Genomic DNA, 88,992 nt, shown 5'->3' with positions numbered 1-88,992 from the left:
GGATCATGGGGCGGAGTCGGTGCAGCGGCCGGAGTGGCGTGCGGAACGGTTCGCATCGCCGCGGTCGCTTCAGCGCCGGGGGGGGTCAGGCCAGCAGCCGCCGCACGTGCTCGGTCACCGTCGCGCCGGAGATCCCGTTGCGCGCCAGCAGATGCCGGTGTCCCCCGGTACCGGCGGCGAACCGGTCGGCGACCGCCACCCGCCGTACGGGGCAGGCGGCACCGAGGTCGGCCACCACCTCGGCCACGGCGGACCCGAGGCCCCCGGCGGCCCAGTGCTCTTCGACGGTGACGATTCCGCGCGTGCCGGTGGCGGCCGCGACGATCGCCTCCCGGTCGAGCGGTTTGACGGTGTGCATGTTGAGCACGGCCACGTCGATCCCGTCGCGGGCCAGTTCCTCGGCGGTCTCGACCGCGGTGAGCACGGGATGCGGTCCGGTGGCGATCAGCGTCACGTCGGATCCCCGGCGCAGGGACTGCGCGACCCCGATCTGCGGCGGCTCCGCCCCCGGCGCAAGGCTCGGCGTCGCGCCGCGTCCGAGGCGCAGGTACACCGGTCCCGGCAGCTCGGCGCCGGCTCGGACCAGGCTCTCGGTGGCGGGGCCGTCCGCGGGCACCAGCACGGTCATGTTCGGCAGCATCCGCATGACGGCGAGGTCTTCCAGCGCATGGTGGGTGGAACCGAGGTGGCCGGCGGAGAGCCCGCCGTGGGTGGCGACGATCCGCACCGGCAGGTCGTTCCAGGCAATGTCGAGCTTCACCGCCTCCAGCGCACGGGTGGCGGCGAAGGTCGCCATGGTGTTGACGAAGGGGATCCTGCCGGATCTGGCCAGTCCCGCCGCCACGCCCATCAGGTTCTGTTCCGCGATACCGAGGTTGAGGTAGCGCCGCGCCCCCTCGCCCCACGAGGTGGCGGAGAACAGACCGGTGTCGCTGTCCAGGCAGACATAGCGTTCGTCCTCGCCGAGCAACTCGACCAGGACGTCCCGGTACACCTCCCGGGCCGCGCGGGCCTCGCCCGACACAGTGGGTTCGGCTGTCACGACGGACATGTCGTCTCCGTTCGTTCGCCGCGCATCACCGCGGCACGGGCACGCCGGTGCCCGCGCTCGGTGAGCCGGACGTAGTGACTGCGGGCCTGGCCCTCGATATAGGGCAGTCCTTTGCCCTTCACCGTGCGGGCCAGCAGCACGGTCGGTCTGCCGGGGGTGAACGGGATACGCGACAGAGCCGTCCGCACCTGGTCCGGCTCGTGCCCGTCGACCTCCAGGACCGTCCACCCGAAACTGCGCCAACGGTCCCCGAGCGGCTCGAGGCCCAGGGTCTCTTCCGTGTCACCGCTGATCTGCAGCCCGTTGCGGTCCACGATCGCCACCAGCCGGTCCAGTCCCTGGGCGCCGGCAGCCATCGCGGCCTCCCAGACCGAGCCCTCCTGCAGTTCGCCGTCGCCGAGTACGACGAAGCAGCGCCGGTCGCTCCCGTCCAGCCGGGCGGCGAGCGCGAAGCCGACACCGAGCGGCAGCCCGTGTCCGAGCGACCCGGTCGGCATCTCGACCCCGGGGACGGCCGGATTCGGGTGTGCGGTGAACATGCTGTCCGGAGTGCCGTAGCTCGCCAGCAGCTCCACGGGGAAGAAGCCCCGCTCCGCCAGGACCGCGTACAGTCCGATCGCGCCGTGTCCCTTGCTCAGCAGCAGGATGTCCCGGTCCGGCGCCTGCGGCCTCCGCGGGTCGATCCTCAGCACGTCGCGGTAGAGCGTCACCAGGATCTCAACCATGGACATCGATCCGCCGAGGTGTCCGCCTTCCGGGTTGGCGCACATCTGCACGATGAGTTCCCGTGCCGTACACGCGTGGTCGTCGCTCATCGATTCTCTCCGGTGAGGTGCTCGCCCAGTTCGGCCAGGGCACGGGTCAGCACCCCGATGCCGAACAGGTACTCGGACAGTTTGATGTGTTCCCGGTCGGAGTGGTCCAGGCTGCTGTCCCCCGGCCCGTAGGTGGCCATCGGCACGGTCCACCGCTCCGCCAGGGTGTTCATGTCGGAGGTACCGGTCTTCACCTTCGCCCTCGGGCTGCCGCCCTCGGCGCGGATCGCGACCGACAGCGCCCGCACCACCGGGTCGTTGCGGCCGACACGGCAGGCGCGCACCGTGTTGACGACCTGCAGCGTGTCGGGGTCCAGCCGATCGGACAACGCGGCCACCAGCCCCTCGGCGTCGAAGCCCGGGGGAGTTCGGACACTGAACTCCGCGGTGGCGGACGTCAGTCCACCGCTGATCGACGTCAAGGTCGGCCCAGGACTGTCGAATCGGGCGTGGCTCGCCTCCGGGCCGAGCAGGTCAAGCAGCTCCGTCCAGGCCCGCGCTGCGAGTTCGGACGCCTTGGGCACGACGTTGCTGGGATGGGTCGCCTCGCACCGTACGTGGTAGCGGATGTCGAGCTTTCCCTTGTACCCGAGGACGACCGTGTCGCAGCCACTGGGCTCGCCGATGATCAGCGCGTCCGGCGGCTCGTGCGTACGGCGGATCTCCACCGCGCCCCGGGACATCGTGGTCTCCTCCTCCACAGCGCCCACGACCACGATCCGGCCGCGGAACCCCGTACTGCCGGCGGCCGCGCAGATCATCGTGGCGAGCGGCCCCTTGGCGTCGACCGAGCCCCTGCCGTACAGGCGGTCGCCGTCCACCCGCACCGGGATGTCCCCCGGCACGGTGTCCATGTGCCCGAGCAGCATGACCGTCGGCCCCGGTCCGCGCCGGATCTCCCCGACCGCGTTGCCCACCCCGTCGATCCGCGCGGTGAGACCGGCTCCGCGCATGGCGTCCACCACGTGGGCGGCCAGTTCAGCCTCCGCAAAGGACGGCGAGGGGATCTTCAGCATGCCGTGGAGCAGTTCGATCGCGGCCGCGTCCGAAAAGATCGTCACTCTTCCTCCAGCAGCACTTCGGTGCACGAGCCCGCCAGGGCCTCCTGGACCGGACGCGGACGACGGCCGTCCGCGATCAGGACGCGCTGCACACCGGACAGCAGTGCCTCCCGGGCCGCGATCAGCTTGACCCCCATGCCGCCGGTGACGACCGGAGGCGTCCCTCGGCGGGGAACCCGGCAGACAGGGAGCACCGACCGTTCGTCGTGCCGGTCGGCCAGCACCCCCCTCGCCCCGGTGAGCAGCAGCAGGGTGCCCGCCCCGACGGCGCCCGCGACGGCCGCGGCGGCGCGGTCCGCGTCCGTGTTGACCACCCGGCCGTCCTCGGCCACGGCCGGCGGCGACACCACGGGCAGCAGCCCCGACGCGATCAGCGTGGACACCAGGTCGCCGTTGACCGCGGTGATCCGTCCACTGTGGTCGTCCCTGACCACGACCCGGCGTCCGTCGACGACTGCCCGGTGCGCCGACTTGCGGGCGGCCACGAGGAGTCCGGCGTCCAGGCCGGTCAGCCCGACCGCACCCACCCCGCAGGCGCGCAGGGCGGCCAGCAGACGGGGTTTGACGGAGCCTGCCAGCGCCAGCTGCACCACTTCGAGCGTTCGCTCGTCGGTGTACCGGGTCGACACCCCGTCCGGGGCGACGAGCCGACGGGAAGGCACTCCGAGGCGTTCGGCGAGCCCGTCGATGTCGGCCGAACCGCCGTGGGCGAGGATCACCGGCCTGCCGCCGCGGTGCACGGCGGCGACGTCCGCACAGATCGCCTGCGACCGCACAGCGGCGTTCCCGCCGCATTTGACAACAAGTATGTCCCGCATTCGCTTCATCAGCCTCACGTCAGTTCGGATGCAGTCCGAAGAATTCCAGCCCTGTCCGCTCCGGCCAGCCGAAGCGGACGTTCATGCATTGCACAGCGCCGCCCGCGCCGCCCTTGACCAGGTTGTCCAGTGCGCCGATGAGGACCGCGGTGCCGTCGTCCGCGGACACCGCGAAACCGACGTCGCAGAAATTCGACCCGGTCAGGATCTTCGGTTCCGGGAGCCGGTACAGGCCCTGCCGCTGGGCGATGACCCGGACGAACGGCTCGTTCCCGTACGCCGCGCGGAACGCGGACCGGACCTCTTTCTCCGACACCCCGGACGCCAGCTTCACGTGGCACAGCACCTGCACACCGCGGACCGCCTCGACGCCGGTGGCGGTCATCCGCACCGTGCGATCCGTGGCCTGTGCGATCTCGGCCTCGTGCCGATGCCCGGAGGCAGCGAACACACGGAGGGCACCGCTGCGTTCGGCATGGGCACCGGCGGCTCCGCTGGAGACACCCGATCCGCTGGAACCCGTTCGGGCGTCCACCCGGACCGTGCCCTCGATCAGACCCTCCAGGGCCAGCGGCCGGACCGCGAGAATGCCCGCGGTGGCCATACACCCGGGAACCGCGATCCGATCGCTCGTGGTCAGTCGGGCGCGATGCCATTCGGGCAGCCCGGTGGTGAATTCGGGTATCAGCTGCGGGGCGGCGTGCGCGACTCCGTAATAGGACGCGTAGACCTCAGGATCCCGTAGGCGGAAATCGCCGGACAGGTCGATGACGGTCCTGGCCAGTTTGAGGAATTCGGCCATCCTTCCCATGGTTTCCCGATGCGGAGCGGCCAGGAAGAGCACGTCGAAGTCGGTGTTCTCCAGGGTGTCGTGGCCGACGAAGCACAGGTCCGTGTGGCCGCGCAGGTTGGGATGGGGGCCGTCGACCCGGCGCCCGGCGAGGCGGTCGGAGGTCGCGGCCACGACCGTGACCCGTGGATGACCGTGCAGGAGACGAAGCAGTTCGCCGCCGATGTAGCCGGATGCCCCGACGATGGCTACTCGGAGCATGAGCGTGACTTCTCCAGGAGATGGTCGACGATTCGGTCGGCGACGGAGACCGCGTCGCCGAGAGCCTGCTGGAGGCCGGAGAACTCGACACCGTGGTTGACCTCCAGGACCAGCAGCTCTCCCGTCCCGTCCTCGATCAGGTCGACGCCGGCGACCTCGGCCTCCACGGCCTGCGCGGCCATGACCGCGAGTTTCGCGATGTCCGGTGTCATGGGGCACAGTTCACTCACCGCACCCCGCGCCACGTTGGTCCGCCAGTGCTCGCTGCGCCGGTAGGTCGCGGCCAGCGCCTCGCCGCCCACCACGATCACCCGGATGTCCCGGCCCGGTTTGGCTATCCATTCCTGCAGGTAGACGATCCGCGCCTGCGGTGAGGGCAACGCAGCGACGTACTCCAGTACGGTCTCCGCGGTCTGCCGGTCCGGCAGGGCGGAGACCAGACGGCCCCACGAGCCCTGCAGGGGCTTCACCACGGCCGGATAGCCGATGCTCTCCAGAGCCGTCAGCGCCGCTTCCGGGGTCAGCCCGAGGGCCGTCCGCGGTGTCGGGAGTCCCGCTTCGACGAGCGCCGCGGACGTGCGCCACTTGTCACCGCACAGCGCGGTGGCGCGCGCGGAGTTGACCACGATCGCTCCCGCCGTCTCCAGGGCGTCGGCCGCGTACGTCGCCCTGGCGAGCCCGATCTCCCGGTTCAGTACGATCGGGTGCGCGCCGCGGTCACCGAGGGGGTGCCACCAAGCACGGCTGTCGACGTGCCGGTGGGCGATCCCTCTGCGAGAGAGGGCTTCGAGGATTCTCTTCTCGCTGGCCCGCACGCGGGACGCGAGAACCACGAACGGCTCTGCGCGGCTCACTCGCCCCAGTCCTCTTCGATCTCCGGCGCGAGCGCGGCCCGGATCGGATCGAGCGTGAGGATCTCCAGTTCACTGGCGCATTCACCGCATTCCACTATCTCGCCGATCACCGGTGTTCCGGCGGGAACCACCGAGTTCTCACATTCAGGACAGGTAACCATGGTCAGGCCCTTTCGTTGACCGCTATGAGGCACGGGTAAACGTAATGGCCGCTGTGGGCACCGGTAGGCAGAATCAGCGGCAGTCTCAGCCGACCCGGTCCGCCCCCGCCGGAGTCCGGTCCCGCACGTGCAGGAGCCGCACCAGCTGCAGCGCCGTGAACCGCTCCGGCAGGTGGGCGCCCGCCGGCCGCACCAGGCCGTGGACCAGCAGCGCGTGCAGAGCGGCAGCCGGATCCGGCACCAGGTGATCGAGGTCCCCGACCGTCCAGTGCGGACGGTCAGCGACCTCGGCAAGCACCAGGCGATAGCACTCGGCCACGATGTCGACGCTGCGCGCCACGGAACGCAGCAGGTCCTGGCAGCCGCAGCCTGCCGGGGAGGAAAGGAGGGGGAAGTCCCGACCGGCTCGAGCCAGCAGGAGCTCGGGCGGATACACCAGGCACCAGCCCGCCGCGTACTCAAGTGCCCTGGGTACACCGTCGAGCCAGCGGCACAACCGAACCACCGCGTGCGCGTTGTCCTCCCGAAGCCGGAACCCCGGCTGTGACCGGCGCATGTGGGACAAGAACAACGCCACGGACTCGACCTCGCTCAACCGCACGTGGTCGTAGTCCAGCGCCTCCTCCGGCACGGCCATCGCGGTGAGCGGCAGTACGCGCTCACCTGGCAGATATCGCGGCGTCAGACCGGTCACCACGACGTGCAGCCCCGGACAACGCCGAAGCAACTCGCCCACGTCCACCCCGCCGGGACCCGAAGCGTCGCCGCTGTCGATCACCAACAGGAGATGCCTCTCACCGATCGCCGCGACGAGGTCGGCGGTCGGGTCAGCGGTGCTCGGCGGCGGCCCGCCAGGGTCGGGGCCGGCCGCAGGAAGCGCACCGCAGCAAGGGGTACCTCTGGCCGCCGCATGCCACCCGACCCGCCAGCCCCTGGCCCGCAGTACTCGGGCCGCCTCGAGCACCAGATGCGTCTTCCCGATGCCGCTGATGCCGACCACGCTCACCAGGCGGTGACCGTAGACGGTCACCTGATCGAGCAACACCTGCAGCTCCGCTTCCCTGCCCACCAGTGTGCCTGGCGGAGCGGGCGGCACGGGCAGGGCGGGCGGAGCGGACGAGGCGGGCAGTCCGAGCAGTGCATCCCGCAGATCCACCGGGCTTCCACCGGCGGCGTGCAGTTGCTGTCGCTCGGGATCGCTCAGCCGCAACGCGTCGGCCAGCAGCCCCACACTCTCCCGCCGGGGCCGTCGGACCCTTCCGCTCTCCAGATCCCGGATCGCCCGGACGCTCAACGTCGCGAAGTCCGCCAGTTGTTGCTGGGTCAGCCCGCAGCGACTCCGGTGCCTCTTCAGCAACTCGGCGAAGGAGGCTGTTTCGCGGGGCCCCTCCGACGGTGTCGGCAGCGGCCGCCGGCGCGGGACGCCCACTGGGCGTTCGCTTAGTAAAAGTCCGGTTGCCGCGTTCTTTCCGACGGTATGCGGACCGGTGCTCATACGCCCGTCGATCTCGCCGGAGGTGTCCCCGCGCGCCATGCGTCCGAGTGCTTCGCTTTCCCGGTCACCGATTCCCCGGACAGTTTTCCGTAGCCTATTGCTCACAGATTCGGGCGCCTTTCTCTATCTGATTCCCGCGTTCCGACACCTGTTGGACCACAGGCTCCGGAACTCACTACGGATCGACCTCCCCGCGCTCACCCGCAGGTCATCCGGCGACGCGGCCCCAACCGCTGTCGTCGCCGGGCCCGGTGGAGGACGCCACCAGGACGCCGACGCTGCCGCTCTCCGGCCGCAGCGGTACCGGCGACGGCACCGATCATCAGCGCGCAGAGGACAGTGACCACGAACACACGGACAGACTTCATGATTTCTCCCTGGAATCAGAATGAGGAATGCTTGAAAAGTCCCGGCCGGCGTTTTACGGCCGTTCCCCTTCCGCTGTTCCAGACTGGCGGGCACCCGTCCCGGAGGCCACAGACGGAACCATTCACCAAGTTCTCCGACACCAAAGCGGGGGGTGAACGAAAGCCCATGAAGCCGTAATAGGCGACAATACGGACAAGGTTTCGTCATGCAGACGGCCACCACCCGCCCCACCGTGCTCTGCCGGCCCTTCGCTCGCTGGTCACTGGCCCCCGGTCACTGGCCCCCGGTCACTGGCCCTTGGTCACTGGCCCTTGGTCGCTGCGCAAGCTCGTCGCCTACTCGCGCACAGTCCACGTCCGGATCATCCGCAGCGAAGGGTCATCCGCCGGGGCAGCCGCCCCTGCCCTCCTCGGACCGGCCGAGCAGGGCGGGGCCCAACTCGCCGTCCCGCGGGATCTCTTCGACCTGGCGTCTTCCAGCCACTAGGTTTCGAGCGATGAACCCGCTCCCACGGTTGCCCGTCCTAATCGATGCGATCCGCAGCACATGCGGGCCAACCGGTAGGCGGCCCCTACATGGCAGCCGGGAGACGTTTGAGTGCGATGAGGGTGGGGCGCGTTCCCCTACGGGTGTCAGGAGCGAAGGACTGATGGTGGAACAGCAGACCGATGACAACGTTTTCACCGTGGGGGACACACTCCGCGCCGAGGAAGTGGCCGTCTACCGTTGGCTGGCTCTGCACGGTCGGTTAGACCCTGCTTCGATGGCCAAGGAGACAGGGGTCGACGCGACAGCTGTGAGCGGCGCGGTCGACCGCCTCGTCCGGATCGGCCTGGTGCACAGGGGCGAGGAGGGCGACGACCGCCTCTGGGCTGTCGACCCCCACATCGTCGCGGCCGCGGCCACCGCACCGGTGGAGCGGGCCATCGCGGAACAGCAGACGCGACTGCGCCTCTTCCAGGACCAGTTCGCCCAGTTGGCCGTCGACTACAACGAGGGGAGACACAGCGCCCCCACGGACCTGGAGACCATTCCCGGGCTCACCCATGTGCGGGCCGCGTTGAACCGGGCGGCCGAGCAGTGCCGTGAGGACATGGTCACTGTGCAGCCCGGCGGCACCCGCCCGCCCGAGGTGCTCCAGGACGCACTGCTCCGGGACAGCCAGATGCTCGCCCGGGGGGTGCGGATGCGGACCGTGTACCACCACACCGCCCGGTTCAACGGCCCCAGCCAGGCGTACGTCGCCACGGCGAGTGCGTTGGGCGGCGAGTACCGGACGGCCCACCAGCTCGTCGGCCGGATGATCATCTTCGACCGGGAGCTCGCGTTCATGACCAGGCGCAACGACCGGCTGGGCGCGGTGGTGGTCCGGGAACCGTCGGTCGTGCACTTCCTGTACGAGCTGTTCGAGCAACTGTGGTCGCAGGCCCAGCCGTTCTCCGATGCGGCCACCGACGGCCTGGAAGCGGTCGCCAAGGATCTGGACCGCACCATCCTGCGGCTGCTGTCGTCAGGACTGAAGGACGAGACGATCGCGCGGCGGCTCGGAATGTCCTTGCGCACCACCCGCAAACACATATCCGACATGATGCAGGCCCTCGGCGCCGAGAGCCGTTTCCAGGCCGGCTTCGCGGTGTCCGCGAGGGGGCTGCTTGACGACGACGGAGAGCCGGACGCGGCACCCACGACAGCCCTGGCCTGATCCGGCGTACGCCCCGGGGGCGTACGCCGTCAGCCCGAACCCTCCAGGTCGAGCCTGAGCAGTGTGGTCGGGACGTGGGTCTCCGACAACCGGTAGGCGTGAACCTGGGGCACGAAGAGAGTGTCGCCGGAACGCAGCCGCATGCCGAGTGGGCGCGAGGGACCCGGTGCAAGGCCCTCACCGACACGCGACAGGACGCAGCGGCAGGCTCCTTCCACGACCGTGACCGTGGACTCGGCACCGTTCGGCGCGCTCTCCACGACGGGAGAGTCCGGCGACAGGAAGCGGAAGAAGGGGCGCACCCGCAGTTGCAGCCTGCGGCCCAGCTCGGCCGCCAGTTCCTCCGTGCCCGGTCCGCCCGGCACGGTCGAGTTGACGCCCGGTGCCGGACGGGCCGGGCGGGGAAGCCCCAGCAGGGCCGGCAAGGTCATCGGATCCTCGGGCCACAACAGGGCGGGCCCTCGGCCTCCGTTGACCGCCACACACAGAACCAGCTCATCGACGAAGGACCGCAGCGGCTGGCTCAGAGCTCGCCGTCCAGGCACAGTTCTCCGATCTCGCCGCGCTTCCGGGCGATGCCATCTGAATGAGGTGTACCAGGGCACCACGATGCCCGGGCACACTGCGGGAAAGGGAGAGAAAATACCTGAGCGGCGCCGAGGCCGCCCTGAAACACCGCCACACGGAGATCGGTCCCGACAGTCACGTGTTCACGTGTCATTCGGCCGGTGGCCACGATCGGGCAGTCGAGCCCGAGTTCGGTCAGACCTGGGGCCTGCCGGGGGCTTCGGCATGGCCGACAGCCTCATGCCTTCGACGGCGCTCACGAGGGAGACCTCGACCGACAGAGCCAGCAGCAACAGGTGCATGGGGTTCCGGGCTCCGGTTTTCGCTCGTATCCGGCGCATGTAGGTGTCGACGGTATGCAGACTGACATCCATGTGCCGGGCGATCTCCCTGCAGGTGGCTCCGCGCACGATATGTCCGAGCACTTCCCTTTCCCGGCCACTGACGCTACGGACAACTTCCCGCAGCCTGCCGATCAAGCAGTCGGCCGTTCTTTCTCCGCATGATTCCTGTATTCCGGAATCCGCTGGACCACCGTCTCCGGAAGTCCCCACGGACCGGGTCGTCCCCGCGTACGCACAGGTCATCGCGGAACTCAACCCCAACCGCTGTCGCCGCCCGGCGTGATGGAGGAAGATGCCTGAGTGTCGGCACCGCCGGTCTCGGCGGTAGCGGTACCGGCGACGGTGCCGATCATCAGCACACAGAGAACAGCGGCCACGAACACACGGACAGACTTCATCAATTCTCCCAGAAATCAGAGTGAGGAATTCCCGAAAGGTTTCAGCCGACGTTTTTCGGCCGCCCCCTTCCGCAGTTCCAGAATGGCGGGCACCCGTCCCGTAATCCACAGACGGAACCATTCACCAAGTTCCCTGGCACCAAAGCGGGGGGTGAACAAAACGCCCATATATTATGAAATCAAGCCAAACCCGATGCTGATGACCGAGTGCTTTCGGCTTCGCCACTCCAGGGTGAGGGCGGCTCGTCCGGGTCATCGACGGCCTCGGCATGCGGCCGTTGCCGCTTCCCGCACCGGACGCCCTGGCCTCGTCGGTGCGATGGAGGCTCCTCGGCTGGACCCGTCGGGCACGGCGGTTGCCTGTGAAATGTCAGCGGGCGGTCACCTCGCCGCGGAGCCGGGGCTCACCACGGAGAAGATACTCGCGGCCGCCGAGGAGCAGATGGGTATCTCCCTGCCTGGGGACCTGCGGACGTGGCTGTTGCAGAGCGATCTGGATCTTCAGGACACCGGCCGGGCGCCGTATGCGAGCCGTCGCGAGGAGCTGGTCGAGATCGGTGTCGCGGAAGCGGCGGACGGTCTTGCGGTCCAGGTGCAGACGCCGGGTGACGGCGCTGACCGTCCAACCGGCGTCCATGAGCCGGTGGATGTCCTCGTACCGATGGCGAGTGCGTTCGATCATCTGGGTGCGGGGCAGTTCTAGCGGCGGCAGTTCGATGAGCGGAGGCTGCAGCGGTATCCGGGCCGTCTCGGTGTCGGCACGTTTATGCAGGCAGGAACGGTGCTGGTGACAGGTCTTCGGCACGGCGGCGGCTGGATTCTGGAGCAGGTGCCAGCGGTCGGCCACCTCGCGGGCGCGGGGTGCTGCCTCCTTGACGGCTCGGCTGTACCCGCTGTCCCGGTCCCGGCACACGATCTCGGTCCCGGGATGTGCCGTCAGCCAAGCAACGAGGGTCTCGCTGGTGCGGTACGGCAGGAGGTCGATCACGGTCGAGGACTCCCCATCGATGAATACGGTCCCGTAGGTCCGCGACCACCGGAAGGCGAAGTCGTCGACGCCGAGTACACGCGGCGCCCGGTCCGGCACCGGCGGCGCGCGCAGCAGACCCAGCATCGGATACATGGAAAGCCGTCGTTCATAGCGGCTGTGCACACGATGAGACAGGACCGAGCAGTCGGTACAGGCCAACTCCCTTACGCCTCACCGAGCTTGCACTTCACCCAGCGCATTCGTCTCAGTGACGCCCTCCGGCACCCGTCCGACCACCTGCGGCAGCAGGAGCTCCCCGAGAAGGGATACCTCCCGCATGACCAGGGCATTCCCGCCCCGGCATGAGATCGCTACCGGCAGACGATCGTGACCATCACGAGATTTCGACCAGAGCCGTCTTCAACGAGCCCCATCGACCCGGCGGCCGGCCGCGCACAGCAGCCTCCTGCCGGGGGGCGAGCCCGCACGGACAGCCTGCCCGCCACCACTCCGAGCGGCCCGAGCGGCCCGAGCGGCCCGCCGGAGGATCCGGTGGCCGCTCTTCGCCGGGTGTCAGGCCAGCAGCCGTGCGAGCTCGGCCATTTCGGTCTCGGGGTCCACAACGGGCTGGAGCACCAGCTCGTCGACCCCCGCCTTCTCCAGCACGCTGATCCGCTCGGTGACCTCGCCCCTGGTACCGACCAGACCGAACCTGTCCACCAGCGAGGGCACGATCAGCTCGCGGTCCTCGGGGGACAGACGGCCCAGATAGTTGCGGTAGAGCGCCTGGTGAAACCTGGGATCGGCGGGGGTGGTGCCGCGCAACTCCAGCAGACGGCCGACAGCCGCAGCCTCCTGTGCAGGCAGGGCCGCACGGAAAGCAGGGTTCTCCGCGCCGAGAATCAGCGCGCTCAGCGCGATGTGCCCCACCGAGTCCTGGACTCGATCCCCGTAGCGGTCCTCGCCGTCGGCCAGGACATGCACACAGGACATCAGATACGAACGCACCGTCCCGGCACTGCCCGCCTCCCGCGCCGCCGCCCGCCGGGTCCGGCCCAGTGCGGACCAGGCCTCGGGATCATGCAGCGCGAAGGAAATCAGCCCCGCACCGAGCCGGCCGGCCACCGCGGCCACCTTCGGACCGAACGCCGCCACCACGAACTCCACCGGATCCGCGGTGTTCACATACCGCCCCTCATGCAAGAACCGCACCCTGCTGGAACGGGTCCCCTCCCGGTAGAGCGCCTCACGGCCCGCGGTGAGATCCTGCAGAGCTGCCGTGAACGACTCCAGCTCCGCCACCCTCGCCGGCCCCATGCCCAGCGTCCGCCGCGCCGTGTTCCCGGTACCGACCCCGCACACGATCCGGCCGGGAGCCAGCGCATTGAGGCTGCCGATGGCCGCCGCAGCGGCAGGCGCGGAACGCAGCGCCGGCGACGTGACACCGATCCCGAGCCTGATCCGACGGGTGGACCGCGCACACAGCGCGAGACTCACAAACGGATCACCATGAACCATCGGCGAGTCATACACCCAGAAACTGTCAAAACCCAGCTCCTCCGCCCGGACAGCCAAACGTTCCACACCCGGCCCCGCCGCCGCGACAATACCGACCCGCATCCCAACTCCCCTTCACCGCCGAAGGAGGTGACAGAACCACCCCCGCTGCCATTCCCCGCCCACCTACTTCCGTACGCGGAAGCGGAGCATCGTGGCAGCGCCCAACTGGGTGTTATTGAAGGGTTCGAGGTCGATCCTGTCGAGGCTCGGTGGCGAGAAGCGGACGCCGTCGCCGAGCAGCACCGGCAGGACGTACACCAGAATCTCGTCGACGAGCCCGCGCCGCAGGCATTGGGCGGCCAGGTCGGCACCGAGGATCTCCAGGTTCTTGCCGCCCGCGGCGCCGCGTGCCGTGGCGACGGCTTCCTCGATGTCGCAGGTGAGGAACGTGACGGCAGGGTCCGGCTCGTCGGGAGGCTCGTGGGTGAGGACGAACAGCTCTCCCCCGTCGTAGGGGGTGCCCTGGGCGGCCATGCGCTTGCCGACCTCGTACGTGTTCCGGCCGATGAGCATGGCGCCCGTGGCCGCCATGACCTCCGGGACCGCGTCCGCGGTCAGGTACTCGGCGATCCAGCCCATCTCGTCGCCAGGGCCGGCAATGAACCCGTCCAGCGACATCGCCCTGTTCACGACCACTTTGCCGGTGCCCATGTCCACATCACTCATGCGTCTTCTCCCAGGGTCCTGGAGGCCAGAGGCCGCATCATAGTGCCGGGCCGCGCCTACCCGTCGACGTGCGCGGGCCCGCCCGGTGCCACCCCGTTCAGCTCGGTGAACGCCTCGGCGAGGTGGTCGGCGAAGGCGGTCATCTCGGCGGTGTCGTACCGACCGTGGTGGACCAGCGTGATCTCCAGGACGCCGTCCATGATCGCCGTGATGACCATGATCGGATGGATCTCGAGGAGCGATCGCTGTTCGACGGGAAGCGGCGACTGCCTGATCTGCAGGGCCCCGTCGCCGACCTTGATGGCGTGGCTGCCGCTGACCTTGTGCTCGACGCACACCAGGGGCTCCGCCAGCTCCCGCAGCCGTGCGACAGCGGCCGTGCGCGGGCTCAGTTCGCGCAGGATGCCGAAGCCGACGCCGTCGTGCGGGACGGCGCGCAGCGCGTCGACCACGCCGGGCAGTGCGTCGGGGACGCGGGCGCCGGGCTCCACGGGAAGCAGCGCCGGGAAGGAGTTGGTGAACCAGCCCAGGGACCTGGACCGGTCCGAAGGGCGGTACGGGTTCGGCGTGCCGTGGCCCACGGTGGTCAGGAAGGCGTGCGACTGTCCGCGCCACCGGGCCCACGCGCAGGCCACGGCTGCCAGTGCCGCCTCCCGGCTCTCCGGGCCGGAGACGGTGAGCGGGGCCGCGAACGCGTCGGCGGGCACCTGCCTTTGGATGAGGCCGGGGTCGGCGGCGGGCGGCTCGGCCTCCGGAACGTCGTTCCCCGCCTGGCCCGCGCCCAGCACGCTCGTCCAGTAGGTGAGCTCGCCCGCGAGCCGGTCGGACTGGGCCATGGTGTGCAGTCCCTGTGCCCAGGCGCGCCAGGCGGGCGGGCGGGTCTCCTGGCGGGGTGCGCCGGTGGCGGCGATGTCCGCCAGGGCCCCGTTGAGGTCTTCGAGCAGGGGGACGGTCGAGATCTCGTCGTACGCGAAGTGGTGGACGACGAGCAGCAGGAGGCCGGGGTGGTGCGGGCCCCGGCTGTAGAACTTGGCCTGGAGCAGCGGGCCGCGCGCGAGGTCCAGCTTGCCGATCAGCTTGTCCTTGTCGGCGTCCAGCAGGTCCAGTTCGTCCTCGGGGCCCAGCGGCGGCAGCACGGTGGTGTCGAGGAGCTCGGCGTGCTCGGCCGGTGCGCACTCCGCGCGCCAGCCGAGGCCGTTGTGCAGGAAGCGGTACCGCAACGGCTCGTGCAGCTCCACGAGATGGGTCAGCGCCGTACGGACGGCGTCGGCCGTGACGCCGGGCGCGGCCTCCAGGACCTCGACCGTGACGAAGTCCGTGGGCGCCTCGTCCGTGCCGTCGAGGAGGCGGTGGATCAGGGGGGTGAGAGGGAGGGGGCCGGAGGGGGTGGGGTCGTGCGGGGGCAGGTCCGTCGGGGTCCCGTTCCGTGCGGCCCCGGCGGCGGTGGCCGCGTTCCCCGCGCTGGCCGCCTCGGCGAGCCCGCGCAGCGTCGGGTGGCGCAGCACGTCCTGGGGTGTGACGGAGACCCCGGCGCGGGCGGCCCTCGCGGCGACCCCCACGCTGAGGACGGAGTCGCCGCCGATCTGGAAGAAGTTGTCCTCGGGCCGGATGCTGTCGCGGCCGAGCAAGCCGGACCAGATCCCGGCGAGCACCTGCTCGGCCTCGGTCACGGACAGGGCGGGGGGCGGGAGTTCGGCAGGCGGCATGGTCGGCTCCTGGGATTGCGGGGATTCCTGGCGCAGGCTGCGGCGGTCGAGCTTGCCGTTGGTGTTCTTGGGCAGGGCGGTGTGCATCACGACGCGGGCGGGGACCATGTGCGGCGGGAGCCGCTCGGCCAGGGCGGCGAGCAGTTCGGCCTCGCCGGGCAGCGCGTCCCCCGCGACATGGGCGACCAGGCGCAGTGAGCCGGACGTCTGTCGTTCGGGCACGACTAGGGCCTCGCGCACGCCTGTCCGCGTCACCAGGACCCGTTCGATCTCGGCGGGTTCGATACGGAATCCGCGCAGGCTGATCTGGTCGTCGGCGCGGCCGTGCACGGTGAGGGTGCCGTCCGGCCTGCGGCTCGCGAGATCGCCGGTGCGGTACATCCGCGAGCCCGGCGGGCCGAACGGGTCGGCCACGAAACGGGCCGCGGTGAGTCCGGGAAGCCGGTGGTAGCCGCGCCCCACGGACGCGCCCGCGACATAGAGCTCGCCGGTGTCCGCCGGGCGGCCGCGCTCGTCGAGGACATAGGCGTCGGAGCCCGCGATCGGGTGGCCGATGTCCGGGGCCGCGCTGCCCGAGGCCGCGACGCGGGACCAGGTGCAGACGATGGCGCACTCGGTCGGCCCGTAGAGGTTGAGCACGTCGAACGGCAGCCCCGCGGGCGGGCGTACGCGCAGCTGGTCGCCGCCGGTCCCCAGGGCGCGCAGGGCGAGTCCGGGGACGGGGGCGTACTCGCGGAACAGCAGTTCCACCTTCGGTGTGGACAGCAGGGCCACGGTGACCTGGCGCTCCGCCAGCCAGCCGAGCAGGTGCTGGGGGGTCTGGGACTCGGGAAGGAAGTGGAGGGTGGCGCCGTGGCTGAGGGTGCCGAGGATCTCCATGATGGCGGCGTCGAATCCGGGCGCCGAGCCCTGTGCCACCTGGTCGGAGGGGGAGAGCCGCAGCATGTCCCCGTACCGGCGCAGCAGGTTCATCAGGCTGTGGTGCTCGATCTCGCAGCCGTGGGGCCGTCCCGTCGAGCCGGAGGTGTACGCGACGTAGGCCAGCCCCTGGGCGGTCTCCGGCGCGGCGTCCTCGCCTCTTGTGCCGTGGTCCGGCAGTACGGTCACGTCGTCGCCCTCGACCAGGACCGTGGCCCGCAGTTCGGACAGGATGGCGGCCCTGCGTGCCTCGGGGGCCGCGGGGTCGAGGCAGATGAACGCCGCGCCGAGGGCGTGTGCGGCGAGCATTCCCACGACCATGTCCGGGCCGCGGGGTGCGCACACCGGGATCAGGGGGCCCGCGCCGGACTGCCGCAGTCGCCCGGCGAGTTCCTCGGCGCGCCGGACGAGCTCGCCGTAGGAGATGCGGTGGGCCGCGTCCACGACGGCGGTCCGCTCGGGGGCGCGCTCGGCGTGCCGTGTGATGGCCTCCCACGCGGTGTCCGCGTGTGCGAGGGGATTCGTGTTCCTTCGGGGTGCGGCCTGGCCGATGGGGCGGTCCGGGTCGGCGAGGGCCGCGGCGATGATGTCCTGATAGAGGGCGCAGACGTCGCGCATGGTGGACTCGTCGAACAGGTCGACCGCGTACTCCAGATAGCCGCGCATCGGCCCCTCGTCCTGGTCGCCGATGCCGATCGTCAGGTCGACCTTGGCGGTGCCGGGGGCGATGCCTTCGCCGCTGTTGTCGTCGACGGGCGCGATGGTGAGGCCCGCCAGTTCCGGCGGGTGGGTGGCGGTGTTCTGGTGCGAGTAGGCGACGGTGAACAGCGGGTGCCGGGAGGCGTCGCGCGGCGGCTTCAGCGCGGCCACGAGGTCCGCGAACGGCACCTCCTCGTGGTCGAGGGCGCCGGCGACGGTGGCCTTGCAGCGCCGGACCAGCTCGCGGAACGTCATCCGCCCTTCAACCCTGGTGCGGAACGGCACCATGTTGTTGAAGTAGCCGATCAGCTCGTGGGTCGCCGGGTTGAGCCGTCCGGAGGTGGCGGAGCCGACCACGACGTCCTCGTGGCCCGCCCACAGGTGCAGCATCGCGTCGACGACGGCCAGCAGGGTGACGAAGGTCGTCACTCCTTCCTGGCGGCTGAACTCCCGTATCCCTTCGGTGTGTTCGGGGCTCAGCGTGAACTTGACCAGCGCTCCGGCGTGGGACTCCACCTCGGGGCGCGGCCGGTCGAGCGGCAGTTCGCGCGGGCGGAGATCCTTGAGGTGCGCGCGCCAGAACTCCAGGCCGCGCTCCCGCACCCCGGAGTCGAGCCGGGATCGCTGCCAGGCCGCGGCATCGGCGTACTGCACGGGCAGTTCGGGCAGCATCGGGGCCCGTCCGGCCAGGCGTGCGGCGTAGAACTCGGACAGGTCGCGGAAGAGGATCCGGGGCACCCAGCCGTCGAAGATGCTGTGGTGCCAGGTGAGGAGCAGCAGGTGGTCCTCGTCCGACACGGCGAAGAGGACGGCGCGCACCAGCGGGCCGCGGGCCAGGTCGAACGGCGTGGTCGCCTCGGCGTCCGCGAGCTCCCGCAGCCGCTTCTCCGGGTCCGCCGCCCCGCTCAGGTCCACCACCTTCAGCTTCAGTTCCGGCACGTCGGCGTACACCCGGGGCACGCCGTCGGCGTCGGCGGCGATCCGGGTGCGCAGCACCTCGTGCCGCCGCGCCAGGTCGGCGAGCGCGCCGCTCAGGGCCGGGACGTCCAGGGGGCCGTGCAGGCGCAGGTCGGCGGGGATGTTGTAGAGGGGGGTGCCCGGGGCGAGCTGGTCGAGGTACCAGAGCTGTTCCTGGCCGATGGAGGGGGGCAGCGGGCTTCCGGGCTCGCGCGGCAGCAGCGGGACCTTCCAGTCCACGGTCGGCCCATCGGCGCCGCGCCGCCTGCCGATGAGGGCCGCGAGCTCGTGCACCGTGCGGTGCTCATAGAGGTCGGCGAAGGTCAGTTTGACGGCGAAGCCGCGCTCGACCTCGCGCAGGAGGGTGATGCCGGCGATGGAGGTGCCGCCCAGAGCGAAGTAGTCCGAATCGCCCTGGACGTCCGGGGCTTTGAGCATCCGCCGCCACAGGTCCGCGATGGCCTGCTCGATCTCCGGGGCGTCCGGTGTGCTGGTGGCGGCCGCGGTACGTGTCGGGCTGTCGCCGTTCTCCGTGTCCTTGCGGGGCGCCTCCTGTGGGCCGCACCAGCAGGACACGGGCTCGAAGGGGTAGGTCGGGGCCTCGATGCGGCGGACGTCGGCGCCCGCGTGATGTGCGTGCCAGTCGAGCGTCGCGCCCGCTTCGTACAGCCTCGACAGCGCGTCGAGGACGCCGCCGTCCGTGCCACCGTCCGTGCCACCGTCCGTGCCGCCGTCCGACAGGAGTCGCACGACGGTCAGCTCCGGCTCCTCTGCGGCGATCGCCCGCGACAGGGCGCCGTCCGCGCCCATCTCGAGGAGTACCGCGCCCTCGGCGAGGAAGCCGCGCACCGCGCGCCGCAGACCCCGCGGGTCGACCTCGGCGGTCGGGGGCGTGTCGGCGGCGAGCCGGACCGCCTCGTCCTCGCTGATCCGGTCCCGGAGGAGGCGCACCACCAGGTTCCCCGGGCCGGAGCCGACCATCCGGGACTCGTGCAGGCCGAGTCCGCCGACCAGTTCGTACAAGGCCCGGTGGCGCAGGAGCTGCCCCGCCGCCTCCCGGTCCAGCGAGGGGAAGGCGGCGCACAGCCGGTGCCAGGTCGCGTCGTCCAGCTGCGTGTCGCCGGAGAACAGCAGCACCACCGGCACCTCGGGCGCGGCGGGCCGTTCCGGCGGGACGGCCGTGCGCAGCGCCTCGGCCAGCTCGCGAGTGTCGTGCACGGCTCGGGCCCAGCGGAACGGGTGGTCGTCCCGGCCCGCGTTCAGGGCGAACGCGACATCGGCCAGGTCGTGTTCGGTGTGCTCCAGGAACTCCGTGAGGTGTGCGGCGTAACGGCCGAGCGCGGCGGGGGACTTCGCGGAGAGCGTGACCAGGTGCGGTGGGCCACTGGGCGTCTGCGCACGCGGCGACGGCCGCGGTGCCTCCTCGACGACGGCGTGCACATTGGTCCCCGTCAGCCCGAAGGAGCTCAGTCCGGCCCGCCGGGGCCCCTCCTCGGGGGCGGGCCAGGGTGCTGTCCGTGTCCGTACGTTCAGCTGGTCCGCGCGCTCGATCAGCGGGTTCGGCGTGCTGAAGTGGACGGTCGGATAGAGCGTCGCGTGACGCAGCGCGGCCAGGACCTTGAAGAGGCCGGCCATGCCCGCCGCGTGGTCCAGATGCCCGAAGTTGCCCTTGACCGCGCCGATGTCGAGCGGCGCGCCGGGCCGCCCGCCGCTCGCCGCGAGGGCCCGGCGCAGCCCGTCCGCCTCGACGACGTCGCCGAGCTGGGTGCCGGAGCCGTGACACTCGACATAGCCCGCCGAGCCGGGGGCGGCCCCTGCGTCCCGCCACGCCTCGACGATGACGTCGGCCTGGGCGGTCGAGCTGGGGGCGCTCATGCTGGTGGCCCCGGCGCCGTTGTGGTTGACGGCGATGCCGCGCAGCACGGCGTGGATGTGGTCCCCGTCAGCGACCGCCTCGGACAGCCGCTTGAGGACGACGTAGCCGCCGCCCTCCCCGCCTGTGGTGCCGTCGGCCTTCGCGTCGAACGGGCGGCACACCCCCTCCTGCGACATCACGCCGAGCAGCGGGTCATGGCCCTGTGCGGGGTGCAGCACCGACTGGACGCTGAGCCCGCCGGAGACCGCGAGGTCGCACTGGCGCGTGCGCAGCTTCTCGACGGCCAGCTCCAGCGCGCTCAGGCTGCCGCTGCACGCGGTGTCGACGACGAGGGCGGGCCCCGCGAAGTCGAAGAGATACGCGATGCGGGCGGCCAGCGCGGCCGGCAGCGAGCCCAGGATCTGCTGCGGAGCGTCCTCCGCGTACAGCTGTGTGTACGAGGGTTCCGGCGCGCTGACGATCACGGCGGTGCGGGAGCCGCGCAGCGCGGCGGGGGCGTAGCAGGCGTTTTCCAGCGCCTGGTGCACCAGCTGCAGGGTCAGCCGCTGGTGGGGGTCCATCAGTTCGGCCTCGCCCAGAGAGATGCCGAAGAAGGCGTGGTCGAAGAGGTCTATGCGGTCCAGATAGCCCAGGGCCTCGTAGTCGGTCCCCGGGTGGCCGCCCGCGTACGTGACTCGGTCGGCGTCCGGCGCCCGTACGCTGTCCCGGCCCGTGGCGAGGTTGCCGTGCAGCAGCTCCAGCGTGTCCGCGTCCGGCAGCGCGAACGCGGTCCCGATGATCGCGACAGCTTCCCGGTTCTCCCGGCCGTCTCGGCCCATCCCGTGCCCCCGTTTCACAGTTCGTAGTCGTCGTGATCGTGGTCGTTCCCGTGCGGGTCCGCGGGCGGGTCGCCGCGGTGCCGCCCCGGGCGCTCGCCGTCGTCGGCGGGCCCGGCGCGGCGCAGGTCCAGGCGGGCGGCCATCTCCTCGATGGTCGAGTGCGCGAGGAGCTCGGCCATGCTCAACCCGGGCAGCCGGTCGGCGAGTTGGATGAGGGTGAGCGAGGAGCCGCCGGCTTCGAAGAACTTCTCCCGGATCCCGACCCGCGCCCTGCCGAGCAGTCCGGTCCACGCCTCGGCGACGGTCCGCTCGCTGTCGGTGCGGGGCGGCAGGTACGTGGCGCCCACGGGAGCCTCGGGCGAGGGCAGGGCCCGGCGGTCCACCTTGCCGTACGGGGTCAGGGGCAGCCGGTCCAGCGGGACGAACACCGTGGGAATCATCTGTTCCGGCAGGTGTACGGCCAGGTGTTCCCGCAGCTCTCCCGGCGTCGGCGGGGTCGTGGCCACCACGTACGCCACCAGATGCCGCGCCGGGCCCTCCCCTGCGCTGACCACGCACGCCTGCGCCACTTCGGGGTGGGCGGTGAGTGCGGCCTCCACCTCGCCGAACTCCACGCGTACGCCGCGCACCTTCACTTGGCCGTCGGACCGGCCGACGAAGTGGAGGGTGCCGTCGGGGGCCCAGCGCACCAGGTCGCCCGTGCGGTACATCCGCTCGCCCGGCTCCCCGAACGGGCAGGCCACGAAGTGACCGGCGGTCAGCCCGCTCCGGCCCAGATACCCGCGCGCGAGGCCGCCCCCCGCGAGGTGGAGCTCGCCGACGACGCCCACCGGAACCGGCCGTAGCCGCGCGTCGAGGACGAAGCACCGCGTGCCCGCGAAGGGCCTGCCGAGCGGCGGCGTGGTGCGCCCCGAAAGCGGCGTGCTCATCACCGAGCCCACGGTCGCCTCGGTCGGCCCGTACCCGTTGAGCAGCCGCCCCCTGCGCGACCAGCTCTCCACCGTCTCGCCCGGCAGGGCCTCGCCGACCGCGAACACGGTCACTCCGGGTACGGATGCGGCGGGCAGGGTCGCCAGGACGGCGGGCGGTGCGGCGACATGGGTGACACCGCGCTCCCTGATGGTGTCGGCCAGTACCGGCAGTGGTTCCGGCGGGGCCAGCACGAGGGCGGCCCCGGTGAGCAGCGCCGTGGTGAGGTCGAAGAACGCGGTGTCCCAGCCGACCGAGAGCCACTGGAGCACTCTGCTGCCGGGCCCGATGTCGCCGTGCTGTCGCGCGGTGGCGACCAGGTTCGCGACGCCGCGGTGGGTGAGGACGGCGCCTTTGGGACGCCCTGTGGAGCCGGAGGTGTACATCACGTAGGCGGCGTGGTCGAGGCGGTCCCGCCGCTGCGGGGGCGTGTCCGGGTGGCGGTCCCGCGCCTGTGGGGCGGTGTCCGGGTGGCGGTCCCGAAGAGGCGCGGCCGTGTCCGGGTGGCGGTCCCCCACGCCCGTCCCGTCGAGGCCGAGGAAGAGCACGGGCGCGTCCGGCTCCCACCCTGTGCCCTCGGGCAGCACTACCAGTGTGGCGCCCGCGTCGGCCAGCATCCACGCGCGCCGCTCGGCGGGGTGGTCCGGGTCGAGCGGCAGTGTCGCGGCCCCGGCCTTCCACACCGCCAGCTGGGCCGTCACCAGGGCGATGCTGCGGGGCAGGCACACGCCGACGACCGACTCGGGTCCGATGCCGCGCGCAGCGAGCGCGTGGGCCAGGCGGTTGGCCCTTCGGTCGAGTTCCGCGTAGCTCACCTGCTCGGCGCCGTCGTGGCTGAGCACGGCGGGCGCGTCCGGGTGGCGGCGGGCCTGCTCGGCGAACAGCTCGTGGACGGTGCCGGGCCGGTCGGGGGTGAGAGGGGAGCGGGTCCAGTCCCCGAGCACCTGCGCTCGCTCCTCGTCGGGCAGGACGGGCAGGTCGCCGACGCTTCGGTGCGGCTGCTCGGCCATGCCGCGCAGCACGGTGCGCAGCCGTCCCGCCAGCCGCTCGACGGTGGCGGCGTCGAAGAGCTCGGGGTCGTAGAACAGGTGCAGCGCCAGTTCGTCGCCCGGTTGGGCGATCAGGCCGAGCGGATAGTTGGTGGTGTCGTCGCCGTCAAGGTCGGCCACGCGGACCTCGCCGTGCCGGACGTCCGCCGGGTCGCCGGGGTAGTTCTCGAACGCGACCGCGCTGTCGAACAGGCGGGTCCCGGCGGGCACTTCGCTGTGGGCCTGCTGCCGCGCCAGCGGGTAGTGGGCGAACTCCCGTGCCGCCGCCTGCTCCTCCTGGAGCCGGGCCAGCCAGTCGAGGGTGTCGGCCGTGGGGTCGACGGCGACCCGCACCGGCACGGTGTTGATCAGCGGTCCGCTGATCGTCTCCACGCCGGGGACGGCCGAGGGGCGGCTGGAGACCGTGGTGCCGAACAGCACCTCGTCCACTCCGGCGTGCCGGGCGAGGAGCACCGCCCAGGCCGCCTGGACGACCGTGCTGACGGTCAGCCGGTGGCGCCGCGCGAAGGCTCCGATGTCCAGGGTGTCCGGCAGTTGGACGACGCAGGTGCGGACCTCGCTGGTGGGCCGCGCCGCAGGGCGGTCGTAGGGCAGCGGAGTGGGCGTGTCGAACCCGGCGAGCGCCTCCCGCCAGTACGCCTCGGCGGCGTCGCCGTCCCTGGCGTCCTGCCCGTGCAGCCACTCCACGTACTCCCGGAACGGCCTGCACACCAGGGGCTCGGGCGCGTCCCCGCGGGTGAGCGCCGTGCAGGCGGCGAGGACCGCGTCCACGGTCCGGGTCATGCTCCACCCGTCGAGGAAGAGATGATGGGTCGTAAGCAGCACATGCGCCCGGCTGTCCGAGAGGCGCGAGATCGTCACCCGGAAGGGGAGGGGACGGCGCAGGTCGAGCCCTTCGGCGCGGTCCTCGTCCACCAGTCGTCGCAGCCGCGCACGCTGCTCGCCGGGCGGCAGTGGCCGCAGGTCGTGGTGTGTGATCCGGGGCTCCGCGCGGTGCACGACCTGCACCGGCTCGGCGAGCCCCGACCAGTGCACCGTGCTGCGCAGTACGGGGTGCGCCGCCACCACGCGCCGCCAGCCGTCGGCCAGCGCCCGCGGGTCCGTCACCCCGTCGAGGACGAGCGTGACCCGGCGGGCGTAGACATCGGCCCCGTCGCCGCTCAGCGAGTGGTACAGCATCCCGGACTGAAGGGGCGTCAGCGGATACACGTCCTCCACCGCACGCCCGTCGCCGACCAGCGCGTCGACCTGCGCCTGGTCGAGCGCGGCGAGCGGGAAGTCCGATGGCGTGCGCCCGCCGCTGCCGGGCGCCAGGCAGTGCGCGGTGAGCGCGCGCAGCGCGGCGAGCGTGCCGCCGGCGAGCCGCCGGATCTCCGGCCCGTCGTAGGTGTCGCGGGAGTAGTCCCAGGTGAAGACGAGTTCGCCGCCGGTGGTCTCGGCTGTCACCTCGAGGTCGAACGGGCGGTTCTCGTCCGGGTGGATGCCGTCGGCGAGCGGGAACTCCCGTCCGCTGTAGCAGCCGCCGCGGGCGTCCAGGGGCGCGAACTGGCCGAGGTAGTTGAAGTTGACGTGCGGCCGGGGTCCGCGCAGTGCGTCGCTCCGGCCCAGGTAGCGCAGCGCGTCATGGCCGAGGCCGTTGCGGGGTACGGCCCGCAGCTGCTCCTTGACGGCCTTGAGGGCGGGGCCCCAGTCTGCGACGTCCGCCGTGTCCGCCGCTGCGGACGGCTCCGGCAGCTCGATGGTCACCGGGAACTGGGTGGTGAACCAGCCGACCGTACGGGAGGTGTCCACGCCGTCGAAGAGCTGCTCCCTGCCGTGGCCCTCCAGGTTGATCGTGACGGGCCCCGGGCCGAGCACCCGCGCCAGCGCGGCCAGCAGGACGTCGTTCGGCCGGGTGCGGTAGGCGGCGGGCACCTCGCGCAGCAGCGCCGCGGTCTCCTCCCGGCTCAGCCGGGCGGTGACGACATCGCCGGTGCTGGCCTTGGGGGAGACGACATCGCCGGTGCTGACCTTGGCGGGGTCGGACGGGGCCGCGGGCGGGAGCCGGACGCCGGTCCAGTACGGCAGCTCGGCGTCGAGCCCGCCGGAGGCGACGTACGCGTTGAGCCGCCGCGCCCAGTCGGGGAACGACGTGGTCTTCGGACCGAGGTCGATCGGGCCGCCCTCGACGGCCTGGAGGTAGGCGGTGCGCAGATCGTCCAGCAGGATCCGCCAGGAGACGCCGTCGACCACGAAGTGATGGGCCATCAGGAGCAGTCGCGGGTTGCGCGCCGGGCCGAGGCCGATGAGGACGGCCTTGAGGAGCGGTCCCCTGCGCAGGTCGAGCGCGGCTTCGGCGTGTGCGACGACGCCGGACAGGTCGGGCGAGGGGGACGGGTCGTCCGCCAGCTCGTCCCAGTTCTCGAAGACCTCGCTCCCTCCCCCTTCGCCCTCTTCTTCGACGGGCGCGATCCGCAGCCGCCAGGCCCCGTCGTCGGATCGTTCGGCTCGCGTCCGCAGCGCGTCGTGGTGGGCGACGAGCGCGTGCACGGCTGCCCTCAGGGCCGTCACGTCCACCCCGGCGGCCAGCTCGACGCAGCGGGGCATGGTGTAGCGGTCGGGGCACACGGTCAGGTTCTCGAAGAACCAGTGCTGGATCGGGGTGAGCGGGAACGGCCCCGCCAGGGAGGCGTCGTACGTGTCCGCCGCGGCGGACGCGGCGGGCCCTGCGGACTCGACGGACACGGCCCCGGCCAGCTCGCGGATCGTCTGCCGCTGGAAGATGTCGCGCGACACGATCCGCATGCCCTGCCGGCCCAGTGCGGCGACCACCTGGACGCTGAGGATCGAGTCGCCGCCGAGCGCGAAGAAGTTGTCGTCGATCCCCACCCGTTCGACTCCGAGGACCGCCGCCCACGCCTGGGCCAGCGCGCTTTCCGTGCGGGTGCGCGGTGCCGCGAAGCGGGTTCCGGCGGCGGGCGGCGGCTTCGGCAGAGCACGGCGGTCGACCTTGCCGCTCTGGTTGACGGGGAGCTCGTCGAGGACCACGAAGGCGGACGGCACCATGGGCGCGGGCAGCACCCGCCCGACGAGGCTCCGCAGGGCTTCGGGGGTCGGCACCTCGGCGGCCCGGCCGTCGGCGGCCTTTCTGTCGGTGGCGACGTAGGCCACGAGCCGCTCGCCCCTGGTCACCACCGCGACCGCGCCCACTCCGGGGTGGGTGGCGAGGACCGACTCGATCTCGCCCGGTTCGATCCGGAAGCCCCGCACCTTCACCTGGTGGTCGACCCGGCCCCGGAACTCGAGCGCCCCGTCGGCCCGTCGGCGGACCAGGTCCCCCGTGCGGTACATCCGCTCGCCGGGGGAGCACGGATCGGCCACGAAGCGCTCGGCGGTACGGCCGGGACCGCCCACGTACCCGCGCCCGACGCCGGGCCCGCCGATGTACAGCTCGCCGTCCATGCCGACCGGCACGGGCCGCAGATAGGGGTCGAGCACCTGGATGCGGGCGGTGCGGCCGGGGGTGCCGATCGGCACGACCCCCGGGACGGTGCCGGGGTCCGTGCCCGCGGGCAGCGTGTGCGCGGTGGCGTTGACGGTGGTCTCCGTGGGCCCGTACGCGTTCATGAACGTGCGCCCGGGCAGCCAGGCCGCCGCCAGCTCGGGCGGGCAGACGTCGCCGCCGACCACGACCGTGTCGACGCTCGGGACCTCGTCCGGGGGAACCGCGGCGAGCAGCGCGGGCGTCAGGACCAGCAGGGTCACGCCGTCGCGGCGGACCTGCTCGGCGAGGCTGAGCGCGCCGTCCCGCTCGCCCGCCTCGCTCAGGCACAGGGTCCCGCCGCAGAACAGCGTCGTCAGGGCCTGCCACAGCCCGCCGTCGAAGCAGACCGTCAGATGCAGCAGCGTCCTGGTGGCCGGGCCGAAGCCGAACGTGCGGCGGGTGTCCTCGACGACGAGCGCCAGAGAGCCATGGGTGATCATCACGCCCTTGGGGCGGCCGGTCGAGCCCGAGGTGTGGATGACGTACGCCAGATGCGACGGCCCCACCCCGGTGCGCGGCGGCGCGGCCGCCCGTGCCGTCGGCTCGGCCCCGCCCGGATCCAGGCAGGTCACGGTCGTTCCTGCGGGCAGCACGTCGTGGAGCGGCTCCCGGGTCAGCACGACCCGTGTGCCGGTGTCGCCGAGCAGCAGCGCGAGGCGCTCGGGCGGATACCGGGGGTCGAGGGGCACCATCACGCCCCCCGACTTGAGCACGGCGAGCAGCGCCACGATCAGGTCCGGAGAACGCTCCAGACAGATCCCGACGGGCGTCTCGGGGCCGACCCCGCACGCCACGAGCCGGTGGGCGAGGCCATTGGCGCGCTCCTCCAGGTCGCGGTACGTGAGCCGCGTCCCGTCGTGCAGCACGGCGGGCCGGTCGGGGGTCCGCCGCGCCCACTCCTCGAACCGCTCGTGGGCGCACGCGGACGCCGGTTCCAGGGACGGCACGGGCGGCGCCGGTTCCTCCCCGCCCATCGGCAGCCGCCGCAGCGGCCGTTCGGGATCGGCGGCGATCTCCGTCAGGAGCGCCGTCAACTGCCCGGTCAGCCGCCGCACCGTCGCGCCGTCGTAGAGGTCGGTGTTGTAGTTGGCGTACAGCCTCAGGCCGTCGCCCCGTTCGCGGAACTCCAGGACCAGGTCGAAGCCGGCCGCGACCGCGGGCAGTTCGACGTCCTCGGCGGTCAGACCGGCGAAGTCCCGCTCCCTCGCGAGCGCGTTCTGCATCACCACCATGGTGCTGACCAGCGGCGAGCGGGCCGGGTCGCGCTCCGGTGCCAGCTCACGCACCACCTGTTCGAACGGCACGTCCGCGTGCGCGACGGCGTCGAGCAGGGTGTCCCGGACCTGGTCGAGGAAGTCACCGAAGGGCTGCCGCTCGTCCACGGTGGAGCGGATCACGACCGTGTTGACGAAGTACCCGACCAGGTCGGCCCACTCGGCACGCCCCCGCCCCGACTCGGCGGTGCCGACGGCCACATCGGCCTGACGGCAGTGCCGGGAGAGGAGGAGCTGGCTGGCCGCCATCAGCGTCGTGAACAGGGTCACCCGCCGCGCCCGGCTGAGCTCCTTCAGCCGGTTGGTCACCGCGGCCGGAACCGTGGCCCACTCCGCGTCCCCCGCGGTACTGCGGGTGGCGGGGCGCGGCCGGTCCGTGGGCAGTTCGGTGGGCGTGAGCCCGTCAAGCCGCGCACGCCAGTAGGCGAGGTGACGATCGGCGTCGGCACCGGCCAGGTGTGCGCGCTGCCAGCGTGTGAAGTCCGCGTAGTGAGCGGTGAGCGGCGCCAGCGCGGCGGGCTCGCCGCGCACGGCGGCGGAGTAGCAGTGGGCGAGTTCCGACAGCAGTACCTCGTTGGCCCAGTCGTCGGTGATGAGGTGGTGCATCGTCAGTGCCAGGACGTGCTCCGCCGGTCCGAGCCGGACGAGCAGGGCGCGCAGCGGCGGTGCGGCCCGCAGGTCGAAGACCTTGCGGCACTCGTCGCGCAGCACCTGCTCCAGCGCGGCCTCCACGGACGGGTCGGCAGCGGCGCCCCGCAGGTCGACGCGCTCAAGGGCCACCTCGGCCGCACCCGGTTCAAGGACCACTTGCACGCCCTGCCCATCGACCTTCTGGAAGGTCGTACGCAGCGCGGCCTGCCGCGAGACCACCTCGGTCAGCGCGTCCCGCAGCGCCGTGACGTCCAGCGGGCCGGTCAGCCGAAGGGCCTTGCCGATGTTGTACTCGGCGCCCGGCGCGTAGTCGTGCAGAAACCACAGCGGCTGCTGCGCGAACGACAGCGGCAGGTGCCCGTGGGCGCCTCCTTCGGGCGGCGGCGCGCTCCGTTCGGGCGACCCGGCACGCTCGGCGGGTGCCAGCACGGCGGCCAGCTCAGCCAGCGTCGGCCTGTCGAACAGCGCGCGGTGCGGCCACACCGAGCCGAGCCGGGACCTGGCGAGGGACGCGGCCCGGATGCCGATGACGGAGTCGCCGCCCAGGTCGAAGAAGTTGTCCTCGGCGCCCACCCGGTCGACGCCGAGCACCTCGGCCCAGATCGCGGCGAGGTCCCGCTCGGCGGCGGTGCGCGGCGCGACGTACGCCGCCGACCGCTCCGGCGCGGGCAGCGCGCGCCGGTCCAGCTTGCCGTTGGGCAGCAGCGGCAGCCGGTCGAGTACGACGAACGCCGCGGGGACCATGTGCGCGGGCAGGCCGTCGGCGAGAAAGGCCCGCAGTTCCTCGCCGGTCGGGCGTGCGGGGGCGCCTTCGTCCGTCTGTGGCTCGACGTATCCGACGAGCCGCCGCCTGCCGTCATCGCCCGCGGTCACGGCGGCGCGCCGCACCCCGGGGTGCCGCAGCAGCGCGGCCTCGATCTCGCCGGGCTCGATCCGGAAACCGCGGATGCTCACCTGGTCGTCCGTACGGCCCAGAAACTCCAGGTTCCCGTCGTCGCCCCGGCGCACCCGGTCCCCGGTCCGGTACATCCGGGACCCGTCCGCCGCGAACGGATCGGCGACGAAGCGCCCGGCGGTCAGTGCCGCACGCCCGTGATAGCCGCGCGCGACCCCGCTCCCGCCCAGGTACAGCTCGCCCTCCTCCCCGTCCCGCACCGGCCGAAGCCCGGAGTCAAGGACGTGGGCGGCGGTGCGCGGAACGGGCCGCCCGATCGGCACGAACGGACCCCGTACGACCGGTACGCTCCCGGATCCGGGGCGAGCGCGCAGCACGCAGGAGTCGATGGTCGTCTCGGTCGTCCCGTACGCGTTGACCAGGACCGTGTCCGGGTGCAGCCGTCCGGCGAGCTCCTCGAAGTCCCGGGCGGGCCAGCCCTCCGAGCCGACCGAGAGCAGCCGCAGCGGCGGCATGCCGCGCCCGGCTCTCGCCGCCTCCCGCCCCCACTCGGTGGCGAGCCCCGGCAGCATCTCCACGGCCGTGCCCCCGTGCCGCTCGACGAGGTCGAGGAGCCGTGCGGGCTCGGTGACCGCCTCATCGGAGGCGATCACCAGACAGCCGCCCGTGAAGACGGACCGCAGCATGTCCGCGAGGAACAGGTCGACGGACAGGCTGGTGACCGACACGAAGCGCAACGGCTCGGCGCGCAGCCCGTACAACTCCTCCCAGGCCGCGCAGATATGGGCCAGCTGACGGTGTTCGACGGCGACGCCCTTGGGCGGTCCGGTGGAGCCGGACGTATAGATGACGTAGGCGAGATTCCCGGCTGCGGGGCGTGCCGATGGCGGCGCCAGGAGCGCCTCCCCGCCGGCTCCCCCGTCCTGGGCGCCGGACTTGTGGTCGAGGACCGTCAGCCCGGTGAGGCCGTCGAACAGCCCCGCCGGGCCCGGCTCGGCCACCACGACCGCCACGCCCGCGTCCTCGGCCATCCACCGCAGCCGGGCCTTCGGGTGCGCCGGGTCGAGCGGCACATAGGCCGCGCCGGACTTGAGGATGCCGAGCACGCCGACGGCCATCGCGGCGCCGCGCCCCACGCTGAGGCCCACAAGCCGCTCGGGGCCGGCTCCGTGTTCGGTCAGGGTCCGGGCCAGGGCACTGGACCGTCGGTCGAGCTCGGCGAACGACAACTGCTCGTCCTCCGCGATGACCGCGGGAGCATCCGGCGTCCGTGCTGCCCATTGCGCGAACAGGTTGAGCGGCTCGCCCACAAGACCTCCCACTAGCCCCACCGGCCACAGAACAGAACGCACGTTCCGCCATGGCGACAGGCCGCACAAGGCCTTTCAGTCGTGTGCGAATGTCTCAGCTTCGACGGCCGACTCCCAGGCAGTCGGTGGTCGGCGCGAAAGGGGAGGCGTGAAGAATTGGTTCGCAGGTGGCTGTTCGTCGTGCTCGGTGTGGGTGCGGCGGTCTCGGTGCGGATAAGGACAGGGTGAGACGGGATGAGTGAGCACGGCCGACTGCGGCGTCACCGTACGGTGGACCGGGTCGCATGGATCCTGGAGGCCGCCGCGCGGGCGCCCGGCGGGATCACCGTGGCCGAGCTGGCACGGACGGTCCAGGCACCGGCAAGCTCCGTGCAGGACCTGGTCAACGGCCTTGTCGCGACCGGTTTTCTGCTGGAACAGCACCACCGTCTCCGGCTCGGGCCCGCCCCCCACGTCCTCAACCTCATCGCCGGCCGGACCGTCCCGCGGATCAGCCAGGCCGAGCTCGACGAGCTCAGCGACGTCGCGGGTACGCCGGTGCTGCTCACGGTGCGGGTCGGGCTCGACGCCGTCTACCTCGCGCGCGGCGGCGAAGACCAGATCCCCCGCCTCGTGCCGCTCGCCGACCGGCACATGGCCCGGCCGCTGCTGCGCACCGCCGCGGGCCGTCTGCTCCTGGCCTTCACCGACGAGGCGGAGCGCCGTGGGCTGCTCGACGAGCTCGCCCGCCATGACCCCGAGGCGGTCGCGGAGTTCCGCTCCGCTCTGCCGGTGATCCGTACGTCGCGGATCAGCCGCAGCGAGGGCCTCGCCGACCCGGAGGTCAGCGCGCTCGCGATCCCCGTCACCGACGGCCCCGTCGTCACGGGCGCCCTCGCTCTGATGCACCGGCGCCGCGGCCGCTCGGAGCGGCTGAGCCTGGACCGGGCGGCGGCCCGGCTCCTCGCACACATCCAGGAGGGGCGGACCTGACGTTCGCATCGGTTCACGGATATCCGTGAATGCGGGCGCCGTCCCGGCGCTGGGAACGAGCATCCCGGCATGACTTCGAACAGGATGACCACGGCCGGGACGACGGTGACGTCGAAGCCGGAGCCAACGCCGCAGCCGACGCCGTCGACGCCGCCCACCGGCGAGATCGTCTCCCGGCTGCTTCACACCCTCGGCGACCCTGATCCGGCCCGCGGATCCGAGGACATCACCATCGTCGGGGCTGATCCCCTGGTGCCTTCGGTGCACCGCCTCGCCGATGCCATGTCTGCCGCGATCGGTGTCTTCGGGCAGCAGATGGCGGCGCTCGGCGCGCAGCGCGGTCACCCGCACCAGAGGGTGCAGGTGCAGGCCGCGGCCGCGATCGACCAGCTCATGGCGACGTATCACACGACGCTCTCGGGCCGCCCGCTCGGCTCTCTGCTCGACGATCCGACGCTGCTCGGCAACAACGACTTCTACCGGGCGCGCGACGGCCGGTGGATCTTCATCATCACCACCTATCCGCATCTGCGGGACGCGGTCTGCGCCGTGCTGCGGTGCGAGCTCGACAAGGTGGGGATCGCGCGGGCCACGGCCGACTGGGACGCCTTCACGCTGGAGGAGGCCATCTGCGCGCGGGGCGGCGTCGCCTGCGTGGTGCGCAGCCGCGACGAGTGGCTCACGCACCCCGCGGGGCGCCATGTCGCGCGGCGCCCGGTCGTCGAGATCGAACGCGTGGGTGACGGACCGGTCCGGCCCCTGGATCCGATCGGCGCGGCCGATGAGGCGCTCACGGGTGTACGGGTGCTCGATCTCACCCATGTCATCGCGGGGCCCGTCGCGGCGCGACTGCTCGCCCAGTTCGGCGCCGACGTGCTGCACCTGTCGCGGCCCGACCGCCCCGACCCGATCCCGATGATCGCGATGACCGGCGGCGGCAAGCGCAACGCCTACTGCGACCTGCGCGACGCCCACGACCGCGCGGCCTTCCACGACGTGCTCCAGGACGCGGACGTCTTCGTGCACGCCTACCGGGGACTTTCCCGGCACGGCGCGTCGACCGAGGAACTCGTCCGGCGCCGCCCCGGCCTGATCGCCCTCGAATATCACGCCTGGGGCGCCGACGGCCCCTGGGGCGAACGCGGCGGGTTCGACCAACTCGCCTGCTCGGCCACCGGGTTCGCCGTCGAGGAGTGGACCGACCGGCCGTCGCTGCCGCCGACGTACCTGCTCAACGACTACCTCGCCGCCTACCTCGGGGCGGCCGCCGTCGGGGCGGTCCTGCGTCGGCGCGCGACGGAGGGCGGATCGTGGCGGATCCGCGTGACCTTGGCCGGGGTGTGCCACTGGGTGCGGGAACTCGGACTGCTTGCGCGGGAGGACGTCATCGGCCTGCCCCGGCCCGGGCGCACGCCGTTCGCCGCGCTCTCGACCACCGGGACCGACTTCGGTCCGCTCACCGAACCGGCGACGCCGTTCGCGTACAGCGGGCGCACGGTCCCCCAGCCCGGCCGGCGTTCCCCGCTCGGGTCTGCCGCGCTCCAGTGGCGCTGAGCGCTCCGCGCGCGGCCTCGACGGTCTGGGCTGACTGCTCGGCGCCGCGCGAAGGGCGGTACGTCACCTGCGGGCCGGTGCGGGCCGGTCGCGCCCCGCGGCGGAGCCGCTTATCGACACAGCCCCGCGCCCCTGCGGACGCGATCCCCTACCGCATCACCCCCATCCTCCCTCGACACCCCAGGAGGCACCGAGAGATGTCCGAGAACCCGAGCGGCCCGTCCGGCCGCGGACTCCTCGCCGGAGTCCGCGTCGTCGAACTGGCCAGCGTGATCATGGCCCCGTACGCCGCCCAACAACTCGGCGACCTGGGCGCGGACGTCATCAAGGTCGAGCCGCCCACCGGCGACATGACGCGCCACTACCCGCCGCGGCGCCACCCCGGCATGGGCGCCCCGGCACTCAACCTCAACCGCAACAAGCGCAGCGCCGCCATCGACCTCAAGGCCCCGCACGGCCGCGACGCCCTGCTCGCCCTCCTGCGCACCGCCGACGTCTTCATCACCAACCTGCGCCCGCAGGCCCTGGAGAAGCTCCGCCTCGGCTACGACGACGTCGCGGCCGTCAGCCCCGGCCTGATCTACGCGAGCGCCCACGGCTTCCGCAGCGACAGCCGCTACGGCACCCACGCCGCCTATGACGACATCATCCAGGCGGCCAGCGGCCTGGTCTGGCTCAACCACCAGGTCACCGGCCAACCGCACTACGTTCCCACCGTGCTCGCCGACAAGATCTGCGGCATGCAGATCGCCCAGTCGGTGCTTGCCGCGCTGCACTACCGGGAGCACGGCGGCACCGGACAGCACATCGAGGTCCCCATGGCCGACACCATGCTCGCCTTCAACCTCGTCGAGCACCTGGGTGCGGCCGCCCTGGAGGCCGACGGGGAGTACGGCTCCGCCCGCTCGCTCAGCCCCCGGCGCCGAGCCCTGCGCACCGCCGACGGCTGGATGTGCATCCTGCCCCACAGCGACCGCAACTGGCGGGACTTCACCACCTTCGTCGACCGCCCCGAACTCACCACCGACCCCCGCTTCGTCACCGGCCCCGACCGGGCCCACAACGCCGACGCGTTCTATGCGCTGCTCGCGGAGCTGACACCGCGGCACACGAGCGCCGAGTGGCAGGAGTTCTGTGACCGGGCGGGCATCGCCGCCGCCCCCGTGCTCGACCTGGCCTCCGCCGCCACCACCGCGTACGCCCAGGAGGGCGGTGTGCTGTACGAGGCCGAACACCCCACCGAGGGCCGCTACCGGGTCATCGGCCGCCCGGTCCGCTACTCGGCCGACCCGGAGCCGGAGCTACGGCCCTGCCCGGGCATCGGCCAGCACACCGACGAGGTCCTCCGCGAAGCGGGCTTCGACCCTTCCTTGCTGCACCCCACGGGCTGACCGAATGTCCGCGCCGAATGCCCCCGCCGAATTTCCTTGCCCAATGTCCGCGCCAAATGTCCTTACCGAATGTCCGTGCCTAACTTCCGTGCCTAACTTCCGTGCCGGAAAAACGCACCACCCCTTCACCAACCCCGGGAGCGAATGAGCCATGTCGCCTTCGACGCTTTCACCGATCGCCTTCCCCGATGTCGTCCTGACCGCATCGGCCCGGCGGCTCCGCACCGAGGTCCGCGCCTTCCTCGACGAGGAGCGCGCCCTCGGAACCGTGCTCGGCCGCCCCGACTCCTGGCTGGCCGGCTGGGATCCCGCCTTCAGCCGTCGCCTCGCCGAGCGCGGCTGGGTCGGCATGGCCCTGCCCACCGAGTACGGCGGCGCGGGCCGCGGTTTCCTGGAGCGCTGTGTGGTGATCGAGGAACTGCTCGCCGCCGGTGCCCCGGTCAGCGCCCACTGGGTCTCCGACCGGCAGGCAGGCCCCTCCCTGCTCCAGCACGGCACCGAGGAGCAGCGCCGCTTCTTCCTGCCCCGGATCGCCGCCGGTCAGTGCTTCTTCTCCATCGGCATGAGCGAGAAGAGCAGCGGCTCCGATCTCGCCTCGGTCGCCACGCGCGCCGAGCGCACCGCCGACGGCTGGCGGCTGACCGGCACCAAGATGTGGACCGGCGGCGCCCACGTCAACGACTACGCCATCGTCCTCGCCCGCACCGACGAGGCCGACGACAGGCACGCCGGGCTCAGCCAGTTCATCGTCGACCTGCGCGCCGTCGGCGTGCGGATCGAGCCGATCCGCCTGATGAGCGGCGAGCACCGTTTCAACGCTGTCCACTTGGACGGCGTCGACGTACCCGACGGCATGCTGCTCGGGCAGCGGGGCGACGGCTGGAAGCAGGTCACCGGCGAGCTCGCCTTCGAACGCAGCGGCCCGGAGCGCTATCTGTCCACCTTCCCCCTGCTGGTCTCCCTGCTCCGCGAACTCGAGCAGTGCTCGGTGACGGCCGAACAGCTCACCCGGCTCGGCATCCTGACCGCCCGTCTGCACAGCATTCGCCGGCTGTCCCTCGGCGTGGCCGCGGCCCTGGACGCCGGCGCCTCCCCCGACACCCAGGCCGCCCTGGTCAAGGACCTCGGCACCCGCCTGGAGGGCACGCTGATCGACACCGTCCGCGGCGTCCTGCCGACCACGGCCGATCCGCACGCCACCCCCGGCAGCCACCCCGAGCTGCTCGCCTTCGCCCTGCTGCACAGCCCCGGTTACACGCTGCGCGGCGGCACCAACGAAATCCTTCGCGGCATCATCACTCGCGGTCTGGAGCAGCGCCGATGAACACCCACACGATCGACACCAGCACCCCCGTCATCTCCGCGGACGCCTACGACACCACCGCCTTCTACGCCGACGCGGCCGCCATCGCCACCGTCACCCACACCACCGCCCCCGACGCCGTCCCCCTCCCGGCCCCGGACGCTCCCACCGCCGAACTCCTCGCCGCCGCCCAGGAAGCAGGGCGCCGCGCCGTCCCCGCCGCCGTCGCCGAGACCGCCCTGGTCGCCCGCCCGCTGCTGCGCCGTGCCGGCCTTCCCGTCCCGGACGGCTCCCTCACCTACGCCATCGCCCCCGAGCTCACCGTCCGGTACGCCCACCCGGCCGATTCCCCCGTCGGCTCGGCAGGCTGCCTGGGCGACGACGACACCCTGTTGGTCACCGGCACCCTGCGCCGCGTCCCCTGGGCCCGCACCACCGCCGCGGTCGTCGTCCTGGCCACCGCCCCCTCTGGCCCTGTCCTGTTCGCCCTCGCCCCCGATCAGGCCGTCCTCGCCCCCGGCAGCAATCTCGCCGGGGAACCCCGCGACGACCTGCACCTCGCCGCCCTTGAGGTCCCCGCCTCTCAGGTCCGACGGCTCTCCCCCGAACTGCTCGACGAGGCCCGGCTCCGCGCGGCCCTGGCCCGCTCCGCTCTGATCGCCGGAGCCGCCGAACGCTGCGTCGACCTGACGGTCGCCCACACCACCGCCCGCACCCAGTTCGGCCGTCCGCTCAGCCACTTCCAGGCCGTCAAGCAGGAAGAAGCACGGCTGATCGAGGAGGCCGCCCTGGTCCGCGCCGCCGTCCAGGCCGCCGCCGCCCCGCTCGACGCCGGCAGCCCGGCCGCACGCTTCGCCATCGCCGCCGCCAAGACCCAGGCGTCCGCCTCGGCCGCCGAGACAGCCCGCATCGCCCACCAACTCCACGGCGCCATCGGCATCACCCAGCTGAGCCCGCTCCATCTCGCCACCACCCGCCTGTGGTCCTGGCGCGACGAGGACGGCGACGAAACCTACTGGGCCCGCCGTCTGGCCCGCCCCCTCACCGCCACCACCCTCTGGCCGACTCTCACCACCACACCCTGACCCCTCGCCCGCAGCATCATCTGCTCGCGGCGACTGCGCACCGCAAGGGGCGCCCGGCGGATTGCCGGGCGCCCCAGTGGTGCTCGTGCCCATGGCCCGTCCCCGGACCTGCTCACGCATCGTGGCAGTCGGCTTCACCGATCCGTGGCACAGGCCTGAACGGACCGAGTTGCGGCCGTTGGTGCTTCCGCAGGTGCCGGTGCCATCGCTTGACGCACCACAGGGCGAGCGCGATGGGTGCCAAGGACAGCACCGTCGGCACGACCGGCGGCAGCCACGGCCACAGAGACATCGGCCGCACCACCGCGACGACGACGGGAGCCACGACGCTCAGCCCCATCAAGAGCGCGCCCCACACGTTCCCGGCCCACGACCACCACGAACGGCTCTGCAGCCAGGGCTCGACCCACATCATCACGGACACCGCACAGCCCACGATCGGTGCGAGCAGCCAGGGAGACGCGGGCAGGCCCCGGTTGCCGAAGAGTTCGCCGATGAAGGTGGCCGGGACGTACGCGACGAGCAGGAACGTGAGGGTGCACAGCCCGCCGCTTGCGACGGCACCCAACTCCTCATCGGCGTCCTGCGCCTGCGCATCCGAGGTCCCCTTCGTGTGCATGGCGGCCCCCGTCACGCCACGAGCAGGCGCAGGCCGAGGTCTGCCGCGTCGAGGTCGGTGAGGGCGCTGTTGCGCTCGGCCCAGCGGCCGGAGTCGAGGTCGTCGCCGAGGCTGCGTACCGCCCGCTGCTCGGCATCCGGCCCGACCCTCGTCCACACCGACATCGCACGGCGCACGTGATCCTCCAGATACGCCTCCGGTCGGCGCCAGTACGCCTCGAACAGGCCGTCGGCGCAGTCCCACGGGATGGGCACCGGCTCGGCGCGGGCGCCGATCGCGTCGGCCATCCCGGCAAGCGACGGAAAATCCGCGAGGACGGCGGTGAACTCGGGCAGGTAGTCGCGGGTGAGCCAGAACCGGTCCTGCCATCCAGGCTCGTCGGTGTCGAACGTGAGCACCACCACGCGCCGGGCCACGCGCCGCATCTCACGCAGCCCCGCTATCGGGTCCGCCCAGTGGTGAACGGTGGAGACGGCCATCGCGACGTCGAAGGACTCGTCCTCGAAGGGCAGGTTCTCCGCGGCAGCGGCCACGCACGGCGCCGAGCCGGCGGGCCGCTGCCCCCGCATGACCTCCGACGGCTCCACCGCGGTCACCTCGCGATCAGTGGGCTCGTAGGAGCCGGTGCCGGCCCCGACGTTCAGCACCGTCCGCCCGTCCCCGAGCGCGTCCCAGATCTGCGCGGCAATGCGCGGCTCGGTGCGCCGCGTCGCGGTGTAGGCGCCGCCGATGGCGTCGTACAGCCGTGCGCCGAGCATCTCCAGCTGCTCCTCCGGTGTCACCTTCAGCCCCCTCGCCCGTGCCTCGAGTTCCCTGTCGATGGCCGCCACCATGGCGTCAGTGCGCTCCCTCCGCTCCACCAGCAGCCCACGCAGACGGCGCAGATGAGCGACCGCGTCGGTGGCCGGGTCGCCGACCAGCTCCGCGACCTCCCGCAGCCCGAAGCCCAGGCGCCGATAGGCCAGCACCTCGCGCAGCCGCTCCACGTCGCTCGCCGCATAGGCCCGGTAGCCGGCCCCGGTCCGCGCCGACGGCTGAACGAGCCCGATCTCGTCATAGTGATGCAGCGTGCGGACACTCACGCCGGCCAGCTTGGCCACATGTCCCACAGTCCAGTGATCTTCCACGGCCCCGACTATGCCGTCTGACGCCACGTGAGGGTCAAGGCCGCAGGCCTTTGAGACTGACCGTGATTGATCAGGACCGAAGCTAAGGCCCGTGCAAAGCCAATTCCATTGTTCTGTATGAACGTTGGAAGCGCGAACCTCAGGTGTCACACTGCCCCCAGGGTGAGAGCCCGAGGGTGAGAGCCCGATCGGGGAGGGGCCATGTCCGTCGGTGCGGCACAGGCGGTGGAGCCGAAGTGGGCGGAGTTCGGGCGGCAACTGCGCTTCCACCGCCGACGGGCCGGACTCACCCAACTGCAGCTCGGCAGGAGGGTGGGGTACCACCACAGCTTCATCAGCCGGCTCGAAGCGGGGCTGCGGGAGCCGCCCTTCGACCTGGTGTGCCGGCTCGACTCCGTGCTGGAGACCGGCGGCCAGCTCGCGGCGATCGTCGCCGCCCCGCACCAGGCGCCGCGCGGGCCAGGACGTTTCCTGACGGCATCCACGCTGTTCGCCCCGATCCCCGGAGCGGACGCCCCCGGCGACGAGGTCTCGCTGGCGTCCCACTCGTGGCCCGCGCGGCTGCCCGCCGAAGGGCTGCCCTGCCCGCTGCACGGCACGATGGGCTGTGCGGTGCCCGACCAGGGTTCGGTGTCGGACTTGATGCACGGTCTGACCAGACCGTACGACGGCGTCGTCGCGGAGGCGGAGCTGCTGCACGGGCTCACCGCCGTCCTTGCCTGCCTGATCCGCGAAGCGTTCGTCGACGTGACCGACGCGTGCGCGGCGACCGTGGAACGGCTCCTTCGCGGGGTGGCGCGCTGGGCCGAGGCGGTCAACGCCACGGGGCGGCTGCCGTACGGGCAGTTGCGGCTCGCCGCGCAGTACGCCCAGGTCGCGGGGCGGCTCCGGATGGAGCGCGGGCAGAGCGGCGTCGCCATGGCCTGGTTCGGGCACGGCCTGCGATGGGCGGACGCCGCCCAGGACGCGGAGGTCCGGGCGACGCTCCTCAGTGACATGTGCACCCTCGTGCGGCTCGACGGGGACGCCGCGTCGATGCTCGTGTACGCGGAGGCCATCGGGGCGGTGGATGCCAAGCGGCGCTGGATGACGACGCTGGCGGACCTGTACCAGGCGCGTGCGTACGCGCTGCGCCACGACTCCGTCGCGTGTCGGCGGCACATCGCCCTGGCCCGGCGCAGGTTCGCCCGCCTGGATGACCGGGACCGCCTCGAAGCGCCCTGGCTGTCCGGTGCCGAGGGCGTGGTCCGCCTCGAGTCGGCGGTCGGCGGCGCGCTGCGCGACCTCGCGGTGGTGACCGACGACCGCGCGGCGGCCCGGCGCGCGATCGAGGCCACCGCGCGGTCGTACACGTTGCTGCCACCCCACATGCACACCACCCGTCTGCTCCTGACTCTGCGTCTCGCGGACAGCTGGGCGTGCGCCGGGGATCCCGTGGCCGCGGTCGCCCTGGTGGAACCCGTCCTGAAAGAGTCCCTGCGCTTGCGCGAGTTGATGATCTCCGCCGAGCTGCGCGGTCTCAACGGCCGCCTCTTCGGGCGCTGGGGCGACCTGCCGGAAGTGCGGGAGTACCGCGAGAGGCTGCGGGACGCCTCGGAGTGAGGCGGGGCCGTCCCGCCCGGCTTGCCAGTTCTTGACAGGGCGTGCGGGGCGCCCGAAAACCGTTGACTGCGGTCCAGACCAATGCGAAGGTTCCGCCAGCCATGTACGTGTCATGCCACCGTCAGCAGCTGAAGCGGAGCAGCGGGGCGAGCCCAGTTGCTGACATGCCCATGACATTACTGGCCTGATCGAGCCTCAACACCTCTCACAAGGAGCCGTGATGCTCAGAAGGACCGCAGCGGCCGGGATAACCCTGGCCATGGCAGTCGGGGGGATGGTGGTGCCAGCGTCCCTCGCCTCGGCCGCAGCACCGGCCGCTCCCCCGGCAGGCAAGCCGAACCCCCTCGCGAGAGCCGTCGCCGCCGCCGACAAGGCGGCACGGAGCGGCCTCGACACGCTCGCCAAGGGGCCCCAGGAACAGTACGACCGGCACCAGGTCATCCCCTGGGGCAAGGGCCTGTACTCCGTCGCGTACGAGCGCACCTACCGCGGACTGCCGGTGGTGGGCGGTGACGCCGTGGTCCTCGCCGACGGCAAGGGCAGGGTACGGTCCACGCACTCCGCCACCGACGCCACGATCTCGGTGAACACCAAGGCCAAGGTGAAGGCCGCACAGGCCGTCAAGACCAGCCGCACCAAGCTGGCATCGGTCAAGAAGGTCACCTCCAAGCGCCTGGTGGTGCGCGTCAGGAACGACACCCCGGCGCTCGCCTGGGAGACCGTGCTGACCGGCCGGTCCAAGGCGGGCCACCCCAGCAAGCTGCACGTCTTCGTCAACGCGCTCACCGGCAAGGTCGTCGACACGTACGACGACGTGCACGCAGGCACCGGCCGCAGCAAGTGGAACGGCCCCAGCCCCCTGACCATCGACACGTCCCGGTCGGGCAGCAACTACGTGCTGCGCGACACCACACGGCCGGGACTCCAGTGCTCGGACTACAGCGGTGGCCTCTTCACCAAGGCCACCGACGACTGGGGCACCGGCGACCCCAGGAGCAAGGAGACCGGCTGCGTCGACGTGATGTTCGCGGCGCAGAAGCAGTGGAACATGTTCAAGGAGTGGTTCGGCCGCAACGGTCACGACGGCAACGGCCGCAGCTGGCCGGTGCGGGTGGGCCTCAACGAGCTCAACGCCTACTGGGACGGCTCCTCCGTCACCATCGGCCACAACAGCGCCAACGAGTGGATCGCGGGCGTCGACGTGGTCGCCCACGAGTTCGGCCACGGCCTGGACTCCAACACCCCCGGCGGGGCGAACCACGAGAGCGGCCTGGGCGAGGCGACCGGCGACATCATGGGCGCCCTGACCGAGGCGTACATCAACGAACCGGCTCCCTACGACACACCTGACTACACCGTCGGGGAAATGATCAACCTGCAGGGCCGCGGTCCGATCCGCAACATGTACGACCCGAGCCGGGTCAACAACGACCCCAACTGCTACTCCGCGTCGATCCCCAACACCGAGGAGCACAAGGCGGCCGGGCCGCTGAACCACTGGTTCTACCTGCTCGCCGAGGGGTCGAACCCCGGCGGCGGCAAGCCGTCCAGCCCCACCTGCAACAACAAGCCGGTGACCGGCGTCGGCGTCAAGAACGCGGGCAAGATCTACTACGACGCCATGCTGCTCAAGACCAGCGGCATGACGTACAAGCGCTACCGCACCGCGACGCTGACCTCGGCGAAGAACCTGGACGCGAGCTGCGACCTGTTCAACGCCACGAAGGCGGCCTGGGACGCCATCAACATCCCGGCCCAGACGGGTGACCCGAGCTGCTCGGGACAGCAGAACGACTTCTCTCTCGGTCTCACCCCGGCCTCGGGCAAGGTCGACGCGGGCGCCTCGACCACCGCCACGGTCAACACCACGACCGTCACCGGCAGCGCCCAGCAGGTCACGCTGACCTCCTCCGGCGCGCCGACCGGGGTGAACGTCTCGTTCGACCCGGCGACCGTCACCTCCGGCGCCAACTCCACCATGAAGATCACCACGGCGTCGTCCACGGCGGCCGGGACCTACCCGATCACCGTCACGGGCACCGCGGGCGCCAAGACGCACACCGCCCAGTACACGCTGACCGTGGGCGGCGGCGGCAATCCGACGCCTCCGCCGGACATCGACGTGGCCAAGGTGCGGGCGCACCTGACGCAGCTCAACACCATCGCCTCGCAGAACGGCGGCAACCGCCGCGCCACCGGGCCCGGTTACCGCGCCTCCGTCGCGTACATCAAGGGCAAGCTCGAGGCGGCCGGTTACACGGTCACCGAGCAGCCGTGCACCTCCGGCTGCTCCGCCGGCGCGGGCAACAACCTGGTCGCCGAGTGGCCGCAGGGCGACGCGGACAACGTGTACATGTTCGGCGCGCACCTCGACAGTGTGGCCGCCGGACCCGGGATCAACGACAACGGCTCCGGCTCCGCCGCGATCCTGGAGGCGGCGCTGACCCTGGCGCAGACCAACCCCGCCATGAAGAACCGCGTGCGCTTCGCCTGGTGGACCGACGAGGAGCAGGGCCTCAACGGCTCGGACTTCTACGCCAGGTCACTGTCCGGCACCGAGCGCGCCAAGATCAAGGCGTACTACAACTTCGACATGATCGGCTCGGTCAACGCCGGGTACTTCATCAACAACCTGAACTCCGCGGCCTCGGCGCCGATGAAGGAGTACTGGACGTCCCTCAACCTCGCGCCGCAGGAGAACGTCGAGGGCCAGGGCCGGTCGGACGACGCCTCCTTCCAACGCGTCGGCATCGCCACCTCCGGCTACGCCACCGGCGCCTCGGACACGAAGTCCGCGGCCGAGGCGGCGAAGTGGGGCGGCACCGCGGGCCGCCCCTACGACCCCTGCTACCACTCCGGCTGTGACACCACCGACAACATCGGTGCCACCGCCCTGGACCGCAGCGCGGACGGTGTCGCGTACACGATCTGGAAGACGGCTGTCGGCGACAAGCCCGCCCCGACGGACGACTTCTCGCTCTCCGCCGACCCGACCTCGGGCACGGTCGAGCCCGGTTCCTCCGCCAAGGTCACCCTCGCCACCGCCACGACCAGCGGCAACGCGCAGAAGGTAGCCCTGTCGGCCTCGGGCGCCCCCACAGGGGTGAGCGTCTCCATCAGCCCGGAGACGGTGACCTCGGGCGAGTCCGCGACCGCCACCGTCGAGGTCGCGGCGGGCACGGTCAGCGGCACGTACACGCTGACCTTCACCGGCAGCGGACAGGCCAGCCACACCACCACCTACACCCTCACCGTGCCCGGCAGCGGCGAGACCACGTGGCAGGTGGGCGCCACCTACGCGACGGGAGACGTGGTCACCTACGACGGCGTCCGCTACCGCTGCATCCAGGGACACACCGCCAACCCGGGCTGGGAGCCGCCCAACGTCCCCGCCCTGTGGGAGGCCATCTGAGGATCACCCTTCATCGGCGGTCCCGGTCTCGATACGGGAGGCGGTCTTGATACGAGGACGCCGGTGAGTCACTGAGGCGGTGGGGTGCACGCACCCCACCGCCTTCAGGACTCCGCCAAGGGCCCCGCCCCGGCGGGAGAGGTCACTTCCAGGGGTCGCTGAAGGACCGGCCGGGCACCGGCTTGGCGATGAGCGCCACCGGGATGAAGAAGTTGACCTGGCCGATCACGAACATCAAGGTGGCGAGCGCCTTCGGCTCGTACTGCTCCGCCACGAGCGCGTAGAGCTCGTCCGTGACCCGCTCACCCTGCCCGGACGGCTTCAGCACGGCCTCCACGAGCGCCAGCGCGGCCCGCTCGGGTGCGGTGAAGTACGGGGAGTCCTGCCAGGACGCCACCGAAGTGATGCGCTCCTCCGACTCCCCCGCCGCGCGCAGGAATCCCGTGTGCAGAACGGTCAGATACGTACTGCCGACGATCTGCCCCGCCCGCAGCTGGACCAGGCTGACCGTGGACCGCGGCACCGAGCCGTTCCCGGTGACCTTGAACAGCGCCGCCGACACCGCCGCGAGCTCGGGCACGAGCTCCCCGGGGTCGTCGGCCAGCCGCGGCCCCGTCGGAACCTCAGCCGTGATCGCGCGCGTTTCCATCGATGTACCCATCACTGTCTCCATTCGTGCTTCGTTAGGGCGTTCACCGCTATGACGGCCCGCGGGAGACAGATGTGACCGGTGGAAGGCACTTATTTCTACGGGACTTCGGCAGGCGGTCCGCGCCGACGGGCAGGAGTGCTTTCGAGCACTGAAGGGGAACTGGGGCGACTGGCCTCAGCTTGATCCAATGGGCTACGTTGTGGAGCTATGACTACCGGGACGGCCTCGCGCCACACACGGATTGGTGACCCGGTGCTCCTCTGAGCGCCGTACGGGCCGGTGTTGGCCCGCTGAAGGACCGAGGGTCGTGCGCTGCCGCGCGGGCTCCGCCTCCGTCGTGTTGATCACAAGCTCGACACATCAACCACGACAGGAGAGTTCATGCCCACCAAGACGCTGCAGATTCCCACCGCGGACGGCAAGGCCGACGCGTTCGCCGCCTTCCCTGACGGCGGTGGGCGGCACCCAGGGGTGCTGATGTACATGGACGGCCTCGGGATCCGTCCCGTGCTGGAGGAGATGGCCCGCGAACTGGCCGGGCACGGGTACTACGTGCTCGTCCCCAACCTCTTCTACCGCCACGGCCCGGCACCGCTGATCGAGCTCCCCGAGTTCATCGACGAAGAGGTCCGGCCCGCGGTCGTCTCCCAGCTCATGCCCATCATCGAGGCACACACCAAGGAACGCGTCCTGCGCGACGCCGACGCCTATCTCCGGTTCCTCACCGCTCAGCCCGAGGTCAGCGCCGGTCCGGTCGCAGTGACCGGCTACTGCTTCGGCGGCCTCCTGGCGACGCGCACCGCCGCGGCCCACCCCGACAAGGTGGCCGCGCTCGCCGCGTTCCACGGCCCGGTGGGAGCCGACGGACCTGCCGGCCTCTCCGGGCTCACCGCCGAGGTCCACTTCGGCCACGCCGAGACCGACTTGACGCCCGAGGCCCTCGGCGAACTCAACCAGGCCCTGGACGCGGCAGGGGTCGGCTACAGCTCCGAGATCTACCCCGGCACCGTCCACGGGTTCACCATGTCCGACACCGATGCCTTCAACCCCGCCGCACTACAGCTTCACTGGGACCGCCTGCTTCCCCTCCTCAGCCGCACCCTGACCACGCGCTGAGGCTCCGGACACGGGGAACCCGCAGGCGCGGTCGACAGTACTGGGGGCTTACGCGTACGCGCCGACGCGGACGCCGAACTCCGCTTCGACGACTTTGAAGAGGACGTCCCAGGACTTCCACTCGGTGTTGGTCTGGATGGAGACGGTGTGGCGACCGTCGGCGGTGCCTACCGTGTAGAAGAGGCACCCCCAGTAGCTGCCGCCCACACCGCGCAGCGTCAGGCCGCCCACGGCCTCCCTGTCGAACTCGAACAGGCCGAGGCCGTATCGGGCGTGCGGCATCCAGTTGCCGCCCTCGGTGGAGACCGTGGTCCACATGGCGCGGTGCTGGGCCGGCGGCAGCAGGGTGCCGCCGGCCAGCGCGTTGACGACCTTGATCATGTCGCTGGTGGTGGAGACGACGTTGGCGGGGACCCATGACGTGTTGAATTCGGTGACGTCGAGGGGTTCGAGTCCGGGCTCTTCCATCACCGACTCCCAGTTCTCCGGGGTGACCGCCGCCGTATCCGTGCCGTCCTTGTAGAACAGCGTTGAGTAGGCGCGAGGGTGCGGATCGGGGTAGTCCACGTCCTGGGCGCGGCGCACGTAGGTGCCGGTCAGGCCGAGCGGCCGGATGACCCTGCGCTCGATCTCCTCCGCGACGGTGTGGCCGGTGGCCTTCTCGATGATCACCTCGGCAATGTAGAACCCGCCGTTGGAGTACTCGAAGCGTTCCCCGGGCTCGCCGACCGGCGGCTGGGACACCGTCATACGGAGAAGCTCGTCGGTGGTGACGGTGTCGAAGCGATGCTTCACGAAGCCGGCACGGGTGGCGTAGCGGTTGGTCAGCTCCGGCGCCATGCCGGTGGAGAACAGGCCGCCGGTGTTGCTGAGCAGGTGCCTGATGGTGATCCTGTCGCCGTCATAGCCGTTGACGTTCAGCACGCCCGGCAGCCAGGTGTTCACGGTGTCGTCGATGCTCAGCGTGCCCTCGGCGTCGAGGGCCAGGAGAACCGCGGCGATGAAGGCCTTGCCGCCACTGCCGACATTCGCGTACTCCCCCGGCAGGCGCCGGACTCCTGTCTTGATGTCGGCCACCCCGGCAGTACCGAACCACGTCCGGTCCCCGTCCTTGACGTCGACCACGATGCCAGGGATGCCGGCTTCGGCCACCGCCCAGTCGAGCACCTGCTGCATACCCGCTTCGTTCATGTCCGCCGCCCTCACTCCAACGATCTTCACGACACAGTAAAAATTACGTTGCATGAGCGATGAGGTCAATCGGTATTGCGCGAAGTACTCAAGAAGCACAAGGTCACATGACACATACTGTTGCATGAACACTGCTTGCGAATGCAATGAGTGCGTTGCATTAAGCTGCAGATGACGTCGACAGCTAAGGACATCGATGCCTGGTACGAGACTCACCCGGCAGGACCGGCGGGAGATCGCCGCGGGGCTGCGCGACGGGCAGACCTACGCTTCCGTGGCCCGCCGCCTCGGACGGCCGACCTCGACCATCACCCGCGAGGTGATGCGCAACGGCGGGCCGGGCCACTACCACGCCGACCGGGCCCACCAGGCAAGCAGACGAAAGGCCCGGCAGAGCACAGCCACCCCGCGTCCATCCGCACCGGAAAGCACTCACCTCGACGGACGCGACCGGCAGACCGTCGACGAAGTGGCCGCGCACACCACGGAACTGTTCGTCGAGTCCGGGCTCCCGCGGATGGCGGCCAGGGTGCTCGCCGCGCTCCTCACCACGGACAGCGGCAGCCTCACCTCGGCCGAACTCGTACAACGCCTGTGCGTCAGCCCCGCCGCCATCTCCAAGGCCGTCGGCTACCTGGAGGCCATCCAGATCATCCACCGCGAACGGGACCCGCGCGGTCGCGCGGAGCGCTACGTCATCGGCGACGACGTATGGTCCCAGGCCATCATGGCCAGCGCGCGCGTCGACAGCCGGATCGCCGCGGCTTCCGCGCGCGGCGCTCAGGCCCTCGGCCCCACGACACCCGCGGGTGCCCGGCTTGAGAACCTGAGCCGGTTCCTCCACCACGTCAGCGAGGACTTGGTCCGCTCGGCCGAGCACTGGCGCCAGGTCTTCTTCACCCACCCGCCCGCTGAGTAGCTGCGCCCGACCCGGCCGCGCTCAGCGCGCGCGGCCGTACATGAGCCGCCGCAGGCCCGCCTCCGCCGGGCCCCGCCGCCCGCGCCGCTCCAGGGCGTACGCGCCCGCCACCGTCACCAGCCACACACCCACCGCGAACAGCACCATGGTCGCGCTGGTCAGATGCGCACCGAGGCCGAGGCCCCACGCGGCAAGCAGCGGCGCGAAGATCAGGGAGTGGGTGAGGTAGCAGGACAGGGAGCGTTTGCCGACCGCCGACACGGCCGTGACCGCCCGTGTGCCGCGACGGTGGGGGCGCCGCGTCCACCAGTGGGCGAAGAGGGCGACGGCGGCGACGTAGCCGAGCCCGGCGGCGTTGCCCGTGACCTCGCGCAGAATGTACAGCGAGCCGGTCTCGCTCTGCGTGTCGTCCGGTACGTGCAGCGCGCCGACGTGGGCGAGGGCCGCGGGCAGCGCGCCGAGCCAGCCCACCGCGATGCCGATGACGGCGGTACGGCGCAGCAGCGGCAGATGACGTCCCGGCTCCTCCAGTACGCGGCGCCGGGCCGCCCAGAAACCGAGCAGGAACACGAAGCACCCGCCACCGACGAGGGACAGCGGCGCCGCGAGGAAGGACACGTACATGCTCGTCTCGAAGCGCGTGCCCGCCGCCTCGAACCAGTTGCTCTCCCCCGCCGCGTACGCCGCGCCGCCCGGCTCGGCCCCCGCGTCCCCGAGCGAGCCCAGGTCGCCCTGGAGCAGCGCCGTCACGACCGGCTGCGCCGCGAGCACGAGCAGCAGCGCGGCGGCGCCGATCGCCCACCGCTTCAAGGCGCGTTCGCCGCGCCGCAGGAACAGCCAGCCGAGGGCGAGGCTCAGGACGCCGTAGTACCCCACGATGTCGCCCGCCATGAGGAGCGTGGCATGGGTGACCCCGATGCCCACGAGCAGCAGACTCCGCCTGCGCAAGATCCCCACCGCCTTGCGCTCGGAGGTCCCGGCGGCCTGCTGGCGCAGGAAGAGCTGCATCATGCCGTAGCCGAAGAGGAACGCGAACAGCGGGTACACGCGCAGGTCCAGGGCCGTGATCATGGTGAACTGGGCGGTGTGGTCGAGCCAGTTGCCGTTCACGGGCTGCCACCCCGAAGGCCCGTACGTGGACTTCCACAGGTGGAACGCGGTGTTGGACGCCACGATGAGCAGCAGCATCAGGCCGCGCCCCAGATCGGGCGCGAGCGCCCGCTCGCCGGCCGTGACCCCCGCGCGCCGCGGAACGCCGCCCTTGACCCTGCCCTCGCCCTCGTCTTTACAGTCGGTGCCGGTGTTGCTGCCTGCGCCACCTTCGGCGCCTTTGCCGTCGCTGCCGTCTCTGCTGTCTCTGCTGTCTTCGGTGTCGACCGTCATGCCCCGACGCTAGGAAGCCGGGTGGGCTCCGGACGTCCGCCTTCCGGCTAGAAGGCCGCCGTCGAAGGGCTACGGCCGAGGCTCCCGGGTGGGCCGGAAGGCCAATGCGCCCCTGTCCTCTCCATGAGGCCGGGCCTGCGAGGTCCGTTCGGGCGGTGGTTAAGCTGCGGCGCATGGACATCGTGATCCCGCTCTTCGACCACTTCGAGCCGCTCGACGCGATCGGCCCGTACGAGATCCTCGCGTACGTGCCCGGGGCCACCGTGCGGTTCGTCACAGCCGAACCCGGCCTGGTCCAGGACGTGTTGGGCTCCCTGCCGGTGCACGTCCCCACCCGGTACTCCGAGGTGGAACACTGCGACGTCCTGCTCATACCGGGCGGGGGCAGCTTCAAGACCATGATGAACGACCCCGACTTCCTCGACTGGGTGCGCCGGATCCACACCGGCACCCGCTTCACCACCTCGGTCTGCACCGGCTCCCTGGTACTCGGCGCGGCCGGCCTCCTGGACGGCCTGACCGCCACCACCCACTGGGACGCGGCCGCCCAACTGCAGTCGTACGGAGCCCACTACACCCCCGAGCGGGTCGTCCGGCACGACCGTGTGATCACCTCGGCCGGGGTCTCCTCCGGCATCGACATGGCCATCCAACTCGCCGCCCTGCTCACCGACGAGACGACCGCGCAGGCCATCCAGCTCTACACCGAGTACGACCCCCAGCCGCCCTTCGACACCGGCTCGGTGGCCAAAGCCTCAGCCGAGGTACTCCAGCGCGCCCACACCCTCAAGTAGGGCCTGCCGCGGAAGTGGTGGTCGATATGCCTCTGCACCACGCACGTCAGGGGTCTGTAGGGGTGAGTCGCCGGCCCGCCCCGATCATGTGCAGAGGGTTATGATCATCACTGTGAGTACAGCCTCTCTCTTCTCCACCTCCCTCCTTCCGCCCACAGGCCGTGCCGTGCGCGAGGGCACCACGCTCGCGCTGCGCGAGTTCACGTCGGACGATGCCGACGAACTGTCCGAGATACTCGGCGACCCCCATGTCATGCGCCACACTTCGTCCGGAGCGATGCCGTACGAGGACGTCGTCGACCTGGTGCGTGAGGCCGAGGCGGACCAGGCCGACCCCGCTCGGACCCGGCACCGCCTCGCCGTCGTCCAGCGTGCGGACGGCTCCCTCGTGGGCACGGTGACGGTGGAGCGCGACCGGTACTCAAGCGTCTACTGCCACTCGATCATTCTGCGGCCCCACCTGGCGAACCTCTCGGCCGGCTACGAGGTCAGCCAGCTCGTCGCGGCCCTCGCCTTCGACGAACTCCGCGTCCACCGCCTGTGGTGCATGGCGGCGGTCGACAACATCCCCGCCCAGCGGCTCTTCCTCGCCTCCGGGAGCACACACGACGGGAAGATCCGGGAGCTCTACTTCCGCGACGGCCGCTGGTGGGACTGCAACGTGTTCACCATCCTCGAACACGAATGGCGGGCCCGGGCACACCTCACCCTGCGCGAGGCCATCACCCTCCTTCGGCAGCGGGAACAGGGGCCACAGGTCCTCGAGCCCGCCGCGGTGTGACACCACGCCCACTCACGCACACGCACACGCAATAAATCCGGCGACGTCGACAACTACCCCTGGGATACTGGTCGCCCATGGATGAGGTCAAAGTCGTCGTTGCCCATTCCGAGCGCGCCACCCTGCGCGTCGGCGACGTGTTCCTGAAGGTGGACGCCGATCAGGCGCGCATCGACGTCGAGGTCGAGGCGATGGCTCTGGCGCCGGTCCCGACCCCGGAGGTCCTGTGGCGCAAGCCGCCCGTGCTCGCGATCGCCGCGGTCCGGGGGACGGCGCTCGGCCGCCTCGGCGAGCCGTCGACCGCGTCGCCGGCGGCGTGGGCCGCGGCGGGTGCCGCCCTCCGGAAGCTGCACGACGCGCCGTTGCCGCCCTGGCCCGGCCGGGGCGGCCGGGGCCTCGACGAGTTGGCGGCGGACCTCGACGGCGAGTGCGAGTGGCTCGTGACGAACGGCGTCCTGCCCGCCGGCCTGGTCACCCGCAACCGCCAGGTCGCCGAGGCCGCGCTCCGGCCGTGGACTCCGGCGTTCACACACGGCGACCTGCAGATCGCCCATGTCTTCGTCGACGGCGACGAGCTCACGGGCATCATCGACTGGTCCGAGGCGGGCCAGGGTGATGCCCTGTTCGACCTCGCCACCCTGACGCTCGGTCACGAGGCGCACCTCGGCGACGTCGTCGCAGGCTATGGCGCTGACGTCGACCTCGACGTGATCCGCGGGTGGTGGTCGTTGCGCAGCCTGATGGGGGTTCGCTGGCTGGTCGAGCACGGCTTCGACCCCTTCGCACCGGGCTGTGAGGTCGACGTGCTGAAATCCCGGCTGTGAGGCCGCACGGCCCTGCAACAGGTCACGGGCCATGTGTGCCGAAGTAGGTGATCGCGTTCCGCCCCATGGGCCCGTTCCCGCTCTTATGATCACCACGGGTCTCCAGGAGAGAGGCCCATCTCATTGGGGAGGGAAACATGTCCGGAGTCTCCAGACGCTCAGTGCTGGGCTACTCGGGCTCGGCGGCCGCGGGCGCGGTGCTTGCCTCGGCAGGGACCGCACAGGCCAAGGACGGCAACAACGCGCAGACCGCGCAGACGGCCGAGCGCAGCCAGGCGGCCGTCGCGTTCGAGCCCGGGACTCAGTTCAGCGGGCGCGCCCAGCACAGCACGGGCTACGCCGAGGTGTCCATGACCTTCAGCATCCGGCACGAAGAGACCTCCGGACAGCAGGAGATCTCGCCCGCGGAGATCGCCGAAGCCCTCAACGAGCTCGCCGCCAAGCGCGGCTGGCCGCGCATCACCTTCTACGGGACACCGCCCAAGGCCCCACTCAACTGACACCCGACACAGACCCAGGGGTACGGCCCGTCGGCACCTTCAGAACCCGGCCGGGCCCCCTGCGACACACACTTCCTGTGTGCAGAAGGGCATTCCCCGAGCGGGGAATGCCCTTCTGGTCGTGTCAGCCCCCCCATGTCATCCTGACCGCGGTCAGGCCAGCGGGTCGAGGGGAGGCAGGGACGGTGAGGTCACCTCACGCCACGGCGGTCCCGTCGAGCTCGACCAGTTGGCCGGGGATCGCCAGTCGCGTCACCCCGAGCATCGTGGAGGTCGGCGCCACCCCGGCGGCGCCCAACCGTGCCGCCAGCACGCCGTAGTGCGGGAGGAGCAGGTCGACGTCGGTCGTGTAGACGTTGAGCCGGACGAGGTTCGCGAGAGACATCCCGGCCTTGGTGAGCACGGCCTCCAGGTTGTCGATGGTCAGCGCCAACTGCGCCGCCATGTCGCCGTCATGCTGGGGCTTGCCGTCGGCGCTCATCGCGGTCTGCCCCGAGATGTACAGGGTCCGTGTGTGCCCGGAGACGACCTCGCCCTGGTTGAATCCCATCTCCTGCGACCACGTCACCGGGTTGACCGCCGTTCGTTCCACTGCCACTTCAGCTCCATTCGATGCACCGGGAGTACGCGTACGTCCATCAGCCCGGTGGCCGCCAGCTTTGGCGTCGCGTCAACGAGCCTCCCAACACATCACGACACCCTCTGTCATGTATTCCATTAGAGTTCTCGCATGCGCGCCGACCGGTTGGTCTCACTGGTGCTCCTGCTGCGCCAGCGCGGTCGGCTGACGGCGGACACGCTGGCCCGCGAGCTTGAGGTGTCCACCCGCACCGTGCTGCGCGACATCGAGGCGCTGTCCGCGGCCGGCGTCCCGGTCTACTCCGAGCGCGGCAGGCACGGCGGCTTCGCGCTGTTGCCCGGTTTCCACACCGAGCTCACCGGGCTGAACCACGACGAGGCCCTGGCCTTGCTGACCGCCGGGTCGGGGCGCGGCGAGCAGGTGTTCGGCCTCGGCTCGGCGCTCGCTTCGGCCATGCGCAAGGTGGTCGACGCGCTGCCCGAAGGCCACCGGGCCTCCGCGAGCGACGCGGCCCAGAGATTCCTCGTGGACCCCGAGACCGATCTGCTCTCCCGTCGGCTGGTCACTGATGAGGTGCCCGACACCACCATGATCCAGGTCAGGCGCGCGGTGCTCGCCGGACACAAGCTGCGTATCCACTACGCCGCCACGGGCCAGGCGCCCCAGTGGCGCACGGTGGACCCGATCGGCCTGGTCACCGTGCGCGACCGGAGCTACTTGCTGGCCACGAGAGCCGGCGCGGACCGCACCTACCGGCTTTCGCGGGTGCTGGCCGCCGAGGAACTCCCCGAAGCGGCAGAGCGACCGAACCGGGTCGATCTGGACCGGATCTGGCGGGAGCGCTCCGCGCGGTTCCTCTCCGGCGGCGACCACATCACCGTGCGGGTGCGGGTGAACCCGGCACGGCGGGAGGAACTCCTTGACACCGCGCTGGCCGTCCGCGCGGAAGAACCCGGCGCGGACGGCTGGCTGTGCCTCGAGCTGACGTTCCAGGATTCACGGCATGCCGAATGGGCGCTGTGGCAGCTCAGCACGGACGCGGAAGCCCTGGCCCCGCAGTCGTTGCGCGCCTCCCTCCGCGACCGCGCCGACGCGATGGCCACCCGCTACGGAGACTGCCCCTGAGAGCGGGAAGCCATCTCTCATGTGGGTGTCACGTGTTGTGTCAGCACGGTGGCTGGAAGCCGCCTACCCTCTGCTCCAGCAGTTCGGCCAGCCTCAGCGGAGTGCGGTCCTCGAACATCGGACCGATGAGCTGCACTCCCACCGGCAGACCCTCAGGGGACCGGCCCGCTGGTACGGCGGTGGCGGGCAGGCCGGGCATGGTGGCCAGACCGGCCCAGACGAGCTGGTCGAGGTACGGGTACGCGACGCCGTCGATGTCGATCCGGCGTTGCAGCAGATCGGAGTTGTGGTCGTGCGGGAACGCGGGCGTGGGCGTGATGGGACACACCACGGCGTCGAACTCGGCGAAGAGCTGCCGCCAGCCGCGGCGGTGGAGCTCGCGGCGGCTGTTCGCCTCGAACCAGTCGCGATGGCTGAGCACCGTGCTGCGCAGCCGCGCCGCGGCGAGACTCCGGTCGTCCGCGCTCAGTGCGGCGGCACGGGTCCGCAGTTGCTCGTACGCTTCCACGGGAAGACGTGCGGTGGAGCTCGAGAACATCAACTGCGTGTAGACCATCGCCGCTTCGGTCAGATCGGGCAGCAGCGGACTGTGCCGTTCGACGCGGGCGCCGCCGTCGACGAGCGCGTCGGCCACCCGGTGCACGCCCGCCCGCACGGCGGACCCGGTCGGAATCAGCGGATGCTCGTCGAGAACCAGGACCCGGAAGTCACTGAGCCGCTCATGGCGCGCGGGCGGCAGCCGCAAGTCGTACGCCACGCCCAGCGTCAGCGGGTCCGGTCCGGCCATGACGTCGAGCAGCAGCGTGAGGTCGCGGGCCGTGCGCGCCATCGGACCGACGACGGCGAGGTCGAGTTCGACCGGCAGGGCCGGACCGGGCGGCGGGACCATACCGCGGTTCGCCGCGAGGCCGAGGGTCGGCTTGTGTGCGTAGACACCGCAGAAGTGTGCGGGGGTGCGCAGCGAACCGGCGATGTCGGAGCCGATGGACAGCGCGCCGAATCCGCAGGCCAGGGCCGCAGCTGAGCCGCCGGACGAACCACCCGCCGTGCGGGCGTGATCCCATGGGTTGCTGGTGGTGCCGTAGATCTCGTTGAAGCTCTGCACATCTTGCAGCCCCAAGGGCACATTGGTCTTGCCGAGGACCACCGCGCCGGCGTCCTTGAGCCGCGACACCTGTACCGCGTCCTCGGCCGGCAGATGGTTCCGGTGCGGCGGTATGCCCCACGTCGTGGGCAGCCCGGCGATGTCGTAGGACTCCTTGACCGTCACCGGAATGCCGAGCAGCGGCCGGTCCTCCCCGCGGGCGCGCGCCCGGTCGGCGTCGCGCGCGGCGGCCCGTGCGCGGTCGAAGTCCGGCACACAGATCGCGTTGACGGTCTTGTCGTCCCGCTCGATACGGGCAATCGCCTCGTCGGTCAGTTCCGCCGAGGTCACTTCTCCGGCACGCAAGGCAGCCGCGAGCTCTTCGGCCGACTGAAAGTTCCACTCCATGAATCCGACCGTACCGACCCCTTGAGCAGGCCATAAAACTCCGCTTCGCACAACGGGGTGGACGTCTCCACACGCGTCATGTTCCTTCCGGCGGATTCTCCATGGGTGCCCTCACAACGAATGAGCCATTGTCGGCTTATCCGATATATCCACCCACTAGGGTGAACCGCCCACCTCGACGTTGACCCTCTCACCTCCCTCCCCCACCGTGTGAGAGCGGCCACTCCCGGGGGAATCGAAGCGCCGCACCGTCGGGCGTCAGAACGGCTGGGCGACAGCACAACGCTGCGCTCCAGGCGTTCCCGGCGCGCTCCAGAAGGGGGAAACACTCATGCATCTCACGTACGTCGGCCGGACGGTTGTCGCGACGGCAGCGTGCCTGCTGGCCCTGGCCACGACACCAGGAGCCGGGCACGCGGCAGCCGACACCAGAGGCGCGACAGCGCCGGACACCGTGACGCGGCTGGCGCCGAACTACCAGGTCGAGGTCGACAACTTCTCCAGCCAGGCGTTCGACGAGATCGTCGTGGCCTTCACCCGGCACAGCACACCGGTCACCCAGCTCCTCCATGCGTACAACGTCCCGGCGTCCAGCGTGGTCAGCTTCGACCTGGGACCGTGCTCCGACGTCAAGCAGTACGCGGTCAGCGGCATCGTCGGAGGCGAGCGCTTGTTCACCACCGGCGATGTCGAAGCAGACCCGGTGGGGTGCGATGACGTCGTGACCATCAGGGACAGGTCGACGGCCGTACGAGTGGAACGAGCCGGGCGGTGAAGCGCGCGGCGAGGACGGTCTGCGCGGCCCTGCTCCTCCTGACGGCCTCGTTCGCAGCCGCACCGTCCGCCGGGGCCCAGCCTCCGCCGGCCGAGCAGAACTACGTGGTGGACGTGGTCAACCACTCCCGCCTCACCCTCGACGAGGTCAACCTGGCCGTCGCCCGGCACAGCGATCCGACCATCCGCCTGATCACCCAGCGCCACGTCACTTCCGGGGCAACGGCCACCTTCGATCTGGGTGCCTGCTCGGACGTACGCCAATTCGCGGCCAGCGCGTTCGTCGGCAGCCGCGAGGTGCTGCACACCGGCAACATCAACCCGAATCCCAGTTGCCGCACACAGATCGAGATCACGCAGGACCTGACGACACACCGGAAGGCGATCCCGTGACCCGCCGCATGAGCGCCCTGCTCGCCCTGCCCGTCGCCGCACTGGTCACCGCGACATCGGGAGTGACCTCCACCTACGCGGCCCCTGCCGAAATCGCCCAGGGCGAATTCCTGTTCACCACCGCCGACGGCCGTGGCCACCGCATGCTCAACCCGCCGGCAGGAAAATGCATCAAGCTGCCGGACCAGGGCAGCACGAACGGCACCAACGTGACCAACAAGAAGGCACATATCTTCGCCACGTACGTCTCAGCCACGGACTGCCGGCAGGAAGTCGCCTCCGCGGAGAAGAACAGCGGACGAGGAACCCCCTGGAGCACACCGGACTTCCAGCCGACCGCACACGCGGTGAGGTTCGACTGCGACAACCCGTCGGTGTGCTGAGCACAGTCAGGAAGCGGGGCGCCGGCTCGTGAGCACCGTCGCGGTGTCCGCGATGTTCTCGCTGGCGCTCCCGGGCCCCGGTGCTTCGTTTCGGTCAGGAATCGAGAAGCGCCGGTCGCGGATCCGTAGCTAGCGTCATCGACATGACTTCCATCGAATCCGTCACCCTTGAGGCGGCCGACCCCGCCGCCGCCCGCTCCTTCTACAGCACCGCCTTCGGCTTGGGCACTCAGGTACATGTGCGTGCCGCGCAGACACCGAGCACCGGTTTCCGAGGGTTCACGCTGTCGCTCGTGACGTGCCAGCCGGCCAACGTCGACGCTCTCGTCGACGCCGCCCTGGACGCCGGCGCCACGACGCTGAAGCCCGCCGCCAAGTCGCTCTGGGGCTACGGCGGCGTCGTACAGGCCCCGGACGGGACGATCTGGCAGATCGCGTCCTCGTCGAAGAAGGACACCGAACCGCCTGCCCGGCAGTTCGACGAGATCGTGCTCCTCCTGGGTGTCGCGGACATGGCCGAGAGCAAGAAGTTCTACGTCGGGCACGGTCTGCCCGTGGCGAAGAGCTTCGCCGGCAAGTACGTCGAGTTCGCCGCCGGGCCGGGTCCCGTCAAGCTGGCGCTGTACAAGCACCGCGCCCTGGCCAAGGTCGCCGGCGTCTCCCCCGACGGCACCGGATCGCACCGGATCAGCATCGGCAGCGATGCCGGGACCTTCACCGACCCGGACGGGTTCGCATGGGCGACCGCGGCGGAGAGCGCGTCGCTGTGAACCGGTGACACAGGAGCACGCCGGCAGCTACGAAAGGAGCTCCCTCATGTGTCACCCCGCGTGGGCCTCCGCACTGACCGCGGCACAGCGCCTCGACGACCTCGCGCGGCTGCGCCGGGTCCGGGACCGGATCGACCGGGAGTACGCCCGGCCGCTGGACCACCCGCTTCACTCAATTGGTGGGTGTGGCGCCCGGCGCCTACCGGCGCCAGTCAGCGGACGCCGCGGCGGTCGTTCCTCCGTGCGTGGAGAAGCAGGTGACCAGGCCGGTCAGGAAACGAGAAGCACGGCTCCGTGCGCCGCGACTAGCGTAGCTGCCATGGACATCACCATTCACACGAGCGCGCTCCCCCATGACGACCCGGACGCCTCCGTCGCCTTCTACCGCGACATTCTCGGCTTCGAGGTCCGCAGCGACGTCGGCAACGGCAAAATGCGCTGGATCACGGTCGGCCCTGTCGGCCAGCCCAGCACGTCCATCCTCCTGGCGCCGCCCGCCGCGGACCCCGGCATCACCGACGCCGAGCGCCGCACCATCGCCGAGATGATGGCCAAGGGCACCTACGGCTGGATCCTGCTGGCCACCGCCGACCTCGATGACACCTTCGAGAAGGTGGTGGCCGGCGGGGCCGAGGTCGTACAAGAGCCGACCGAGCAGCCGTACGGGGTGCGCGACTGCGCCTTCCGCGACCCGGCCGGCAACCTGGTCCGCATCCAGGAGCTGCGCTGATCCCCCACACCTGCGAAGTGTCGGCGGGGCTTGGCGCGAGAAGGAATACAGCGTGACTGATTCCGGCTCGCCGCGCGCACCCGACGTCCCTACGGTGTCTGGGAGGGTCCAGGGACAGTGGGAAGCCGGTGTGGCCGTCTTCCGGGGGATCCCGTACGCGCAGCCTCCGGTCGGCCCCCTGCGGCTGGCGGCGCCGGAGCCCGCGCTGCCCTGGGAGGGCACGCGGCGCGCCGACGCGTTCGGGGAGCCCTCTCCGCAGTCCCGCGCGTTCGGCCCCCTGGCGGGGCCCGAGACCGGGGCGCAGTCCGGGAACTGGCTGACGGTGAATGTCTGGTCGCCGGATCCGGGCGCGGCCGGACTGCCCGTCCTTGTGTGGTTCTACGGCGGGGTCTATCTGGTCGGCACCTGTGACGGCCCGACCTACGACGGCGCGGAGCTGGCCCGGCGCGGCACCGTGGTCGTCACCTTCAACTACCGTCTGGGGGCGGAAGGTTACGGGCACTTCGAGGGTGCGGTGCCCAACCGCGCACTGCTCGACCAGGTGGCCGCGCTGCGCTGGGTACGGGACAACATCGCGGCCTTCGGCGGCGCACCGGACCGGGTGACGGTCTTCGGGGAGTCCGCGGGCGCGGGCGCGATCGCCGCGCTCCTTGCCATGCCCCGCGCCGCCGGGCTCTTTCACCGGGCGGTGGCGCAGAGCGTGCCGGGACCCTTCTACGGCACGGCGCTGGCGGCGGACATCGGGGCCGCCGTGGCAGCCGAGCTGGAATCGGCCCCCACCTTGGCCGGCATGGCCGCGGCGACACCCGGCGCACTGCGCGACGCGGCCGACACCGTACTGCACAAGATGCCCCAGTACGAGCCCCGGTGGGGGCAGGCCGCACGTGCGCGCATGCCCTTCGCTCCCGTGGTCGACGGTGAGGTGTTGCCGCGCTCGCCGTGGGAGGCGCTCCGGTCGGGGCAGAGCGCCCAGGTGCATCTGATGGTCGGTCATACCCGCGATGAGACACGGCTGTTCACCGCGCTGGCGGGGCAACTCGGTCAGGTGACCGACGAAGAAGCCGCGCACACCTTGGCGTGGTTCGCGCCGGACGAGGACGGTCAGCGCGCCTACCGCAGGGGCCACGCGGCGGCCGACCCCACCACGCTTCGGGACCTGGTCGTGTCGGACTGGCTGTTCCGCATGCCCAGCCTCCACCTGGCCCAGGCACATGTCGAGGGCGGCGGCACCTCACACATGTACGAACTCACCTGGGAGGCACCCGGTAGGGGAGGCACACTCGCCGCCTGCCACGGACTCGACGTACCGCTCGTCTTCGGCACGCTGCGCGGCGGGATCGCCACGCTGCTCCTGGGAGAGGACCCGCCGGACGAGGCCGCCGCGCTCTCGGCGGAGATGAGGACCGCGTGGGCGGCCTTCGCCGCGACCGGCGACCCGGGCTGGGCCCCGTACCGGGTGCAGGAGCGGTTGACCCGCGTCTTCGACGTGGAGCCGCACACGACTCCCTATCCGGAGGAGACGTCCCGTCTGATCTGGGCGAACCATGAGTTCACCGCGCTCGACATGGCCCCGACAGCAGACTGATATGCCCCCTGACCAGCCCCTGGATCGGGTCGGCGTCGGCGAGGGCGATGATGCGTGGGGCGTCGAGCACTGAGGCGCCGACCGCGGCGATGATGGTCCCGTCGGGTGCGTGCACGGTGTGCACCCCCAGCGTGTCGTGGCAGCCGAAGGCAAGGCCGTCCGGAGGGCGGCACTGGACATGATCTGTTCGGCCACCGATCCAGGGGGCAGCAGTGTCCCCGAGCCGCAGGAGAGGACCTCGTCGACCTCACCGAGGATCCCGCACACGATCATGGCGCGGTCGGTCTCGGCGACGGTCAGGCCGATGCTGGTGCCCGGCGCGGTCGAGGCCAGTTGGTGCATCGGATGGCGCGCCGCCAGGTGAAGCGTCCGCGCGGAGGGCTGCCAGGACTGGCCGATCTTCGAGCAGCGCGAACGCGCCCTCCAACACCCCGCGCCCGCCGACTCTGTGTGCTTCTGGCCTGCCGTCCACCGCCGCTCCTCACTCCCCGGTGGGCCTCGGCGGTCACCGCCGTGCCGGGCACCTCGGGTACGTGTCGGCCCTGGCCAGCGCGTCCAGGGCGAGGCGTGCGGTCGTCGGCCCCCGGCCCGAGTTGGTCGATCACGCCTGCGGCGTCCATGCCGGGCACGAACGGTGGGCGGCGGTCGGGCATGCGGACGGCGTGGCCGCCGGTGCCCAGCATCACATCGGTGGGGTTGACGGCCGCCGCATGCACGCGGATGCGGACCTCACCGGGACCCGCCTGCGGTTCGGGCAGGTTCAGGACCTGCAACGCTTCCGGGCCGCCGAAGCTGTACACACCCATGGCCTTCATGCCCGCGCAACCCGCCGCGTCGGCACGGTATTCCGCGTGGGCGAGGTCTCGGCGTCAGCCGACGGTTGCCCATTCCCCGCGAGTACGGCACAAAAGCCCGCCGAAGCGCCCTGCCCCGCTGATGCAACCGGCGCATCCCTACCGCCGAGGGCACGCGACACATTGACCCCTGGGGCTTCACGGTGTTCGCTCGCCTACGGTGCGCCCGGTCACGACCGATCGCCGCAGTGGCTGATGACCTGGGTGTGCGGGGCGAGTTGAGCCCTTCCCGGGCATGCTCTCACGGCACGCGGAGACCGCTGCCGACTGTCGACACAGGAGGAACGATGACCGTTCATCAGCGCGTGACGGCTGCCGGCGCCGCGCTCGCCGCCGTCTGCGCCGTGACCGTGCTCTCCCCCGCGGGCGCGTCCGCCGCCCCGACCTCCGCGCCGCACACCGAGCGGGTGAGCGTCGGACCGTCCGGCGCCCAGGGCAACGCCGCCTCCACGAACCCCGCCCTCAGCGCCGACGGCCGCTTCGTCGCGTTCGTCTCGGCGTCCCGGAACCTGGTCGCGAACGACACCAACGGCACGCCCGACGCCTTCGTACGCGATCTGCGTACCGGAAAGACGGAGCGTGTCAGCGTCAAGAGCAACGGAAAGGCGAGCCACGGTGTCGTACGGGAGGTCTCCCTCAGCCCCGACGGGCGGTACGTGGCCTTCACCTCCACCGCCGACGATCTCGTCCGCGGCGACCCGAACGACCTCGACGACGTCTTCCTGCACGACCGGCGCACCGGCAGGACCGAACGGATCAGTCCCACGGGCGCGTCCTACGACGGGCTGCGCACCCATCTGACGTACGACCCCGCGGTCAGCGGCGACGGCCGCTATGTCGCGTACGCGTCGGGCGCCGAGGATCTCGTCCCCGGGGACGCCAACAAGCGGGACGACGTCTTCCTCTACGACCGCAAGAAGAAGACCACGGAGCTGGCGCAGCTCAGCAACGCGGGCGGTCATGGCGAAGGCGACGCGTTCGCCCCCGCGTTCGCGGGCGGCGCGGGCGGCCGGTATCTCGCCTTCACCTCCAACGCCTCCGGGCTGGCCGACGTGGAGGACCACTCGTCGGCGACGGACATCTTCCTGCGCGACCGCGAGAAGAAGACCACGGAACTCATCAGCGTTCCGCACGGCTACAACCGCAAGACCCCGTCCTGGGACGCCGCTCTCAGCGGTGACGCCCGCTTCGTGGCGTTCACCTCGGCCTCCAGGGTCCTCCGCCCCGAGGGACCGGCCCCGACCAGCTCGCACAACGTGTTCCTCTACGACCGCGAGACGAAACGCATGCGCCTGGTCAGCGCCGCCCCGGACGGAACACCGGCCAACGGGGACAGCGACGGCGTCTCGCTGAGCCAGGACGGGCGCTACGCGGCGTTCACCTCCGCCGCCTCCAACCTCGCGCCGGACGACGACGGCGACAGCAGCACGGACGTCTTCCTGCGCGACATGCTGACCGGAGAGGTCCGTCTCGTCAGCGGCGAGAGCGAGCCGGTGTCCGAGGACACCGAGCCAGGGCCGCGGACGGGCGTCAGCGAGGATGGCGGCGCGGTGGCGTTCGACTCCCCGGCCGGGAATCTCGTCCCCGACGACACCAACGGCGCGGCCGATGTCTTCCTGCGCCATCTGCGCTGAAGGGCGCCTTTGTACGCCCTACTTGGATGCGACGCGCCCTACCGCGTCGGGACCGGTCGTCCATGCCTCGCACTCCGTCTGCCAGGCGGTGGCACCGGGGTGGAGCTGGGTGTGGAGGTAGGCCGCGGTGAGCCGGGCGAGGGAGGCGACTCGCCCGGGGTTCTCGTCGGTGGTCTCGGCGGCGTCGTATCCGGCGATGCCGCCGAGTCCGTGCTCCGCGTCGAACAGGGTGAGCAGGGTCTTGGGGCCGGGGGCGAGGGTGTAGGGGTCGGCGTGCCAGTCCGGTCCCCTGTCCGTGAAGTGCCGGGAGTCGTCCTTGTCTCCGGCGACGACCAGCGCGGGTGCGGTCATGGTGGAGAAGTCGACGGCCCCGATGATCGGCCACTGCTCGGCCATAGGGCCGTTGAGGGCTTCGCCGCCCCTGCCGGGCGCGGCGAGCAGGACGCCCGCCTTGATCCGCGGCTCGACGAGGTGCACGACGTCCCCGGTGTCGGGGTCGGTGAGCCCGGCGCCGAGCAGCAGGGCGGCGGTGAAGCCGCCGAGCGAGTGTCCGGCGAGGGCGACCTTGGTGGGGTCGATCCGTCCGGCGAGCTGCGGCACGGTGCGCTCGATCACGTCGAGGCGGTCCAGGATGTGGGTCATGTCCTCGGCGCGGGAGCGCCAGAAGTCGGGTGCGCCGGGCGCGTCGGCGACCAGGTGGCTCAGCGTCCTGGAGGTGAGGTGGGTGGGCTGGACGACGACGAATCCCTGTTCCGCCCAGAAGGTGGCGAGGGGCGCGTAGCCGTTGAGCGAGGAGAGGTGGTGCGAGGGGCCGTGGCCGTGGGAGAGGAGGAGGACGGGGAGGCCGGTTCCTGTCGCGGGTGCGGAGACGCGCACGTGGAGGTCCACGGGGCGTCCGGGCACGGAGAGGACCACGGGGCTGTAGGACAGGACCGGGACGGGTGTGCCCAGGGTGGCGACAGTGGTGGATGTGCTCACGATGTGGGTTCCCTTTCGGTGGCGCCTGCCGTCGCCGGTTTCCGGGTCGGGCGACGGACAAGGCGGTCAGGAGCTCGCGTTTCGGCTAACCTGAAACGGATCACTGCTCCATTTAGTATCCGGATCGCTGCTCCGTTTTGTCAATCGACCGGGAAGGACGACGTGTTGGCCACCGAGAGCCCCGCCGGGGAACCACCGTCCCGAAGCAAGCGGGCCGACGCCCAGCGCAACCGGCAGACGCTGCTCACCGCCGCCGCCGAGGTCTTCGTCACCTCCGGCGTCGACGCGCCGATCCGCCGGATCGCGGCCCGGGCAGGCGTGGGGATGGCCACGATCTACCGCCACTTCCCGACCCGGGCGGATCTCGTCACCGCCGTCTACCGCCACCAGATCGAGGCGTGCGCCGAGGCCGGCCCGGACCTCCTCGCCAGCGCCGACTCCCCGCTCGACGCACTGCGCCAGTGGATCGACCTCTTCGTCGACTTCCTCGTCACCAAGCACGGACTCGCCGACGCCCTGCAGTCCGACAACGACCGCTTCGCCGCGCTGCACGCCTACTTCCTCGACCGGCTGCTGCCCGTGTGCGCCCAACTGCTCGACGCCGCGGTCGAGTCGGGCGACATCAGGCCCGGCACGCAGCCCTACGAGTTGATGCGCGGCATCGGCAACCTCTGCATCGGGCACGACAACGACCCCCGCTACGACCCCCGACGCCTGATCGCCCTCCTCCTCCAGGGGCTCCGGCCCTCGTCAGCCGACGTCGGCTAGGGCGCGGTCGAGGAGCACCTCCGCCGCCGCCCGCGCGTGCCGGCCGTAGTCCGCTTCGCCCAGGACCATGGCGCGACTTGCCGCACCGTCCGCGAGGGTGACCAGTTGCTCGGCGAGCACGGCGGGCTCCCGGCAGCCCAGCTCCGTCACCAGCGCGGCGACCAGCGCGACCATCCGCAGTTTCTGTTCGCGGGCGTACGCGTGAACCGCGCTCTTCGGGTCGGGGAACTCCACGGCGGCATCGATGAGCGGGCAGCCCCGCACCGGATCCGCGTCCGCCGCGGGCTGGTCGAACAGACCGAGGATCCGCGCCCGCGGGGAGATGTCCTCGCGGGTCAGCACGCCCTCCATGGTGGCGCCTGACGACGCGAGGTCCTGCAGATGGGCCATGACCAGGTCACCTTTGGTCCGGAAGTGCACGTAGAGCGTGCGCTTGGACACCGGCGCTTCCTCCGCGACCTGTTCCATGCCGGTCGCGTTGATCCCCTGGACCGCGAACAGCCGGGCGGCGGCAGCCAGGATGCGGTCCCGACCTCCACGTCCCTGCCGTCGAGGTGCGGTAGTCGTCGTACCCATGAAGAAAGTATACGTACGCGTTTACTTCGGCAGGGTGGACTGACTAGAGTCACCTCCAAGTAAACGTATCCGTTTACATACGTCGTGACGGAGGAGTGTCCCATGAGCAGGCCCGAGCCCACCGAACTGAGCAGTTACGCGGAGAAGTTGATACGCGGCCGTCACGCCACACGCGCGTTCCGACCGGAGCCCGTGCCCGCGGACACGATGCGCGCGATCTTCTCGCTGGCCGGAACCGCTCCGTCCAACTCCAACGCGCAGCCGTGGCAGGTGGAGGTGGTGAGCGGCGCGGCGCGTGAACGCCTGGCGCACGCCATGCGGGCGGCCCACGCGGAGAAGCGCGTCTCGGTGGACCATCCGTATTCCGAGGACATGTACGCACCGGTCCACCGGGTGCGCCGGGCCGCCTTCGGCGCCGAGCTGTACGGGGCGCTGGGCATCGGCCCCGACGACCACGCGGCACGAGCGGCGTACGACGCGGAGAGTCTGCGTTTCTACGGCGCGCCGCACGCCGCGTTCCTGTTCGTCACCGGCGACGGCGGGGCACGGCTGGCCGCGGACGTCGGCGCCTACCTGCAGACCCTGCTCCTGGCCATGTCCGCGTACGGCGTGGACAGCTGCCCGCAGGGACTGCTGAGCTTCTACGCCGACACCGTCCGAGACGAACTCGGCGTCACCGGAGGGAAGCTGCTCGTGGGCGTCTCCTTCGGCTACGCCGACGAGACCGCGCCGGTGAACCGGGTGACGACCGAGCGCGCCGCGCTCGCGGCAACCACGGCCTTCCACGACTAGAGAGAGAACGGGGAATCCCATGCCCGCTTACGTCATCGTCAACGTCGATGTCCTCGACGAGGAGGCCGGCCTGGCCTACGCGTCCGTGGCCCAGAAGTCCATCCTCGGTCACGGCGGCCGTTATCTGGTCGCGGGACCCACGCCCGAGCCCGTCGAAGGCACCTGGGACTCCTCCCGGCTCGTAGTCATCGAGTTTCCCGACATGGACCGGATCCGCGAGTGGTACGACTCCCCCGAGTACCGGCGGGCCCGGGACATACGGGAGGGCAAGGTACGGGTGGGGATGCTGTTCGCCGAGGGCGCGCCGCCCGAGGGCTTCGCCCTCCCGGACTAGGTGTGCCGTGAAGTCGACCAGACGGTTTCCGGCGGTTTCCGGCGGCTTCACCGGCGCGTGAGCAACTGTCAGAGTAGGTAGGTCCGCCCGTTCCCGTGCAGCGACGCAGGAGGCCGTGGGGTGTCCACCGTTGAGGAGCGCGTGAAGCGCGTCATCGCCGAGCAGCTGAACGTCAAGCTGGAGGAGGTGACGAACAACGCGTCGTTCGAGGACCTGGGGGCAGACTCCCTGGACCTTGTCGAGCTGGGCACGGCGGTGGAATTCGAGTTCTCCACGGACATACCCGACGAGGACGCCGAGAAGATCACCACTGTGCAGGACCTCATCGACTGGATGAAGGCACACGCCCGGTAGGGCCTCCGTCTGCAGTGGCGGTGCTCCGCGGCCGGGGCGCGTAGCCGCTGTATAGGATCCGTCGGATGACGCTCTCTCATGACGTGGCCGGAGACGGTCCTGCGCTGGTGCTTCTGCATTCCGGGGTGTGCGACCGGCGGATGTGGGACGCCCAGTGGGCGGCCTTGATCGATGCCGGCTACCGCCTTGTGCGCTGTGACTTTCGGGGCTTCGGCGAGACCCCTGCTCCGGACCGGCCGCACAGCGACGCCGAGGACGTGCTGGCCCTCCTCGACAGTCTCGGCATCGGGCAGGCAGCACTGGTGGGGTCTTCGTTCGGCGGACACGTCGCTCTGGAGATCGCCGCGCGGTGGCCGGACCGGATCAGCGCCCTTGCCTTGCTCTGTTCCGCCCTTCCCGGCCATGAACCTTCTGCCGAACTGACCGCGCTCGGCGAGCGCGAGGAAGCGCTGATCGAGGCGGGCGACATCGTCGGCGCGACGGAACTGATGGTCGACAGCTGGCTGGGTCCTGATGCCGACGAGACCGTCCGCGAGGCGGTGCGCCGGATGCAGCGGCACGCGTTTGACGTGCAGGTGTCCGCTGCCGAGGAATTTGATTCGATAGAGGCGGAGTTCGATCTGGCCGCGGTGCGGGCTCCCTGCCTCGCCCTGTCGGGTGCGCATGATCTGGCGGACTTCCGGCAGATCGCCGCCCGGCTGCCGGATCTCCTCGCGAGCGCCGACCACGTCGAACTGCCCTGGGCCGGTCATCTCCCCAGCCTGGAGCGGCCGTCGGCCGTGACCGATCTGCTGATCGGCTTCCTCAAGGACCGAGTTCCTGCCGGTTGATCCTGCTCTCGGCTCCGCCTGCCCACGGGTGCGGCGGTAGGCCGTCGGCACCCGGTGGGGCGGTGCCGAGCGGCCCGGACTCGTCGAAGGCACAGGTCCGGACGGGCCGCCCGGTCAATCGATTCCGGTCACGGCACTAGCCGTCCCGCAGCCGGACCATCGCTCGCCCGGATGCCGGGTCATGCTCGAAGAGCACGTACCGGCCGAGGACCGCGAGGGCGACGAGGCAGCCGCTCATTTCCAAGCCCTCCTCCACGAGCGTTCCCAGCATGAGCACCGTGCTGTGGCCGTTCTCGAGCGCCCAGCCGTTGAACGCCTCGGTCAGCAGCGCCCCGCCCAGATACACCGCCAGTGCGGCAAGGAGTCCGTTGCGCAGGTCGCGCGGGAGTTTCCGCGCCCACAGCAGGGCGCACACGGTGCCCGCGGCCGCGAGGAGCGCGCCGGGCAGCACCCAGGCATGCGTGGGCAGCGAGCCCCCGGCCCACTCCTTCCACGACTTGCCGACCTCGCCCAGGCGCTCGTGCAACGAGATCGACTCGTCGATGCTGAGCAGCGCGGTCGCGGCGGCGAGGCCCAGCCAGGACAGCCGCCCGGGGCGCGCGTCGCGCCCGCTGAGCAGCGCGGCGACCAGCGCCACGCCCGCCACGGCGAGCAGCAGCGTGCTGTTCCACCAGGTGGCCAGATTGCCCTCGACGTCGACGTTCACCACCCTGCGGACGGACGGGATGGGGTCGTACCGGTTGTACGCGCGCGTGGCGAGGTCGGCGACGAGTAAGGACGCGGTGGCACCTGCGGCGAACCACAGGACGCGGCGGGCCGGCGGTCTCGCGAGCTCACCCACGCGCCCGTCACGAGTTTGAAGATCGGTCATGCGTACGGAGGCTAGCGGCTCGACCGGAGGACGAAGCGGCCGGGGCGCCCGGTATGGTGCTTCTTCAGACAGACCTCCTGCGACCGCGCGTACGCGGTGAACTCGCCCCAGGCCGAGCTCAGAAGTCCAGGACGTGCGGCAGCCCCCACCGATACCGGTCGGCATCCACCCGTTTCGCCGCCGCAAGGCCCTTCGGCTCGTGCCGCCCGAAGAGCCGGGCCTTGTCCGCCGTCGAACCCGCCGCGTCCAGCACGGCGTTGGCGGCCCGGCGGCCCGCCTCGTTGGCCGCCTCCATCGAGGAGAAGTCGACGTTGCTGTACTGGCGTACGTAGTCGGCGGCCAGAAAGAGGTTGGGGACGGCCGTCGTGACGTCCGGGCGGTGGTCCCAGGAACCCGCGTCGTTGAGCAAGTACGGTTCGTCGTTGGCGAGTTCGCCGCCGGGGCCCTCGGTGATCGCGGGGTCAAGGAACCACGTACGCAGATTGTCGTCCGTCAGGCGCGCGCGGCCCGGGCGGTTCAGGGCCTGCTTCATCTGGGCCCACACCTCGGCGGCGATCTGCCGCGGCGTGCAGCGGCGCGCCGGCCTGCCGTACAGGACGCCCGGCTCGTCCCAGTTGGAGATGACGACGGAGAACGAGTCCCGCGTTCCGCCGTCGCCCCATGTTCCGCGGAACTCCTCGCGCCAGAACTGTGACTGGCTCACGGACACCAGCGCCCAGGGCGAGTCGGGGTAGGCGACGTGCCCGGGCACCACCGGTACGGGGTGCGTCAGGTAGTACTGAATGCCCTGGCTCCAGGTGGTGTTGAGCTTTTTGGTCGCGGCCAGCCGCGGATCGGCGGCCAGCAGATCGGGGCTCCACAGCCGCACCGCCCGGTCGACGGGCACGGCCACCACGAAGTGATCGGCCGCCACCTGCGCGGTACGGCCGTCCGCCGTCCGGACCGTCGCACCGGTGATGCGGCCGCCGTCGAGCGCGAGGGACTCCACGGTGTGGCCCAGCTTGAAGGTGACGCCCATGGAGCGGAGTTGCTCGCCCCACGGGTCGATCCACGCCTCGCTGGTGGGGGCGTTGAAGACGCGGTTGTTGGGGCCGTCGCTGCCCTGCTGCAACAGGTCCCACAGAATGGCCTCCCCGCCCTGACCGCAGGTGCGCGCGCTCGCGGACGTCGGCTTGAGGGCCTGGATGACCTGGACGCCACCGCCGAGCAGCCGCCGGTAGTCCAGGGACTTGCCCTCGGCCTCGATGAACTTCCACCAGTTCACGTACTCCCACTGCCCGAAGCGCCGCTCGTCGCAGCTGGTCATCAGGATGGCCGCCTTGCGGGCGAACAGCGCGGCCTCCCACGGCGGCAGATGGAAGACCTCCTCGGCGAGCCCGGTGACCATCTGCAGCAGCGCCTCGGGGTCGAGCGTTCCGGAGCCGATCGGCGTGCCCGGGATGTCGATGGCCTGCCGGCTGCCGGTGCGCGCGAACTGGACCCAGGTGGCCTGTACGAGGTTGTCGTGCACGCCGTGCGCGTTCCCGGCGAACGGGATGCGGCGCAGGGTGTCGGGCAGGTGGTGGTAGAAGCCGAACACACCACGGTGCCCGTGTTCGCCGGGCAGATCACGGCGGCCTCCGGTGCCGGTGTCGGGCACGGGGATGCTGCGCGCCTTCCCGCCAAGCACGTCACGCCGCTCGTACACCGTCACGTCGAAGCCGCGCTCGGCGAGTTCGTGCGCCACGGTCAGGCCCGCGGGCCCGGCGCCGAACACGGCGACACGCCGTCCGCCGCCCCGGGCCGCGCCGCCCTGGGGCCGGGCCACGGCCCGGGCCGTGGCCGGAGCCCCCACCGCCAGCGCTCCGGCGGCCACCGCCCCGTACCCGAGAACGCTTCTGCGCCGCAGCGCCGATAGCGCTGTCGATGGCGTTGTTGGTGGCTTTGTTGGTGACGTTGCTGATGGCACTGTCGATGGCGCGCTCATGACATCACGCTCCTCGTGTGTCGGCTGAAGGCCCCCACCGTTGAAGGCCTCCACCGATGAGGACCGTAGCGGCACACGGGGCACACCAAGAACAGCCATCCACGCCAAAACTGACTAACAGTCAACTCCGGGCTCACGGCCCCTCCACCCCATCGGGCGTCGACTCCCTACTGGCTCCCTACTGGCCCACGGTCGGCTGCTCAGCGGCCGGTGGATCCGTCGATCTGCTCGCGGAGGATGTCGGCGTGGCCCGCGTGCCGACCGGTCTCCTCGATCATGTGCACCAGGACCCATCGCATCGAAGGGGCCGCCCCCCGGCGCGGGGGTCGCGGAGCGGGAAGGGCCAGATCCGTCCAGCCGTCGATCACCCGGTTCGCCCGCTCGACGGTCTTCCGGTAGTCGGCGAGCACGCCGTCGACGGTGTCCTCCGCGGACGGCCGCATGGTCGCCGACCACTGGCCCGCGTCCTCACCGAGGAAGTAGAGCCGCTCGACGGACGCCAGATGCTTGAGCAGTCCGAGAAGGCTGGTGCCCGAGGGGACTTGGCCCGTTCGCACCTGCGGCTCCGGGGCGCCCGCGACCTTGTCCGCGACCGCGTTCCGCAGATAGTCGAGGAAGCCCTTCAGGGTGGCCTTCTCGTCGGCGCCGGTCCACGGAGGTCCGGTGTCCTTCACCGTGGTTCGTGCGGTTCGGGTACTCATCCGCGCTCATCCTTCGGTCAGCTGGACGAGCAGGACGTTGTCGATGACGGTGGCGGTCTCGCCGGCGGGTCCGGTGGCCTGACGGCGGGGCATGTCGGCGCGCAGGACGGACCAGCGTGCGGGGTCGAGAGTGAGGTCGGCGGCGATCTCGGCGGGTGTGGGGTAGTGGACGTCAGGGTCCTGGTTCCATGACCAGGGCGCGGTGGAGCCGTGGTCGACGATCAGCAGGCGGCCGCCGGGGCGCAGGGCCCGTGCGGCGGTGCGCAGCACTCGGCCGCGCAGCAACGGGAACGGCGTGTGGAAGTACTGGGCGGAGACCAGGTCGAACTGGCCGGCCGGGAAGCTGCTGCCCAGGTCGTGCTGTTCGGCGGCGACCCGGTCCCCGATGCCGAGAGCGCGGGCCCGTTCCTGCACGCGCTCGACGGCGGTGGTGGAGATGTCCACGGCGGTGACGTGCCAGCCGCGCCGGGCGAGCCAGAGGGTGTCGCCGCCGGCGCCGCAGCCCAGGTCCAGGGCGATGCCGGGGCTCAGCGGTGCGGCGGTCTCGGCGAGCAGTGGGTTGACGCGTGTGCTCCAGGTGTGCCGGGCGCGGTAGTGCCGCTCCCAGAACTGTTCGGCGTCCCCGCCTGTCACGCCCTGGTCGTCCATCGCGCCCTGATCGCCTGCCGCGCCCTGATCGTCCGCGGCGCCGGTGGTGGGTCGCTGGCGTCGGGTGGAGTCCATCTGCGGTGCCCCTTCGTCGGCCGACGTGCCGAGCGTGATCCGCTACGCGCTGACGACGCCGGTGGTGTACCAACAGCATCGGCACCGCCGTTTCGCCCTTGCAAGAAAAGTTGCGGATCCGCATCATCGGGGGATGGACGACCACGCAGGAGATGTGCTGGCCGGAGTCGGGCCGCGGCTGCGTGCCCTGCGCCGGGCGCGGAGCGCCACGCTGGCGGAGCTCGCAGCCGAAACCGGCCTCACGGCGAGCACGCTGTCCCGCCTCGAGAACGGCAAGCTCCGCCCCACGCTGGAGCAGCTACTGCCCCTGGCCCGGGCGCACGGCGTCCCCCTCGACGACCTCGTCGCGGCGCCGCCCACCGGCGATCCGCGCATCCACCTGCGCCCGGTGCGGCGCTCCGGCCTTGTCCTCGTGCCGCTGACCAGGCGGGCCGGTGGCATCCAGGCGTACAAGGTGATCCATCCACCGGCCGGCCGAGCACCCACGATGAAGCTGCAGACCCACGAGGGATACGAGTGGTTCTACGTCCTCAACGGACAGGTCAGATTCGTGCTCGGCGACCAGGAGTTCCAGCTCGGCGCCGGCGAGGCCGCGGAGTTCGACACCCGTACACCGCACTGGATCGGCAGCGCCGACAGCCGCCCCGCGGAGCTGCTGACCCTGTTCGGCCCGCAGGGGGAACGCGCCCATCTGGCACCGTCCGGGCACTGACCCTCGCCACCGTCAGAGGATCGGCGGCCCCGCCTCGATGCGGCGCAGCACCGGGGCCAGCCGGTCCAGGTCGGGGCCGGTCTGGATCTGCCGCTCGTCCCACCAGGTGGCGCCGGCGTCGCGCAGCGGACCGATCATGTCCTTGGCCTTGGCCGCGTCCGGAGGCGTGGCGCCGCCGAGCACGAACTCGAAGGGACGCTCGGCCCCGGCCGTACGCTCCTTGCGCACGTAGTCCACCAGCTCCTGCACCTCCGCCACATCCGGCACATGACCATGCTTGGCCGTCTCGAACAGCGGCACCGCGCCGTCCCACCGCGCCGCCCGTCGCATCGGCGCACGACGCGGCCAGAACCCGCCGATCCACACCGGCGGAGCGGGCCGCTGCACGGTGGCGGGCAGCAGCGCCACGTCCCGGACCTCGTAGTGCCGACCATCGTGATTCACCTGCTCGCCGGACCAGAAGCGCCCGAGGAGCTCGAGGCCCTCGTCCAGCCGCTCGGCCAGGACGCGCGGCTCGGCGCCGTCGCCGAAGCTGCGGTACTCGTCCTCGACCGGACCGCCCAGGCCCGCGGCGAAGATCACCCGGCCCCCGCTGAGGTTGTCCAACGTGGCCACCTGGCGGGCCAGTTGCTGCGGACGGTAGCGAGGGACCGGCGTCAGCAGGGGGCCCAGACGGATCCGGGAGGTCGCAAGGGCGGCGGCGGTCAGCAGCATCCAGGGGTCTCCGAAGGGGCGCCCCTGGTGCTGTCGGTGCAGTACGTGGTCCCAGACGAAGAGCCCGTCCCAGCCTGCCTGTTCGGCGGCGGCCGCCACGGTCGCGACGTTACGGGGGTCGGCGAAGTCACCGAAGTTCGGGATGTTGATGGAGAAGCGCATCCCAGCAGGATGCTCACCCGGCCGCGAAGAGGCAACGGGATTCGGATCCAGCGGACTTCCCGGCGGGCCGCCCACCACCCTGACTGAACCCCCATTTCCTCCGGATCCCGTTGCCGGGAGCCGGTCCGCGAACAATCATGGCCGCCATGGCGCGACCGAGGCAGACCATCGAGTGCGGGGACTTCGTCCTCCGGAGCTTGCGAGGACAGAGCGACTTCGCTCCGGCGTTCACGTTGATCGAGGAGTCCCTGGAGCACCTGCTCCCCTGGGAGCCGTGGGTCGCCCTGCACAGCGAGGAGAGGACACGGGACTTCCTCACGATGGCCGAGGCGAAGTGGGCAAGCGGTGACGCGTACAACTACGCCATCGCCCAAGGCGGCACGCTCATCGGCATGTGCCAGAGCTCCCGCGGGGCCGAACCCCAGGGCCGACGCATGGGCTACTGGCTGCACCCGGCCGCCACCGGCCAGGGCATCGCCACGAGAGCGACAGCGGCCATGGTCACCGAGATGTTCTCCCTGCCGGACGTGGAGTACCTGGAGATCTCGCACGACCTGGCCAACACGTCCAGCGCCGCCATACCCCGCCGCTTGGGCTTCACCGAAGTCCGCCGCGAGCAGGCGACATCGCCCGCCGCTCCCGCGGGCAGCGGAATCTTCGTGGTCTGGCGCCTGAACCGCCCCGCGCCTCCTGTCACCAGAACCGGGCCAGGGGGCCGACCTTGAACGCCATCGTGTCCACGCTGATGTTGCCGGCGAAGGGGTGGTCGAGGACGACGACGAGCAGCAGGCTGAAGCCGATGAGGGCGGCGACCGAGCCGACGAAGACGAGTTGGACGCGACGGCTTCTGACGCCGTAGAGGAAGGTCAGGGGGATGAACACCAGCGCGCCGCCGTACACCAGGACCTTCAGCAGGCCCGGGAGTTCCTGGTCGGCGATGGTCAGGCGGGCGCGGCGCTGGGCGACCACCTCGTTGAGGTCGTCGATCGTCTCACGGTAGAAGGCCTTCTCCTTCTCCGTTCGTGGCTCGTACGTCTGGAGCGAGGCGAACAGGTCCTGCATCTGGCGCTGGGTAGCGCTGTACTGAGGCTTCCCCGCCTGCATGAGGGGCCACTGCACCTCCACGACCTTGTGGACGTAGGCGCCGACGGCCGTGTGGACGCGGTCGCGTTCGGCGGGCGGGAACGCCTGGCTGTCCCAGGTGAGCTGGGCCAGGGACGACGCCTCGTTCTGCACCACGGCGTCGGCGTCCTGGATCTCGGTCCACAGCGTCACGACGACGAACGCGAGGATGATGCCGTAGATGGCGCCGTACATGCCGAGTACGACGCCGACCATGTCGTTGTGCTCACCGTCCGCCAGCTGCGGATGCCGCCGGTGCGTCAGCACGCTGCCCACCAGCGCCAGGACGACGACACTGCCGACGATCACAGCAGCGATCGCGGTGGTGGACAGATTGTTCAGCAGCCACAGTTCCACAGGCTCCCCAAGCGGCGTCTCAGGCCGAGCCAGCGGGTCGACTGGCACGTAGTCACGCGCACCTGTGTTACATCACGGCAGCGCCGGACATGCCGCAGCGGCAGCTGCACCACTCGGAAGAGGGAAACGGCCTGGTACTGCGTCGTTCGCAGCTGGTAGGGCGCATCGCGTACCGGCTGAGCGGGCGTGGCGGAGTCATCCGCCCTCCTCGCCGTCGGCGAGTCGGCGACGCCACCACAGGTCGGAGCCTGCTCAAGCACGTCGCGTGCATGTCGTACGTCGTCGAAGGAACCACCGCGGCACGAGCACAGCGCGTACCGCGGGTAGAGAGTGCGGCGTCCCTGCGGTGCCAGGAACTCTCGATACCGCCGCAACGCGCGTTCGGTGGCACCGAGGTAGACGTAGTAGTCGCCGGAAAGCCACTCCACCTACGCGGCATCGGCCTTTCGGTATGCAGTCATGGACGTCATCACGCCAGCACCCGTGTCCTCGCCACCGCCCGGGCCGGAACAGCAGGACAGGCCTTCGGCAGCGTGAGCCGGCGCTGCACGAACCAGTCGGCGAAACGCTCAGCGGTTCAACAGCTGTGGTTCAACAGCTGTGTCGTCGCAAGGTCGCGGTACAGGCTGTCGTTCTCCATCAGCTGGGCGTGTGTCCCCACCGCTCGTACGCGCCCGGCCTCCATGACCACGATGCGGTCGGCCGTGGTCACGGTGGACAGCCGGTGGGCGACGACGAGGACGGTGGTGGTGCGGGCGGCGTCGGTGACGGTGTCGCGCAGGGCCGCCTCGTTGGCCGCGTCGAGCTGCGAGGTGGCCTCGTCGAGGAGGAGCAGTCGCGGGCGGCGCAGCAGGGCCCGGGCGATCGCCACGCGCTGGCGCTCGCCGCCGGAGAGCCTGCAGCCGCGGTGGCCTACGTGGGTGTCCAGGCCGTGGGGCAGACGGTCGGCCACGCTCTCCAGACGGGCCAGCCGCAGGACATGGCGGAGCTGGTCCGTCGTCGCCCCGGCGACTCCCAGCGTCAGGTTGTCGCGCAGGGTGCCTGCGAGGACCGGAGAGTCCTGCTCGACGTACCCGATGTTCGCCCGCAGCTCGGCCAGCGGCCACTCCCTCACGTCCTTGCCGTCCAGCGACACTCGGCCGGCATCGGGTTCGTAGAACCGCTCGATCAGGGAGAAGGCGGTGGTCTTGCCCGCGCCCGACGGCCCGACGAACGCGGTCAGGCCGCAGCCGGGAAGGGTGAAGGAGACCCGCTGGTGGACGTCGGGGAGCCCGGGGCGGTAGGCGAAGCGCACCTCGTGGAACGCCACGGTGGCGGGCAGCGGCTCCCGTGTGCGCGGTGCCGGGGCCGCGGCCGGGGTCGGGGCGCCACCCGCCGTCCCGACCTGCACGTCCTGCACCTCCAGCTCCTCCACCTCCAGCTCCTCCGCCTCCCGGATGCGGGCGGCCGCGGCCGAGCCGATCTGGAACTGGCCGATGCCTTCCACGAGTTGGCCGATCCGGGGTGCCAGCGCGAAGAGGTAGAGGAGGAAGGCCACGAGCGTGGAGACGCCGATCGCGCCGGAGGTGACGCGCGCGCCGCCCACGCCCAGGACGACGAGGAAGCAGATCTGTACGACGACCGCCGACACGGTCGCGGACACCGCCTCCCACGCGGCGGCGCGCACCCCGGTGCGGCGCGCGTGTTCGGCCGCCCGGTGCAGTACCGCGGCCTCCCGCTGCTCGGCGCCGGACGCCTTGAGCGTACGGAACGCGCCCAGGGACCGTTCGAGTGCGGCCCCCATGCGGCCGACCGCCTCCTGGGTGTGCCGGGTGGCGCGGCCGATGCGCGGGGAGACCACCGCGACGACGACGCCCACGAACGCGATCACGGCGAGCGTGACGCAGAGCAGCACGGCGTCAAGGAGACCCATCATGACGACCGTCGCCACGGTGACCAGCGTGCCCGTGACGGCCGCCGACACCGCCTGAGGAGCGGTCTGGCGCAGCAGCGCGGTGTCGGAGGTGACGCGGGCGATCAGATCGCCCGGCTCGGTGCGCTCCACCACCGGAACGCGCAGCCGCAGGAGGCGGTCGGTCAGCCGACGGCGGGCGGCGCAGACGACGGCCTCGGCGGACCGGTCGAGTACGTAGTGGCCGAGGCCGGCGAGGACTCCCCCGGCCACCACCAGCACACTGAGCACGACGACGGGACCGGCCCCCAGGTTTCCCCGGCCCATGTCGTCCATCACGTGCTTCGCCGCGAGGGGCTGCGCCAGGCCCATCAGGCTGCCGAGCAGGCCGAGCAGCACCCCGGCGAGCATGCGGGTGCGCTGCGGGCGCAGATGGCTCAGGAGGGCGCGGTGACCGGACCGGTGTCTTTCGGTGCGCCGCGGGTCGTCGCGCCGGGCCGTCACGGCCTCACTCCACGGCGAAGAAGCGCTGGAAGTAGTCGGCCGGTACGCCCTCGCCGACGAGTTCGCCCTCGGCCTCCACCCAGGCGTGAGCGGCGAAGGGCGGACGGGTGCGCACCCCCACGCACCAGGTGGGCCACTGGCCGGAGCAGCGGCAGAGCAGCACGGTGGCCAACGACCGGGGCAGGCATCCCCTGTGCCCGCCCGCGGCCAGGCTCACGGCGAGCACCGTCTCCCGTGCCAGCGTCGCCTCCGGGAGTGTCGCGGGCCGGGCTCCCCTGCGCAGCAGGCCGAGGACGGTCCGGATGCGGCCGGGCGGCAGCGCGGCCAGCGCGTGGGCGCATCCCACCACCAGCCGGACCGCGACGCGGCGGCCCGGCGGGACGGAACGGGGGTGGTAGGGAACCGCTTCCGGCGTCGACATTCAGTTCCTCTTCTCTGCGGACGGATCCTGTGCGGCGCTTTCGGCGCGTACGGCTCACGGGGCGATGAGGCCCGCCGAGCTCAGGTCTGCCACGATGCGCGTGACGTCCCGCTCGGCCGTCTTCGCGTCCACGCCCTCGTATTGTTCGAGCAGGTTCGCCACCGCCCGCTCGGTGCCGTGGCCGTCCAGCAGGGTCTGCAGGACCAGGGCCGCGGTGGGGTTGAGGGTCCAGTACTCGGCGCGCTTCTGGTCGAGCAGGGCCATGCCGTACTCGGTCTCGGTGAGCAGGACATCGGGCTTCAGCGTGCACATCGGCTCACCCTTCTCGGCCGGCCGGAGGCCCGGCCTTGGACGGTGTCATCTCCCGGGAGCGCAGCCACACTTCGCAGGCCACGGTCGCATGCAGCAGATAGCTCTCGGTCTCCGCCGACAGGGCGCGGCGGCACCACTCGCGCAGGACCGGCTCGTCGACGAGCCCGAGCCGGGCCAGCCGGGAGTCCTCGCACAGGGCGAGCAGCCGGGCCCGGTGGCGGCGCAGCCCCGCCTCCTCCTCGTAGGTGGCGTTGGCCTTGGTGCCGCGCGTGCGGCTGGCCTCCGGCACGACGCCGCGCATGGCCTCGACGATGAGCGGCTTGTAGCGCCAGGGCGTGATCCGTTCCTGCGGTCGTACGGCGAGGCACGCCTCGATGACGCGGTCGTCGTAGTAGGGCGCCGCCACGGTGATCCCGAGCGGCGCGGCCATCTGCCCGATGTGCCGGGTCCACTGGGAGATGCCGTCCATGGCGACCAGTTCGCGGTGTTCGCCGTGGTCCCTGCCCCGGGGCCGGACGTCGGGGAGGCGGTCGCGGAGCAGGGCGCGTGCCGCCTCGACGGCCTCGGGGGTGGCCCAGGGCGGCATCCTGGGCGGGATCGACCAGTCGAGCAGCGGCTCCTGCACGGGGGCGGGCGGCGAGGTCAGGTCGCGGGCGACCCGGCCGAGCCAGGTCCCGTACGAGCTGCGGTCGAGCAGCTGACGCGCCGTTCGCCCCCTCGACCACTGGTACTTCGCGCCGTACCCGCGTATGTGCCGCAGCGCGATGAAGGGATGGGTCCGTACCAGGGCGTGCAGCCGGGCGGGCGTTCCGGCGAGGAGTTCGTCGCCTCCCAGTCCGGTCAGATGCAGCCCTGAGCCGCGCGCCGCCGCCAGCGCCACGATGTGCATGCGCCGGTTGCGGTCCACCGTGAGGATGCTGGGGGTGTCCAGGAGGTCGTCGAGCGCGTCGATGCCGTCGAAGGTCATGGCCACGTCCTCGGCCGGTACGACGTGGTGCTCGACCGTGCCCAGAGCCTGGACGGTCCGCTGCGCCCAGTACACGTCGTCACCGAGCTCGTCGTGGATGGCGGCGGTGTACGCGACGACCTTCGCGTTCCCGTGTGCCGCGGCGCAGCACACGGCGGTGGAGTCGAGGCCACCCAGGTCCGCCGTCACCAGATCGCGTCCGCGCGTGCGCACCTCGACGGCGGCTGTCAGCGCCTCGCGCAGTCGTACGGCAGCCTCGGCCAGGGGAATCCCGGGTTCGGGCGGCGACCACCAGCACGCCGTCCGGGCCCGGCCGCGGGCGTCCAGGGTGAGGCTGTGGCTGCCGGGTACGGCCTGCACCCCGTGCCACATCGGGGATCCGGCGAGCGGGTGCGGCACCGACCCGAGCAGTTCGAGGGCGAGCCGGCTCTCGTCCCACTCGGCGCCGACGAGTTCGGCGAGCACATCGGCCCGGTCGGACGCCAGGCTCACGCCTCCGGGGCCCGGCGGTGCGGGGTCGGTGTGGAACACGCGCCGCAGACCGACGACGCCGCCCCGTACCAGGACCCGCCCGTCGCAACTGGCGATCAGGTGGAAGCTGCCGGTCCAGGTGGCGCTGAAGCGGTCGAGCGCCGTGAGGGAGGACGCCTCGAAGGCCGCGGTGGCGGCGCGTTGCGCCTCCTGCGTCGTGACGGCATGTTCCCCGATCACGGCGACGCGCACGCCGCCGTGCCGCGCCGTGACGATCGTCTCGGGCGCCCACCGGCCCACCAGCCAGGGCCTGCCGGAGGCGTGGCTCAGACTCCGGTTCGCGTGGGGGAGCGCTTTGGCGGCCGGAGCGGCGGCCGCCTCCGCATCGGGAAGGACGACGAACCAGGCGGGCAGGGTTCGGAGCGAAAGGAACTCTTCCACGGCTACGGCCTCCGGTCGGCAGCGTCCAGAAGTGCGGGCTCACACGTCACGGCCAAGGGATCGGGTGGCGGCTGGGCGCCGCCACCCGACGGCCGGGCCGGTTCAGTGACCGGCAGGCCTACGACGGGGTTCGCACCGCACGGCGGTCAGCTGTACCGCGCAGCGGTCACGAGCCGCCCGCGTCAGAGGAGCTGCTTGCCGCCGAGGATGTCCTTGGGCCCGTGGTTCTTGATTCCCGTGACCTTGCGGAAACCGCCGGCCTTGGCGAGGGTTGGGCGCTCGTACGTCATGGTGGAACTCCCTTTTTCTTTGGGGACGGTGACTTTCACAGGCGCGCCGTGTACGGATCCACAAGAGGGGTTTCAGACTTTCCCTCTGCAGTGAAAATCCGCCTTGCCACCGTAAGTAGGATAAGAAGCTCATCACAACAACCAGCCAGGGGTGACGCGTAGCGCGCAGACGGCGCGTATGCCGGCCACACAACCTCGGCGTGGTCGCACCCGCCCCCAGGTGCGACCAGAGGGGCCGCGCGGCTCGGCTGGGTTTCCGGTCAATAGAACTCCTCTTCGGGCATGCACTATGCGAGCGGCAGGCCGGTCCGGATCGGCACTACGAGCGAGGCCGCGCCGTGCGACACCGCGGTCGAGGCGGCACGCGCCACGACAGCCCCGGGCGCCGCCCGGTCGACTACCGCAGCTGAGCGACACGTACGCCGCCGCATTGATCGCGCGTTGAACGTATATGGATCGCCCGTTGATCACTCTCCACCATGCTTCTTGAACGTCCCGCAACCGGGCAGCCAACACATTTCTTCCGTCACGTTTCTTCCGTCGGTGGTCGCACGCCCTTCAAATCACCATGCCGAACGGATTCCGAGCAATTTCTCTGGCGGATCGATCGAACCGACGTAGGTGATGATGAACCCGGAATTCCACTCACGGATTGCCGACGAGTTCGGCGAATACACCAGCAGGGGCCTGCGTACGGACGTCTTCCCGGACGGTGATCCGGAGGCCGCGTTCGACGAGCTGGCGAGGGGCCATGGCGGTCCGGACCGCCGACTGGTCGATGTCGGCTGCGCCGACGGTCGCAGCCTGCTGAGGATCGCCCCGGCGTTCGGCGGCACGCTCGGCATCGACACGTCGGAGTCGATGCTGGAGTCCGCCGAACGGAAGCGCGAGGAGGCGGGCCTTGGCAACGTCAGGTTCGAGCGGCGCGACGCTTCCTATACCGGCCTGCCCGGCAGAGTGTTCGACGTGCTCACGTCCCGGCTCGGGCCGCTGTTCCCGGGCGAGTTCCGCAGAGTGCTCAAGCCGGGCGGCCATCTGATCTACATGGGCATCGGCGAGACGGACCTCCGCGAGCTGAAGGAGGCTTTCGGCCGGGGCCGACTCTACGGCCGCTGGGACGGCAGGCCGGTGATGGACGAGGTGGTGGAGGAGCTCACCGGGGCCGGTTTCACGGTGGTGCTGGAGAAGAACTTCCGGACCGAGGAGTTCTACCACTCGCCGATGGAGCTCGACAGGTTCCTGCGCCAGGTGCCGGTCTTCGAGGACTACGACACGGTGGCGGACCAGGTTCCGTTCGAGCGCTATGTGGCATCGGCCGGCAGTGACCGCGGCGTCCGGCTCGACCGGCACTGGTTCGTGGTCCAGGCGCGGAGGGCGATATGACGGTCTGCGCCGACCCGGAGTCCGAGGTCCGCGGCTAGAGCCGTGAAAAACCGATGGCGGACCACGGCGGCCACTGCTACTTTTCCGGAGGCCGTGCGAGAGAACGAGGAGGTGGTACCCGTGAACGCAGTATCGACATGGGTGCTCCCCTCCGGGGTCACGGTCGGGCAATAGGTCGTCCGGGAGCGCCGTTCCAGCGCACTCCCGAAAGGCACGACCATGCACGTCACTTCCGAGCAGCGCCTCGACGACGGCGTCCTCGAACGCGAATTCACCCTCGGCGAGATCCCCGGCACCCTCTGGACGCCCGCATCCGCCGCACCGGCCCCGCTGATCCTGATGGCCCACAACAACGGCCTGCCCAAGGGGGACGCCCGGCTGGTGGCCCGGGCCCGGCGGTCCGCGGCGTACGGGTACGCGGTGGCCACCATCGACGCCGCCGGGTGCGGTGACCGGCCCCGTTCAGCCGCCGACGAGCAGGCCCGCGCCGACCTCCGCCGGGCCATGCAGGCCGGCGAGCCGGTCGACGAGATCTTGGAGTCCCTCGTCGGCCCACTGGTCGACAAGGCGGTCCCGGACTGGCGCACCACTCTGGATGCCCTCCTTGCGCTGCCCGAGATCGGGGGTCCGGTCGGGTACTCGGGGTGGATGGCCCTCGGTGTCCGGCTTGCGGCGGCCGAGCCGCGCGTCGCGGCCGCCGGGTTCTTCGCCGGGGGTTATGTGCCCCGCGCCCAGCGCGAGGAGGCCCGACAGGTCACCATTCCGCTGCTGATGCTGTTGCAGTGGGACGACGAAGGAAACCCACGGCAGCGGGCCCTGGACCTGTATGACGCCTTCGGCAGCAAGGAGAAGACGCTGCACGCCAATCAGGGCGGGCACCTCGGCACCCCGTGGTTCGAGGCGGAGGACGGGAACCGGTTCTTCGCCCGGCACCTGAAGTAGGACCGGCGCCTCCATCGCAGAGTTGAGGACGGCCTTCTCGCCATCCGCAACTCTGCGATGGAGTACGGGAGTACGGGAGTACGGGAGTACGACGTCAAGGCCCGCCACCCCGCCCCCTCCCGCAGCGAACCCCAGGCCTACCAGGGCACGACCTGCCCCTCGTGGTCAACGAAGTGGAGGCCGGACTTCCCGCGGTGGCGCTCAATGGTCTCCGCCACCCCGGGAATGCTCTCCTCCACACTGAGCTCGGCGTCGGGTCCGCCGAGCTCGGTGCGGACCCAGCCCGGGTCCATGAGCAGCAGCGTCCGCGGGTCGTCGGCGTGACGGGCGGCGTAGCTGCGCATCAACTGGTTCAGCGCGGACTTGCTGGCCCGGTAGAGGTCCTGCCCGCCTTCGGTGTTCCGAGCGATGCTGCCCTGGTCGGATGACATGACGCCGATGGTCCCGGTCGGCGCGACCAATGGGCCGAGGGTCTCCACGACACGCATCGGGCTGAGCGCGTTGGTGACCATCACTTCGGTGAACATGTCCGTCGGCACTTCGCCGATCGGTATGTCGCCGCGCGTGATGGCGGCGTTGACGAAGAGCAGGTCGAGGGTGTGCCGTGCCAGCCGGTCGCGCAGTGCCGCGATCTGCTCCGGCTCGGTCATCTCCAGTGACTCGATGGTCAGTCGTCCTCCGGATGTCTCGGCGAGGTGGTGGAGGCCGGTGCGCCGGGTGCCGCGGACCGTGCCGATGACGTCCCAGCCGCGCTGGACGTACTCGGCGGCGAGCCCGAGGCCCAGGGTGCGTGAAGCCCCGATGATGACGGCTGTCTTGCGGGCGCTGTTCATGTGGTTCCTCTCGGGGCCAGGTGCCAGGGCTGCTGTCGTGAAGCGTTGTGCACGGTCGTCGTGCACAGTCGTCGTTCGCAGTCGCCGTGCACAGCTGTCGTTCACGGCTGTCGTTCACAGCTGTCGTTCACGACTGTCGCCCATGACTGTCGTCCATGGCCGGAGTGACGGTGGCGATGACGCTGCAAGTCTCCGCGCGGTCCAAGCCGGGCGTCCAATACCCTTCGGGCCGCATTGATACCGTCACGGTATGGATCTGGACCTGCGAAAGCTCCGCTATTTCGTCGCGGTGGCCGAGCACCGGCACTTCGGCCGCGCGGCACAGGCCCTGTTCATCGCGCAGCCGGTCCTCAGCCGACAGATCCGCGCGTTCGAGCAGGAGCTGGGATGCCCGCTGTTCACACGGTCCACGCGCAGCGTCGAGCTGACTCCCGCGGGAGAAGAGCTGTATGACGAAGCGTCAAGGATCACCACGGTGGTGGACACGGCACTGCGGCGCGTGCACGAAGCCCGGCGGGGCGAGCGGCGGCTCGTCGTCGGCTTCTCGCCCGGTCTGCATGTGTCGGACGCGATCCGGGCGTTCACGGCGAGCCATCCGAAGGTCGAGATCGACGTCTTTCCGCTGCGCTGGTGGGAACGGGACGCTCCGCTGCGCGACGGCCGCGTACACGTCGGATACCTCCGTCGCCCCTTCGACGACTCGGGCCTGCGCACCGTCCCCATCGGTCACGAGACCAAGGTCGCGTGCCTGCCCGTGACCCATCCGCTGGCCGGCTGCCACACCCTCACGCTGGCTGATCTCGACGGTCAACCGCTTCTGGACGGCAGGACGCGGCGGACGTCCTCGCTGGAGGAGAAGTTCGAGCTCATCGCCTCCGGCCAGGGCATCGCACTCGTCCCGGTCAGCGTCGCGGACTCGTACTCCCGCCCCGACCTCGTCTACCTGACGGTCACCGACGCCCCGCCCGTCGAAACGTGCCTGGCGGTACCGGAGAGCGGCTACGCGGGCCCCGTGCCGGACTTCCTGGACATCGCCACCGCGACGCTGCGTCGGCACTCCGGAGATTCGGGGACGTCGCCGGTCCGGTCGGGTCGCCGAACGTCCGCCCGACCAGACCCGCAACAGCCTCCGATCCGGCTCAGCAGCCGGTTGCGTTGAAGTCCCAGAACGCGGCCCGGGTCTTCGGCCCTGCGGCCCCGTCGACGTCGAGGCCGTAGCCGAAGATGTTCAGATAGCGCTGCAACGCCCTGATCGTGTTGGGGCCGACGATTCCGTCGACGGTACCGGCGCCGAGGCCCAGGTCGTTGAACTTCCGCTGCGCGGCCTTCCAGCTGTTGGTGCCCAACTGCCCGTCGATCGCGCCGGGGTTGTAGCCCGTGTCACGCAGCCAGCACTGCCAGTTCTTGGCCCGGGCCGTGTTCAGGCCCAGGTTGTTCACCGCGAGGATGGAGACATCCTGGGCGCTTGCCGCATGTGTGGCGGCCGGCGGGGATCCCGCGGAGCTGACCGTTGCGCCCGCCAGGCTCCCGGCGACGATTCCGACGATGGCCGCGGCACTGACGAGCGTCTTCGTTAAGGCAGTTCGCATTTTCTCCTCTTTCCTGTCGCAGGACGTGACACCCGCTTGAGCCTTCAGCGGGCCGGATGTGGGCGCGCGCAGCTCGGGATGGGGTTGTACAGGACCTCCCAAGTGGGACGCCCCACGATGACCCCGGGAGGTTCGCTCACCTGGTTGCAGCTCTGCACGGAGCGGATCGCAGCGCGGGTCCGCACTCCGAGGATCCCGTCCACCGGGAGCTGCGTGCTCTGGTTGCTGTAGGTGTTGATCAGGCACTGCACTTGGGGGACGGCACCGCGTGGGCTGGGAGCGCCGTCCCGGATGATGGGCCGGGCGCTGTCGTCGATGTAGTTGCAGTGAGGTTCGGCCCGCGCTTGCGTCGAGGCCGCTGTGGCCGAGTCGGCAGGGCTCGCGGTCAGGGCCGCGCCTGTGGAGACGGCCAGGGCGACGAGTCCGGCCACTGCCGCCACCTTCATCGGTGTACGCACTCTTGGGTCCCCCTTTTGATCCTTGTCCGCCCGCACGTGGCCTCACTGGTCCACTGGTCGCGGCCGACGGGGCCGCCCGGGGCCGTGCTGCTGTGTCCGGGTGCGGCCCCGCCGGTTTCCCCGCGGGACGGAGCGCTCCTCCGAGCCGCTCTGCCGTGCAGGTCAGGTGCCCTGCACGCGTGACAGACCGGTCCGCGGCGGCGGAACGGGAAGGTGCCCCGGCAACGACACTGTGTGGTGCGGTGTATCGGCGCCACCGGCCCACCGGTGTTGCCCCCCGTTTCCGGTCTGATCCCGTTCCCGTTCTCGTCGGCTCCTGGCAGCCCAGTGTGGACCGGCGCTCCCACCGGCTGGAATCTCCGTGCGCCTGAACGCAATGTCCCAGGCCGACAGGTCGTACACCTGCCGAAGGGCCGTACCCCTGCCGAAGAGCCGCACCTCTGCCGACAGGCCCGTACCCCCGCCGGGAGGCCGAAGCCCAAAAAGCGTCTGGTGCCGTGTCCGCCGGGCCCCGGAGCATGGAGTGGAGCAGCACAGACACCCGGGCCACGGGGGCAGGGGCCATGCTGAGAGTCCACTTCACCGGAGACGACCTGGCACGCACCGTGCTCGGCGACAAGCCCGACGCGCTGTGGGAGGTGTCGATCAGCCTGCACCGGCTCCAGCGCCGGGACACCGGGGTGGTGTTCGGGCCGTGGCGGAGCCAGGTCCTGCCCCGGATTCCCCCGGCAGTCCGGCTCCTCTCCCCTCTCGCCCCGGCCAAGGGGTACTGCCTGGACTTCCTGACGCCCGCCCGAAGATCCTCGCGCGCCACCCAGATCGAGGCGCTCCGCTCGACCGGACGCGAGACGATCCGCGCCGATCTGCGCGAGTTCCGCCGACAGAACCCCCGTCTGCGCCTGCCCTCGTGGTGCACCCAGCTCGCCGAAGGCGACACCGGGACGCTGGGCCGTCTCGCCCTCGCCGCGGACACCTACTTCGATGCCTGTCTGGCGCCCTATTGGGACCGCGTCCTCTCACAGGTGCACCGCGACTGGATGCACCGCACCACACTGCTCGCACAGGGCGGCTGGGAAGCCCTGTTCCGCACCCTGCACCCGTCGGCGCGCTGGAGTTATCCGGTGCTGGAACTCGACTACCCCGTCGACCGCGAGATGCATCTCCACGGACGGGGCCTGGTCCTGCAGCCGTCCTTCTTCTGCCGCTACAACGTGACCAGCCTCCTCGACCCATGCCTGCCACCCGTACTCGTCTACCCCATCGACCACGACCCCGGCTGGGCCCTGCCCACCCTCCCCGCCGACACCAACAAGCCCCTCACCACGTTGCTCGGCACCACCCGCGCACAGCTCCTGCACGCGGTGGCGGACGGCACGGCCACCACCCAGCAACTGGCCCGCCGCACCCGCACCACACCCCCCAACGCCAGCCGCCACCTCACCGCCCTCCGCGAAGCCGCCCTCGTCCACAGCCACCGTCACCGCAACACGGTCCTCCACACCATCACCCGCCTCGGCACCGCTCTGCTCAACGGCCAGCAGCCCGCTCTTCCCGCCTGAGCCGCTCAGCCCGGGCCCGGGCCCGGGCCCGTCAGGCCGACTGGGTCCGCCGCTCGTATCGCGCCACGTACCACCGCAGGGCCAAGGAGACGGCTCCGAACGCCAGGAACAGGACGGTGGCTATGCAGAGGGTCCACCAGCGCAGGTCCCCGTCGACCATGAGGTTGCCGGCCACCCCTGGGTGGAGGCTGTGCAGCAGGACGTGGAAGAAGAAGGTCAGGCCGGTCAGATAGAGGGCGTACCAGGCGGGCCTGTTCCAGTGCTTCAGGCTGTGCCCGTCCATGCCGGACAGCGGGAGCAGGCCGAACACCACCACCTCGATACCGGCGACGACCGTCAGCCCCAAGGCGTAGGCGACCATGTACCGGAAGCTGCCGGGCGAGGCGTTCTGTGTCCGGGCGGCGTCGAGCAAGGGCGCGCCCAGCACCCAGAGGAGGACCACGGCGGCCAGCACGCAGATCCCCCCGATCAGGACCGCCTGCCCCTTGGGCAAGCCGTTGTCGGGATCGCCGGACCCTCGGCGGGGGGAGCCGAGCACCATATAGACGGCGATCAGGCCGTAGACGTACGGGACCGGGAACTCCAGGAACCGGGACATCGCCGTCATCAGGCCCGCGAGCAGCAGTCCCGCGGGAACCACCCGCAGCTCGGAGCGGATCCCTTCCCGGCGCGGGCGCAACAGGGAGTCCTTGGTCTTCTCGTACGTCACCAGGATGACCAGCATCCCTGCGGCTGCGCCCGCGGTGTTGACCGCAGTCGACGGGCTCAGTCCGGTCCTGACGTCGGCCCAGACGGCGAGAGAGCCACCGAGGAGCGCGAAACCGCACACCCTGGCCCAGCCGGGCAGCCTCGCAGGCCGGCCCCGCCTCTCCGCCCGGCGGCGAAGCCACCAGCGGCCTATCGCGTTGTCGGCGAGCTGAGAGGGGAAGGCCCTCTCCAGAAGAAGGACCACCACCAGGAACCAGGCCGCCATGCCGACCGACCCGGCCAGGTCCTTCAGCGCCCACGAGACATCGGCCGGGGTGCGCAGGGCCTCGACGAGACCGAGTGCGGGATCGTCGCGGGTCGGACCCTGCGCGTCGCTGCCGCCGTTCTCGTCCGCGTCGTCGTCCGCCTCTTTGTCGCCCGCTGAGGGAGCCGAGCCCTGGTCCTCGTCCTGCCCGCCGGTGCCTCCACCGGTCGACGCGTGCGAACCGCCGCCGCCATGCCGGTCCTTGGTGCCGTTCGAGCGGGGCGGAGTGATCGGTCCCGTCTTCCCCTCCGGGTGCCGGGTCGACCCTATGGGCAGTTCGAAGACTGTCAGCTGGTCCGGCGGCGGCAGGGTGATCTCACCGGCCTTCTCCTGGCCCCGGCCAGGGCACCCCAACTCCACGTCCCGATGGCCCGTCATGTCCGTCGGGATCTTGGCGTGGAGGTCGATCAGCTCCCAGCGGCCTTCCCCGGCACTGCCCTCGTACGAGTCCGCGTCCAGCCAGGTGTTCAGCCGGCGGCCGCCGATGACGATCGCGCCACGGACGCAGGCGGCCGGGTAGCCGGTCATGTGGATGGTTACTTCGCGGGGGTCGTCCGGCCGTTGGGTGACGGGTGGCGGGTCGACGCTGAAGGTCCCCGAGGCCCGGACCTCTGCCGGGGTCCGGCAGTTCGCGGCCACCTCGTGCGCCCCTTCGGCGGCGGAGGACGCGACGCGGAACGGGATGGTGAAGACCCCGCTCGCGGAGGGTGTGCCGTCGGCGACGAACTGCCCGTCCCACAGGATGTCCACTCCCGCTCCCGCGTCGCACAAGAACCCCGTGCCCCCGACGGTGAGCTGTTGTCCCGGCCGTCCGGAGCCGGGTGACAGGGAGATCCGCGGATCGGGCCGAGCCGCCTCCTCGACGTCGAACACGGCTTCCGCGGTGGGCGCGTCGGCCACGGCCGTGCAGACCGCCGTCATCTCGTACCGCCCCGGGGCGGCGTCACTCGGCACGGTGACGGGCTGCTGGAAGCCTCCACTGTCGTCGACCGTCAGGGGCACCGGCTCCTGCCCCTGCACGGTGAACGTCAACGGGCCCGCCAGCCCTGCCTCCTCGGAGCAGTCGAAGTCCCTGCCGACCGCCGTGAAGGTCCCGCCCTGCGGCACCGATGCGCCCTGCGGGGCCAGTGAGGGGTCGGCGAGCGCAGGCGGTTCCGTGTCGTCCGTCCCGGTGTCTGTGGGCTGCGGGACGGGCTGCGTCTCCGAGGGAGTCCCGGCGCTGGTGGACGCCTCCTGCGCGTACTCCCCTCGGACTCCGGCCACGGTCCGGTCCACGTCACCACCGGCCACAGCCACGCCCGGCATCGCCGCCGTAGCGATGAGCAGCAACGCCCCCAAGAGCGCCCCCCACAGCCGCCGGACTCGTGCACGTCCCATCCGCGTCATGGCCCGTACTCCCCCATGGCCAGTGCTCCCCCCACGCCCGCACGGCCTCCCCTGCCGTGACCGCTCGGGCCTTACACGTGAGACGAACGACCGGTCCCCGGTCGTTTCCGGCCGCAGGGGCGCACCGTAGTGCGATCGCATGCGTGACAGAGCCCGCGCGCCTGGCGTACGCCCTTGCGCCGTCCGCTGACCGGCCATGAGGCGGAGGGTCGTCCCTCCTACCTCCGCCACCGCCGCACGGCCCCCGCGCCCAGCCGAGGGCCATGTCTCCGGGGGATACGGAGACCGCACCAGGGAAGGGCGGTCCGGCCGTGGTGGGGGCATAGCGGCTCCCGCTGAAGTGCTGGCCGTCGCCGTCCACGACTTCGGCGCCGTTGCCGTTGCCGGGAGCACCCTGTTCGGGGGCTTCTCCGGTGTTCTTGAGACGGAACTGAACGGCTGCGAAGCGTTTGCCCACTTCTGCGGTGAGGAACTGATTCGCGGCCCGGGCCGGGCCAGGAC

The 88,992-nt window shown here is 71.1% G+C and carries 74 protein-coding genes; 33 read left to right on the top strand and 41 right to left on the bottom strand.

Annotated features, from left to right (window positions below; all coding sequences use genetic code 11):
• Positions 1–85: 85 nt before the first annotated feature.
• The 8 genes from ACFWZ5_RS09085 to ACFWZ5_RS09050 form a co-directional block, all read right to left on the bottom strand.
• Positions 86–1,051, bottom strand: coding sequence for a transketolase family protein (locus ACFWZ5_RS09085; RefSeq protein WP_384785461.1), 966 nt, complete (start codon positions 1,049–1,051; stop codon positions 86–88).
• Positions 1,039–1,866 carry a transketolase gene (locus tag ACFWZ5_RS09080; RefSeq protein WP_384785464.1) on the bottom strand — a complete coding sequence of 276 codons (828 nt, stop codon included), beginning with the start codon at positions 1,864–1,866 and terminating at the stop codon, positions 1,039–1,041. The genes ACFWZ5_RS09085 and ACFWZ5_RS09080 overlap by 13 nt, the downstream gene beginning before the upstream one ends.
• Positions 1,863–2,927 carry a M20/M25/M40 family metallo-hydrolase gene (locus tag ACFWZ5_RS09075; RefSeq protein ID WP_384785467.1) on the bottom strand — a complete coding sequence of 355 codons (1,065 nt, stop codon included), beginning with the start codon at positions 2,925–2,927 and terminating at the stop codon, positions 1,863–1,865. The genes ACFWZ5_RS09080 and ACFWZ5_RS09075 overlap by 4 nt, the downstream gene beginning before the upstream one ends.
• The gene (locus tag ACFWZ5_RS09070; protein ID WP_384890565.1) at positions 2,924–3,745 is read right to left on the bottom strand and encodes a [LysW]-aminoadipate kinase; all 822 of its coding nucleotides are present in this window, start codon (positions 3,743–3,745) and stop codon (positions 2,924–2,926) included. The genes ACFWZ5_RS09075 and ACFWZ5_RS09070 overlap by 4 nt, the downstream gene beginning before the upstream one ends.
• 19 nt (positions 3,746–3,764) lie before the next feature.
• Positions 3,765–4,796 (bottom strand): N-acetyl-gamma-glutamyl-phosphate reductase, encoded by a 1,032-nt coding sequence (gene argC, locus ACFWZ5_RS09065; protein WP_384785470.1) that lies wholly within the window; start codon positions 4,794–4,796, stop codon positions 3,765–3,767.
• Positions 4,784–5,650: a RimK family alpha-L-glutamate ligase gene (locus ACFWZ5_RS09060; RefSeq protein WP_384785473.1), complete on the bottom strand. Its 867-nt coding sequence runs from the start codon at positions 5,648–5,650 to the stop codon at positions 4,784–4,786. The genes argC and ACFWZ5_RS09060 overlap by 13 nt, the downstream gene beginning before the upstream one ends.
• Positions 5,647–5,811: a lysine biosynthesis protein LysW gene (locus tag ACFWZ5_RS09055; RefSeq protein ID WP_073720752.1), complete on the bottom strand. Its 165-nt coding sequence runs from the start codon at positions 5,809–5,811 to the stop codon at positions 5,647–5,649. The genes ACFWZ5_RS09060 and ACFWZ5_RS09055 overlap by 4 nt, the downstream gene beginning before the upstream one ends.
• 85 nt (positions 5,812–5,896) lie before the next feature.
• Positions 5,897–7,345: a helix-turn-helix domain-containing protein gene (locus tag ACFWZ5_RS09050; protein WP_384785476.1), complete on the bottom strand. Its 1,449-nt coding sequence runs from the start codon at positions 7,343–7,345 to the stop codon at positions 5,897–5,899.
• 1,093 nt (positions 7,346–8,438) lie between these two features.
• Between ACFWZ5_RS09050 and ACFWZ5_RS09045 the strand changes: the two genes are divergently transcribed.
• Positions 8,439–9,377, top strand: coding sequence for a LuxR C-terminal-related transcriptional regulator (locus tag ACFWZ5_RS09045; protein ID WP_384785479.1), 939 nt, complete (start codon positions 8,439–8,441; stop codon positions 9,375–9,377).
• Positions 9,378–9,406: 29 nt separating this feature from the next.
• Here ACFWZ5_RS09045 and ACFWZ5_RS09040 read toward each other — a convergent pair whose 3' ends face one another.
• The 8 genes from ACFWZ5_RS09040 to ACFWZ5_RS09005 form a co-directional block, all read right to left on the bottom strand.
• Entirely contained in the window at positions 9,407–9,808 is a 402-nt protein-coding gene (locus ACFWZ5_RS09040; RefSeq protein WP_384785482.1) for a hypothetical protein, read from the bottom strand.
• Between the two features lie 279 nt (positions 9,809–10,087).
• Entirely contained in the window at positions 10,088–10,531 is a 444-nt protein-coding gene (locus ACFWZ5_RS09035; protein WP_384785485.1) for a response regulator transcription factor, read from the bottom strand.
• Between the two features lie 8 nt (positions 10,532–10,539).
• Entirely contained in the window at positions 10,540–10,686 is a 147-nt protein-coding gene (locus tag ACFWZ5_RS09030) for a hypothetical protein (RefSeq protein ID WP_384785488.1), read from the bottom strand.
• Between the two features lie 370 nt (positions 10,687–11,056).
• Positions 11,057–11,800 (bottom strand): transposase, encoded by a 744-nt coding sequence (locus ACFWZ5_RS09025; RefSeq protein ID WP_384785491.1) that lies wholly within the window; start codon positions 11,798–11,800, stop codon positions 11,057–11,059.
• Between the two features lie 429 nt (positions 11,801–12,229).
• Complete coding sequence (locus ACFWZ5_RS09020; RefSeq protein ID WP_384785494.1) at positions 12,230–13,276, bottom strand: LLM class flavin-dependent oxidoreductase; 1,047 nt, start codon at positions 13,274–13,276, stop codon at positions 12,230–12,232.
• 63 nt (positions 13,277–13,339) lie between these two features.
• Complete coding sequence (locus ACFWZ5_RS09015; RefSeq protein WP_384785497.1) at positions 13,340–13,882, bottom strand: dihydrofolate reductase family protein; 543 nt, start codon at positions 13,880–13,882, stop codon at positions 13,340–13,342.
• A 56-nt stretch (positions 13,883–13,938) separates the two neighbouring features.
• Entirely contained in the window at positions 13,939–20,856 is a 6,918-nt protein-coding gene (locus ACFWZ5_RS09010; protein WP_384785499.1) for an amino acid adenylation domain-containing protein, read from the bottom strand.
• Between the two features lie 14 nt (positions 20,857–20,870).
• The gene (locus tag ACFWZ5_RS09005; protein WP_384785502.1) at positions 20,871–30,527 is read right to left on the bottom strand and encodes an amino acid adenylation domain-containing protein; all 9,657 of its coding nucleotides are present in this window, start codon (positions 30,525–30,527) and stop codon (positions 20,871–20,873) included.
• 234 nt (positions 30,528–30,761) lie between these two features.
• On the opposite strand from ACFWZ5_RS09005, the gene ACFWZ5_RS09000 reads away from it, so the two are divergent.
• The 5 genes from ACFWZ5_RS09000 to ACFWZ5_RS08980 all read left to right on the top strand — a co-directional run bounded on the left by ACFWZ5_RS09000 (position 30,762) and on the right by ACFWZ5_RS08980 (position 36,832).
• Positions 30,762–31,499 carry a helix-turn-helix domain-containing protein gene (locus tag ACFWZ5_RS09000; protein WP_384785505.1) on the top strand — a complete coding sequence of 246 codons (738 nt, stop codon included), beginning with the start codon at positions 30,762–30,764 and terminating at the stop codon, positions 31,497–31,499.
• 69 nt (positions 31,500–31,568) lie between these two features.
• The gene (locus tag ACFWZ5_RS08995; protein ID WP_384785507.1) at positions 31,569–33,053 is read left to right on the top strand and encodes a CoA transferase; all 1,485 of its coding nucleotides are present in this window, start codon (positions 31,569–31,571) and stop codon (positions 33,051–33,053) included.
• A gap of 197 nt (positions 33,054–33,250) precedes the next feature.
• Positions 33,251–34,444 carry a CaiB/BaiF CoA transferase family protein gene (locus tag ACFWZ5_RS08990; RefSeq protein ID WP_384785510.1) on the top strand — a complete coding sequence of 398 codons (1,194 nt, stop codon included), beginning with the start codon at positions 33,251–33,253 and terminating at the stop codon, positions 34,442–34,444.
• Positions 34,445–34,595: 151 nt separating this feature from the next.
• Positions 34,596–35,768, top strand: a complete 1,173-nt coding sequence (locus tag ACFWZ5_RS08985; protein WP_384785513.1) for an acyl-CoA dehydrogenase family protein — start codon at positions 34,596–34,598, stop codon at positions 35,766–35,768.
• Positions 35,765–36,832 (top strand): acyl-CoA dehydrogenase family protein, encoded by a 1,068-nt coding sequence (locus ACFWZ5_RS08980; protein ID WP_384785516.1) that lies wholly within the window; start codon positions 35,765–35,767, stop codon positions 36,830–36,832. The genes ACFWZ5_RS08985 and ACFWZ5_RS08980 overlap by 4 nt, the downstream gene beginning before the upstream one ends.
• 112 nt (positions 36,833–36,944) lie before the next feature.
• Here ACFWZ5_RS08980 and ACFWZ5_RS08975 read toward each other — a convergent pair whose 3' ends face one another.
• Both ACFWZ5_RS08975 and ACFWZ5_RS08970 read right to left on the bottom strand, forming a co-directional pair.
• On the bottom strand, positions 36,945–37,451 hold the full coding sequence (locus tag ACFWZ5_RS08975; protein WP_384785519.1) for a hypothetical protein: 507 nt from the start codon (positions 37,449–37,451) through the stop codon (positions 36,945–36,947).
• Between the two features lie 11 nt (positions 37,452–37,462).
• Positions 37,463–38,560 carry a MerR family transcriptional regulator gene (locus tag ACFWZ5_RS08970; RefSeq protein WP_384785844.1) on the bottom strand — a complete coding sequence of 366 codons (1,098 nt, stop codon included), beginning with the start codon at positions 38,558–38,560 and terminating at the stop codon, positions 37,463–37,465.
• Between the two features lie 219 nt (positions 38,561–38,779).
• Between ACFWZ5_RS08970 and ACFWZ5_RS08965 the strand changes: the two genes are divergently transcribed.
• Together ACFWZ5_RS08965 and ACFWZ5_RS08960 are read left to right on the top strand one after the other, a co-directional pair.
• The gene (locus ACFWZ5_RS08965) at positions 38,780–40,180 is read left to right on the top strand and encodes a helix-turn-helix domain-containing protein (RefSeq protein ID WP_384785522.1); all 1,401 of its coding nucleotides are present in this window, start codon (positions 38,780–38,782) and stop codon (positions 40,178–40,180) included.
• A 220-nt stretch (positions 40,181–40,400) separates the two neighbouring features.
• Positions 40,401–43,592 (top strand): M20/M25/M40 family metallo-hydrolase, encoded by a 3,192-nt coding sequence (locus tag ACFWZ5_RS08960; RefSeq protein WP_384785525.1) that lies wholly within the window; start codon positions 40,401–40,403, stop codon positions 43,590–43,592.
• A 142-nt stretch (positions 43,593–43,734) separates the two neighbouring features.
• On the opposite strand, the gene ACFWZ5_RS08955 is transcribed toward ACFWZ5_RS08960, so the two are convergent.
• Positions 43,735–44,241, bottom strand: a complete 507-nt coding sequence (locus ACFWZ5_RS08955; protein WP_384785847.1) for a carboxymuconolactone decarboxylase family protein — start codon at positions 44,239–44,241, stop codon at positions 43,735–43,737.
• 384 nt (positions 44,242–44,625) lie between these two features.
• On the opposite strand from ACFWZ5_RS08955, the gene ACFWZ5_RS08950 reads away from it, so the two are divergent.
• A complete protein-coding gene (locus ACFWZ5_RS08950) occupies positions 44,626–45,360 on the top strand; it encodes a dienelactone hydrolase family protein (protein ID WP_384785529.1) in 735 nt (244 codons plus the stop codon).
• Positions 45,361–45,408: 48 nt separating this feature from the next.
• Here ACFWZ5_RS08950 and ACFWZ5_RS08945 read toward each other — a convergent pair whose 3' ends face one another.
• Positions 45,409–46,551, bottom strand: coding sequence for a serine hydrolase domain-containing protein (locus ACFWZ5_RS08945; RefSeq protein ID WP_384785532.1), 1,143 nt, complete (start codon positions 46,549–46,551; stop codon positions 45,409–45,411).
• A 196-nt stretch (positions 46,552–46,747) separates the two neighbouring features.
• Between ACFWZ5_RS08945 and ACFWZ5_RS08940 the strand changes: the two genes are divergently transcribed.
• Complete coding sequence (locus ACFWZ5_RS08940) at positions 46,748–47,470, top strand: helix-turn-helix domain-containing protein (protein WP_384785535.1); 723 nt, start codon at positions 46,748–46,750, stop codon at positions 47,468–47,470.
• Between the two features lie 21 nt (positions 47,471–47,491).
• Here ACFWZ5_RS08940 and ACFWZ5_RS08935 read toward each other — a convergent pair whose 3' ends face one another.
• Positions 47,492–48,658 carry a DUF418 domain-containing protein gene (locus tag ACFWZ5_RS08935; RefSeq protein WP_384785850.1) on the bottom strand — a complete coding sequence of 389 codons (1,167 nt, stop codon included), beginning with the start codon at positions 48,656–48,658 and terminating at the stop codon, positions 47,492–47,494.
• 368 nt (positions 48,659–49,026) lie between these two features.
• On the opposite strand from ACFWZ5_RS08935, the gene ACFWZ5_RS08930 reads away from it, so the two are divergent.
• The 4 genes from ACFWZ5_RS08930 to ACFWZ5_RS08915 all read left to right on the top strand — a co-directional run bounded on the left by ACFWZ5_RS08930 (position 49,027) and on the right by ACFWZ5_RS08915 (position 51,752).
• Positions 49,027–49,647: a DJ-1/PfpI family protein gene (locus ACFWZ5_RS08930; RefSeq protein WP_384785538.1), complete on the top strand. Its 621-nt coding sequence runs from the start codon at positions 49,027–49,029 to the stop codon at positions 49,645–49,647.
• Positions 49,648–49,759: 112 nt separating this feature from the next.
• Positions 49,760–50,428, top strand: coding sequence for a GNAT family N-acetyltransferase (locus ACFWZ5_RS08925; RefSeq protein WP_384785541.1), 669 nt, complete (start codon positions 49,760–49,762; stop codon positions 50,426–50,428).
• A gap of 77 nt (positions 50,429–50,505) precedes the next feature.
• Positions 50,506–51,252, top strand: a complete 747-nt coding sequence (locus tag ACFWZ5_RS08920) for a phosphotransferase family protein (protein WP_384785544.1) — start codon at positions 50,506–50,508, stop codon at positions 51,250–51,252.
• Positions 51,253–51,389: 137 nt separating this feature from the next.
• Positions 51,390–51,752, top strand: a complete 363-nt coding sequence (locus ACFWZ5_RS08915) for a hypothetical protein (RefSeq protein ID WP_384785547.1) — start codon at positions 51,390–51,392, stop codon at positions 51,750–51,752.
• 196 nt (positions 51,753–51,948) lie between these two features.
• On the opposite strand, the gene ACFWZ5_RS08910 is transcribed toward ACFWZ5_RS08915, so the two are convergent.
• Positions 51,949–52,344 carry a RidA family protein gene (locus ACFWZ5_RS08910; protein ID WP_384785852.1) on the bottom strand — a complete coding sequence of 132 codons (396 nt, stop codon included), beginning with the start codon at positions 52,342–52,344 and terminating at the stop codon, positions 51,949–51,951.
• A gap of 138 nt (positions 52,345–52,482) precedes the next feature.
• Between ACFWZ5_RS08910 and ACFWZ5_RS08905 the strand changes: the two genes are divergently transcribed.
• On the top strand, positions 52,483–53,457 hold the full coding sequence (locus ACFWZ5_RS08905; RefSeq protein WP_384785550.1) for a helix-turn-helix transcriptional regulator: 975 nt from the start codon (positions 52,483–52,485) through the stop codon (positions 53,455–53,457).
• A gap of 40 nt (positions 53,458–53,497) precedes the next feature.
• Here the strand turns inward: ACFWZ5_RS08905 and ACFWZ5_RS08900 are convergent, their stop codons facing one another.
• Positions 53,498–54,949 (bottom strand): amidase, encoded by a 1,452-nt coding sequence (locus ACFWZ5_RS08900; RefSeq protein ID WP_384785553.1) that lies wholly within the window; start codon positions 54,947–54,949, stop codon positions 53,498–53,500.
• 331 nt (positions 54,950–55,280) lie between these two features.
• On the opposite strand from ACFWZ5_RS08900, the gene ACFWZ5_RS08895 reads away from it, so the two are divergent.
• From ACFWZ5_RS08895 to ACFWZ5_RS08870, 6 genes are all read left to right on the top strand, one after another.
• A complete protein-coding gene (locus ACFWZ5_RS08895) occupies positions 55,281–55,724 on the top strand; it encodes a hypothetical protein (protein WP_384785556.1) in 444 nt (147 codons plus the stop codon).
• Positions 55,721–56,116 carry a hypothetical protein gene (locus ACFWZ5_RS08890; protein WP_384785559.1) on the top strand — a complete coding sequence of 132 codons (396 nt, stop codon included), beginning with the start codon at positions 55,721–55,723 and terminating at the stop codon, positions 56,114–56,116. The genes ACFWZ5_RS08895 and ACFWZ5_RS08890 overlap by 4 nt, the downstream gene beginning before the upstream one ends.
• Positions 56,113–56,499 carry a hypothetical protein gene (locus ACFWZ5_RS08885; protein WP_384785562.1) on the top strand — a complete coding sequence of 129 codons (387 nt, stop codon included), beginning with the start codon at positions 56,113–56,115 and terminating at the stop codon, positions 56,497–56,499. The genes ACFWZ5_RS08890 and ACFWZ5_RS08885 overlap by 4 nt, the downstream gene beginning before the upstream one ends.
• Positions 56,500–56,642: 143 nt before the next feature.
• Positions 56,643–57,269: a glyoxalase gene (locus ACFWZ5_RS08880; RefSeq protein WP_384785565.1), complete on the top strand. Its 627-nt coding sequence runs from the start codon at positions 56,643–56,645 to the stop codon at positions 57,267–57,269.
• A gap of 319 nt (positions 57,270–57,588) precedes the next feature.
• Positions 57,589–57,999 (top strand): VOC family protein, encoded by a 411-nt coding sequence (locus ACFWZ5_RS08875; protein WP_384785568.1) that lies wholly within the window; start codon positions 57,589–57,591, stop codon positions 57,997–57,999.
• Between the two features lie 52 nt (positions 58,000–58,051).
• The gene (locus ACFWZ5_RS08870) at positions 58,052–59,584 is read left to right on the top strand and encodes a carboxylesterase/lipase family protein (protein WP_384785571.1); all 1,533 of its coding nucleotides are present in this window, start codon (positions 58,052–58,054) and stop codon (positions 59,582–59,584) included.
• A gap of 296 nt (positions 59,585–59,880) precedes the next feature.
• On the opposite strand, the gene ACFWZ5_RS08865 is transcribed toward ACFWZ5_RS08870, so the two are convergent.
• Positions 59,881–60,267 (bottom strand): hypothetical protein, encoded by a 387-nt coding sequence (locus ACFWZ5_RS08865; RefSeq protein WP_384890568.1) that lies wholly within the window; start codon positions 60,265–60,267, stop codon positions 59,881–59,883.
• Positions 60,268–60,725: 458 nt separating this feature from the next.
• Here ACFWZ5_RS08865 and ACFWZ5_RS08860 point away from each other — a divergent pair, with 458 nt between their 5' ends.
• Positions 60,726–62,072 carry a hypothetical protein gene (locus ACFWZ5_RS08860; protein WP_384785577.1) on the top strand — a complete coding sequence of 449 codons (1,347 nt, stop codon included), beginning with the start codon at positions 60,726–60,728 and terminating at the stop codon, positions 62,070–62,072.
• Between the two features lie 18 nt (positions 62,073–62,090).
• On the opposite strand, the gene ACFWZ5_RS08855 is transcribed toward ACFWZ5_RS08860, so the two are convergent.
• Positions 62,091–63,050, bottom strand: coding sequence for an alpha/beta hydrolase family protein (locus ACFWZ5_RS08855; protein ID WP_384785580.1), 960 nt, complete (start codon positions 63,048–63,050; stop codon positions 62,091–62,093).
• A gap of 165 nt (positions 63,051–63,215) precedes the next feature.
• Between ACFWZ5_RS08855 and ACFWZ5_RS08850 the strand changes: the two genes are divergently transcribed.
• Positions 63,216–63,818: a TetR/AcrR family transcriptional regulator gene (locus ACFWZ5_RS08850; protein WP_384785583.1), complete on the top strand. Its 603-nt coding sequence runs from the start codon at positions 63,216–63,218 to the stop codon at positions 63,816–63,818.
• On the opposite strand, the gene ACFWZ5_RS08845 is transcribed toward ACFWZ5_RS08850, so the two are convergent.
• Complete coding sequence (locus ACFWZ5_RS08845; protein WP_384785586.1) at positions 63,801–64,394, bottom strand: TetR/AcrR family transcriptional regulator; 594 nt, start codon at positions 64,392–64,394, stop codon at positions 63,801–63,803. The genes ACFWZ5_RS08850 and ACFWZ5_RS08845 overlap by 18 nt on opposite strands.
• Before the next feature lie 102 nt (positions 64,395–64,496).
• Here ACFWZ5_RS08845 and ACFWZ5_RS08840 point away from each other — a divergent pair, with 102 nt between their 5' ends.
• From ACFWZ5_RS08840 to ACFWZ5_RS08825, 4 genes are all read left to right on the top strand, one after another.
• Positions 64,497–65,186 (top strand): nitroreductase family protein, encoded by a 690-nt coding sequence (locus ACFWZ5_RS08840; protein ID WP_384785589.1) that lies wholly within the window; start codon positions 64,497–64,499, stop codon positions 65,184–65,186.
• 19 nt (positions 65,187–65,205) lie between these two features.
• Positions 65,206–65,520 carry a DUF1330 domain-containing protein gene (locus ACFWZ5_RS08835; protein WP_384785592.1) on the top strand — a complete coding sequence of 105 codons (315 nt, stop codon included), beginning with the start codon at positions 65,206–65,208 and terminating at the stop codon, positions 65,518–65,520.
• Positions 65,521–65,640: 120 nt separating this feature from the next.
• Positions 65,641–65,874 (top strand): acyl carrier protein, encoded by a 234-nt coding sequence (acpP, locus tag ACFWZ5_RS08830; RefSeq protein ID WP_384785595.1) that lies wholly within the window; start codon positions 65,641–65,643, stop codon positions 65,872–65,874.
• A gap of 65 nt (positions 65,875–65,939) precedes the next feature.
• A complete protein-coding gene (locus ACFWZ5_RS08825) occupies positions 65,940–66,704 on the top strand; it encodes an alpha/beta fold hydrolase (RefSeq protein ID WP_384785598.1) in 765 nt (254 codons plus the stop codon).
• Positions 66,705–66,840: 136 nt separating this feature from the next.
• On the opposite strand, the gene ACFWZ5_RS08820 is transcribed toward ACFWZ5_RS08825, so the two are convergent.
• The 4 genes from ACFWZ5_RS08820 to ACFWZ5_RS08805 form a co-directional block, all read right to left on the bottom strand.
• The gene (locus ACFWZ5_RS08820; protein WP_384785601.1) at positions 66,841–67,575 is read right to left on the bottom strand and encodes a hypothetical protein; all 735 of its coding nucleotides are present in this window, start codon (positions 67,573–67,575) and stop codon (positions 66,841–66,843) included.
• Between the two features lie 118 nt (positions 67,576–67,693).
• The gene (locus ACFWZ5_RS08815) at positions 67,694–69,430 is read right to left on the bottom strand and encodes an FAD-dependent oxidoreductase (RefSeq protein ID WP_384785604.1); all 1,737 of its coding nucleotides are present in this window, start codon (positions 69,428–69,430) and stop codon (positions 67,694–67,696) included.
• Between the two features lie 311 nt (positions 69,431–69,741).
• Positions 69,742–70,242: a DinB family protein gene (locus ACFWZ5_RS08810; protein WP_384785607.1), complete on the bottom strand. Its 501-nt coding sequence runs from the start codon at positions 70,240–70,242 to the stop codon at positions 69,742–69,744.
• A 6-nt stretch (positions 70,243–70,248) separates the two neighbouring features.
• Positions 70,249–70,890 (bottom strand): class I SAM-dependent methyltransferase, encoded by a 642-nt coding sequence (locus tag ACFWZ5_RS08805; protein ID WP_384785855.1) that lies wholly within the window; start codon positions 70,888–70,890, stop codon positions 70,249–70,251.
• 208 nt (positions 70,891–71,098) lie between these two features.
• Between ACFWZ5_RS08805 and ACFWZ5_RS08800 the strand changes: the two genes are divergently transcribed.
• The gene (locus ACFWZ5_RS08800) at positions 71,099–71,677 is read left to right on the top strand and encodes a helix-turn-helix domain-containing protein (RefSeq protein WP_384785610.1); all 579 of its coding nucleotides are present in this window, start codon (positions 71,099–71,101) and stop codon (positions 71,675–71,677) included.
• A 12-nt stretch (positions 71,678–71,689) separates the two neighbouring features.
• Here the strand turns inward: ACFWZ5_RS08800 and ACFWZ5_RS08795 are convergent, their stop codons facing one another.
• Positions 71,690–72,553, bottom strand: coding sequence for an LLM class flavin-dependent oxidoreductase (locus ACFWZ5_RS08795; RefSeq protein ID WP_384785613.1), 864 nt, complete (start codon positions 72,551–72,553; stop codon positions 71,690–71,692).
• 146 nt (positions 72,554–72,699) lie between these two features.
• On the opposite strand from ACFWZ5_RS08795, the gene ACFWZ5_RS08790 reads away from it, so the two are divergent.
• Complete coding sequence (locus ACFWZ5_RS08790; RefSeq protein WP_384785616.1) at positions 72,700–73,278, top strand: GNAT family N-acetyltransferase; 579 nt, start codon at positions 72,700–72,702, stop codon at positions 73,276–73,278.
• On the opposite strand, the gene ACFWZ5_RS08785 is transcribed toward ACFWZ5_RS08790, so the two are convergent.
• The 6 genes from ACFWZ5_RS08785 to ACFWZ5_RS08760 form a co-directional block, all read right to left on the bottom strand.
• Complete coding sequence (locus ACFWZ5_RS08785) at positions 73,247–74,032, bottom strand: hypothetical protein (RefSeq protein WP_384785619.1); 786 nt, start codon at positions 74,030–74,032, stop codon at positions 73,247–73,249. The genes ACFWZ5_RS08790 and ACFWZ5_RS08785 overlap by 32 nt on opposite strands.
• Before the next feature lie 577 nt (positions 74,033–74,609).
• A complete protein-coding gene (locus tag ACFWZ5_RS08780; RefSeq protein WP_384785858.1) occupies positions 74,610–76,334 on the bottom strand; it encodes an ABC transporter ATP-binding protein in 1,725 nt (574 codons plus the stop codon).
• A 97-nt stretch (positions 76,335–76,431) separates the two neighbouring features.
• Positions 76,432–76,848, bottom strand: coding sequence for a lasso peptide biosynthesis B2 protein (locus ACFWZ5_RS08775; RefSeq protein ID WP_384785622.1), 417 nt, complete (start codon positions 76,846–76,848; stop codon positions 76,432–76,434).
• A gap of 54 nt (positions 76,849–76,902) precedes the next feature.
• Positions 76,903–77,160 carry a lasso peptide biosynthesis PqqD family chaperone gene (locus tag ACFWZ5_RS08770; RefSeq protein ID WP_384785624.1) on the bottom strand — a complete coding sequence of 86 codons (258 nt, stop codon included), beginning with the start codon at positions 77,158–77,160 and terminating at the stop codon, positions 76,903–76,905.
• 4 nt (positions 77,161–77,164) lie between these two features.
• Positions 77,165–79,039 (bottom strand): lasso peptide isopeptide bond-forming cyclase, encoded by a 1,875-nt coding sequence (locus ACFWZ5_RS08765; RefSeq protein ID WP_384785627.1) that lies wholly within the window; start codon positions 79,037–79,039, stop codon positions 77,165–77,167.
• Between the two features lie 182 nt (positions 79,040–79,221).
• Positions 79,222–79,329 (bottom strand): keywimysin-related RiPP, encoded by a 108-nt coding sequence (locus tag ACFWZ5_RS08760; RefSeq protein ID WP_384785630.1) that lies wholly within the window; start codon positions 79,327–79,329, stop codon positions 79,222–79,224.
• A 624-nt stretch (positions 79,330–79,953) separates the two neighbouring features.
• Between ACFWZ5_RS08760 and ACFWZ5_RS08755 the strand changes: the two genes are divergently transcribed.
• Positions 79,954–80,712 carry a class I SAM-dependent methyltransferase gene (locus tag ACFWZ5_RS08755; protein WP_384785633.1) on the top strand — a complete coding sequence of 253 codons (759 nt, stop codon included), beginning with the start codon at positions 79,954–79,956 and terminating at the stop codon, positions 80,710–80,712.
• Positions 80,713–80,931: 219 nt separating this feature from the next.
• Positions 80,932–81,654 carry an alpha/beta hydrolase gene (locus ACFWZ5_RS08750; protein WP_384785636.1) on the top strand — a complete coding sequence of 241 codons (723 nt, stop codon included), beginning with the start codon at positions 80,932–80,934 and terminating at the stop codon, positions 81,652–81,654.
• Between the two features lie 137 nt (positions 81,655–81,791).
• On the opposite strand, the gene ACFWZ5_RS08745 is transcribed toward ACFWZ5_RS08750, so the two are convergent.
• Positions 81,792–82,487, bottom strand: a complete 696-nt coding sequence (locus tag ACFWZ5_RS08745) for an SDR family oxidoreductase (RefSeq protein ID WP_384785639.1) — start codon at positions 82,485–82,487, stop codon at positions 81,792–81,794.
• A 250-nt stretch (positions 82,488–82,737) separates the two neighbouring features.
• Between ACFWZ5_RS08745 and ACFWZ5_RS08740 the strand changes: the two genes are divergently transcribed.
• On the top strand, positions 82,738–83,646 hold the full coding sequence (locus tag ACFWZ5_RS08740) for a LysR family transcriptional regulator (RefSeq protein WP_384785642.1): 909 nt from the start codon (positions 82,738–82,740) through the stop codon (positions 83,644–83,646).
• Here the strand turns inward: ACFWZ5_RS08740 and ACFWZ5_RS08735 are convergent.
• Entirely contained in the window at positions 83,627–84,076 is a 450-nt protein-coding gene (locus ACFWZ5_RS08735) for a peptidoglycan-binding protein (protein WP_384785644.1), read from the bottom strand. The two genes, ACFWZ5_RS08740 and ACFWZ5_RS08735, sit on opposite strands and share 20 nt — an antisense overlap.
• Positions 84,077–84,120: 44 nt before the next feature.
• Complete coding sequence (locus tag ACFWZ5_RS08730; RefSeq protein WP_384785647.1) at positions 84,121–84,534, bottom strand: peptidoglycan-binding protein; 414 nt, start codon at positions 84,532–84,534, stop codon at positions 84,121–84,123.
• A 563-nt stretch (positions 84,535–85,097) separates the two neighbouring features.
• Between ACFWZ5_RS08730 and ACFWZ5_RS08725 the strand changes: the two genes are divergently transcribed.
• On the top strand, positions 85,098–86,093 hold the full coding sequence (locus tag ACFWZ5_RS08725; protein ID WP_384785650.1) for an ArsR/SmtB family transcription factor: 996 nt from the start codon (positions 85,098–85,100) through the stop codon (positions 86,091–86,093).
• Positions 86,094–86,124: 31 nt separating this feature from the next.
• On the opposite strand, the gene ACFWZ5_RS08720 is transcribed toward ACFWZ5_RS08725, so the two are convergent.
• On the bottom strand, positions 86,125–88,482 hold the full coding sequence (locus ACFWZ5_RS08720; protein ID WP_384785653.1) for an FGLLP motif-containing membrane protein: 2,358 nt from the start codon (positions 88,480–88,482) through the stop codon (positions 86,125–86,127).
• Positions 88,483–88,992: the final 510 nt, after the last annotated feature.

The organism is Streptomyces sp. NPDC059003 (assembly GCF_042740445.1).
Classification (GTDB): Bacteria; Actinomycetota; Actinomycetes; order Streptomycetales; family Streptomycetaceae; genus Streptomyces.
The sequence above is the reverse complement of the archived record's forward strand: the minus strand, read 5'-3'. Positions and strand labels throughout refer to the sequence as shown.

What these genes read in the sequence shown, in the direction of transcription:
- ACFWZ5_RS08875 (WP_384785568.1), top strand. Translation starts at nt 57,589, where the DNA reads ATGGACATCACCATTCACACGAGCGCGCTCCCCCATGACGACCCGGAC.
- ACFWZ5_RS08735 (WP_384785644.1), bottom strand. Translation starts at nt 84,076, where the DNA reads ATGCGAACTGCCTTAACGAAGACGCTCGTCAGTGCCGCGGCCATCGTC.
- ACFWZ5_RS08745 (WP_384785639.1), bottom strand. Translation starts at nt 82,487, where the DNA reads ATGAACAGCGCCCGCAAGACAGCCGTCATCATCGGGGCTTCACGCACC.
- ACFWZ5_RS08725 (WP_384785650.1), top strand. Translation starts at nt 85,098, where the DNA reads ATGCTGAGAGTCCACTTCACCGGAGACGACCTGGCACGCACCGTGCTC.
- ACFWZ5_RS09000 (WP_384785505.1), top strand. Translation starts at nt 30,762, where the DNA reads ATGAGTGAGCACGGCCGACTGCGGCGTCACCGTACGGTGGACCGGGTC.
- ACFWZ5_RS08790 (WP_384785616.1), top strand. Translation starts at nt 72,700, where the DNA reads ATGGCGCGACCGAGGCAGACCATCGAGTGCGGGGACTTCGTCCTCCGG.
- ACFWZ5_RS08775 (WP_384785622.1), bottom strand. Translation starts at nt 76,848, where the DNA reads ATGTCGACGCCGGAAGCGGTTCCCTACCACCCCCGTTCCGTCCCGCCG.
- ACFWZ5_RS08755 (WP_384785633.1), top strand. Translation starts at nt 79,954, where the DNA reads ATGATGAACCCGGAATTCCACTCACGGATTGCCGACGAGTTCGGCGAA.
- ACFWZ5_RS09030 (WP_384785488.1), bottom strand. Translation starts at nt 10,686, where the DNA reads ATGAAGTCTGTCCGTGTGTTCGTGGCCGCTGTTCTCTGTGTGCTGATG.
- ACFWZ5_RS09035 (WP_384785485.1), bottom strand. Translation starts at nt 10,531, where the DNA reads ATGACCTGTGCGTACGCGGGGACGACCCGGTCCGTGGGGACTTCCGGA.
- ACFWZ5_RS08920 (WP_384785544.1), top strand. Translation starts at nt 50,506, where the DNA reads ATGGATGAGGTCAAAGTCGTCGTTGCCCATTCCGAGCGCGCCACCCTG.
- ACFWZ5_RS08760 (WP_384785630.1), bottom strand. Translation starts at nt 79,329, where the DNA reads ATGACGTACGAGCGCCCAACCCTCGCCAAGGCCGGCGGTTTCCGCAAG.
- ACFWZ5_RS09040 (WP_384785482.1), bottom strand. Translation starts at nt 9,808, where the DNA reads ATGACCTTGCCGGCCCTGCTGGGGCTTCCCCGCCCGGCCCGTCCGGCA.
- ACFWZ5_RS08820 (WP_384785601.1), bottom strand. Translation starts at nt 67,575, where the DNA reads ATGACCGATCTTCAAACTCGTGACGGGCGCGTGGGTGAGCTCGCGAGA.
- ACFWZ5_RS08800 (WP_384785610.1), top strand. Translation starts at nt 71,099, where the DNA reads ATGGACGACCACGCAGGAGATGTGCTGGCCGGAGTCGGGCCGCGGCTG.
- ACFWZ5_RS08895 (WP_384785556.1), top strand. Translation starts at nt 55,281, where the DNA reads ATGCATCTCACGTACGTCGGCCGGACGGTTGTCGCGACGGCAGCGTGC.
- ACFWZ5_RS08835 (WP_384785592.1), top strand. Translation starts at nt 65,206, where the DNA reads ATGCCCGCTTACGTCATCGTCAACGTCGATGTCCTCGACGAGGAGGCC.
- ACFWZ5_RS08985 (WP_384785513.1), top strand. Translation starts at nt 34,596, where the DNA reads ATGTCGCCTTCGACGCTTTCACCGATCGCCTTCCCCGATGTCGTCCTG.
- ACFWZ5_RS08750 (WP_384785636.1), top strand. Translation starts at nt 80,932, where the DNA reads ATGCACGTCACTTCCGAGCAGCGCCTCGACGACGGCGTCCTCGAACGC.
- ACFWZ5_RS09050 (WP_384785476.1), bottom strand. Translation starts at nt 7,345, where the DNA reads ATGGCGCGCGGGGACACCTCCGGCGAGATCGACGGGCGTATGAGCACC.
- ACFWZ5_RS08860 (WP_384785577.1), top strand. Translation starts at nt 60,726, where the DNA reads ATGACCGTTCATCAGCGCGTGACGGCTGCCGGCGCCGCGCTCGCCGCC.
- ACFWZ5_RS08880 (WP_384785565.1), top strand. Translation starts at nt 56,643, where the DNA reads ATGACTTCCATCGAATCCGTCACCCTTGAGGCGGCCGACCCCGCCGCC.
- ACFWZ5_RS08930 (WP_384785538.1), top strand. Translation starts at nt 49,027, where the DNA reads ATGGACATCGTGATCCCGCTCTTCGACCACTTCGAGCCGCTCGACGCG.
- ACFWZ5_RS08945 (WP_384785532.1), bottom strand. Translation starts at nt 46,551, where the DNA reads ATGAACGAAGCGGGTATGCAGCAGGTGCTCGACTGGGCGGTGGCCGAA.
- ACFWZ5_RS08720 (WP_384785653.1), bottom strand. Translation starts at nt 88,482, where the DNA reads ATGGGACGTGCACGAGTCCGGCGGCTGTGGGGGGCGCTCTTGGGGGCG.
- ACFWZ5_RS08740 (WP_384785642.1), top strand. Translation starts at nt 82,738, where the DNA reads ATGGATCTGGACCTGCGAAAGCTCCGCTATTTCGTCGCGGTGGCCGAG.
- ACFWZ5_RS08915 (WP_384785547.1), top strand. Translation starts at nt 51,390, where the DNA reads ATGTCCGGAGTCTCCAGACGCTCAGTGCTGGGCTACTCGGGCTCGGCG.
- ACFWZ5_RS08810 (WP_384785607.1), bottom strand. Translation starts at nt 70,242, where the DNA reads ATGAGTACCCGAACCGCACGAACCACGGTGAAGGACACCGGACCTCCG.
- ACFWZ5_RS08995 (WP_384785507.1), top strand. Translation starts at nt 31,569, where the DNA reads ATGACTTCGAACAGGATGACCACGGCCGGGACGACGGTGACGTCGAAG.
- ACFWZ5_RS09010 (WP_384785499.1), bottom strand. Translation starts at nt 20,856, where the DNA reads ATGGGCCGAGACGGCCGGGAGAACCGGGAAGCTGTCGCGATCATCGGG.
- ACFWZ5_RS08980 (WP_384785516.1), top strand. Translation starts at nt 35,765, where the DNA reads ATGAACACCCACACGATCGACACCAGCACCCCCGTCATCTCCGCGGAC.
- ACFWZ5_RS08840 (WP_384785589.1), top strand. Translation starts at nt 64,497, where the DNA reads ATGAGCAGGCCCGAGCCCACCGAACTGAGCAGTTACGCGGAGAAGTTG.
- ACFWZ5_RS08955 (WP_384785847.1), bottom strand. Translation starts at nt 44,241, where the DNA reads ATGGAAACGCGCGCGATCACGGCTGAGGTTCCGACGGGGCCGCGGCTG.
- ACFWZ5_RS08975 (WP_384785519.1), bottom strand. Translation starts at nt 37,451, where the DNA reads ATGCACACGAAGGGGACCTCGGATGCGCAGGCGCAGGACGCCGATGAG.
- ACFWZ5_RS09080 (WP_384785464.1), bottom strand. Translation starts at nt 1,866, where the DNA reads ATGAGCGACGACCACGCGTGTACGGCACGGGAACTCATCGTGCAGATG.
- ACFWZ5_RS09085 (WP_384785461.1), bottom strand. Translation starts at nt 1,051, where the DNA reads ATGTCCGTCGTGACAGCCGAACCCACTGTGTCGGGCGAGGCCCGCGCG.
- ACFWZ5_RS08940 (WP_384785535.1), top strand. Translation starts at nt 46,748, where the DNA reads ATGCCTGGTACGAGACTCACCCGGCAGGACCGGCGGGAGATCGCCGCG.
- ACFWZ5_RS08805 (WP_384785855.1), bottom strand. Translation starts at nt 70,890, where the DNA reads ATGGACGACCAGGGCGTGACAGGCGGGGACGCCGAACAGTTCTGGGAG.
- argC (WP_384785470.1), bottom strand. Translation starts at nt 4,796, where the DNA reads ATGCTCCGAGTAGCCATCGTCGGGGCATCCGGCTACATCGGCGGCGAA.
- ACFWZ5_RS08795 (WP_384785613.1), bottom strand. Translation starts at nt 72,553, where the DNA reads ATGCGCTTCTCCATCAACATCCCGAACTTCGGTGACTTCGCCGACCCC.
- ACFWZ5_RS08845 (WP_384785586.1), bottom strand. Translation starts at nt 64,394, where the DNA reads ATGGGTACGACGACTACCGCACCTCGACGGCAGGGACGTGGAGGTCGG.
- ACFWZ5_RS08935 (WP_384785850.1), bottom strand. Translation starts at nt 48,658, where the DNA reads ATGCTGCTGCTCATCGTGGCGTCCAACACCGCGTTCCACCTGTGGAAG.
- ACFWZ5_RS08905 (WP_384785550.1), top strand. Translation starts at nt 52,483, where the DNA reads ATGCGCGCCGACCGGTTGGTCTCACTGGTGCTCCTGCTGCGCCAGCGC.
- ACFWZ5_RS09025 (WP_384785491.1), bottom strand. Translation starts at nt 11,800, where the DNA reads ATGCTGGGTCTGCTGCGCGCGCCGCCGGTGCCGGACCGGGCGCCGCGT.
- ACFWZ5_RS08770 (WP_384785624.1), bottom strand. Translation starts at nt 77,160, where the DNA reads ATGTGCACGCTGAAGCCCGATGTCCTGCTCACCGAGACCGAGTACGGC.
- ACFWZ5_RS09070 (WP_384890565.1), bottom strand. Translation starts at nt 3,745, where the DNA reads ATGCGGGACATACTTGTTGTCAAATGCGGCGGGAACGCCGCTGTGCGG.
- ACFWZ5_RS09055 (WP_073720752.1), bottom strand. Translation starts at nt 5,811, where the DNA reads ATGGTTACCTGTCCTGAATGTGAGAACTCGGTGGTTCCCGCCGGAACA.
- ACFWZ5_RS08825 (WP_384785598.1), top strand. Translation starts at nt 65,940, where the DNA reads ATGACGCTCTCTCATGACGTGGCCGGAGACGGTCCTGCGCTGGTGCTT.
- ACFWZ5_RS08900 (WP_384785553.1), bottom strand. Translation starts at nt 54,949, where the DNA reads ATGGAGTGGAACTTTCAGTCGGCCGAAGAGCTCGCGGCTGCCTTGCGT.
- ACFWZ5_RS08780 (WP_384785858.1), bottom strand. Translation starts at nt 76,334, where the DNA reads ATGCTCGCCGGGGTGCTGCTCGGCCTGCTCGGCAGCCTGATGGGCCTG.
- ACFWZ5_RS08965 (WP_384785522.1), top strand. Translation starts at nt 38,780, where the DNA reads ATGTCCGTCGGTGCGGCACAGGCGGTGGAGCCGAAGTGGGCGGAGTTC.
- ACFWZ5_RS08950 (WP_384785529.1), top strand. Translation starts at nt 44,626, where the DNA reads ATGCCCACCAAGACGCTGCAGATTCCCACCGCGGACGGCAAGGCCGAC.
- ACFWZ5_RS09045 (WP_384785479.1), top strand. Translation starts at nt 8,439, where the DNA reads ATGGCCAAGGAGACAGGGGTCGACGCGACAGCTGTGAGCGGCGCGGTC.
- ACFWZ5_RS09015 (WP_384785497.1), bottom strand. Translation starts at nt 13,882, where the DNA reads ATGAGTGATGTGGACATGGGCACCGGCAAAGTGGTCGTGAACAGGGCG.
- ACFWZ5_RS08960 (WP_384785525.1), top strand. Translation starts at nt 40,401, where the DNA reads ATGCTCAGAAGGACCGCAGCGGCCGGGATAACCCTGGCCATGGCAGTC.
- ACFWZ5_RS08865 (WP_384890568.1), bottom strand. Translation starts at nt 60,267, where the DNA reads ATGCTGGGCACCGGCGGCCACGCCGTCCGCATGCCCGACCGCCGCCCA.
- ACFWZ5_RS08990 (WP_384785510.1), top strand. Translation starts at nt 33,251, where the DNA reads ATGTCCGAGAACCCGAGCGGCCCGTCCGGCCGCGGACTCCTCGCCGGA.
- ACFWZ5_RS09020 (WP_384785494.1), bottom strand. Translation starts at nt 13,276, where the DNA reads ATGCGGGTCGGTATTGTCGCGGCGGCGGGGCCGGGTGTGGAACGTTTG.